101 protein-coding genes and 1 riboswitch (2 of these 102 cut by a window edge) are annotated in these 115343 nt (G+C 65.9%); of the genes, 74 read left to right on the top strand and 27 right to left on the bottom strand.

Annotated features, from left to right (window positions below):
- From H9639_RS03165 to pdxS, 8 genes are all read left to right on the top strand, one after another.
- Positions 1–1480 carry the 3' portion of an MDR family MFS transporter gene (locus tag H9639_RS03165; protein ID WP_191806646.1) on the top strand. 260 nt of this gene lie to the left of the window's left edge, so the window shows 1480 of its 1740 coding nt (coding positions 261–1740); its start codon lies off the left edge, out of view; it ends in the stop codon at positions 1478–1480.
- Positions 1480–3417 carry an MDR family MFS transporter gene (locus H9639_RS03160; RefSeq protein ID WP_225219081.1) on the top strand — a complete coding sequence of 646 codons (1938 nt, stop codon included), beginning with the start codon at positions 1480–1482 and terminating at the stop codon, positions 3415–3417. Before H9639_RS03165 ends, H9639_RS03160 begins: the two co-directional genes overlap by 1 nt.
- Positions 3418–3660: 243 nt before the next feature.
- Positions 3661–3972, top strand: coding sequence for a DUF6504 family protein (locus H9639_RS03155; protein ID WP_191806645.1), 312 nt, complete (start codon positions 3661–3663; stop codon positions 3970–3972).
- 12 nt (positions 3973–3984) lie between these two features.
- Complete coding sequence (locus H9639_RS03150; protein WP_191806644.1) at positions 3985–7488, top strand: DNA polymerase III subunit alpha; 3504 nt, start codon at positions 3985–3987, stop codon at positions 7486–7488.
- 61 nt (positions 7489–7549) lie between these two features.
- The gene (thrS, locus tag H9639_RS03145; RefSeq protein WP_191806643.1) at positions 7550–9562 is read left to right on the top strand and encodes a threonine--tRNA ligase; all 2013 of its coding nucleotides are present in this window, start codon (positions 7550–7552) and stop codon (positions 9560–9562) included.
- Between the two features lie 18 nt (positions 9563–9580).
- Entirely contained in the window at positions 9581–10189 is a 609-nt protein-coding gene (locus tag H9639_RS03140) for an HIT family protein (RefSeq protein WP_191806642.1), read from the top strand.
- Between the two features lie 2 nt (positions 10190–10191).
- Positions 10192–10818: a phosphatidylinositol phosphate synthase gene (gene pgsA / locus H9639_RS03135; protein ID WP_191806641.1), complete on the top strand. Its 627-nt coding sequence runs from the start codon at positions 10192–10194 to the stop codon at positions 10816–10818.
- 70 nt (positions 10819–10888) lie between these two features.
- A complete protein-coding gene (gene pdxS / locus H9639_RS03130; RefSeq protein ID WP_191806640.1) occupies positions 10889–11806 on the top strand; it encodes a pyridoxal 5'-phosphate synthase lyase subunit PdxS in 918 nt (305 codons plus the stop codon).
- Positions 11807–11895: 89 nt separating this feature from the next.
- On the opposite strand, the gene H9639_RS17140 is transcribed toward pdxS, so the two are convergent.
- Complete coding sequence (locus H9639_RS17140) at positions 11896–12609, bottom strand: GNAT family N-acetyltransferase (RefSeq protein WP_191806639.1); 714 nt, start codon at positions 12607–12609, stop codon at positions 11896–11898.
- A gap of 5 nt (positions 12610–12614) precedes the next feature.
- On the bottom strand, positions 12615–14636 hold the full coding sequence (locus H9639_RS03120) for a M3 family metallopeptidase (protein ID WP_191806638.1): 2022 nt from the start codon (positions 14634–14636) through the stop codon (positions 12615–12617).
- A gap of 147 nt (positions 14637–14783) precedes the next feature.
- On the opposite strand from H9639_RS03120, the gene H9639_RS03115 reads away from it, so the two are divergent.
- The gene (locus H9639_RS03115) at positions 14784–16040 is read left to right on the top strand and encodes a CapA family protein (RefSeq protein WP_191806637.1); all 1257 of its coding nucleotides are present in this window, start codon (positions 14784–14786) and stop codon (positions 16038–16040) included.
- A 14-nt stretch (positions 16041–16054) separates the two neighbouring features.
- On the opposite strand, the gene H9639_RS03110 is transcribed toward H9639_RS03115, so the two are convergent.
- Both H9639_RS03110 and H9639_RS03105 read right to left on the bottom strand, forming a co-directional pair.
- Entirely contained in the window at positions 16055–16795 is a 741-nt protein-coding gene (locus tag H9639_RS03110) for a type 1 glutamine amidotransferase (protein ID WP_225219080.1), read from the bottom strand.
- Positions 16792–18060 carry a Mur ligase family protein gene (locus tag H9639_RS03105; protein WP_191806636.1) on the bottom strand — a complete coding sequence of 423 codons (1269 nt, stop codon included), beginning with the start codon at positions 18058–18060 and terminating at the stop codon, positions 16792–16794. The genes H9639_RS03110 and H9639_RS03105 overlap by 4 nt, the downstream gene beginning before the upstream one ends.
- 66 nt (positions 18061–18126) lie before the next feature.
- Between H9639_RS03105 and pdxT the strand changes: the two genes are divergently transcribed.
- From pdxT to H9639_RS03060, 9 genes are all read left to right on the top strand, one after another.
- Complete coding sequence (gene pdxT / locus H9639_RS03100; protein ID WP_191806635.1) at positions 18127–18879, top strand: pyridoxal 5'-phosphate synthase glutaminase subunit PdxT; 753 nt, start codon at positions 18127–18129, stop codon at positions 18877–18879.
- Between the two features lie 3 nt (positions 18880–18882).
- Positions 18883–19638, top strand: coding sequence for a YebC/PmpR family DNA-binding transcriptional regulator (locus tag H9639_RS03095; RefSeq protein WP_191806634.1), 756 nt, complete (start codon positions 18883–18885; stop codon positions 19636–19638).
- Between the two features lie 10 nt (positions 19639–19648).
- The gene (ruvC, locus tag H9639_RS03090) at positions 19649–20257 is read left to right on the top strand and encodes a crossover junction endodeoxyribonuclease RuvC (RefSeq protein ID WP_191806633.1); all 609 of its coding nucleotides are present in this window, start codon (positions 19649–19651) and stop codon (positions 20255–20257) included.
- 102 nt (positions 20258–20359) lie between these two features.
- Complete coding sequence (gene ruvA / locus H9639_RS03085; protein WP_191806632.1) at positions 20360–20992, top strand: Holliday junction branch migration protein RuvA; 633 nt, start codon at positions 20360–20362, stop codon at positions 20990–20992.
- Position 20993: 1 nt separating this feature from the next.
- Positions 20994–22067: a Holliday junction branch migration DNA helicase RuvB gene (ruvB, locus tag H9639_RS03080; RefSeq protein WP_191806631.1), complete on the top strand. Its 1074-nt coding sequence runs from the start codon at positions 20994–20996 to the stop codon at positions 22065–22067.
- A gap of 177 nt (positions 22068–22244) precedes the next feature.
- A complete protein-coding gene (yajC, locus tag H9639_RS03075) occupies positions 22245–22721 on the top strand; it encodes a preprotein translocase subunit YajC (RefSeq protein ID WP_225219196.1) in 477 nt (158 codons plus the stop codon).
- Positions 22722–22803: 82 nt separating this feature from the next.
- Entirely contained in the window at positions 22804–24675 is a 1872-nt protein-coding gene (gene secD / locus H9639_RS03070) for a protein translocase subunit SecD (protein WP_191806629.1), read from the top strand.
- Positions 24675–25706, top strand: a complete 1032-nt coding sequence (secF, locus tag H9639_RS03065) for a protein translocase subunit SecF (protein WP_191806628.1) — start codon at positions 24675–24677, stop codon at positions 25704–25706. The genes secD and secF overlap by 1 nt, the downstream gene beginning before the upstream one ends.
- 194 nt (positions 25707–25900) lie before the next feature.
- Entirely contained in the window at positions 25901–28261 is a 2361-nt protein-coding gene (locus H9639_RS03060; RefSeq protein ID WP_191806627.1) for a RelA/SpoT family protein, read from the top strand.
- Positions 28262–28272: 11 nt separating this feature from the next.
- On the opposite strand, the gene H9639_RS03055 is transcribed toward H9639_RS03060, so the two are convergent.
- From H9639_RS03055 to H9639_RS03045, 3 genes are all read right to left on the bottom strand, one after another.
- Positions 28273–29070 (bottom strand): hypothetical protein, encoded by a 798-nt coding sequence (locus H9639_RS03055; protein WP_191806626.1) that lies wholly within the window; start codon positions 29068–29070, stop codon positions 28273–28275.
- 88 nt (positions 29071–29158) lie between these two features.
- Positions 29159–30589: a DUF349 domain-containing protein gene (locus H9639_RS03050; protein WP_404799709.1), complete on the bottom strand. Its 1431-nt coding sequence runs from the start codon at positions 30587–30589 to the stop codon at positions 29159–29161.
- Between the two features lie 69 nt (positions 30590–30658).
- On the bottom strand, positions 30659–31429 hold the full coding sequence (locus H9639_RS03045) for a peptidylprolyl isomerase (protein WP_404799708.1): 771 nt from the start codon (positions 31427–31429) through the stop codon (positions 30659–30661).
- Between the two features lie 239 nt (positions 31430–31668).
- Here H9639_RS03045 and hisS point away from each other — a divergent pair, with 239 nt between their 5' ends.
- The 3 genes from hisS (at position 31669) to H9639_RS03030 (ending at position 35087) form a co-directional block, all read left to right on the top strand.
- A complete protein-coding gene (gene hisS / locus H9639_RS03040) occupies positions 31669–33012 on the top strand; it encodes a histidine--tRNA ligase (RefSeq protein WP_191806623.1) in 1344 nt (447 codons plus the stop codon).
- A gap of 96 nt (positions 33013–33108) precedes the next feature.
- Entirely contained in the window at positions 33109–34113 is a 1005-nt protein-coding gene (locus H9639_RS03035) for a TIGR03557 family F420-dependent LLM class oxidoreductase (protein WP_191806622.1), read from the top strand.
- Complete coding sequence (locus tag H9639_RS03030; protein ID WP_191806888.1) at positions 34110–35087, top strand: coenzyme F420-0:L-glutamate ligase; 978 nt, start codon at positions 34110–34112, stop codon at positions 35085–35087. Before H9639_RS03035 ends, H9639_RS03030 begins: the two co-directional genes overlap by 4 nt.
- 94 nt (positions 35088–35181) lie before the next feature.
- Here the strand turns inward: H9639_RS03030 and H9639_RS03025 are convergent, their stop codons facing one another.
- The 3 genes from H9639_RS03025 to H9639_RS03015 all read right to left on the bottom strand — a co-directional run bounded on the left by H9639_RS03025 (position 35182) and on the right by H9639_RS03015 (position 38196).
- A complete protein-coding gene (locus tag H9639_RS03025) occupies positions 35182–36003 on the bottom strand; it encodes an ABC transporter ATP-binding protein (RefSeq protein WP_191806621.1) in 822 nt (273 codons plus the stop codon).
- Positions 36000–37007, bottom strand: a complete 1008-nt coding sequence (locus H9639_RS03020; RefSeq protein WP_404799721.1) for a putative F420-0 ABC transporter permease subunit — start codon at positions 37005–37007, stop codon at positions 36000–36002. The genes H9639_RS03025 and H9639_RS03020 overlap by 4 nt, the downstream gene beginning before the upstream one ends.
- 130 nt (positions 37008–37137) lie before the next feature.
- Positions 37138–38196 (bottom strand): putative F420-0 ABC transporter substrate-binding protein, encoded by a 1059-nt coding sequence (locus tag H9639_RS03015; RefSeq protein WP_191806619.1) that lies wholly within the window; start codon positions 38194–38196, stop codon positions 37138–37140.
- A 353-nt stretch (positions 38197–38549) separates the two neighbouring features.
- Between H9639_RS03015 and H9639_RS03010 the strand changes: the two genes are divergently transcribed.
- The 9 genes from H9639_RS03010 to H9639_RS02970 all read left to right on the top strand — a co-directional run bounded on the left by H9639_RS03010 (position 38550) and on the right by H9639_RS02970 (position 46959).
- Positions 38550–39398 carry a nitrilase-related carbon-nitrogen hydrolase gene (locus H9639_RS03010; protein ID WP_191806618.1) on the top strand — a complete coding sequence of 283 codons (849 nt, stop codon included), beginning with the start codon at positions 38550–38552 and terminating at the stop codon, positions 39396–39398.
- Positions 39399–39439: 41 nt separating this feature from the next.
- A complete protein-coding gene (gene hydA, locus H9639_RS03005; protein ID WP_191806617.1) occupies positions 39440–40861 on the top strand; it encodes a dihydropyrimidinase in 1422 nt (473 codons plus the stop codon).
- An 8-nt stretch (positions 40862–40869) separates the two neighbouring features.
- Positions 40870–41886 (top strand): TIGR03842 family LLM class F420-dependent oxidoreductase, encoded by a 1017-nt coding sequence (locus H9639_RS03000; protein WP_191806616.1) that lies wholly within the window; start codon positions 40870–40872, stop codon positions 41884–41886.
- A gap of 2 nt (positions 41887–41888) precedes the next feature.
- Complete coding sequence (locus H9639_RS02995; RefSeq protein WP_225219079.1) at positions 41889–42776, top strand: ABC transporter permease; 888 nt, start codon at positions 41889–41891, stop codon at positions 42774–42776.
- A complete protein-coding gene (locus H9639_RS02990; RefSeq protein WP_191806614.1) occupies positions 42773–43600 on the top strand; it encodes an ABC transporter ATP-binding protein in 828 nt (275 codons plus the stop codon). Before H9639_RS02995 ends, H9639_RS02990 begins: the two co-directional genes overlap by 4 nt.
- Entirely contained in the window at positions 43597–44466 is an 870-nt protein-coding gene (locus H9639_RS02985) for an ABC transporter permease (protein WP_191806613.1), read from the top strand. The genes H9639_RS02990 and H9639_RS02985 overlap by 4 nt, the downstream gene beginning before the upstream one ends.
- A gap of 72 nt (positions 44467–44538) precedes the next feature.
- Complete coding sequence (locus H9639_RS02980) at positions 44539–45696, top strand: ABC transporter substrate-binding protein (protein WP_191806612.1); 1158 nt, start codon at positions 44539–44541, stop codon at positions 45694–45696.
- A 198-nt stretch (positions 45697–45894) separates the two neighbouring features.
- Positions 45895–46314, top strand: coding sequence for an ACT domain-containing protein (locus tag H9639_RS02975; protein WP_191806611.1), 420 nt, complete (start codon positions 45895–45897; stop codon positions 46312–46314).
- A gap of 99 nt (positions 46315–46413) precedes the next feature.
- Positions 46414–46959 (top strand): GNAT family N-acetyltransferase, encoded by a 546-nt coding sequence (locus tag H9639_RS02970; RefSeq protein WP_225219078.1) that lies wholly within the window; start codon positions 46414–46416, stop codon positions 46957–46959.
- A gap of 64 nt (positions 46960–47023) precedes the next feature.
- Here the strand turns inward: H9639_RS02970 and H9639_RS02965 are convergent, their stop codons facing one another.
- The gene (locus H9639_RS02965) at positions 47024–47917 is read right to left on the bottom strand and encodes a class I SAM-dependent methyltransferase (protein ID WP_191806610.1); all 894 of its coding nucleotides are present in this window, start codon (positions 47915–47917) and stop codon (positions 47024–47026) included.
- Positions 47918–47964: 47 nt separating this feature from the next.
- Here H9639_RS02965 and H9639_RS02960 point away from each other — a divergent pair, with 47 nt between their 5' ends.
- Entirely contained in the window at positions 47965–48552 is a 588-nt protein-coding gene (locus tag H9639_RS02960; RefSeq protein ID WP_191806609.1) for a helix-turn-helix domain-containing protein, read from the top strand.
- 79 nt (positions 48553–48631) lie between these two features.
- On the opposite strand, the gene H9639_RS02955 is transcribed toward H9639_RS02960, so the two are convergent.
- Complete coding sequence (locus tag H9639_RS02955) at positions 48632–48874, bottom strand: hypothetical protein (RefSeq protein WP_191806608.1); 243 nt, start codon at positions 48872–48874, stop codon at positions 48632–48634.
- Between the two features lie 104 nt (positions 48875–48978).
- On the opposite strand from H9639_RS02955, the gene H9639_RS02950 reads away from it, so the two are divergent.
- Both H9639_RS02950 and H9639_RS02945 read left to right on the top strand, forming a co-directional pair.
- Positions 48979–50031: an NAD(P)H-dependent flavin oxidoreductase gene (locus tag H9639_RS02950; protein WP_191806607.1), complete on the top strand. Its 1053-nt coding sequence runs from the start codon at positions 48979–48981 to the stop codon at positions 50029–50031.
- A gap of 66 nt (positions 50032–50097) precedes the next feature.
- Positions 50098–51150, top strand: coding sequence for an adenosine deaminase (locus tag H9639_RS02945; RefSeq protein ID WP_191806606.1), 1053 nt, complete (start codon positions 50098–50100; stop codon positions 51148–51150).
- On the opposite strand, the gene H9639_RS02940 is transcribed toward H9639_RS02945, so the two are convergent.
- On the bottom strand, positions 51151–52422 hold the full coding sequence (locus H9639_RS02940; RefSeq protein ID WP_191806605.1) for an APC family permease: 1272 nt from the start codon (positions 52420–52422) through the stop codon (positions 51151–51153). It abuts the gene before it with no gap.
- A 125-nt stretch (positions 52423–52547) separates the two neighbouring features.
- On the opposite strand from H9639_RS02940, the gene aspS reads away from it, so the two are divergent.
- Positions 52548–54356, top strand: coding sequence for an aspartate--tRNA ligase (gene aspS, locus H9639_RS02935; protein ID WP_191806604.1), 1809 nt, complete (start codon positions 52548–52550; stop codon positions 54354–54356).
- Between the two features lie 791 nt (positions 54357–55147).
- The gene (locus H9639_RS02930; protein WP_191806603.1) at positions 55148–58375 is read left to right on the top strand and encodes a M66 family metalloprotease; all 3228 of its coding nucleotides are present in this window, start codon (positions 55148–55150) and stop codon (positions 58373–58375) included.
- A gap of 117 nt (positions 58376–58492) precedes the next feature.
- On the opposite strand, the gene H9639_RS02925 is transcribed toward H9639_RS02930, so the two are convergent.
- Positions 58493–58996 (bottom strand): flavin reductase family protein, encoded by a 504-nt coding sequence (locus H9639_RS02925; protein WP_191806602.1) that lies wholly within the window; start codon positions 58994–58996, stop codon positions 58493–58495.
- A 48-nt stretch (positions 58997–59044) separates the two neighbouring features.
- A riboswitch (SAM riboswitch) is annotated at positions 59045–59164 on the bottom strand.
- Positions 59165–59291: 127 nt separating this feature from the next.
- Here H9639_RS02925 and H9639_RS02920 point away from each other — a divergent pair.
- The 14 genes from H9639_RS02920 to nusB all read left to right on the top strand — a co-directional run bounded on the left by H9639_RS02920 (position 59292) and on the right by nusB (position 72910).
- Positions 59292–60128 carry a PhzF family phenazine biosynthesis protein gene (locus tag H9639_RS02920; RefSeq protein WP_191806601.1) on the top strand — a complete coding sequence of 279 codons (837 nt, stop codon included), beginning with the start codon at positions 59292–59294 and terminating at the stop codon, positions 60126–60128.
- A gap of 116 nt (positions 60129–60244) precedes the next feature.
- On the top strand, positions 60245–61642 hold the full coding sequence (locus H9639_RS02915) for a replication-associated recombination protein A (RefSeq protein ID WP_404799707.1): 1398 nt from the start codon (positions 60245–60247) through the stop codon (positions 61640–61642).
- A gap of 280 nt (positions 61643–61922) precedes the next feature.
- Positions 61923–62549: a 30S ribosomal protein S4 gene (gene rpsD, locus H9639_RS02910; RefSeq protein WP_091605876.1), complete on the top strand. Its 627-nt coding sequence runs from the start codon at positions 61923–61925 to the stop codon at positions 62547–62549.
- 229 nt (positions 62550–62778) lie between these two features.
- Entirely contained in the window at positions 62779–63153 is a 375-nt protein-coding gene (locus tag H9639_RS02905) for a DUF948 domain-containing protein (RefSeq protein ID WP_191806600.1), read from the top strand.
- Between the two features lie 33 nt (positions 63154–63186).
- The gene (locus H9639_RS02900; RefSeq protein WP_191806599.1) at positions 63187–63441 is read left to right on the top strand and encodes a hypothetical protein; all 255 of its coding nucleotides are present in this window, start codon (positions 63187–63189) and stop codon (positions 63439–63441) included.
- A 61-nt stretch (positions 63442–63502) separates the two neighbouring features.
- Positions 63503–66196: an alanine--tRNA ligase gene (gene alaS / locus H9639_RS02895; protein ID WP_191806598.1), complete on the top strand. Its 2694-nt coding sequence runs from the start codon at positions 63503–63505 to the stop codon at positions 66194–66196.
- 8 nt (positions 66197–66204) lie between these two features.
- The gene (gene ruvX, locus H9639_RS02890) at positions 66205–66774 is read left to right on the top strand and encodes a Holliday junction resolvase RuvX (RefSeq protein ID WP_191806597.1); all 570 of its coding nucleotides are present in this window, start codon (positions 66205–66207) and stop codon (positions 66772–66774) included.
- Positions 66771–68099, top strand: coding sequence for an endolytic transglycosylase MltG (gene mltG / locus H9639_RS02885; RefSeq protein WP_318241962.1), 1329 nt, complete (start codon positions 66771–66773; stop codon positions 68097–68099). Before ruvX ends, mltG begins: the two co-directional genes overlap by 4 nt.
- Positions 68100–68978: a shikimate dehydrogenase gene (locus tag H9639_RS02880; RefSeq protein WP_191806596.1), complete on the top strand. Its 879-nt coding sequence runs from the start codon at positions 68100–68102 to the stop codon at positions 68976–68978.
- 32 nt (positions 68979–69010) lie between these two features.
- Positions 69011–70222: a chorismate synthase gene (aroC, locus tag H9639_RS02875; protein WP_191806595.1), complete on the top strand. Its 1212-nt coding sequence runs from the start codon at positions 69011–69013 to the stop codon at positions 70220–70222.
- Positions 70215–70739, top strand: a complete 525-nt coding sequence (locus H9639_RS02870; protein WP_318241961.1) for a shikimate kinase — start codon at positions 70215–70217, stop codon at positions 70737–70739. The genes aroC and H9639_RS02870 overlap by 8 nt, the downstream gene beginning before the upstream one ends.
- The gene (gene aroB, locus H9639_RS02865; protein ID WP_191806594.1) at positions 70729–71850 is read left to right on the top strand and encodes a 3-dehydroquinate synthase; all 1122 of its coding nucleotides are present in this window, start codon (positions 70729–70731) and stop codon (positions 71848–71850) included. Before H9639_RS02870 ends, aroB begins: the two co-directional genes overlap by 11 nt.
- An 89-nt stretch (positions 71851–71939) precedes the next feature.
- Positions 71940–72503, top strand: a complete 564-nt coding sequence (gene efp, locus H9639_RS02860) for an elongation factor P (protein ID WP_191806593.1) — start codon at positions 71940–71942, stop codon at positions 72501–72503.
- Positions 72500–72910, top strand: coding sequence for a transcription antitermination factor NusB (nusB, locus tag H9639_RS02855; protein ID WP_191806592.1), 411 nt, complete (start codon positions 72500–72502; stop codon positions 72908–72910). Before efp ends, nusB begins: the two co-directional genes overlap by 4 nt.
- 118 nt (positions 72911–73028) lie before the next feature.
- On the opposite strand, the gene H9639_RS02850 is transcribed toward nusB, so the two are convergent.
- On the bottom strand, positions 73029–74225 hold the full coding sequence (locus H9639_RS02850) for a PrsW family intramembrane metalloprotease (protein ID WP_191806591.1): 1197 nt from the start codon (positions 74223–74225) through the stop codon (positions 73029–73031).
- 113 nt (positions 74226–74338) lie between these two features.
- On the opposite strand from H9639_RS02850, the gene pyrR reads away from it, so the two are divergent.
- The 14 genes from pyrR to H9639_RS02780 all read left to right on the top strand — a co-directional run bounded on the left by pyrR (position 74339) and on the right by H9639_RS02780 (position 89964).
- Positions 74339–74920, top strand: coding sequence for a bifunctional pyr operon transcriptional regulator/uracil phosphoribosyltransferase PyrR (gene pyrR / locus H9639_RS02845; RefSeq protein ID WP_191806590.1), 582 nt, complete (start codon positions 74339–74341; stop codon positions 74918–74920).
- A complete protein-coding gene (locus H9639_RS02840) occupies positions 74917–75915 on the top strand; it encodes an aspartate carbamoyltransferase catalytic subunit (protein ID WP_191806589.1) in 999 nt (332 codons plus the stop codon). The genes pyrR and H9639_RS02840 overlap by 4 nt, the downstream gene beginning before the upstream one ends.
- A 26-nt stretch (positions 75916–75941) precedes the next feature.
- Positions 75942–77309: a dihydroorotase gene (locus H9639_RS02835; protein ID WP_191806883.1), complete on the top strand. Its 1368-nt coding sequence runs from the start codon at positions 75942–75944 to the stop codon at positions 77307–77309.
- A complete protein-coding gene (locus H9639_RS02830; RefSeq protein WP_191806588.1) occupies positions 77297–77815 on the top strand; it encodes a PH-like domain-containing protein in 519 nt (172 codons plus the stop codon). The genes H9639_RS02835 and H9639_RS02830 overlap by 13 nt, the downstream gene beginning before the upstream one ends.
- 38 nt (positions 77816–77853) lie before the next feature.
- Entirely contained in the window at positions 77854–78990 is a 1137-nt protein-coding gene (carA, locus tag H9639_RS02825; RefSeq protein ID WP_191806882.1) for a glutamine-hydrolyzing carbamoyl-phosphate synthase small subunit, read from the top strand.
- On the top strand, positions 78990–82286 hold the full coding sequence (carB, locus tag H9639_RS02820) for a carbamoyl-phosphate synthase large subunit (RefSeq protein ID WP_191806587.1): 3297 nt from the start codon (positions 78990–78992) through the stop codon (positions 82284–82286). The genes carA and carB overlap by 1 nt, the downstream gene beginning before the upstream one ends.
- Positions 82279–83154 (top strand): orotidine-5'-phosphate decarboxylase, encoded by an 876-nt coding sequence (pyrF, locus tag H9639_RS02815; protein ID WP_318241960.1) that lies wholly within the window; start codon positions 82279–82281, stop codon positions 83152–83154. The genes carB and pyrF overlap by 8 nt, the downstream gene beginning before the upstream one ends.
- Before the next feature lie 141 nt (positions 83155–83295).
- Positions 83296–83613: an integration host factor, actinobacterial type gene (gene mihF, locus H9639_RS02810; protein WP_191806586.1), complete on the top strand. Its 318-nt coding sequence runs from the start codon at positions 83296–83298 to the stop codon at positions 83611–83613.
- Between the two features lie 61 nt (positions 83614–83674).
- On the top strand, positions 83675–84244 hold the full coding sequence (gene gmk, locus H9639_RS02805) for a guanylate kinase (protein ID WP_191806585.1): 570 nt from the start codon (positions 83675–83677) through the stop codon (positions 84242–84244).
- Positions 84245–84298: 54 nt separating this feature from the next.
- Complete coding sequence (gene rpoZ / locus H9639_RS02800; RefSeq protein ID WP_191806584.1) at positions 84299–84559, top strand: DNA-directed RNA polymerase subunit omega; 261 nt, start codon at positions 84299–84301, stop codon at positions 84557–84559.
- Between the two features lie 33 nt (positions 84560–84592).
- A complete protein-coding gene (gene coaBC / locus H9639_RS02795) occupies positions 84593–85864 on the top strand; it encodes a bifunctional phosphopantothenoylcysteine decarboxylase/phosphopantothenate--cysteine ligase CoaBC (RefSeq protein WP_191806583.1) in 1272 nt (423 codons plus the stop codon).
- 112 nt (positions 85865–85976) lie between these two features.
- Positions 85977–87200 carry a methionine adenosyltransferase gene (gene metK / locus H9639_RS02790; protein ID WP_191806582.1) on the top strand — a complete coding sequence of 408 codons (1224 nt, stop codon included), beginning with the start codon at positions 85977–85979 and terminating at the stop codon, positions 87198–87200.
- A gap of 5 nt (positions 87201–87205) precedes the next feature.
- A complete protein-coding gene (locus H9639_RS02785; protein ID WP_191806581.1) occupies positions 87206–89416 on the top strand; it encodes a primosomal protein N' in 2211 nt (736 codons plus the stop codon).
- Positions 89417–89442: 26 nt separating this feature from the next.
- A complete protein-coding gene (locus H9639_RS02780) occupies positions 89443–89964 on the top strand; it encodes a DinB family protein (RefSeq protein ID WP_191806580.1) in 522 nt (173 codons plus the stop codon).
- 47 nt (positions 89965–90011) lie between these two features.
- Here the strand turns inward: H9639_RS02780 and H9639_RS02775 are convergent, their stop codons facing one another.
- Positions 90012–90746, bottom strand: a complete 735-nt coding sequence (locus tag H9639_RS02775; RefSeq protein ID WP_191806579.1) for an ABC transporter permease — start codon at positions 90744–90746, stop codon at positions 90012–90014.
- Positions 90743–91459 (bottom strand): heme ABC exporter ATP-binding protein CcmA, encoded by a 717-nt coding sequence (ccmA, locus tag H9639_RS02770; protein ID WP_191806578.1) that lies wholly within the window; start codon positions 91457–91459, stop codon positions 90743–90745. Before ccmA ends, H9639_RS02775 begins: the two co-directional genes overlap by 4 nt.
- 73 nt (positions 91460–91532) lie before the next feature.
- Between ccmA and H9639_RS02765 the strand changes: the two genes are divergently transcribed.
- A complete protein-coding gene (locus tag H9639_RS02765) occupies positions 91533–92546 on the top strand; it encodes an NADP-dependent oxidoreductase (RefSeq protein ID WP_191806577.1) in 1014 nt (337 codons plus the stop codon).
- A gap of 18 nt (positions 92547–92564) precedes the next feature.
- Here H9639_RS02765 and H9639_RS02760 read toward each other — a convergent pair whose 3' ends face one another.
- From H9639_RS02760 to H9639_RS02750, 3 genes are read right to left on the bottom strand one after another with little or no spacing between them, the layout of a single operon-like run.
- On the bottom strand, positions 92565–93659 hold the full coding sequence (locus tag H9639_RS02760; protein ID WP_191806576.1) for a glycosyltransferase family 4 protein: 1095 nt from the start codon (positions 93657–93659) through the stop codon (positions 92565–92567).
- Positions 93656–94537, bottom strand: coding sequence for an alpha/beta fold hydrolase (locus tag H9639_RS02755; protein ID WP_191806575.1), 882 nt, complete (start codon positions 94535–94537; stop codon positions 93656–93658). The genes H9639_RS02760 and H9639_RS02755 overlap by 4 nt, the downstream gene beginning before the upstream one ends.
- A 46-nt stretch (positions 94538–94583) precedes the next feature.
- Positions 94584–95420, bottom strand: coding sequence for an aldo/keto reductase (locus H9639_RS02750; RefSeq protein WP_191806574.1), 837 nt, complete (start codon positions 95418–95420; stop codon positions 94584–94586).
- A gap of 255 nt (positions 95421–95675) precedes the next feature.
- On the opposite strand from H9639_RS02750, the gene H9639_RS02745 reads away from it, so the two are divergent.
- The 6 genes from H9639_RS02745 (at position 95676) to H9639_RS02720 (ending at position 105849) form a co-directional block, all read left to right on the top strand.
- On the top strand, positions 95676–96419 hold the full coding sequence (locus H9639_RS02745; RefSeq protein WP_191806880.1) for an MIP/aquaporin family protein: 744 nt from the start codon (positions 95676–95678) through the stop codon (positions 96417–96419).
- A gap of 45 nt (positions 96420–96464) precedes the next feature.
- Positions 96465–97991, top strand: coding sequence for a glycerol kinase GlpK (glpK, locus tag H9639_RS02740; RefSeq protein WP_191806573.1), 1527 nt, complete (start codon positions 96465–96467; stop codon positions 97989–97991).
- A 314-nt stretch (positions 97992–98305) separates the two neighbouring features.
- The gene (gene leuS, locus H9639_RS02735; RefSeq protein ID WP_404799720.1) at positions 98306–100807 is read left to right on the top strand and encodes a leucine--tRNA ligase; all 2502 of its coding nucleotides are present in this window, start codon (positions 98306–98308) and stop codon (positions 100805–100807) included.
- Positions 100808–100818: 11 nt separating this feature from the next.
- The gene (locus H9639_RS02730; protein ID WP_191806572.1) at positions 100819–101958 is read left to right on the top strand and encodes a DegV family protein; all 1140 of its coding nucleotides are present in this window, start codon (positions 100819–100821) and stop codon (positions 101956–101958) included.
- A gap of 97 nt (positions 101959–102055) precedes the next feature.
- On the top strand, positions 102056–103096 hold the full coding sequence (locus H9639_RS02725; RefSeq protein ID WP_225219075.1) for a ComEA family DNA-binding protein: 1041 nt from the start codon (positions 102056–102058) through the stop codon (positions 103094–103096).
- Between the two features lie 29 nt (positions 103097–103125).
- A complete protein-coding gene (locus tag H9639_RS02720; protein WP_191806571.1) occupies positions 103126–105849 on the top strand; it encodes a ComEC/Rec2 family competence protein in 2724 nt (907 codons plus the stop codon).
- Between the two features lie 105 nt (positions 105850–105954).
- Here H9639_RS02720 and H9639_RS02715 read toward each other — a convergent pair whose 3' ends face one another.
- The gene (locus H9639_RS02715; RefSeq protein ID WP_191806570.1) at positions 105955–106911 is read right to left on the bottom strand and encodes a DMT family transporter; all 957 of its coding nucleotides are present in this window, start codon (positions 106909–106911) and stop codon (positions 105955–105957) included.
- A gap of 181 nt (positions 106912–107092) precedes the next feature.
- Between H9639_RS02715 and holA the strand changes: the two genes are divergently transcribed.
- Entirely contained in the window at positions 107093–108112 is a 1020-nt protein-coding gene (gene holA / locus H9639_RS02710; protein WP_318241958.1) for a DNA polymerase III subunit delta, read from the top strand.
- A 38-nt stretch (positions 108113–108150) separates the two neighbouring features.
- Positions 108151–108810, top strand: coding sequence for a pentapeptide repeat-containing protein (locus tag H9639_RS02705; protein WP_191806569.1), 660 nt, complete (start codon positions 108151–108153; stop codon positions 108808–108810).
- Positions 108811–108849: 39 nt separating this feature from the next.
- Here the strand turns inward: H9639_RS02705 and H9639_RS02700 are convergent, their stop codons facing one another.
- The 5 genes from H9639_RS02700 to H9639_RS17240 all read right to left on the bottom strand — a co-directional run bounded on the left by H9639_RS02700 (position 108850) and on the right by H9639_RS17240 (position 111595).
- Positions 108850–109059, bottom strand: coding sequence for a hypothetical protein (locus H9639_RS02700; protein ID WP_191806568.1), 210 nt, complete (start codon positions 109057–109059; stop codon positions 108850–108852).
- Positions 109060–109159: 100 nt separating this feature from the next.
- Entirely contained in the window at positions 109160–110431 is a 1272-nt protein-coding gene (locus H9639_RS02695; RefSeq protein WP_318241957.1) for an NAD-dependent epimerase/dehydratase family protein, read from the bottom strand.
- Positions 110432–110575: 144 nt separating this feature from the next.
- Complete coding sequence (rpsT, locus tag H9639_RS02690) at positions 110576–110836, bottom strand: 30S ribosomal protein S20 (RefSeq protein WP_066297624.1); 261 nt, start codon at positions 110834–110836, stop codon at positions 110576–110578.
- A 201-nt stretch (positions 110837–111037) separates the two neighbouring features.
- Entirely contained in the window at positions 111038–111337 is a 300-nt protein-coding gene (locus tag H9639_RS17245) for a type II toxin-antitoxin system PemK/MazF family toxin (protein ID WP_404799706.1), read from the bottom strand.
- A gap of 6 nt (positions 111338–111343) precedes the next feature.
- Entirely contained in the window at positions 111344–111595 is a 252-nt protein-coding gene (locus tag H9639_RS17240; RefSeq protein WP_404799705.1) for a hypothetical protein, read from the bottom strand.
- 206 nt (positions 111596–111801) lie between these two features.
- Here H9639_RS17240 and lepA point away from each other — a divergent pair, with 206 nt between their 5' ends.
- Together lepA and hemW are read left to right on the top strand one after the other, a co-directional pair.
- Positions 111802–113655, top strand: coding sequence for a translation elongation factor 4 (gene lepA, locus H9639_RS02680; RefSeq protein WP_191806567.1), 1854 nt, complete (start codon positions 111802–111804; stop codon positions 113653–113655).
- Positions 113652–114881 carry a radical SAM family heme chaperone HemW gene (gene hemW / locus H9639_RS02675; protein ID WP_191806566.1) on the top strand — a complete coding sequence of 410 codons (1230 nt, stop codon included), beginning with the start codon at positions 113652–113654 and terminating at the stop codon, positions 114879–114881. The genes lepA and hemW overlap by 4 nt, the downstream gene beginning before the upstream one ends.
- A gap of 96 nt (positions 114882–114977) precedes the next feature.
- On the opposite strand, the gene H9639_RS02670 is transcribed toward hemW, so the two are convergent.
- Positions 114978–115343, bottom strand: the 3' portion of a protein-coding gene (locus tag H9639_RS02670) for a DUF4870 domain-containing protein (RefSeq protein ID WP_318241956.1). 63 nt of this gene lie beyond the right edge of the window; the window shows 366 of its 429 coding nt (coding positions 64–429); its start codon lies off the right edge, out of view; it ends in the stop codon at positions 114978–114980.

Here is a 115343-nt window from a genome sequence, read left to right as displayed (position 1 = left end):
CCTGATTTCCTCCCTGGACCAGACGATCGTTTCCACCGCGCTGCCGACAATCACCGGCGAACTGCGCGGACTGGACCACCTGTCCTGGGTGATTACCGCTTATCTGCTGACCTCCACCATCGGGCTCCCGATTTACGGCAAGCTGGGCGACCTGCTGGGGCGCAAGAGCGTCTTTGTTTTCGCCATCATCGTGTTCCTGCTGGGGTCGGCCTTGTCCGGGCAGGCAAACAGCATGGCTGAGCTCATCACGTACCGGGCCCTGCAGGGCGTCGGCGGCGGCGGCCTGATGATCGGCGCGCAGGCCATCATCGGGGACATCGTTCCGGCCCGCCAGCGCGGGCGGTACATGGGGCTGATCGGCGCCGCATTCGGCGTCGCCTCGGTCAGCGGGCCGCTGCTGGGCGGTTACCTGACCGAATACTGGTCCTGGCGCTGGGTCTTTTACATCAACCTTCCCCTGGGCGCCGTTGCCCTGGCCCTGATCATCACCTCGCTGCACCTGCCCAAACGCAGCGTTGCGGAGGTCAAGCTGGACTACGCAGGAGCAGCCCTGCTCGCCGTCGCCAGCGCTGCGCTGGTGGCCATCACCAGCTGGGGCGGGACCGTTTATGCGTGGAGCTCACCGGCGATCCTGGGCCTCGGCGCCGTCGCAGCCGCCGCCGTTGCCGCGTTTATTCCGGTGGAGCTGCGGGCAGCGGAGCCGATCCTGCCGCTGCGGCTGTTCCGGATCCGGAACTTCGTGATCTGCACGCTCGTGGGCTTCGCCGTGGGGCTGGCGATGTTCGGCAGCATTTCCTACCTGCCGACCTTCCTGCAGATGGTCAACGGAGCCAGTGCCACCATGTCAGGGCTGATGATGCTGCCTATGACTGCGGGCCTGCTGACCACATCGATCGGAACGGGACAGCTGATTTCCCGGACCGGGCGGTACAAGATCTATCCGATCCTGGGAGCGGCGGTGATGATTGCCGGCCTGCTGCTGCTGTCCCGCATTTCGGCAACAAGCCCTTACTGGTTCACCGCGGTCGGAATGTTCGTGCTGGGCCTCGGCGTCGGAGCGCTGATGCAGAACGTGGTGCTGATCGTGCAGAACAGTGTCCCGGCCGAGAACATGGGCACCGGAGTCTCCTCGGCAAACTATTTCCGGCAGATCGGCGGGACCCTGGGCATCGCCGTGTACGGATCGGTGTTTATCTCCCGGCTCAACAGCCATTTGGCCGATGCGCCCGAATCCGCCCGCAGCGTGACCAGCCAGGGACTGAACTCGATCAGCCCCGAGCAGCTGAAGGCGCTGCCACCCCCGGTGCGGGAGTTTATCGCCGGCGCATTCGGGCAAGCCCTGCCGCCGGTCTTCCTGCTGGGCATCCCAGCGCTGGGCGCCGCATTTGTGCTGACGCTCTTTATCCGGGCGACACCACTGTCGACCAGGGCCAACGTGCAGCTGGACAACGTGCAGCAGGACAAGGAGGCTGAAAACTAATGGCCAAACGGGAAACCGGGGTGCACCGGGCAGTACCAGCACCCAAGGGCAGCGCCAGCTTCCAGGGACAGGGGCACATCCGCCGGCCGGCTCCGGCCCACGCAGCGCCCGAACCCCATCCGGCACCGCATTCGGCACCCCATCCGGAACCACTGCCCGCGGCTGGCCGGAAGCGCGCAGGAACCCAGCTGCGTTCAGGGACCGCAGCCGTTTCCTGGCGGACCGCCCCGGTCAAAACGCCCAAACACCGGAAAACACCCGAGCAAATGCAGACTGAAGCCAGCGGGTCCGTGGTCCGGGCCAGCGGTTCGTCCCTGATTGCGGAAACCGGGGACGGAACCCGGACGGGTGCCCGGAATGCCGGTAGGGGCGGCGCACCGGGGAACCCCGAAGCGCCGGGAGGCCACTGCGATCCGGCAGGGGACGGCAGGGCCAGGCGCGGCCGGGTCCTGGTTTTTACCGGACTGGTCCTCTCGGTCCTGCTCGCCGCCCTGGACCAGACCATTGTCGCAACCGCCCTGCCGACCATCGTGGGCGACCTCAACGGCTTGGAGCACCTGTCCTGGGTGGTGACCGCCTACATCCTCGCCGCGACCATCGGGCTACCCATCTACGGCAAGCTCGGTGACCTGTACGGACGCAAGAACATTTTTATCTTCGCGATCGCTGTATTCCTCATTGGCTCCGTGCTGTCCGGGCTGGCGCAGAACATGGGCCAGCTGATCGCCTTCCGGGCACTGCAGGGCATCGGCGGCGGCGGGCTGATGATCGGGGCACAGGCAATCATCGGGGACCTGGTCTCCCCGCGGGAACGCGGACGGTACATGGGGCTGATCGGAGCGGCCTTCGGTATTGCCTCGGTCGGCGGACCGCTGCTGGGCGGGTGGATTACCGATTCCTGGTCCTGGCGCTGGGTTTTCTACATCAACGTGCCGATCGGCGCTGTGGCGCTCGCCGTCGTTATCTCCTCCCTCCACCTGCCTAAACACCACGGCGCGCGCCCGCGGCTGGACTATCCGGGAGCCGTGCTCCTGGCGGCCGCCTCCGCAGCGCTGGTGCTGGTGACCAGCTGGGGCGGAACCACTTACGACTGGTCCAGCCCGCAGATCCTGGGACTCTCGGCGCTCGCCGTCATCGCTGCCGGCCTGTTCGTGTGGCAGGAGACCCGGGCTGCCGAACCGATCCTGCCGCTGCGGCTGTTCCAGCTGCGGAACTTCCTGGTGCCCGTGCTGGCGGGAATCGCCGTCGGAATTGCCATGTTCTCCACGATTTCCTACCTGCCCACCTTCCTGCAGATGGTCAATGGCGCAAGCGCCACCGAATCCGGGCTGATGATGCTGCCCATGATGGCCGGGCTGCTGCTCACCTCGATCGGCACCGGGCAGCTGATTTCCCGGACCGGGCGGTACAAGGTCTATCCCATTGCCGGGTTCGCGGTGATTGTTGCCGGGCTGCTGCTGCTGTCCCGGATCTCGGAGAGCACACCGTACTGGTTCACCGCCGTGGGGATGGCCGTGCTGGGGATGGGGATCGGTGCGCTGCTGCAGAACCTGGTGCTGATTGTGCAGAACAGTGTCCCCGGGCAGGACATGGGAACGGCGATCTCCGCCGCGAACTACTTCCGGCAGATTGCTGCGTCCTTTGGAATCGCCGCCTTCGGCTCGATCTTCATCAACCGGCTGACTGACCAGCTGGCTGCAGCACCGGGCGGGGCTGTCTCGGCGATTCCGGGGAGAAGTATCAACTCACTAAGTCCGGACCTGCTCCGGAGCCTGCCCGCCCCGGTGCAGGAGGCCATTGCGGCGGCGTTCGGCCAGGCGATGCCGCCGATCTTCCTGCTGAGCGTCCCGATCGCGGCAGCCGGGGCCATCCTGTGCCTGTTTGTGCGTGAGATCCCGCTCTCCTCCGAGTCCCGGGTGGAGGCGGCGGCGGAATAGTCCTGTCGGGGAGGCGGGGAGGCGGGGAGGCGGGGAAGCCTGGGAAGCCGCCAGCGGGAACCAGAGCGCGGGCCGGTGCAGCTTCCCACGAGGTTCCTAGGGGGCGCAGTGCCGATTGTCAGACTGCGGTCGTACACTGGAGATTCGAATATATGTTCGAATCCGTTCGGGCTTTTGAAGTACATGCACAGCAGTTACAAGCACAGCAATAGGCAGCAGTTACAGGCACAGTGAGGGGCAGCCGTGGGACTTTTCAGTGAATCGATAGAGGTGGTGTGTTCACCGGCGGGTATTCCGCTGCGGCTTTCCTGGCAGGGAAGGACCTACAAGGTGGCTGCCCACCCGGTGCGCTGGTACGAGCGGCGCAGTTGGTGGGAGGAAGAACCACGGGCCGAGCGCGGGCACGGACCAGGGCTGGTGGATTCGGAGATCTGGCGGGTCCAGGCCCGGCTGAGCAGCCGGTCGGAGCTGCGCACCCTGGATATCTCCCGGCAGGTGGCCTCAAATACCTGGCGGATGATCCGCGTGCATGACGCGCTGCGGGAAAGTGCCTAGCGTCCACGTGCCATGAGCTTCACCCATCTGCATGTCGCCACGGCGTTCAGCGCCCACTACGGTACGTCCTGGCCGGAGGAACTGGCCCGGGCCGCCGCAGCGGACGGCGCCGACGCGCTGGCCTGCACCGACCGTGACGGCCTGTACGGGACGGTCAAACACCTGCGCGCCTGCATGGACGCCGGGATCGATCCGATCGTGGGCGTGGACCTGGCCGTTCTCGACGGGGACGGCAAAGACGCCTCCGTTACCGGGCGGGTGGTGATCCTGGCCCATGGACAGAACGGGGGAGCCGGATACCACGCACTCTGCCGGCTGATCTCCGATGCGCATGCAGGAACGTCCCCATCGCGCGGCCGGGCAGGCAGGCCCGCGGGCATCACGCTGGAGCAGCTCGCCGCCCGGGTAAGGGGAGAGACTCCGGAGGAGCGGGAGGACGGGGAAGCGGTGCTCACCGTGCTGGTAGGCCCGCACTCCGACGTCGGGCGTGCCATGCGTAACCGAAGCTACGCCGTCGCCCGCACTCTCTTCGCCCGCTGGCTGTCCGTGGTTCCCCGCGCCGCGCTCGCCGTCGAGGTGGTCACTCACCTGAGTGCACCCGGGGCGAACCTCAGCCTGGCCCACGCGGTGCGCATGCACCGGCTGGCAGATGAGATGAACATTCCGGCCGTCCTCACCAACGCTGTGCGTTACGTGGACGACGACGGCGCCGCGACCGCCGATGTGCTCGACGCCGCCCGGGCGCTCACCTCCATGGCCCAGCTGAGCGACCTGCAGCCCAACGGGCAGGGCTGGCTCAAAAGCGGAGCGCAGATGGCTGCGCTCGCCGCGGAAATCAGCCACGAAGCCGGTTACGGACGCTCCGGGGCAGCGAAACTGCTTGCTGCCACACAGGCGCTCGCGGATACCTGCCGGATCGACCCGGCAGCGGACATGGGCTGGAAGCAGCCGGTGGTCCCGGAAGCCTCGGTGATCGGGATCGGGAATGAACCCGCCGCGGAACTGCGGCTGCGCTGCGAAGCGGGCATCGGCAGGCGCTTCGGGCACCTCAGCGGACCTGCCGAGGCCGAGCTGCGCAACCGGCTCGACCACGAGCTCGGCATCATTGAACGGCTGGGCTTCGCCTCTTACTTCCTGACCGTGGCCGAAGTCTCCGCGATGATCAAGGAGATGGGGGTGCGTGCCGCGGCCCGGGGGTCAGGCGCGTCCTCCCTGGTGAACTACCTGCTCGGCGTCAGCCACGTGAACCCGCTGGCGCACGACCTGATCTTTGAACGGTTCCTCTCCCAGGACCGCTCTACCCTGCCGGACATCGACATCGACGTCGAAAGCGCCGAACGGCACAACGTGTATCACCGGATCTTCGACCGCTTCGGAGCACGCCGGGTAACGCTGATGAGCATGCAGAACGGCTACCGGGCCCGCGGAGCGGTGCGCGACGCCGGCATGGCCCTGGGCTTGCCCGAAGAGGAGGTCGGCGCCGTGGCCAAGGCCCTGTGGCGCTTCTCCGCCAGCCACTTCCGTGAGGCGCTCGCAGAGAAACCCGAACTTCGCAACGTTGCCGAAGCCGTGCAGCAGAACCGGCAGCTGGATTTGCTGGTGGACCTGACCGAGCGCCTGGACCGGCTGCCCCGGCATATTTCGATGCACCCGTGCGGCGTGATCCTGGGGGACACCTCGCTGCTGGACCGCACTCCCGTCCAACCCAGCGGCCTGAGCCTGCCGATGTCCCAGTTCGACAAGCACGACATGGATCCGATGGGCATGCTCAAGCTGGATGTGCTGGGGGTGCGCATGCAGTCCGCCATGGCCTTCGCGCTCAAGGAGATCATCCGGATTCACCCCTCCAAGGAAGAGGTTGCGCAGGCCGGGGCCCATCCGCTGGACGAGGCCGGGCAGCCGCCGCCCTGGATCGGTGAGGATGGGCGGATCGATTTGGATGCAGTACCGCTGGACGATAAACCCACGTATGACCTGATCAGCAGCACGCACACCCTGGGCTGTTTCCAGATCGAGTCTCCCGGCCAGCGGGAACTGGTCGGCAAAATGGCTCCGCGTGAGTTCAATGACCTGATCATCGACATCTCCCTCTTCCGCCCGGGCCCGATGAAATCGGACATGGTGCGCCCGTTCCTGGAACACCGGCACGGCTGGTCACCGGAGGTGTACCCGCACGAATCACTGCGCCCGGTACTGGCCGAAACCCACGGGGTCACCGTTTTCCACGAACAGGTGCTGCGCACCTTCCACGTGTTCACCGGCTGCGGACTGGCCAAGGCCGATGAACTGCGCCGGCTGCTGGGCAACCCCGACGCCGAGACCGGGGTGGAGGACTTCTTCCGGCGCGCCGCGGCAGAACGCGGTTATGACGCAGCAACCATCGACAAGGTCTGGGAAACGCTGAAGGCTTTCGGCAGCTTCGGCTTCTGCAAGGCCCACGGTGCGGCGTTCGCCGTGCCCACCTATCAGTCCGCCTGGCTGAAGACCCACCATCCGGAGGCCTTCCTGGCCGGCATCTTCGAGCACGACCCCGGAATGTATCCGCGGCGGCTGCTGGTAGCCGAAGCCCGCCGGATGGGCATTCCCATCCTGCCCCTGGACATCAACCGCAGCGGCGAGGCGTACCGGGTGGAACGGGTGCCCCCGGTCCCGGCGGGACCCGGGCGGAAGGCCCTGCCGGAACGCCTGGGCATCCGGCTCAGCTTCGCCGGGATCTACGGCCTCTCCGCTGCGGAGGTCCGGCGGATCGCTGCCGGGCAGCCGTATGATTCGCTGGCGGACCTGCGCGCCCGGGCCCGCCTGTCGCGGCCCTCGCTGCAGCGGCTGGCCCAGCTGGGTGCCTTCGACACTCTGGCCCGCGAGAGCGGTTCCCGCGGCAGCCGGGCCGATCTGCTGCAGCATCTGGCCGAGGTCCCGGGAAAAGCGGGTTCGCGGAAATACGATCCCATTCCGGGCCAGCTGGCTCTGCCGCTGGGGGACACCGAGCTGGAAAACCTCGTTCCAACGCTGCCGGAGCCCACCCTGCCGGAAAAGGTCCGCACCGAACTGGACCTGCTCGCCGTCGACGTCAGCGCACATCTCATCGACAGCTACGCTCCGCTGCTTAACGGCCTTGGCGTGACCAAGGCTGAAGCCCTGATGGATCTGCGCGGCGGTACCGAGGTGCTGGTGGCGGGCATCCGGGTGGCCACCCAGACCCCACCCATGCGCGGTGGCCGGCGGGTGGTGTTTATCAGCCTGGACGACGGCACCGGATGCGTGGACTGCACGTTTTTCCACGAGGCCCAGGAGAAGTCCGGCCCGCTGCTGTTCGGCACGGAACTGCTGCTGGTCCGCGGCGTGACGCGCCGCACCGGTCCGCGGGGAATCAGCATGCAGGCGCTGGAGGCGTGGGACCTCACCGATACCGCCTCCCTGCCGCATGCCGGCTCAGGGCAGGGAGTGCGCCCAGTCCGTAGGGCAGGCGAACCCGCGCGGCAGGTTGGTAGCGCTCCGGCACAGCGGATAACATCGTAAAGGCGCGGTGCACGGGCAAACCCGTGCGGAGGCGCCAGTACAAACGAATCTAGGAGACAACGTGTCAGTGCCGGAACAGTTCACCCTCATCGTCGACGGCGAAGAGACCACGGTGGATACTGGCACCACCGGTGCGCAGCTCTTCTTCGAACGGCGCGAAGTAGTCGTTATGAAGGTCGACGGCGTCCTGAAGGACCTCGACACGCCGCTGGCCCCCGGCCAGAGCATTGAAGCCGTGACCATCGATTCCGAAGACGGCCTGAACGTGCTGCGCCATTCCACCGCCCACGTGATGGCCCAGGCGGTCCAGCAGCTGCGCCCCGACGCCAAGCTGGGCATCGGCCCGTACATCAAGGACGGCTTCTACTTCGACTTCGACGTCGCCGAGCCCTTCACCCCGGAGGACCTGAAGACGCTCGAGAAGATGATGCAGAAGATCGTCAACTCGAACCAGAAATTCGTCCGCCGCGTGGTGTCCGAGGATGAAGCCCGCGAAGCCATGGCCAACGAGCCGTACAAGCTGGAGCTGCTCGGCAAGAAGGACGGCGCCGAGGAAGCCGGCGAGGGCGCGAACATTGAGGTCGGCGCCGGCGAAATCACCATCTACGACAACGTGGACCGCAAGTCCGGCGACACCGTGTGGTGCGACCTGTGCCGCGGCCCGCACCTGCCGAACACCAAGCTGATCTCCAACGCCTTCGCCCTCACCCGTTCCGCTGCCGCCTACTGGCTGGGCAACCAGAACAACCAGCAGCTGCAGCGCATCTACGGCACCGCCTGGCCCACCAAGGACGACCTCAAGGCCTACCAGGAGCGCCTGGCGGAGGCCGAGCGCCGCGACCACCGCAAGCTGGGCACCGAACTGGACCTGTTCTCCTTCCCGGATGAACTCGGTTCCGGGCTGCCGGTGTTCCACCCCAAGGGCGGCATCATCCGCAAGGCGATGGAGGACTACTCCCGCCAGCGCCACACCGAGGCCGGCTACGAGTTCGTCTATACCCCGCACATCACCAAGGGCCACCTGTACGAGGTTTCCGGCCACCTGGACTGGTACCGGGACGGCATGTTCCCTCCCATGCACGTTGACGAGGTCACCGATCCGGAAACCGGCGAGGTCACCAAGCCCGGCCAGGACTACTACCTGAAGCCGATGAACTGCCCCATGCACAACCTGATCTTCCGCTCCCGCGGACGGTCCTACCGCGAACTGCCGCTGCGGCTGTTCGAATTCGGCTCGGTCTACCGGTACGAGAAGTCCGGCGTGATCCACGGCCTGACCCGCGTGCGCGGCATGACCCAGGACGACGCCCACATCTACTGCACCCGCGAGCAGATGAAGGACGAGCTGACCACTACGCTCAACTTCGTCCTGGACCTGCTCAAGGACTACGGCCTGGATGACTTCTACCTGGAGCTCTCCACCAAGGACCCGGAGAAGTACGTCGGCTCCGACGAGGTCTGGGAAGAAGCCACCCGCACGCTGGCCGAGGTTGCCGAGGCCTCCGGACTGGACCTGGTCCCGGATCCCGGGGGAGCAGCCTTCTACGGCCCGAAGATCTCCGTGCAGGCCCGCGACGCAATCGGCCGCACCTGGCAGATGTCCACCATCCAGCTGGACTTCAACCTGCCCGAGCGCTTCGAACTCGAATACCAGGCCGCTGACGGCACCCGCCAGCGCCCGGTCATGATCCACCGCGCCCTCTTTGGATCCGTGGAACGCTTTATGGCGGTGCTCACCGAGCACTACGCCGGCGCCTTCCCGGCCTGGCTGGCTCCGGTTCAGGTGGTTGGCATCCCCGTCGCTGAAGCCTTCAACGACTACATGTACGACGTGATCGGCAAGCTCAAGGAAGCGGGCATCCGCGCCGAGGTGGACGCCGGCACCGACCGTTTCCCGAAGAAGATCCGCACCGCGTCCAAGGAAAAGGTTCCCTTCGTCCTGATCGCCGGCGGCGAGGACGCCGAAGCCGGAGCTGTATCCTTCCGCTTCCGCGACGGCAGCCAGGACAACGGCGTGCCGGTCGAGGAAGCGGTCAAGCGGATCGTCGAAGCCGTCCGGAACCGGGACAAGTAAGGCACGGGGACAGAGCGCATGGAAAGCCAGGAGCAGTATCCGCACGACGGCGAAGTCACCGACAGCTTCGAACTTGCGGGGGTGCCGGATGCCTTCCAGCGTCTCTGGACCCCGCACCGGCTGGCGTACATCAAGGGCGGGCAGGAACAGGTCTCCTCGGAGGACAACTGCCCGTTCTGCACGGCTCCCTCCCACACGGACGAGGAAGCGCTGATCGTGCACCGCGGAAAGCACGCGTTCGTCATCCTGAACCTGTTTCCGTACAACGCCGGGCACCTGCTGGTCTGCCCCTACCGGCATGTTCCCGACTACACGGACATTGACGTGGAAGAAACCGCGGAGATCGCGGCACTGACCCAGACCGCCATGCGCGTGCTGCGCAAGGTCTCCGCGCCGGCCGGCTTTAACCTGGGCATGAACCAGGGAGCAGCCGGTGGTGCCGGGATCGCCGCGCACCTGCACCAGCACATCGTTCCGCGGTGGAGCGGGGACGGGAATTTTCTGCCGATCATCGCCCAGACCAAGGCCATTACGCAGACGCTCGGTGAAGTCCGCCGCCAGGTCGCCGAGGCATGGCCGGCAGAGGCCGCTGACCCGGCGTCCGCTTCCGGAACCAGCGAGGCATAGGCGTGCTGAACAAATATGCCCGCGGCTTCTTTACCGCACTGTTCACACCGCTGGCCACCTGGCTGATCCGCCACCGGGTGAGCCCGGACGCGGTCACCATCCTCGGCACGCTCGGCGTGATGATCGGCGGACTGGTCTTTTATCCGCTGGGCCAGCTGTTCTGGGGCACGATCTTCATTGTGCTGTTCATTTTCTCCGACGTTATTGACGGCATCATGGCCCGGCAACAGGCACGGAAGGGCAAATGGGGTGCCTTCCTGGACTCCACCCTCGACCGGTTCGCCGACGGTGCCCTGTTCGCCGGCGTCAGCATCTGGTTCTTCACCGGCGGGGACAACGATGCCATTGGCATCACCGCCCTGATCTGTCTGGTCCTGGGCATGCTGGTTTCCTACATCCGGGCCAAGGCAGAATCTCTCGGATTCAACGCGAACGTGGGGCTCGCTGAACGTGCGGAACGGCTGGTCTTCCTGCTGACTGCCACCGGCCTGGTGGGTCTGGGCGTACCGGAGGTGGTGCTCCTGGTTGTGCTGGTGCTGCTCTGCCTGGCCAGCTGCGTGACAATCGTGCAGCGGATGGGCACAGTGCGCCGGCAGGCCACAGCCGAGGTGCTGGGTAAAGATACGTAGCAGAGCCCTTGCCGGACGCTGCCCGGGCATACCATGGCCTTTACAGCCCGTTCTACGAGAGAGCCTTGCCATGCCTACAGATTTCCCGTCCGCCTCAGAAAACGCTGCTTCGACCGGCAGCAGCCGCGTGAAGCGCGGGATGGCGGAGATGCTCAAGGGCGGCGTCATCATGGACGTTGTCACGGCTGAGCAGGCCCGGATTGCCGAGGACGCCGGAGCGGTTGCCGTAATGGCCCTCGAGCGGGTTCCTGCGGATATCCGTGCGCAGGGCGGTGTGTCGCGGATGAGTGATCCGGACATGATTGACAGCATCATTGACGCCGTGTCCATTCCGGTGATGGCCAAGGCCCGGATCGGGCATTTCGTTGAAGCGCAGATCCTGCAGTCCCTTGGTGTTGACTACATCGATGAATCCGAGGTCCTGACCCCGGCCGATTACGCCAACCACATCGACAAGTGGAAGTTCACTGTTCCCTTCGTCTGCGGTGCCACCAATTTGGGTGAGGCGCTTCGCCGGATCAACGAGGGCGCTGCGATGATCCGTTCCAAGGGTGAGGCCGGCACCGGTGACGTTTCCAACGCCACCATGCACATGCGCCAGATCCGCACCGAAATCGCGCGGCTTTCCTCCCTGCCGGAGGACGAGCTGTACGTCGCGGCCAAGGAACTGCAGGCCCCGTACGAACTGGTGAAGGAAGTTGCCGCTTCCGGCAAGCTCCCGGTGGTGCTCTTCACCGCCGGCGGCATTGCCACTCCGGCCGACGCTGCCATGATGATGCAGCTCGGTGCTGACGGTGTCTTCGTGGGCTCCGGGATCTTCAAGTCCGGCAACCCGGCAGAGCGCGCCGCCGCCATCGTCAAGGCCACCACGTTCCACGACGATCCCGACGAAATTGCCAAGGCTTCCCGCGGTCTTGGTGAAGCCATGGTCGGCATCAACGTCGACGAGATCCCACAGCCGCACCGCCTCGCGGAGCGCGGCTGGTAATAAGAAAACTCCAGCTGAGGGAATGTTCCCAAAAGACAACGGCCGGACCAGGGAGAGCATCCCGGTCCGGCCGTTGCGGTTGGTCAGGCCTATCCGATCGCCATCGAGTAGGTCTGTCCCCGGCCCACCAGAGAGAAGCCGCGGGCCGCGCACAGATCCTGGCCCGGCGCCGTCGCGTTGACGATCAGATGCTCCGCGCCGGCAGCCTCAGCTGCCGCAGCGGCCGTGCTCAGCAGGGCGGTGCCGAAGCCGCGGCGCCGGCTGGACGCGCCGACGGCGAGATGGAAAATACCGCCGACCTTGGACAACCCTGCAGTGCCATTGGGATAAAACGCGTACGCCCGCCCGGTGAGGCGCGCTGAGTCACGCGCGGCGATGTGCCAGGCCTGCCGGGGGACCGTGTGCCCTACCCGCAGTTCCTCGGCATCGGCCCCGGAGACTTCCGGCGGCTGGACCTCCACTGATGCCGCGGTCCCGGGCCAGGCCTGCGGAGCATGAACCGGCGCAGTCATCCAGCAGGTCTGCGGACCGCGCCGAAAACCGAAGGCTTCCAGCGGTGCAGGATCCACGGACCCGCCCAGCCAGACACCCACCGTCGAGGCACCAAGGCGGGACCCTTCAGCGAGGCCGGGACGGATACCCGCAGGCGAAATAACGTCGGGAAACATCAGCATGAGCTGACGTCGGGCGGGGAGCCAGACCCAGCGCGACTCATGGGTGCCGAAGGACCGGCCTCCGGTGGCCGCGGCGAGGGCGGTGAACCAGGCGTGCTGCATGCGCTGGCACGATGCGATGGTGGCCACGGCGGTCAGGCGAGGCCGCGGCGGGCAAGCAGGGCAGTGATGTCCGCGTTCCTGCCGCGCAGTTCCCGGAACGATTCCAGGGGATCGGCCGCATAGCCGCGGGAGAGCAGCTTGGACCTGAACGCTTCACCGTTGGCGCGGGTCAGCCCGCCGTTTTCCGTGAACCACTGGACCGTGTCGGCGTCGAGCACCTCACTCCAGATGTAGGAGTAGTAGGCAGCGGAGTACCCGCCGGCAAAAATGTGCTTGAAATATCCGGTGCGGTAACGCGGGGGAACCAGGGCCGGGTCGATTCCGGCGCGGGTCAGTGCTTCCTTCTCGAAAGCGGCCGGATCCGTGACCGTTTCCGCCGGCGGAAGCGAGTGCCAGGCCAGATCCAGCAGCGTGGCGCCCAGGTACTCCGCAGTCCGGAAGCCTTCACCCCACAGCGACGCTGCGCGGATCCGGTCCAGGGTTTCCTGCGGCAGCGGCTCACCGGTCTGGTAATGCCGGGCGAAATGAGCTGCCACTTCAGGCCACAGCATCCACATTTCATTAACCTGGGAGGGGTACTCGACGAAGTCACGCGGAACGGCAGTCCCCGAGAACAGCGGGTACCCGACGTCGGAAAACAGTCCGTGCAGCGCGTGGCCGAACTCGTGGAACGCCGTCACCACTTCATCAAAGCTCAACAGCACCGGTTCGCCGTCGGCTGGTTTGGAGATGTTCAGGTTGTTCACCACCACGGGCCGCCGGTCCAGCAGCCGGGACTGGGAGACGAGTTCATTCATCCAGGCCCCGCCGCTCTTGGTGTCCCGGGCGAAGTAGTCGCCCAGGAACAGGCCCAGTGCGGACCCGTCCTCATTCCGGACTTCCCAGACCCGGACGTCGGGATGGTAGCCGGCCAGATCGCGGCGTTCCGTGAAGGTGATGCCGTAGAGCCGGTTGGCCGCGTAAAACACGCCGTCGTTCAGTACGCGTTCCAGCTCGAACCAGGGGCGCAGGGCCTCCAGATCCACGGAATACTCCTCGCGGCGGACCTGCTCGGAGTAGTACGCCCAGTCCCAGGGCTGCAGGTCTTTGATCCCGTCCCCTGCGGCCGCGGCGCGCAGCTTCCCCGCCTCCGTCTCGGCGTTGCGCACGGCCGGGGGAACCAGCCGTGCCAGCATTTCCCGGACCGCGCCGAGGGACGGGGCGGTCTGGTCTTCGACGGCGTATTCGGCGTGGCTGCCGTAACCCAGCAGCGCCGCGCGTTCAGCGCGCAGCGCGGCCATCTCCGCGGCAATGCCCAGCGTGCCGTGCTCATTGTCCCGGAAGCCGCGGTTCGCTGAGGCTTCAAAGAGCCGCTGCCGGGTCCTGCGGTCCGTCAACCGTGCCAGTGCCGGCTGCGGAGTGGGCAGGATCAGAGACAGCAGGTACTTTGCCCCGGACCCGGCGTCCCGGGCCGCAGCGGCGGCCGCTGCAATGTCATCGGGGGAGAGACCGTCCAGCTCGGCGGCGTCGTCAACCTCCAGCGCTGAGGCGTTGGTGTCTGCCAGGAGCTTCTGCGAAAACGCCGTTCCCAGCTCGGAGAGCCGGGTGTTCAGTTCCCGCATCCGTGCCTTGCCGGCGTCGTCGAGCCCGGCCCCGGCGCGCAGGAACCGGCGGCGGTACTCAGCCAGCAGTCTGCGCTCCTCCTCATCCAGATCGGTCTCCGGCACGCTGCCGACCCGCTCGAAGAGCGTCTGGTCCTGGAAGATGCCGTCCTGGTGGGCGGCCAGCCGCGGGCCGATCTGCTGTTCGATGGCCTGCACGGCCTCGGTGGCATGGGACATCACCAGGTTGAAGAAGACAGCGGACACACGGGCCAGAGCCTGGCCGGACCGCTCCAGTGCGGCGATGGTGTTGGCGAAGTCCGCCGGGTCCGGATTGGCGGTTACGGCACTGATTTCAGCCAGCTGTTCCTGCATCCCGGCCTCAAAGGCGGGAAGGTAGGCATCATCTGAAAAAGCGGCGAAATCCGGGAGTTCATACGGGAGGGTGCTCGCGGAAAGAAGGGCATTGCTCATGGTCAACAACACTTTCACACGAGCCGCCGCCCAACCAGCCGACGGGCCGCGTATGCTCAACCCAGACCGCCACATCACCGCCGCACGGCGGCCCGCTGCAGGTGCGTGCACAATACGCTGCGTTCTCAATACGTTCCGGGGGGAACCATGAAGATCAGGTCCGAAGCCACAGTCCGCAGCGGGGCGGCGGTGCTGCTGTCTGGGGTGGCTGCGCTGCTGATAATCACCGGCTGCACGGCGGCACCGGTTGCTCCGGACCCCTCCGGGCCGGGTTCAGCTGCCGCTGACGCTGAATCCGCTGCTCCTGAACCGGTTCCGACGCCGACGGCGACACCCGGCGTCGGCGTGGAATGTCCGGGCCTGCGCTGCTCCACGGTGATGCTCGCCGGGGACCTGCTGGTGCATCCGCAGCTGTGGGAGCAGGCTTCCGCGGACGCAGCCGCCACCGGCAAGCAGCCGCTGGACTTTGAACCCCTGCTGGAAGGAATGCGTGCCTACGTGTCCGGTGCTGACCTGGCCGTCTGCCACATGGAGACTCCGGTTGCCGAGGCCGGCGGCCCGTATGCCGGCTACCCGATGTTCAACGTGCCGCCGCAGATCCTCACCGCGGCCGCGGCGGTGGGATACCAGGCCTGCACCACGGCCAGCAACCACACCATCGACGCAGGCACCGCCGGGCTGAACCGGACCCTCTCCGTCCTGGACTCGCTGGGACTGAAGCACACCGGGTCCTACGCCTCCGAAGCCGCCTCCGGGGTGCCGCTCATTATGGACACCTCCGGGGCCCGGATCGGAATCATCCAGGCGACCTACGGCCTGAACGGACTGACCGCCGACTATCCCTGGCAGGTGGACCTGCTCGATCCCGCGGACATGATCCTGCGGGCCAAAGCCGCCCGGGCACAGGGCGCGGACCTGGTGGTGGGCGGCGTGCACGCCGGAGACGAATACGCTTCGCTGCCCAACAGCCAGCAGATCGAAACCGCACATGCCCTGGCCGACAGCGGCGAATTTGACCTCATCTACGGCCACCACACCCACTCCGTGCTGCCCATCGAAAACTACAACGGCACCTGGATCGTCTATGGTCTCGGCAACGCCGTCACCGAGCTCTCGCCCTGGTATCCGGTCAACAACGAAGGCCTGATCGTCCGCGCGCAGTTTGCGCAGGACGACGACGGCGGCGCCTGGCGGGTCAGCGACCTGGCCTGGGCGCCCTCGGTGATCGTGCGGGATCCGTACCGCTGGTGCTCAGTAGCTGCAGACCTTCCGCAGGGACCGTGCGCCCCGGAAGCCCAGCAGACCGAGGTGCGGCAGCGGACCGTGTCCGTGGTGGAATCCATGGGAGCCGCCGACGCCGGGGCACACGAATGGCTGGTAAGCCAGGACGTGTCCGGGCGGTAAGTCTCTACCGGAGATTACCGTGGACGGTCGGACGCGTGCTTCCGGGCCAGCTCGGAAAGCCGGGCCAGACCGGCAAGGTCGGCATCCGGAAGGGGGTCCGGGTCCAAGGAGCCGTAGCGGCGGGTGACGGCCTTTTCGATGAGGAAGTCGGCGATTGCCGGGTTCTTCGGCAGCAGGGACCCGTGCAGATAGCTGGCCACTACGTTCCGGTAGCGGGCGCCCTCGGTGTCATCCTTGGAGTTGTTTCCTTCGCCCTTGCGCACGTGCGCCAGGGGCTGGGCATCAGGCCCCAGGAAGGTCTGGCCGCTGTGGTTCTCATAGCCGTGGATCTCACCGAACTCACTGCTCACTGAAAGCACGTTGCCGATCAGCCGGTCCGGACCGCCGTGGGTCTCAATGTCCAGGACGCCGATGCCGGGGATGAGAACGCCGTCGTGCGTCTTGAAGAACCGGCCAAAGAGCTGGTAGAGACCGCAGATCGCCAGCATCGGCAGGTCATCATCAGCCAGCGCCCGCAGGGTGGGAGCCAGAGCCTGCAGATCCTGCTGGATGACCACCTGGCCGCTGTCCTGGCCGCCGCCGCCGACGATCAGGTCCACATCGGAAGGGAACTCATCACCCGGGTTGTATTCGGTGACAACCGGGTTGTAGCCCTGCCACTTCAGGCGCTGCTTCAGGACCAGGACGTTGCCCCAGTCCCCGTAAATGTTCATGTCCCGCGGGTACAGCTGCAGGACGTGGATGTCGCGGCTCAAGAGACCACCTCCACCTTCGTGATCTTGGCGAGCTCCCGCCGGACGGTAAGCATGGCTGTGTAGGTGCAGAAAATGCGCATCGGCGCGGTCCCCGCCGCGGCAATGAACTTCGCCAGGGCAGCAGGGAGATCCGGATCGACTTCCCGGACCGGAACGTCGTCGTATTTCAGCCGCAGTGCCATGTCATAGGCACGGACACCGCTGACCATGTCCACGCCGCCGGAGAGCGTCTCAAAGTCCACGTCCCAGAGCCAGGACATGTCCCGGCCGTCAGCGTAGTTGTCATTGACCGCGATCATGGTGGCGTAGCCGTGCGCTGCGAAGGACTTCAGGCCAAGCCGGAAACCGGAGGGATTCTTCACCAGCACCAGTTCCAGCGGAGCACCGTTGACGGTCAGTGATTCCCCGCGGCCAAAGGCCGGCTGCACATTGGCCAGGGACTCAAACAGTGCCCCCCGGTCCGCCTTGGCACCAAGGATCTGCCGGGCAAACGTCAGGGCCGCAGCCGCATTAAAGATGTTGTAGACGCCGCGGAGTTTGAGCGAGGCGGTGGTGACTTCGTCGTCAACGCGGAAATCCGCCTCGTCTTCGGCAACACGCTCCAGCACGACGTCGGCAGGCTGGGCAGCCGCGAGGGCTTCGGAGCGCGAGCCGCGCATCTCGTCGTCGTTGGGGAAGGTGCTGCGCAGGGACACGTCCAAGCCAAAGTAGGTGGTCTTAGGACCCGACAGCGATTCCGCGATGGAGGCCACCCGCGGGTCCTCGCGGTTCAGGACCACCGTGTCAGTGGTAGCCAGGGCAATCTGCTCCAGCAGCCGCGTGGTCTTGTCGATCTCACCGAAGCGGTCCAGCTGGTCCCGCAGAACGTTCAGGAGCAGCGCGTAGCGCGGCTGGATCAGCTTCACGAAGTGCACCGCATGGGCCTCATCGAGCTCCAGCACGGCGATATCGGCATCGAGCCGGCCGCGCAGATTCACTTCACCGATCAGGGCTGCTGCCACACCGCGGGTGAAATTGCTGCCGGTGCGGTTGGTGAAAACCTTCAGCCCCTGGCCCTCCAGGAGTTCCACCACCATCTTGGTAGTGGTGGTTTTGCCGTTCGTGCCGGAAACAACGGCGACGCCGAGGGGCAGGGTGGAGAGGGTGCGGCGGATGAAATCGGGGTCGATTTTCTCCACCACCAGGCCGGGAAGGGCAGACCCGCCGCCGCGCAGCCGGGAGGCGGCACGGACCAGCTTGCCTACCAGGATGGAGAAAGAACTCATGGATACCGAATATATCCCACGGCCCCGTTCCATCCCGTGCACCCCCGGGCAACCTAGAATGGTCCAATGACGGAAATCACTGCCCCGGAACCACATGAATCGGGATTCACCGGGCGCCGCGCCGCCGGTCCTGGTTCCGAAGGGTCCGCCGCTCCGCTGGTCGGGGTGCTCGCTTTGCAGGGCGGGGTGCGCGAACACATCCGGGCGCTGGAAGCGGCCGGAGCCCGGACCATGCTGGTCCGGCGGCCTGCCGAACTGGATGCCGTGGACGGCCTGGTCCTGCCGGGCGGAGAATCCACCACCATCGACAAGCTGATGCGGCTGTACCAGATAGCGGAGCCGCTGAAAGCGAAAATAGCCGCCGGTTTCCCGGTGTACGGTTCCTGCGCAGGCCTCATCCTCCTGGCAGACCGGATCACTGACCCCGCGCTGGACGCCGCCGGGGAGCCCCAGCAGACCCTGGGCGGACTGGACATCGTGGTGCGGCGCAACGCCTTTGGCCGCCAGCGGGAGTCCTTCGAAACCGAACTCGTCTTTGACGGGCTCCAGACGCTGCCCTCACAGGATCCCGGACAGCCGGCAGCCGCTGTGCACGCCGTTTTTATCCGCGCACCGTGGGTGGAAAAGGTAGGCTCCAGCGTGCAGGTGCTGGCCCAGGTTAGCCCCGCCGGGTCCGCACCGCAGGCGGAAAAGGATTCAGTCGCTAGAATTGTGGCAGTGCGTTCGGGAAAGCTGCTGGCCACCTCGTTCCATCCGGAGGTCACGGGGGAGAGCCGCATCCACGAACTATTTATTCAAATGATCAGAGGAGACGCGTAAAGCATGTCGGGCCACTCGAAATGGGCAACCACCAAGCACAAAAAGGCCGTCATTGATGCCAAGCGTGCCAAGTCCTTTGCCAAGCTGATCAAGAACATCGAAGTTGCGGCCCGCGCAGGCGGCGCCGACATGGCCGGCAACCCCGGCCTGGAACTGGCCGTCCAGAAGGCCAAAAAGACCTCTGTTCCCATCGACAACATCAACCGGGCCGTCAAGCGCGGCGCCGGGCTCCTGGGCGAGGCTGTCGACTACCAGACGATCATGTACGAAGGCTATGGCCCCCAGGGCACAGCCCTGCTGATCGAGTGCCTTACGGACAACAAGAACCGTGCCGCCTCGGAGGTCCGGCTGGCCGTGACCCGCAACGGCGGCAACATGGGCGATCCGGGGTCGGTGGCGTACATGTTCACCCGCAAGGGTGTTGTCACGCTGCCGAAGAAGGACCTCACCGAGGACGACCTGCTGATGGCAGTGCTCGACGCCGGTGCTGACGAGGTCAAGGAAGCCGGGGACAACTTCGAGATCATCTCCGAAGCCGCGGACCTGCGGGCCGTCGTCGCCGCCCTGGAAGAAGCCGGAATCGAATACGAGACGGACGAGGCCGAGTTCCTGCCTTCCATGCATGTGGAGCTGGATGCAGACAACGCGCGGAAGTTCATGAAGCTGGTCGACGCGGTGGAGGACCTGGACGACGTCCAGAACGTCTACTCCAACGCCGACATCTCCGCGGACGTCCTCGCGCAGCTCGAAGAAGACTGAGTACCCCGCCGTGCCGATCCGGGTCCTGGGGGTGGACCCGGGCCTTACCCGCTGCGGGCTGGGCGTGGTGGACGTGGAGGGTAACCGGCGGGCCACCCTGGTGGCCGTCGGGGTCGCCGGTACGGTAGCGGGCACCGCACTGGATGCCCGCCTGCTGGCGATTTCCGAGGCGATTGAACTGTGGCTGGACACCCATACCCCTGATGTTCTAGCGGTGGAACGGGTGTTCAGCCAGCTCAACGTCAGTACCGTGATGGGCACCGCCCAGGCCTCCGGCGTCGTCATTGCCGCTGCCGCCCGCCGCGGCATTCCGGTGGCCCTTCATACCCCCACCGAAGTGAAAGCCGCGGTGACCGGTTCCGGCTCGGCCAACAAGGAAGCCGTGGGCCGCATGGTCACCAAAATCCTGCGCCTTGACGAAATGCCGCGCCCGGCTGACGCGGCAGACGCACTGGCTCTGGCCATCACCCATGCGTGGCGCCGCGGGGCGCTTGGCCCCGGTCACGTTTCGTCCGCCGGTTCCGCATCAGCCGGGGGCGGCCCGGTGCAGGGCGGCCTGACGGCGGCGCAGCGGCTGTGGGCCGAGGCAGAGGCTAAAGCGAAACGCGCCCGCCGCTGAAGTGCCGGGAAACCCGGACCGGACCAGTAGGCTGTTCGTAGATATGTTCTATTCAGTTCACGGATGTTTTTCCGTTCCCGGATTATTGCTCGGAGTTCCCACATGATCGCGTCCCTTCGCGGCGTCGTAACGCACATCGGCACCTCCTCTGCCGTTCTTGACGTCAACGGCGTCGGCATGCTCATCCAGGCGACGCCGCAGACTCTCGCCGCGCTGCGCACCGGCACGGAGGCGCAGGTGCACACCGCGCTGATCGTGCGGGAGGATTCCATGACCCTGTTCGGGTTCGCAGAACCGGGGGAGCGGGAGGTCTTTGAGACGCTGCTCAGTGTCAGCGGCGTTGGTCCCCGCCTGGCCCTCGCCGTACTGGCCGTGCACAGCCCGGAAGCGATTCGCATCGCAGCGTCCAGCGGGGATGACAAGGCGTTCAGCAAGGTCTCCGGAATTGGGCCGAAGGGTGCGCGCCGCATTGTGCTGGAACTGGCAGACAAACTCGTTCCGCTCGGCACCGAAGAAGCACCGGTGGCGGCCCCGGCCTGGACTGAACAGGTGCTGGCCGCCATGACCGGACTCGGCTGGTCCGAAAAGGACGCCACGGCCGCCATTGAAGCCACCGCCGCCGAACATCCGGACGCGGCGAAGGGCGGGAACGTCGCAGAAATCCTGCGCCTGACGCTGCGCCGCCTGGGCCAGGACGGTTCACGCTCCCGCGCACCGCAGAAGCAGGCTGGATAACGTGGCCGCTGCCGAACCGCTGACAGCAGCCGCCCCGGATCCGGACGACAAGGCGATCGAAGCCGCTCTGCGCCCGAAAAACCTCGATGACTTCGTGGGTCAGAAGCGTGTCCGTGAACAGCTCTCCCTCGTCCTGGAAGCCTCACGGCTGCGCGGCCGCAGCGCGGACCATGTGCTGCTCTCCGGGCCGCCGGGCCTGGGTAAAACCACTCTTTCCATGATCATCGCCGCGGAAATGAACGCACCGCTGCGGATCAGTTCGGGTCCGGCGATTCAGCACGCCGGTGACCTGGCCGCAATTCTCTCCTCCCTCACGGAAGGAGAGGTGCTGTTCCTCGACGAAATCCACCGCATGTCGCGTCCCGCCGAGGAAATGCTCTACATGGCGATGGAGGATTTCCGCGTAGACATTGTCGTGGGAAAGGGCGCCGGAGCCACAGCTATCCCGCTGGATCTCCCGCCCTTCACCCTGGTTGGTGCCACCACCCGCGCCGGGCTTCTGCCCGGGCCGCTGCGGGACAGGTTCGGCTTCACCGGGCACCTGGAGTTCTACTCCACTGCGGAACTGGAACTGGTCCTGCGCCGCTCGGCCATGCTGATGGACATGAAGGTCAACTCGGCCGGCTTCTCCGAAGTTGCCGGGCGGTCCCGCGGTACACCCCGCATCGCCAACCGCCTGCTCCGCCGCGTCCGCGACTGGGCACTGGTCCACGGCGTTGACCAGATCGACGCGCGCACGGCCGGAGCGGCACTGGACATGTATGAGGTGGACGAACGCGGGCTGGACCGGCTGGACCGGGCTGTGCTGCATGCCCTGGTGACCAAGTTCAATGGCGGACCGGTTGGGCTGTCCACGCTGGCGATCGCCGTCGGCGAAGAACCTGAAACAGTGGAAACTGTCGCCGAACCCTATCTGGTCCGCGAAGGCCTGCTGGGCCGCACACCCCGCGGACGGATCGCGACCCGCGCTGCCTGGGAACACCTGGGACTCGACATGCCGGAGTCCGCTGCGCAGGCCATCCCCGACGCGATGTACTCCGGGTCGGGAGTCCGGAAACCCCACCCGGACGAGTGACGCCGGACACCGCACGTGACTTACACTGCACATTGAAACTTAAAGGGCCGCGGATTCGTTTTCCCCTTAGACTGATCTGACGCTTACGCATGCCGGCGCGTCAGACCCGGTGCCTGAGTGAACAGCTACTGCACCCGATAACCAGCAACCGCAACAGAAACGGAACCCTTCGTGTTCTTGAATGTCTTGGCCCAGACGACCACTGATAACGGCACCGGAGGCGGATTCGCCCTCTCGAACCTCCTGCTGCCGATCCTGCTGGCACTGTTCATCTTCATGATGTTCCGCAAGCAGAAGAAGACCCAGAAGACCGTCCAGGAGCAGCGCACCCAGATGGTCCCGGGCACCGAGGTCATGACCCAGTTCGGATTGTTCGGCACCATCGTGTCCGTTGACCAGGAAGAGAACAAGGCTGTCCTTGAACTGTCTCCGGGCAACACGGCCACCATCCACCTGCAGGCGCTGACCAAGGTTGTAACCACCACGCCCGTCGAAGAGGAAACAACGGAAGCGGTTGTTCCGGACGACGCTTCCTCACTCACTGATGAGACTCCGCGCGCCGAGCGCACGGAAGCAGCCGAAGCAGCTGTGCGGGACGAGACGCCTGAAGAAACGCTTCGGCGCCTGGACCGAGAGAACAAGAAAGACAACTAGACTCTCCGAGGGCCTGCGGGGTCAGTCCGCAGGCCCGCCGGATCACTTTGTCTCCGGCGATTACGCCTAAAGGAAAACCTCTATGCCTCGAACCGGCTCCGGCCCCGCCGCGAAAAAGACGCTCATTTGGCTGGGCGTCATTTTCGCTGCCCTGGCCCTCCTGCTTGGCGGCGGCTCCATGATGAGCAACGCCAGCTGGGCTCCCAAACTGGCCCTCGACCTTGAGGGCGGCACCCAGATGATCCTGTCGCCGAAGGTTCAGGGCGGCAGCTCCGAAATCAGCCAGGAACAGCTCGACCAGGCGGTGGAGATTATCCGCCAGCGGGTGGACGGCAGCGGTGTTTCCGAAGCGGAAATCACGACGCAGTCCGGCCGCAACGTTGTGGTCTCGCTGCCCGGTACACCATCCGCTGAAACCCGGGCGCTGATCCAGGCCTCAGCGGCCATGGAATTCCGGGCCGTCATCCTCGGCGGTGCAGGCCAGGCGCCGGCCGCAGAGACACCGACGCCGGATGACCAGCTGCCGCAGCCCACAGCCGAGCCGGAGAACGGATCGGACTTTAACTGGGTCACTCCGGAGCTCTACAAGGAGTTCGAAACCACGAACTGCCTTGACCCGGCCACGCTTGAGGCATCGATCGAACCGGCCCCGGCGGATCAGCCCATGGTCGCCTGTGAACCGGAAACGGCCGGCAAGTACATTCTCGGTCCCGTAGAGGTGCCCGGCGCCCTGCTCGAGGACGCCAGCTTCGGCCTGTCCCAGACCGGCCAGGGCCAGTCACTGAACCAGTGGGCCGTGAACCTCGACTTCAATGGCGAAGGCACCGAGAAGTTCCGCGAAGTATCCGAACGCCTGGTTGCTTTCGGGCAGGGCACTTCGCAGAACCAGTTCGCGATCGTCCTGGACGGGCAGATCATTTCCGCGCCGTCCATGAACGTGCCGATCACCGACGGCAACGCCCAGATCACCGGCAGCTACACCCAGGAGAGTGCCAAGGCCCTCTCTGAACAGCTCAAATACGGCGCGCTGCCGATCAGCTTCGAGATCCAGAGCGAGCAGCAGGTCTCTGCCACCCTAGGCGCAGATCAGCTGCGCATGGGCCTGATCGCCGGTGTTATCGGCCTGATCCTGGTGGCTGTCTACTCCCTGTTCCAGTACCGGGCACTGGGCTTCGTCACCATCGCGTCGCTGGTGGTTGCCGGCGTGCTGACCTACCTGGCGATCGCGATCCTCGGGTGGTCCCACAACTACCGGCTCTCCCTCGCCGGTGTGGCTGGCCTGATCGTGGCCATTGGTCTCACGGCGGACTCGTTCATTGTCTACTTCGAACGAATCCGCGATGAACTGCGCGACGGCAGGGGACTGGTCTCCGCCGTCGACACTGGCTGGAAGCGGGCCAAGCGCACCGTCCTGGCGTCCAAGGCAGTAAACCTGCTTGCCGCCGTCGTGCTGTACTTCGTTGCTGTTGGCAACGTCCGCGGCTTCGCCTTTACGCTCGGTCTGACAGCCATTGCCGACCTGATCGTGGTGTTTATGTTTACGCACCCCGTGATGGTGCTGCTGGCCAAGACCAGGTTCTTCGGCCAGGGCCACAAATGGTCCGGGCTTGATGCCACCCGCCTGGGCGCAGTGCCGGTGTACCGCGGGGCCGGGCGCCTGCGCGAACCCGCCATGGCAGGTGCAGGAGCCGGCGTGGCCGGCGGCAACACGCAGGCTGACGGCGGGCAGGGCACCGGTCCACTGGGTTCCTGGAAGCCGGTTCCCGCAAAGAACAAGGGCGCGGCCAAAGAAGCCGAACGCCGCATGACGATCGCCGAGCGGCGCCAGGCAGCAGCCGAAGCGCAGCGGAAAGCAGGGCCGGCCGGCAAAAAGTCCGGTACCGGCGGCGAATCCGACGGCAAGCAAGGTTCAATGGCTGGGAACGGCCGCGACGCGGAGAAGGAGGGCAACTGATGAGTAAGCTCCCCAGATTCGCCACGTTCGGCAACGAGCTGTACACCGGAAAACGGTCCTACAACTTCGTTGGCCGCTACCGGCTGTGGTTTCTGATCGCTGCCGCCGCCATCCTGATGTCCATCCTGATTCCGGTGGCCAAGGGCGGATTCAACCTCGGAATCGACTTCCGCGGCGGGTCTGAGTTCACCGTCTCCGGAGTGGAGAACACGCAGGTTTCCGTGGGCGAAGAAGCCGTTGCCGAAGTGGTGTCCGGTTCCGATCCGCGGGTTACCAACATTTCCCCCGGCACCATGCGCATCCAGACCGAGGAACTCAGCGACGACGAGACCCTGGAAGTCAAGAGCGCGCTGGCGCAGGACTACGGCGTCTCCGAGGACCAGGTCACCTCGACGTTCATTGGCCCTACCTGGGGCAGCGACGTCAGCCGGCAGGCGCTGATCGGCCTGGTGGTCTTCGTGGGCCTCGCCGCGGTCCTGATGGCCCTGTACTTCCGGACCTGGAAAATGTCTGCCGCGGCCATCACCGGCCTGCTCGCTGTGATGGTAACGACCGCCGGTCTGTACGCGCTCAGCGGCTTCGAGGTAACGCCGTCGGCAATCATCGGCTTCCTCACCGTGCTGAGCTACTCGCTGTATGACACAGTGGTGGTCTTCGACAAGATCCGCGAGAACACCGCCAACCTGGACAAACAGACCAAGCGTACGTTCGCCGAGCAGGTCAACCTGGCCGTCAACCAGACACTGGTGCGTTCCATCAACACCTCGGTGGTGGCGGTTCTGCCGGTCGCCTCCGTCCTCTTTATCGGTGCGTACCTTCTCGGTGCCGGCACCTTGAAGGACCTGTCCCTGGCTCTGTTCATCGGGATCATCCTGGGTACCCTCGGCACCCTTTTCGTGGCGGCGCCGCTGTACGCGTGGCTGCGCCGGAAGGAACCGGAGATCGTCAAGCAGGCCAAGCGTGTGCTGGACCGCCGCGAACACCAGGCACGTGCAGCCTCCGCACCGGAAGCTGCGTCCGCAGCGACGTAGTTCCCCGGCAGCACCAAACACCACCGGTTCCGTTCCTCCCTTTCCGGGAAGAACGGAACCGGTGGTGTAAGTGCAGCAGCCGGGGGGCATAGACTGGGCAGATATCTGGAAAGAAAGGGCAGCAGTTGGCCGATAGCGCTACGCCTGCCGACAGTGCAGGGAAAGACCGGGGTGCATCAGCAGCCCCAGGTACCATGAATTCCCGGGAAACGGGTGCCGGGAACAACGGGTCTGCCGGAATCCAGGTCCAACGGGAACCGGTGGAACCGGCGTCCGCCGCTGCCCCCAAGGCAGTCCCCAAGCCGGTGCAGGTGCGCCGCCACGGGACGCGGGCCAGACTTGCCCGCCTGGCCGGACGCGGCGGCACAGGGTACTCGCCCATGCTCGAGCCGCTGCTGCGGACCGTCCGCGCCAACAACCCGCGCGAAGACCTGGAACTCATCCAGCGCGCCTATCTCGTTGCCGAGCGCAGCCACGAAGGCCAGAAGCGCAAGAGCGGCGATCCATACATCACCCATCCCGTAGCCGTGGCGACCATCCTTGCCGAACTGGGCATGACGGGAACCACCCTGGCCGCCGCGCTGCTCCACGACACGGTGGAGGACACGTCCTACACGCTGGACGAACTCCGCAGCGAGTTTGGGCCGGAAGTCGCCATGCTGGTGGACGGCGTCACCAAGCTGGACAAGGTGACCTTCGGGGACGCCGCCCAGTCCGAGACCGTCCGCAAGATGGTTGTAGCCATGGCCAAGGACATCCGGGTCCTGGTGATCAAGCTTGCTGACCGGCTGCATAACGCCCGGACCTGGCGGTTTGTCTCCCCGGAGTCCTCCGCGCGCAAGGCACGCGAAACCCTGGAGATCTTTGCCCCGCTGGCCCACCGGCTCGGCATGAACACGATCAAGTGGGAACTCGAGGACCTGTCCTTCGCCGCACTGCACCCGAAGGTGTACGACGAAATTGTCCGGATGGTTGGTGACCGCACCCCGGAGCGCGAGAAATACCTCACCACCGTCCGCAGCCAGATCGCCGAAGACCTGCACAACGTCAAGATCAAGGCCACGATCACCGGCCGCCCCAAGCACTACTACTCGATCTACCAGAAGATGATCGTACGGGGTAAGGACTTTGACGACATCCATGACCTCATGGGCGTCCGCGTCCTGGTGGACTCCGTGCGGGACTGTTATGCCACCCTGGGCGCACTGCACGCGCGCTGGAACCCCCTGCCCGGGCGGTTCAAGGACTACATCGCAATGCCGAAGTTCAACATGTACCAGTCACTGCACACCACGGTGATTGGTCCGGGCGGCAAACCGGTGGAGATCCAGATCCGCACCCATGACATGCACCGGCGCGCCGAGTACGGTGTGGCCGCGCACTGGAAGTACAAGGACAGCGCCAAAAACGGCGGCACGGTCCCGGACAACACCGACATGGGCTGGCTCCGGTCCCTGGTTGACTGGCAGCAGGAAACCTCGGATCCGGACGAGTTCCTGGATTCGCTGCGCTTTGAAATCAATGCCCGCGAGGTCTTCGTCTTCACCCCCAAGGGCGAAGTGATGGCACTGCCGGCCGGCTCCACCCCCGTTGACTTCGCCTACGCGGTCCACACCGAGGTGGGTCACCGGACCATCGGTGCCCGGGTCAACGGGAAGCTGGTGCCGCTCAACAGCGAACTGCAGCACGGCGACTGGGTGGAGATCTTTACCTCCAAGGCCGAAGGTGCCGGTCCCAGCCAGGACTGGCAGGGCTTCGTCAAGAGCCCCCGGGCACGGAACAAGATCCGGCAGTGGTTCACCAAGGAACGCCGCGAAGAGGCGATTGAAAAGGGCAAGGACCTGCTCACCCGGGGCATGCGGAAGCAGAACCTTCCGCTTCAGCGCCTGATGAGTCATGACGCCCTGCTGGCCGTGGCGCAGGAACTGCACCACCAGGACATCTCCGCCCTGTACGCGGCGGTTGGGGATGGCCACACATCAGCTCAAAACGTCATCGAACACCTGGTCAACCTCATGGGCGGCCACCAGGGTGCCGAAGAGGACCTGGCGGAAACACCCGTGTCCTCGGCAGCGCGGCGGCCCAAGTTCTCCGACTCCGGCGTCACCGTGCGCGGTGTTGGCGATGTCTGGGTAAAGCTGGCCCGCTGCTGCACTCCGGTTCCGCCGGATCCGATCGTGGGCTTCGTGACCCGGGGTTCGGGTGTGTCGGTGCACCGCACCGATTGCCGGAACGTTCAGGAACTGCGGGACCAGCCGGACCGGATTGTTCCGGTGGATTGGGCTCCCACCCAGTCCTCCGTGTTCCTGGTGGAAATCCAGGTTGAGGCCTTGGATCGGAAGAGCCTGCTCTCGGACGTGACGCGTGTCCTGTCCGAGAACCACGTCAACATTCTCTCGGCCAGCGTCAACACCTCCAGTGACCGGGTAGCCATGTCCAAGTTTGTCTTTGAGATGGGCGACCCCAAGTACCTCAGCCACATCCTCAGCGCGGTCCGGCGGATCGACGGCGTTTACGACGTCTACCGCACTACGGGCAACCAGCGCCGCGTCTAGGGCAGTATGGTCTAGGGCAGGATCGCAGGACGGTCCGGTACCTCACCGCCTTGGGTGTCCGGGACCTCACCATCTTGGGTCTCCGGGACCTTATAGGCCCGGCAGCTACCCGTACCAGTGGACGCCTGCCCCGCGGAGGCGGCACCGGAACCATCCGGTACCGCCTCCGCCTTCTCCGATTCCGGGCCCTGCGATTCGGCGGCGGCTGCCTCAGCCAGCTCCACCGCTTCCAGTGCCCGCCGGGTGCCCGGCACACGGTGCCCGCTGCGCAGCAGCGTCCGGACGTAATGGAGCGGCGCATTGAGTCCGGGCTCACGGGACATCAGCAGCAGCACGTCTGCCGCTTCCGCGGGTGGGACGTGGAGTGCGACGTCGACGGCGGTGCGCAGCGGCTGTGTCACCGGCACCCCGCCCAGGTCCAGCCGGTCCGCCGGTCCCAGCATCACCTGGTGCAGCACCGCGCCGCTGAACGGCGGCAGCGAGGTGCTCCGCCGCCGGGAGTCCGCCAGCAGGGTCAGCAGCCGGGCTGGGGGAGCACACCCGTAGATCCAGGCCGCGGTAAGCCGCCCAAAGACATAGCGTCCCCGCAGAGCTGCTGGAAGATGATGATGGGCCGCCAGGGCCCGGGCCAGGGGACCCGGGCGCACATCCCAGCGCACATAGGTGGAGCCGTAGACCCGGGTAACCAGCAGATCCCGGCACATACCCTGCAGTTCCTCGGCCGAGAAGAGACCGCCCGGATGGAAAATGGCACCGCCGGTGGAGGTGACTTCCGGAATGGACCCCGGGGAGGGACTGGGCAGGGACATTCATCAAGGATGTCCTGCGGCCGGGAAATGCGAAAGGCCCGGACGCCGCCTGTGGAAAAGCGGAATCCGGGCCGTACAGCTGGCTGTGCTAGGAGAAATCCTGAGCTGAGCGCCGGAGGGTTTCCAGCCACTGCTTGCGGGCGTCCAGTGCCTCCTGGGCGTCAGCAATTTTCTTCGCGTTGCCGTCCTTCTGCGCGGCAGCAAGTTCGTCCTCGAGGGAGGCGATGGCTGCTTCGAGCTGGCTGAGTGCGCTGTTGGTGCGGGCCTTGGTTTCCGGATTGCTCCGCTGCCAGTGCTCGTCCTCGGCAGCCTTAACGGCTTCCTCAACCTTCCGGATGCCGGCCTCCATCCGGCCCATGTCTGCGCGCGGAACCTTGCCGGCTTCCTCCCAGCGGTCGCGGATGGACTGCAGTGCCTTGCGGGCGGCATTCAGGTCCGTCACAGGCAGGATGGCCTGAGCTTCCTTCAGCAGGGCTTCCTTGACCACCAGGTTGGAGGCGAACTCCTCGTCGATGACTTCATTGGCGGCCTGGCGGGCAGCGAAGAACTTGTCCTGGGCGGCGCGGAAGCGTGCCCAGAGAGCGTCGTCGTCCTTGCGGCTGGCCCGCTTGGAGGCCTTCCACTCGTCCATCAGGCTGCGGTACTCGGACGCGGTGTTGCCCCAGTCGGTGGACGTGGACAGTGCCTCGGCCCGGGCAATGAGTTCTTCCTTGGCCCGCTTGGCTTCAGCGTTCTCATTGTCCAGCTGGGAGAAGTAGGCCCGGCGGTGCCGGTCGAAGACGGTGCGGGCGGAACGGAACCGCTTCCACAGGGAATCCTCATTGCTGCGGCCCAAACGGGGTCCGTTCTTCTGCGCGGCCTTCCACGCTTCGAACAGCTCGTTCATCCGGTTGCTGCTGGTCTTCCACTGGATGGTGGCAGGGTCCTTGGCAGCAATTTCCTCGGCTTCCGCGACGATTGCCTCGCGGGCGGCAAGCTCACGGGCGCGGACGGCCTCGGCTTCGGCCCGCTCAGCCGCTTCCGCTGCCTTGATTTCCCCGGCCAGCGCTTCGATGCGGGCGTCGAGGGCAAGCACATCGCCCACCATCTTGCGCTCGGCAACCTGCTCGGCCAGATGCTTGAGGGTCTTGTGCATGTCTGAAGCCGGCGCCTTGGCGGCCACCCGGGCCTCCAGCAGCATGACCTGGCTGACGGCGTCGTCGTACTTGCGCACAAAATAGGCAAGCGCTTCATCCCGGGTCGCGTCCGGGTACTGGCCCACGGGGAACTCTTCGCTGCCCACGATCAGGAAAACGTGGCCGTCTTCCTCGACGCGGGCAAAGCGCGCGGCTTCTTCCAGCGGCGTGGTGTGTGCTGCCGGAGCGGCTACTACCGGTGCAGGCGCAGCGGCTCCGGGACGGGGCGCCGCCGGGGCAGCAGCCGGACGCCGCGCCGCAAAGGCGGCTGGGCTGGGCGCAGGGATGCGCTGATTGTCCGGAGCAGTCCCGGTGGTTTCGTCGGATTTCTGACTGTCTGTCACCGCTAAAAGTCTTTCACTCGATGGATGGCCGCTGAGCGAAGCCACTGTGCCATGTACTTGCCGTGCCATTTACTTCAGGGTAAACGAATCTATCGTCACCGGTGCTAGGGGTTTTCCGTCCTGGACGCCGTCTGCCGTCCCGGCAGCAGCGATGGATTCCACAACATCAAGCCCTGACGTTACCTTACCCATTATCGTGTAACCGCCGGTCTCCTGCGTTATGACCGAGTCCTTATAAACAATGAAGAACTGCGTACCATGCGAATCCGCGGTCCCCGCGCGGGCGACAGCCACTGTTCCGGCCGGATAGACGCCGTCGGCTGGAGAGTTTTCGACCGGACCCCACTGATAGCCGGGGTCCGAGGCCCCGGTGCCATCGGCGGATCCGCACTGGAGGACTCCCATGCTCTCCGCGGTGGTCAGCCGGTGGCAGTCCTTGCCGTCGAAGAAGCCGGAGTCAGCCAGGGATTTGAAGACGGACGCGGCCTGCGGGGCGGCGTTGCCGTCCAGTTCGATTCCCAGCTCGGATCCGTTCAGGGACAGGGTGCCCGTGAGCACCTGCCCTGCGGCCAGCGAGGGGTCCGGGATGGCCGAGGCGCTGTCAGTTGCCGCGGGAGTGGCCTTTGCCTGGCTTTCCAGCAGTGCCAGCTCCTCGGCCGTGGGATTGGAGGAGAACCAGAAGACCTGGAGTGCGACGGCCAGTGCCAGAACCAGGGCTCCGGCGATTCCCGCGTAAAGATTGTCCTTGGCGCGCCGCCGGCCCTGTTCCCGGACCAGTGCCTGGCGGGCTTCCATTCTGGCCACACGACGGCGGGTTTCGCGGTCGGTACGGTTGGTCACCTTCACCGCTGCCTCCTTTAATGAACCTTGGACTCGAATGAACCTGCGGCTTTAACAAACCTTTGGACGGGTGCCATGGCGGCGCCCGGGTGCTCTGCGGCACCCACAGGAGCAGAAGAGGCTAAAATGAGTGCCGCACACAGTTTATGCATGCAGCAGCTGTGCTTTCCCTGTATCCGGTTCCGGGCGCTCCTCTGCGCCCGCCTCCGCAAGCCGATCCACCCAAGGAGCTCTCCCGCATGGCACGCAAGGCCTCACTGTCCGGTTTCCCCGAATGGCTACCGCAGGAACGCCTCGTTGAGCTCCATGTGCTGGATGTGCTCCGGCGGACCTTTGAGCTGCACGGCTTCTCCAACATCGAGACCCGGGCAGTGGAAACCGTTGGGCAGCTGCTGCGCAAGGGCGAAATCGACAAGGAAGTTTACGCGCTCAGCCGGCTGCAGGCCGAGGAAGGCGAAAGCAGCGGCAAGCAGGATCCGAACCAGCTGGCACTGCACTTTGACCTGACCGTGCCGTTCGCCCGCTATGTGGTGGAAAACGCCGGCCACCTGGCCTTTCCGTTCCGCCGCTACCAGATCCAGAAGGTCTGGCGCGGCGAGCGTCCCCAGGAGGGCCGCGCCCGCGAATTCACGCAGGCGGATATCGACGTGGTGGGCGACGGCGAGCTGCCGTTCCGGTACGACGTCGAGCTGGCGCTGGTCATCGCTGAGGCCCTGGGTGCCCTGCCGATCCCGGACTTCCGCATCCGGGTCAACAACCGCAAACTGGCCGAGGGTTTCTACCGGGGGATTGGGCTGGAGGACACCGCCGGGGTGCTGCGCAGCATCGACAAGCTGGAGAAGGTTGGCCCGGCACGCGTCGCCGAGCTGCTGCAGGAAGAGCTTAGTGCCACCCCCGAGCAGGCGGAACTCGCACTGAAGCTCGCGTCCATCCGCACCGACGACGTTTCCTTCGCCTCGCAGGTCCGGGCCCTCGGCGTCACGAACGAACTGCTGGAGACCGGGCTCGATGAGCTGGAGCAGGTCATCGCTGAAGCGGCCAAGCGTGCCCCGGGCAAGGTCATCGCGGACCTCTCGATTGCCCGCGGCCTGGACTACTACACGGGCACCGTCTACGAGACAGTGCTGGTGGGCCACGAGCAGCTGGGTTCCATTTGCTCCGGCGGCCGCTACGATGCGCTGGCCACCAAGGGCAGCCGCACCTTCCCCGGCGTCGGACTCTCCATCGGTGTGACCCGCCTGGTGATGCGCATCCTCAGCCAGGAATTCGCTGAAGCCTCACGCGCGGTTCCCACCGCCGTCCTGGTGACCCTGGCCGACGACGATTCCTGGTCCGCGGCGCAGGATGTCGCCGCGGCACTGCGCGGCCGCGGGATCTCCGTTGAGGTGGCTGCAAAGGCGGAGAAGTTCGGCAAGCAGATCAAGTACGCTGACCGGCGCGGGATCCCCTTTGTCTGGTTCACCGCCGAAGACGGCAGCCACGAGGTCAAGGACATCCGGTCGGGTGACCAGGTTGCCGCTGATCCGGCCGTGTGGACCCCTCCGGCAGAGGACCTGCTTCCGCAGGTCACAGCCCGGAGCTGATTCCTTCCCCGGCTGATTTCATCCGAGGCTCATTCGTTGCACGGCTGAAACACGCCGCTTCCGGGTTGGGCAGGGAGGCTGGCCTATAGTGGCTGCATGAAAACCCCACTCCGGATCGGTTACGCGGCCATGCTGGAACAATTTCATCCGACGGAGGCCGTGGCTCTGTCCGCCTACGCGGAAGAGCGCGGCTTCTCCGGAGTGATGGCCGCGGACCATTTCCAGCCCTGGGTGCCGGCGCAGGGGCAGTCTGCCTTTGTCTGGAATGTCCTCTCCGCTCTGGGGGAGCGAACCAAGGGCGACATCGGTCCGGGCGTCACGGCGCCCACGTTCCGCTGGCACCCGGCGATGGTGGCCCAGGCCTCGGCGACCCTCGCTGCCATGTATCCGGGCCGGCACTGGCTGGGGCTGGGGTCCGGTGAGGCGCTGAATGAGCATGTGACGGCCCAGTACTGGCCGGAAGCCCCGGAGCGGATCAACCGCATGTTCGAGGCGATCGAGATCATCTCCAAGCTCTTCGCGGCTTCCTTGGCAGGCAAGGACGTGCGGCACAGCGGCACCTTCTACAAGATGGAATCGACGCGCCTGTGGACCATGCCGGAGGTTGCCCCGGAGATCCTTGTGGCCACTGCCGGTCCCGTGACCGCCAAGCGTGCCGGCAGGCACGCCGACGGCCTCATTACCGTGGGTGCTCCGCTGGAGAAAATCGAGGGTCTGTTTGCGCGGTTCGACGCCGGTGCCCGCGAGGCAGGTAAGGATCCGGACACCATGCCCAAGGTTCTGCAGCTGCACATGAGCTGGGCGCCGACCTACGAGGAAGCCCTCACCAACGCCATGACCGAATGGCCGAACGGCGGAATGAAGTTCCCGAAGGCGGATATCCGCTCGCCCTTCGAACTGGAGCAGATGGCCCGGCTGGTCCGCCCGGAGGACTTCGAAGGCCGGCTGCTGATTTCCGAGGATCCTGACGTGCACCGGGCCTACATCCAGAAATTCCTGGACCTCGGTTTTGACCGCGTCTACCTGCACAATGTGGGGCGAAACCAGCGCGAATGGATCGACACCTTCTCCGCCAGCGTTCTGCCGGAGCTGCACCGATGACACTGGACTGGACCCGGGACCTGCCGGCACCGGAAGCGTTGCGGGAACCATCGCCGGGCACCGGGGCATCCGCCCCGGGCACGGAACCCCCAGCGGCTGCGAGCCTGCTCATCACTCCGGTGCAGGGAATCGGAGAAATCCAGGCCGGGGACAACCTGGTGGAACTGATCGGTTGGGCCTGCGGCCGGGAGCTGCGCAGCGGGGACATCCTCGCGGTGACGTCCAAGATCGTGTCCAAGGCCGAGGGGCGGGTCCTGCCCGCGGACCGCCGGGACGACGCCGTCGAACAGGAAACTGTGCGGGTGGTGGCCAGCCGCGCGCATGCGCATGGAATCACGCGCATTGTGGAGAACCGGCTCGGTATTGTGGCCGCAGCTGCCGGCGTGGACGCCAGCAACACTGCCGAAGGCACAGTCCTGCTGCTGCCGCTGGATCCGGATGCGTCTGCCCGCAGGCTCTGCCGGGGGCTGAAGCGGGACTGGGACGTCGACGTCGGCGTGGTAATTACCGATACCCTGGGCCGGCCGTGGCGGCAGGGACAGACCGACGCCGCCATCGGTGCTGCTGGACTGAACGTGCTGCTGGATCTGCGCGGGCTGCCGGACAGCTCCGGACGGCCAATGTCGGCCACCGTTACGGCGGTGGCCGATGAGATAGCCGCAGCCGCCGATCTGGTGAAAGGAAAAACCTCCGGGGTCCCCGTTGCCCTGGTCCGCGGGCTGGAGGCACTGGTCACGGTTGGCGGAATGGACCGGGACCCCGGTGCCAAGGCCCTGCTGCGTCCGGCGGAGGAGGACATGTTCCGGCAGGGTTCCGCTGAAGCTTTCGAGGACGGACGGCGCAGCGGAACCCGGTCCGGCTACAACGCCGGATACGACGACGGCCACGCTGCGGGTTATGAAGACGGGTATGCAGCCGGCTACGCTGCGGCAGCGTCCGAAGCCCGCCGCCGTGCCCGTTCCACCGGGGGCTGAGCAGGGGAGCGCCGGGAACTCCGGATGGCGGGATCGCCGGCGGTGCGGCTGGCGGGATCCGCGGCGGCCCGGGACAGGTTTGCAAACCCGCAGCCTAACGGCTGAGCGCGATCAGGGGACGTCCCGTTGCCGGGTGGACGAGCAGCGTGGCATTAACGCCGTAAACCCGGCGGATCAGCTCCGGGGTCAGGATCTCCCTGGCCGGTCCGGCCGCCGCCACCCGTCCTGCGCTGAGCACGATCAGGTGCGAGCAGGAGGAGGCTGCATGGTTGATGTCATGCAGGGCGGCTGCGACGGCGAGCCCTTCCGCAGCCAGGTCCTGCAGCAGATCCAGGGTTTCCAGCTGGGCGGCGGCATCCAAATGGTTGGTGGGTTCATCCAGCAGCAGCACCGAGGGTTCCTGTGCCAGCGCCCGGGCCAGCTGCACCCGCTGCCGTTCGCCGCCGGAAAGGGTCGGGTACATCCGTTCCGCCAGCCGCTGGGCGCCGGCCGCCGTCAGCGCCCGCTCCACCGCAGCAGAATCCCCGGGTCCGTCCGCGGCGAACAGGCTCCGGTGGGGTGTCCGGCCCAGGGCCACCACCCCGCGGACCGGCTGGGCGACGTCGTCGGGCAGGGACTGCTCCACCAGGGCGATGCTGCGGGCGCGCTCCCGGGCGCTGATCCGGGTCAGCGGGTGTTCGCCCAGCAGGACGGTGCCGGAGTCTGCCGGGAGGACACCCGCGAGCAGATACAGCAGAGTCGACTTGCCGGCCCCGTTGGGCCCCAGGATGCCCGTTACCGTTCCCGGACGAAGACTGCAGCTGACGCCGTCCACCAGTGTTTTCCCGCCCCGGGTCACCGTGACGCGGTCCGCGCTCAGCTGCAGCTGCTTGACCGTGCGGCCGCTGGCAGGGGCAGAGGTCCGGACTGTGCTCATGAGATGCTCCGCCGGCGAAGCAGCAGGACGATGAAAACGGGGGCACCGATCAGTGCGGTCACGATTCCGACCGGGATTTCCCGCGGCTCGAAGACCGTCCGTGCAGCGGTATCCGCGAGGACCAGGAACAGCGCTCCGGCCAGCGCCGAGAGCGGCAGGAGAGCACGGTGCCCGGACCCGGCAATCAGACGGACGGCATGGGGAAGCACCAGACCCACAAACCCGATGGAGCCGCTGACGGAAACCAAGGCTCCGGTCAGCAGCGCGGTGGCGCCCAGCAAGGTCCACCGCACGGTGGGCACCGGTACCCCGAGAGCTGAGGCGGCGGTGTCACCAAAGGCAAAGGCATCCAGGATCCGGCCGCAGAACAGCAGCGGAACGCCCACCACCGCCAGGACCGGAAGGGCGATGCCGACACTGCTCCAGCCCGCTCCCGCCAGGGATCCCATCAGCCAGCCCAGCACCTCACGGTAGGAATCGCCCTGGGCCGTCCAGAACACAACGAAGGACGCGCCCGCGGCGGCAAGCGAAGACACCGCCAGACCGGCAAGGATCGTCCGGGTGGGCGTGATGGTACCCAGTGCCCCCGCAAGCGTGAGCGTGAGGACCATGGCGAGCATGGCCCCGGCGAAGGCGGCGGCGGGAAGCGCGACGGCGGCACCCAGGAGAAGCACGGAAACCGCTCCCAGGGATGCACCGGAGCTGAGGCCCAGGAGATAGGGATCGGCCAGGGGATTACGGGTCAGCGCCTGGATCACCGCTCCGCAAAGCGCCAGCCCGGCACCGACAGCCGCCGCCGTCAGCAGGCGGGGGAGCCGCAGTTCGCGGATGATCGCTTCCTGGATGGGACTGAGGGCGCTGTTGCCCGGGGAAACCAGGGCCAGCCAGGCCTCACGCGGGCCCAGACCTGCCGGACCCACTGTCAGGGCCCAGAGCATCGCCGCCGCCAGGGCCGCAGCAAGGACGACGGCGAGAAGCCGGGCGCGGGGCCGGGCGGGACGCAGTTCCGGTACGGCGGCGTGCGCCGCAGCCGGTCCGGCCCCGGGAACTGGCCCGGTCCCGGATACTGGCCCGACCCCAGGCACCGGCCCGGTTTCGGGCACCGGACCGGTTGCCGGCTGGCCGACCCGGGTGTCAGTCAAGCGCCGCGGCCTGGTCGGCCAGGGACCGGACGGTTTCAACATTCCGGACCCCGGCTTCAGAGGCAGCGAACGGCACCACCAGATACCGGCCCTCCCGCACGGCTGTGAGCTGGGAAATGACCGGGTGGGATTCGAGTACGGCTTTTTTCTTCTCCACGCTGCCCCAGGCCGAATCCACGAGGACAATCACATCCGGATCCGCGGCTGCCACTGCCTCCCAGGAATACGGGCTCCAGGCCTGCTTGATATCTGCGGCGATGTTCTCCAGGCCGGCGGCTTCCAGCATCAGCTGCGGTGCCCCGCTGCCCGCGCCGACATAGGGGGTGTCTGAACCGGAGCTGTACCAGAGGGCCGTGAGCCCGGCTTCCGAGCGCTGTATTCCGGCAAGTTCAGTGCGCTGCGCGTCCACAAGTTCCTGTGCGGCCTCCGGTGCGCCAAACAGGTCCCCGGCCTCAGTGATCGAAGCGAAAACATCGTCGAAGGTCAGAGGATCCGGACGGTAGCCGTCCTCCTGGCAGGCAGCAGGGGAGACGTAGCTGTTGATGCCCAGTTCCGCCAGCTGGGTGCGTTCCCCGGCGCCGTCAGCGGAGAAGTTTGATTCCCAGCCGGCGAAGACCAGATCCGGTTCCAGGGCCAGGACTGCTTCCCGGGAGGGAACCTTTTCGGCCAGGACCGGTGGAGCGGTGGCCGGAGCCCACACTTCGGGCACCGGGCCGTCAGAGAACGCCGTTCCCACAATCTTCCCGCCAAGCCCGAGGGCCAGGAGCATCTCCGTGGATGTGGACTTGATCGTGACCACCCGTTCGGGTGCGGCACTGAGGGTCACGGGAGTTCCGCAGTTATCCAGGGTCAGCGGGTACGCCGGAGTTTCCGGCGCGGCGGTTTCCCCGGTGGGTGCAGCCGCCGCCGGGTCTTCGGCTGGTCCGGCGGAACAGCCGGAAAGCAGCGCCGCGGCGCAGAAAACTGCTGCTGCAGCCAAAGGCGCGGTCCGCCGTCGGGCTCCGCCGGCTGCAGGGGCAGGGTGGGAAGCGGTGGTTCGGAAACGTGACATGTGACCTCGCTGGTGGGATTTGGGCGGGACCGATGGGTTATGCACCGGAAAGATTTCCGGGGAACCCAGAAGAGCATCTTGGCCAGGGCCCAAATCGGGGCCGGCGGATCCCGGCCAGACCGGCCGTAGAAACGTTGCCTGCCGCCGGGCTGAAAGCGTACCTGCGGCAATTTCTACACTCTTGCAGAACCGGCGCGCATAGCCAAGGATGTCGGGCACGGAGAAAACAGTTGCCCCGCAGCTTTAATGCCTCCGAAACGCAGGGGAAATCTTTGGCCCAAAGGATATGGAGAGACCCTGGCGGTCTTTTCGGAACAAGGTGGCAGGAGTGCTGCCGGAAGGTTGAGGCTGTTTTGACAACTGTCCGTACCGCACTGACCCAGACAACGTGGACCGGCGACGAGGAATCCATGGTCGCCAAGCATGAGGACTTCGTCCGGCGGGCAGCCGCGGAAGGCGCGCAGGTTATTTGTTTCCAGGAGCTCTTTCACGGCCCGTACTTCGGGATCGTCCAGGACAGCAAGTACTACGAATACGCGCAGAACGTGCCGGGCCCGCTGACCGAGCGTTTCTCCAAACTCGCCGCTGAGCACAACATGGTGATCATTCTTCCGGTCTATGAGGAGGAACAACCGGGTGTCTACTACAACACCGCCGCGGTGATCGATGCGGACGGAACCTATCTGGGTAAATACCGCAAGAACCATATCCCGCATGTGGAGAAATTCTGGGAGAAGTTCTATTTCCGTCCTGGGAACCTCGGCTGGCCCGTATTCGACACCGCCGTCGGAAAAGTCGGCGTCACCATCTGTTACGACCGGCACTTCCCGGAGGGGTGGCGGGTGCTGGGGCTGAATGGTGCGCAGCTGGTCTTTAACCCCAACGCCTCCAAACCAGGACTCTCCAACCGGCTCTGGGACCTGGAACAGCCCACAGCGGCGGCCGCCAACGGCTATTACGTGGTGGTGCCGAACCGGGTAGGTGAGGAAACCAACGAGTTCGGTGAAGAAGCCGTTGATTTCTATGGAACGTCCTATATCGCGGACCCGCAGGGCAATTACGTCGGAGAGCGCGGCGCGCGGGACGGGGAGGAGCTGATGATCCGGGACCTGGATATGGACCTGGTCCGAACGGCCCGGAACAACTGGCAATTCTACCGGGACCGGCGTCCCGATGCCTACAACCCGATCACCGCCCCATAGGCAGGGCCCGGCCGTAACCGAACGAAGGGCAGGAACGTTTTATGGCAACAACACTGATCTCCGGTGGCACTGTCGTCACCGCCACCGGCCGCAGCGCTGCGGATGTTCTGGTGGATGGAGAGAAAATCGCCGCCGTGCTTGCTCCCGGTTCTCCGCTGCTGGGCCACGACCTTGCCGCGGGCGTGGACACGGTCCTGGACGCCACCGGCAAATACGTCATTCCCGGCGGCATCGATGCCCACACCCATATGCAGATGCCCTTTGGCGGCACCGAAGCCTCCGATACCTTCGAGACCGGAACCCGGGCGGCCGCCTGGGGCGGCACCACCACGATTGTGGACTTCGCAATCCAGCGCTACGGGGAGCGGGTGATGGACGGGCTGGCCGCCTGGCATGAGAAAGCCGCCGGGCAATGCGCCATCGACTATGGCTTCCACCAGATCATCGGCGACGTCAACGACGATTCGCTCAAGGCGATGGAAGCCCTGCCGGACGAAGGCGTCTCCAGCTACAAGCTCTTTATGGCCTATCCCGGGGTGTTTTACAGCGACGATGCGCAGATCTACAAGGCCATGCGGGTGGGTGCCGAGACCGGGCTGATGACCATGATGCACGCCGAGAACGGTCCCGCGATCGACGCGATGGTCGCTGAGCTGCTGGCGCAGGGCAAAACCGACCCCTACTACCATGGCGTGGCACGGGCCTGGCAGATGGAAGAGGAAGCCACGCACCGGGCCATCATGCTCGCGAACCTCACCGGAGCTCCGCTGTACGTGGTCCATGTGTCAGCCAAGCAGGCGGTTGAGCAGCTGGCCGCGGCCCGGGACAACGGGCAGAACGTGTTTGGCGAAACCTGCCCGCAGTACCTTTACCTTTCGTTGGAGGACCAGCTCGGCGCCGAAGGCTTCGAGGGCGCCAAATGGGTCTGCTCGACGCCGCTGCGGTCCAAGCACGAACACCATCAGGACCACATGTGGCAGTCACTGCGCACCAACGACATCCAGATGGTCGCCACCGACCACTGCCCGTTCTGCATGAAGGGCCAGAAGGATTTAGGGGTGGGGGACTTCTCCAAGATCCCGAACGGCATAGGCTCGGTGGAACACCGGATGGACCTGATGTACCAGGGCGTTGTCGACGGAAAGATCAGCCTCGAACGCTGGGTCGAAATCACCAGCACGACGCCGGCACGCATGTTTGGCATGTACGGCACCAAGGGCGTGATCGCCCCCGGTGCCGACGCCGACGTCGTTATTTACGATCCGAACGGCCACACCTCGATCGGACTGGGGAAAACCCACCACATGAACATGGACTACTCCGCCTGGGAGGGCTACGAGATTCAGGGTCATGTGGACACCGTGATGTCCCGCGGCACGGTGGTCGTCAGCGGCAACCAGTATGTGGGCAGCAAGGGCCACGGACGCTACGTCCACCGCGCAACCAGCCAGTACCTGGTCTAGGGGGAGTCATGGAATTTGGTGCGGTACTGCAGTGCAACCCACCCGCGCAGCGGACAGTGGCCCTGGCCAAGCTGGCCGAGGAACACGGGTTCGACTACGTCTGGACCTTCGATTCGCACCTGCTCTGGCAGGAGCCCTACGTGATTTACAGCCAGATCCTGGCGGAAACCCGCGCCATCAAGGTGGGGCCCATGGTCACCAACCCGGCCACCAGGGACTGGACGGTAACGGCGTCAACCTACGCGACGCTGAACCAGATGTACGGAAACCGGACAGTGTGCGGAATCGGGCGGGGGGACTCCGCGGTGCGGGTGACCAACGGTGCGCCGACCACGCTGAAGACACTGCGGCAGGCCATCCACGTGATCCGCGAACTCGCGAACTCACGTCCTGTTGAGTACAACGGCGCCACCCTGCAGTTCCCGTGGAGCAAAGGCTCGGAACTGGAAGTGTGGGTGGCAGCATACGGGCCGCTGGCGTTGAAGCTCACCGGCGAAATAGGCGACGGGTTTATTCTGCAGCTTGCCGACGTCGACATCGCCGAATGGATGATCCGCACCGTGCGGCAGGCCGCAGCGGACGCCGGCCGGGATCCGGACAGCATCTCCTTCTGTGTTGCCGCTCCCATGTACATCGGGACCGACCTGGAGCACATGCGCAATCAGTGCCGCTGGTTCGGGGGCATGGTGGGCAATCACGTGGCGGATATCGTTGCCAAATACGGTTCGGATTCCTCCGTCCCGCAGGCACTGACGGACTACATATCCGGGCGCCACGGCTACGACTACAACGAGCATGGACGGGCAGGGAATACCCACACCGACTTTGTCCCGGATGAAATCGTGGACCGGTTCTGCATCCTCGGCACGGCCGAAGAGCACATGGAGAAGCTGGAGAAGCTCAAGGCGCTGGGGGTCACCCAGTTCGCCGGTTATCTCCAGCACGACAACAAGGAAGAAACCCTGCGGGTTTACGGCGAGACCGTCATTCCTGCCCTGCGCGAGAACGTGGCCGCCAAAGCATGAGAATGGGTGGGCGGCAGGAACGGATGCGGCCGGCCCGGCTCCTCTGGGGGCTGGGCGGGGTGCTGATTCCCGTCCTGGTCTGGGAGCTCTACAAGGCTCTCGGGCCCGCTGAGGGTGTGAGCGTTGGGGGTATTCCCCTGCTCCCGCGCACCACGGACCTGGCCATGCCGCACACCTGGACCATGCTCGCCCGGCTGTTCGCCCCGGAATCCTCGGCCGCCGGTGCCGTGCCCATGTGGGCCGCGGTGCTGCAGGCGGCGGGCTTCACGCTGGCAATTGCCGGGGCCGGGTGGCTGCTCGGGACAGTGGTGGGCCTGGGGCTGGCCATGCTGATGCAGCGCTTCCGCAGTGCCAATTCGGCGGTGCTGCCCTGGATCATCCTGAGCCAAACGGTGCCGCTGATTGCCATCGCTCCGCTGGTGCGGCGCTGGGGTTCCCAGCTCGAGTTCGGTCCCTTTGTCTGGGAGAACTGGATGTCGGTGGCGGTCATTGCGGCCTACCTGGCGTTCTTCCCGGTAGCCGTCGGAGCGCTGCGGGGATTCGGCGCTCCGGAGAAGGCGCATGTGGACCTGATGCACACCTACGCCCTGGGCTGGTGGCAGACGTTCCTGAGGCTGCGGCTGCCAGCCAGTGTCCCCTATCTGCTGCCGGCCCTGCGGCTGGCCGCGGCCAGTGCGGTGGTCGGCACTGTCGTTGCGGAGGTCTCGATCGGACTTCGGGGCGGAATCGGCCGCATGATCGTGGAATTTGCGGCCGCAGCCGGGGGAGACCCGGGCAAACCCTGGGCACCTATTTTCGGAGCCGTGGTGCTGGGCCTGGCCGCAGTGGGATGCGTCGCTTTGATTGGCGTGTTGCTGCGCCGCTACCGCAGAGGAGAACAGGCAGTATGAATGAGGCCCATTCTGACCGGCCGGCGGCCGCGGTCGAAGTGAGCGGCGTGGACCGGATCTTCCGGTCTGGCCGGGAAGAAGTACAGGCGCTGCGCGGCGTCAGCGTCACGGTCGCTGCCGGGGAATTCGTTTCCCTGATCGGTCCCTCCGGCTGCGGCAAAAGCACCCTGCTGCGGTTGATCGCTGACCTTGATACCCCCAGTTCCGGAATGATCAGCGTATTCGGGAAACCTCCGCGGCAGGCCCGCCTGGATCAGGACTACGGGATCGCCTTCCAGCAGGCCGGCCTGCTGCCCTGGCGGAGCGTCCGGGGAAACATTGAGCTTCCGCTGCAGACCCACGGCGCCGCGGCGGCTGCCCGCCGGGAGCGCGTCGACGAGCTGTTAGCGATGGTGGGACTCTCGGATTTCGGTGAACACTATCCCGACCAGCTGTCCGGCGGAATGCAGCAGCGGGTGGCCATCGCCCGGTCACTGGCGGAGTCCCCGAAACTGCTGTTGATGGATGAACCTTTTGGGGCGCTGGATGAGATGACGCGGGAAAGGATGCAGAACGAACTGATCCGCATCAGCGCCGAGACCGGCTGCGCCGTCGTTTTTGTCACCCACTCCATCCCGGAAGCGGTGTTTCTCTCGGACCGGGTGGTGGTGATGTCCCCGCGCCCCGGCGAGATCCGCGACGTCGTGGACATCACTCTGGGAACCGCTGCCGCCCGCGGTGCCGGCCTGCGGGAGGAGGCCGCGTTTTATGACGCGGTCCGGCTGGTGCGGGAGGCCCTGCACGGTGCGGAGCCGGCAGCCGTCCGGGGAGCTGAAACCCGATGAGCGGGATTGTCCGGGACCCGCCGGCGGCACCGGGTTCCCGTACCCGCGCCGGGACCCGCCCCTCCGCCAGGACGCGGGGCGTAGCCGGAATTGATCCCGGCCGCTTACCCGGAACAGGCCGGTCCCTTGCGGCGCCGCTGCTGCTGGGGGTGGCGGCACTGCTGCTGTGGCAGGGAGCCGTCTGGCTGCTGGAGATTGAACCATTCATTGTGCCGGGCCCGCTGGCGATCGCCGGGGCGTTCCTGGAAAACCTCCGGAACGTCCTGGATGCCGCGGCCGTGACCGGCGCGAACGCAGCCATCGGGCTGGTGGTGGGAGGACTGCTGGGCGTGGCAGCTGCCGTGGCGTCCGCCGCCGCACCGGTGCTGGACCGTCTCGCGGCGCCAATGGTGGTGGCGCTGTCCGTCATTCCGATCGTGGCCCTGGCCCCGGTCCTGTACACCATGTACGGGGCGGATCAGCAGGCCACCCGGCAGATCGTCGCCGGAATCGCCGTGTTTATTCCGGTCTACGTCAATTCGCTGCGCGGCTTCCGGCAGGCCGCTCCGGTCCACCGGGACCTGATGCGGTCCTATGCAGCCGGCACCTGGCAGATTACCCGCAGTGTAACCCTGCCCAGTGCCGTGCCGTACATGTTCACCGGGCTGCGCATCGCCTCGTCACTGGCCGTGGTTTCAGCCCTGATCGCGGAGTATTTCGGCGGGCCGGTGGGCGGGCTCGGCAAATCCGTAACCTCGGCGGCTTCGAGCAGCAACTACACCCTTGCCTGGGCCTACGTGGTGGGGGCAGTGCTGCTGGGGCTGCTGTTCTACGCAGTAACTGCCGGGCTGGAGAAGTACTTCTCCCGCCACACGGCCCGGGCCTGAACTGGGCGATCCACCAGCTTTTTCCATGTGCACCACGCCGTCGCAATCACCGTCCGCCAGAGGGGAAAAAACATGAACAGGCAGAACAAACCCAGCAAACCACTGACCACCCTGGCGGCAGCCCTGGCCGCAGCAGCCCTGGGACTGACCGGCTGCGGAGGTAGTGGCGGGTCCGGTGAGGAAGGTGCGGCCGCCGGAGAACTCACGCCGGTAAAGCTCCAGCTGCAATGGTTCGCGCAGGCCCAGTTCGCCGGCTACTACGCCGCACTGGACCAGGGCTTCTTTGAGGAGGAAGGCCTCGACGTCGAAATCCTGGAGGGAGGTGCCGATATTGTGCCTCAGGACGTCCTGGCTTCCGGTGACGCGGACTATGCCATCTCCTGGGTGCCCAAGGTGCTCGGCTCGATCGAACAGGGTGCGGCAATCACCAACGTCGCCCAGATCTTCGAGCGGAGCGCCACGCTCCAGGTGGCGATGGCGGACTCCGGAATTGACGGGCCGGAGGACCTGGCCGGCAAGAAGGTGGGCTCCTGGGGTTACGGGAACGAATGGGAGCTTTTCGCCGGCATGCAAAAGGCCGGCGTGGAAATCGGTGACATCGAACTGATCCAGCAGGCGTTCGATATGAACGGCTTCCTGGCCGGGGACATCGATGCCGCCCAGGCCATGACCTACAACGAGTACGCGCAGGTGCTGGAAACCGAGAACCCTGACACGGGGGAGCTTTACCAGCCGGAGGACCTGTCAGTCGTCGACTGGAACGAGGAGGGCACTGCCATGCTCCAGGACGCGATCTGGGCCGACACCCAGCGCCTGGAGGATGACGAGGAGTACCAGGCCACCACGGTGGCGTTTATCAAGGCTGCGATCAAGGGTTGGGCGTATGCGAAGGACAATCCGGAGGAAGCGGCTTCCATTGTTACCGGGGCCGGCTCCACGCTCGGACAAAGCCATCAGCTGTGGATGACGAATGAAACCAACAAGCTGCTCTGGCCATCGACTAACGGCGTCGGCCTGATCGACGAAGCGGCCTGGGAGCAGACCGTGGAGATCGCTATGGGCACTAAAAACGAAACCGGTGCAACGATCATCAGCGAAGAACCGCCGGCCACCGCGTATACCAATGAGTACGTGGAGAAGGCGCTGGCCGAGCTGGAAGAGGAAGGCGTGGATACCAGGGGCGCCGGCTATGAACCGATTGAGGTGACGCTGGCGGCCGGGGGTAACTGAGTGGTTTGAGCGCTGACCGGCCTGGCCGGCGCACCGCTTTTCGGCTTTTCCGTGGACCCCTCACCGGTGGCCCCGGCTGATGGCGGTGCGTCGGCGGTGTGCCGGAGTTGTGATGACTGTCGGAGTTCTGGCATATTGGCTGAGCGATTAAAGTGACGCCGTCGTGAGCGTCTTCCGCGACACCGAATAGGTGTAGATATGTCTATTAATCCAACGACGCCGCCCGTTAGTCTCACACTTCTTCCGGACCGTTTGAGTGTTTACCGTTTTGGTCCGGCTACCCCTTTGTTGGACATTGGCCAATTGTCTGGAGTGTGGTCGATTACCCGCACCCACAAGGAACTTTCCGTGGTGGCGGAGGAAAATGCCTTTCCTGCGGCAGACGACGTGGATCCTGGATGGCGTTGCCTCTACGTTGACGGGCCGATTCCCTTCGACCTCGCCGGGGTCGTTTCCGGTCTCACAACGGCAGTCGCCCAGCAGGGCTTACCAGTCTTCGTTTTATCGACTTTCGACAGTGACCTTCTGCTTCTGCGCGGTGAATTTTTGGATCAGGCTCTGCATGCCCTGAGGGACAAGGGATACCTGATCCAGCCACACCGAGGTGAAGAGCGATAAACCACCCCTAAGCGGGACGTCTCTCGCAGCGCTGTCACGGCCAGTGCCTTCGCACGTGTCGCAGACAGGGCGCCATGCAGGGCGCGTACCTTGTTAGGCATGCCGATCAACTTTGAGGTCCGTCGCGCGGAACCTGCGGATGCGCAGGACATGGCGAAACTTCACGTGCAGACCTGGCGTGAGACCTACCGAGGGCTGATGAGTGACGCGGTGCTGGACGATCCCGCGCTCCTGGACTGGCGCGAGAGGTTCTGGGCCGCGGCCCTAACGCACCCGGATTATGAGAAGAACACCGTTACCGTCGCAGCGTATGAAGGCTCAATGATTGGCATTGCAATGTCAGGACCTTCCCCGGACGGCGCCAACGAGTCAGCGCAGCTCTATGTTCTCTACGTACATGCCGCGTTCCACGGGTCGGGAGTAGGGAAGGCGCTCTTGGAATCAGTCATTGAACCCACCACACGTGCTGCGCTCTGGGTCGCCGACCCCAATCCCCGTGCACAAGCCTTTTACCGAAAGAACAATTTCGTTCCGGACGGGTTAGTGAAGATCGAGAATGGCGTGCGGAAAATTCGCATGGTCCGTTCAACAGCAGACGAACCCTGCGGAAGCGCGGTGCACGGCCAGGACATCCCGGTCCGCTAGGTAACTGAGAGGCGCTGCAGCCGAACGGACCTGCCCGCCGGTAGAATCCGGCGGGCAGGAGTGCTTAGCCGCGGGGCCGGGCCGCCCAGACGGTGCGGCTGCCATGCATCGCCAGGTCAGTGCGCCGGCCCAGGAACTGCGGACTGCTCGGGTCCAGCAAGTGATCAAGGGCGGCCAGGTCCTCCGGGGAAAGCGTGTCCTCCAGGCCGGCGCGGATCCTGGACAGGAACATCTGGGCGCTGCGGACCATGAGGTCAGGGTTCTGAGCCGTGGTGTGGGTGAAGGTCCGCTGGTCAATGAGCACCATCCCCGCCTCCTGGATGGCAGTGGCCCAATCCGGGTGCGCGTTCCAACCGGCGCGTGCCACCGCGGCATGACAGCGGTGTTCAAGTCCCGGAGTGCCGAAACCCAAGTCATCGGGCAGATGGCGCGGCAAGGCGTCCATTTCAACTACCACCAGCAGGCCGTCGGGAGCCAGAGTCTCGCCGATCCGGCGAAAGACGCCGTCCGGCTCGCTCATGTGGTGCATGGAGGATGCTGCCCAGATCAGGTCAACGCCGGCGAGCTGGGGCCAACTGGAATCGAGGTCCACCTGCTGGGTGGAGATCCGATTCGACAGTCCGTGTTTGTCAGCTGTGGAAGCCAGCCGTTCGAGCATAAACACGGACTGGTCGACGGCCACCACCCGCGCCTCGGGGAAGGTGCGTGCCAGGCCGAGGGTGCCGGTTCCCGTTCCCGCCCCCAGATCCATGATCGTTCCCGGGCTGTCCTGGTGGGCAGCTGTCCACTCAAAGATTTCCTGCAGATGCTCGTGCAGCAGCAAGGCATCCAGATCGAGAGCTTCGGCCAGGCCCGGCTCGTCTGCCTGCTGGTGCGCGTTGTGCCGGCTGAGCTGATGTCCCTCCTTGTGGCTGTCGTGATGGCCGTTGTGGGGTTCGTGCGGTTGCTGGGAGGTCATGACATAAGCCTAGGCATGCGTTGCTTCATTCGAATACACTCTTGCCTATGACGCAAGATCTCAATGAGAACCTTTCCCTCGACACAGTCATCCGGCAGCGCATCAAAGGCCTCCGCTTGGCGAAGGGCTGGTCGCTGGACGCCCTCGCAGCGCGCTGCTTCCTGAGTCCGTCCACGCTGAGCCGGATCGAAACCGGGCACCGCAGGATTGCCCTGGACCAGCTGGTGCCCCTGGCAAAGGCGCTGGGGACCACACTGGATCAGCTGGTGGAGTCCGCTGAAGATGACGACGTCGTGATCCGTCCGGAGCCCGAACACCAGCGCGGGGTAACCACATGGCTCCTGTCACGGGAGCATTCTGCCAGCGGAACAACCGTGGCCAAGATGCGGATTACTCCGGAACGCTCGATGGACGACGTCGGCCTGAGTGTTCACCCCGGCCGCGAATGGTTCACTGTGCTCTCCGGGACCGTCAGCCTGGTGCTGGGGGAGCGCACCATCCTGGTTCAGGAGGGGCAGGCCGCCGAGTTTTCCACGATGGTCCCGCACCGGGTGGGTGCCCATGAGGGTCCCGTCGACGTCCTGACGATCTTCGACCATGGCGGGGAGCGGGCGCATCTTCATTCGCATGATTGATTGGTTTAGGGAACGCGGACCGTAGGCTGTGGGGCGCTGGGTGCCCGCGCTTAGCGGCACCGGCCTTCACCGCCGTCGGTTACGTGAAACCGGACGCTCCCTCGCCGTTCGCGGTCTCCTCAATCCAGTCAATGACCTCATCCGGATAATAGAGCCCGGAACCGCCGCCGGCCGGCTGAGCTGCCGGACCGCCCGCCGCCAGAACCTCGGCCGCGATTCCGTCCGGCACCGCATCGCCGTTGTTACTGACCAGCCATGCGCGGGTGGCCGGTTCCAGCCGTGACCACCACTGCGTCCCTGCTGTTTCTTTTCCGCTGTCCATCTCCACAGTGTGGGACGCAGACTAAGGCAGCGGAACCCCTCGCTCCACCGGCCGCAGTTTGTGCCGGGTGGAGCCGCACCTGGCTCCAATGAAAGGGTTTGCTCATGGAAGACTCCCTGCTGACATCCCGCCTGCCGATCGCTGCCGCCCCCATGGCAGGCGGCCCGACGACGACGGCGCTGGCCCTCGCAGTGGCGGAAGCCGGAGGCTTTCCGTTCCTGGCCGGCGGGTACAAAACCCCCGAGGCCCTCGCCGGAGAGATCAACCAGCTCCGGGCCAGCGGACATTCCTTTGGAGTGAACCTCTTCGTTCCCGGTTCCAACGCCACGGCTGCCGTCGATGAGGCCGTCTTCCGCGCCTATGCACACGAACTCCAGGCCGACGCCGACAGGTACGGACTCACACTGGAGCCGGTGCCGGTGGCAGACGATGACTTCTGGGCGCAGAAACTTGCCTTGCTGCTCCGGGACCCGGTGCCTGTTGTCTCGCTGACGTTCGCGCTGCCCGATCCCGAAGTGATCGCAGCCCTGCAGCAGGCGGGAAGCCGGGTCCTTGCCTCCGTGACCACCGTGGCAGAAGCGCTGCAGGCAGAAGAAACCGGTGTTGACGGGCTTGTGGTCCAGGGACCAGAGGCCGGCGGGCACAGCGCCACCTTCGACCCGGGCCGCCGAATCGAGCCAACCAGCACCAGGGACCTGGTCGGGGCGGTCCGCGCCGAAACCAGCCTGCCGATCATTGCCGCCGGCGGCATCGACGGTCCGGATGCAGTCCGGGGGCTCCTCGCCGCAGGTGCCGTGGCCGCCGCCGTCGGCACCCTGCTGCTGCGGACTGACGAGGCCGGTACCTCGCCCACGCATCGGACGGCCCTGGCAGACTCCGCGTTCACTGAAACGACTCTGACCCGCGCTTTTACCGGCCGGCCGGCCCGGGCGCTGCGCAACGGGTTCATCGACCGGCACGAGGCGCACGCACCGGACGCGTATCCCGCGGTCCACCATCTCACCCGTGCCCTCCGTCAGGCCGCAGGAAAGGCAGGGGACAGCGGAACCCTGCACCTCTGGGCCGGCACCGGCTGGCGCAGCGCCCCGGACGGGCCGGTGGCCGACGTCGTCCGCTGGCTCGCCGGTGAGGCGGAACGGACGGATGGGACAGAGTGACCGGCCTGGCCGCCGCCAGTGCAGCCAGGCCGGAATGGTCACCGCGGCGGCGGCACCCTAGGCTTAATGGGACGCTGCGGCACGCCCGCAGCCGACGGATCATTTGAAAGGACTCCCTTGAGCAAGCTGCCCTGCGCTGAACTCCACCTCCACATCGAAGGAACCCTGGAACCGGAGCTGATCTTTGAGCTGGCTGCCCGGAACGGCATCGACCTGCCCTACGCAGACCTGGACGAGCTCCGCGCGCGCTACGAGTTCACCGATCTGCAGTCCTTCCTGGACCTGTACTACGCCAACATGAACGTGCTGCGCACCGAAGCGGACTTCGCGGACATGACCCGCGCCTACCTGGTCAGGGCTGCGGCTGCCGGAGTCCGGCATGTGGAAATGATGGTGGATCCCCAGGCCCACCTGGTCCGCGGTGTTCCCCTGGAGACCTGCATCAATGGTGTTGCCTCCGTCCTGGCGGAGTCCCGGGAGGAGTTCGGCATTTCCTCGGGGCTGATCGCCGCGTTCCTGCGCGACCGGTCGCCGGAGGAAGCCGGACAGGTGCTTGCCGACCTGCTGGCCATGGACGCGCCGATCATCGGCATCGGCCTGGATTCAGCGGAAGTGGGCAACCCGCCGGAGAACTTTGTGCCGCTGTACGAGCGGGCCCGCGCCGCCGGCCTGAAACTGGTGGCCCACGCCGGCGAGGAGGGACCGTCGCACTACATTGAGCAGGCCCTGGACCTGCTGCTGGTGGACCGGATCGACCACGGAATCCGCTGCATGGACGACCCGGCCCTGGTGGAACGCCTGGAGCGGGACCAGATTCCGCTGACCATCTGCCCGCTCTCCAACGTCCGGCTGCAGGCGGTGGATTCACTCGAAAGCCACCCGCTGCCGCTGCTGCTGGAACAAGGACTGAACGTATCGGTGAACTCCGATGATCCTGCCTACTTCGGCGGCTACGTGGACGACAACTTCGCCGTCCTCCGCGAGACCTTCGACCTGAATCCAGCCCAGCTGGCGCAGCTGGCCGGCAACTCGATCACCGGCTCGTTTGCTTCTGCCGAACGCAAGGACGAGCTGCTGGCCGAGCTCGAGGCCTGGCTGCTGGTGCAGGGAACTGAATAGTCACCGTTCCCGCCGGAAGGTCAGGCGGACGACGGCGCCGGCCACCACGGCCATCAGCCCCAGCGCGACGTCCAGCAGCGGCAGGGACAGCGCCAGCAGGAGAGCCCCGGCGATCCCCAGCAGGTTCAGCACCCGCGGGGTGTACCAGCGCCGGGACCGCAGGGTGAACGCGTAGACCGCGGTGAGGCCCGCGTAGAGCAGGCCCATAAAGGCTGCGACACCCAGCAGGGTCGTCAGGGGGAAGGCGAGAACCAGGGCGATAACGACGGCGGCTCCCAGGGTAATCCCTGCCCACTGGGCCGCTGAACGCCCCCGGACCGGCGCCCGGGTCCGGGTAAAAACCCGCGGCAGTTCGCCTTCCTCCGCCATGGCCCCGGCGACGCGCGCGCAGCCGGCATTCAGTGCAGACAGCGCACCCAGCCCGGCGGCCGCGGCGGCAATCATGACGGCCCCGGTGCCAATGCCGCCGCTGACCTGGCTTACCGGGCCGAGCAGCGGGGCGTCCTCCGCGGCCAGCGCCGGAGCACCAAAATAGCTCAGCAGTGACTGGCCCACCGCAAGGTACAGGGCCAGCACGACGGCGAGGGCCGCAGGCAGAGCCAGCGGAATGTTCCGCGCGGGGGAGCGCACATGCGGGCCCAGTGACGCGAGATAGCCGTAACCGATAAAAGCGAAGTAGAGCAGCGCAGCCGATTCCAGGATGCCGGTCACCCCCGGCTCCGGCAGGGTTGCCAGTTTGACGCTTCCGGGCGGGCGGTCGGAATTAAACGCGGCTACTGCCACGAACGCCAGCACCGCAATCACGAACGCCACAATGAACCGGGACACCCAGTCGCTGCGCGTTATCCCAAAGACATTCAGCACGGCAGTCAGGACCACGGCGGCAACCGCCGCGGGAACCGCGAAATCCGGCAGCAGGTAGGTGCCAAGCATCAGGGCAGCCACCGCAGAGGCTGCCAGCCGGGAACAGAGGAACACCCAGCCGGTAACAAAGGCCGCCGTGGGTCCCAGGAGCAGGCGCGCCCCGCGGGTCCCGCCGTCGTCGTAATTGGCTTGACCGGCTCCCAGAGCCGCGCTGACCTGAAAAATTGATACGCCGCACGAGTAGGCAACGACCGCGGCAATGGCCAGTGGAAGTGCCAGGGCCCCGCTGTCCGCAGCAATGGCAGCCGGGAAGACCACGAAAACACCGGCTCCGACAATCGAACCGATGCCGGCCGTCGTCGCATCGAAGCCGCCAAGGGGGCGGTTCTGGGCAGCGTTGCCGGACACTCATCCTCCGATCAGTCTGCCCCTGGCCGGGAACAGATTCGAACACCGGTAAACTCGAAGAAGATCTCTACTCACAATGGGCGGGAACGGGTGTTTCCGCAACCAATCAACTTGAAAGGACTGCTGTGCTGCGCACACACGCCCTTGGTTCCCTGAGGGCCGAGCATATTGGACAGACCGTTACCCTGGCCGGCTGGGTTGCCCGCCGCCGCGACCACGGAGGCGTTGCCTTCCTGGACCTGCGTGACGCCTCCGGTGTTGCCCAGGTGGTCGTCCGGGAAGAAGACGTTTTCCACGGCCTGCGCAATGAGTACGTCCTGCAGATCACCGGCAAGGTCGAGCGCCGGCCCGAAGGCAACGAGAACCCCGCGCTGGCCACCGGTGAGGTCGAGGTCATTGCCGACGACGTCGTCATCCTCAACACCTCGGACCCGCTGCCGTTCCAGATCGATGAGCACGTCGAAGTCGGCGAGGAAGCGCGCCTGAAGCACCGCTACCTGGACCTGCGCCGCCCGGCGCCGTCCGCGGCCCTGCGCCTGCGCTCGGAAGCCAACCGCGTGGCCCGTGAGCTGCTGCACGGCGAGGGCTTCGTGGAAATCGAAACCCCCACCCTGACCCGGTCCACCCCCGAAGGCGCCCGCGACTTCGTGGTGCCGGCCCGCCTGGCACCCGGCTCCTGGTACGCGCTGCCGCAGTCCCCGCAGCTGTTCAAGCAGCTGCTGCAGGTCGGCGGTTTCGAGAAGTACTACCAGATTGCCCGCTGCTACCGCGATGAAGACTTCCGCGCGGACCGCCAGCCGGAGTTCACGCAGCTGGACATCGAAGCCAGCTTCGTCGAAGAGAACGACATCATCGCCTTGGGTGAGCAGATCGTGAAGGCGCTGTGGAAGCTGATCGGCGTCGAGATCGAAACCCCGATCCGCCGGATGACCTACACCGACGCCATGGCCCGCTACGGCTCGGACAAGCCGGACCTGCGTTTCGGCCTGGAGCTGACCGAACTCACCGAGTTCTTCAAGGACACCACCTTCCGCGTCTTCCAGGCCCCGTACGTTGGCGCCGTCGTGATGCCCGGCGGTGCCTCGCAGGCCCGCCGCACCCTCGATGCCTGGCAGGAATGGGCCAAGCAGCGCGGTGCCAAGGGCCTGGCCTACGTGCTGGTCCAGGAAGACGGCACCCTCACCGGGCCGGTCGCCAAGAACCTCACCGACTTCGAGCGCGAAAACCTGGCTGAGAAGGTTGGCGCCAAGCCCGGCGACTGTATCTTCTTCGCCGCCGGAGACGCCGCCTCCGCGCGCGCACTGCTCGGCGCAGCCCGCGTCGAAATCGGCCACCGCACCGGCCTGATCGATCCGAAGGACTGGGCATTCGTCTGGATCGTTGACGCCCCGATGTTCGAGCCCGCGGCCGCAGCCGTGGCCGCCGGTGACGTCGCTGCCGGTGAAGGTGAATGGACCGCCGTGCACCACGCGTTCACCTCACCGAAGCCCGAGTTCATGGACACCTTCGATAAGGATCCGGGGTCGGCTCTGGCCTACGCCTACGACATTGTCTGCAACGGCAACGAAATCGGCGGCGGTTCCATCCGTATCCACCAGCGCGATGTGCAGGAACGCGTCTTCAAGGTGATGGGCATTTCCGAGGAAACCGCACAGGAGCAGTTCGGCTTCCTGCTCGAAGGGTTCAAGTACGGCGCTCCGCCGCACGGCGGCATCGCCTTCGGCTGGGACCGCGTGGTGGCCCTGCTGGCCGGTGCCGACTCGATTCGCGACGTCATCGCCTTCCCGAAGTCCGGCGGCGGCTACGATCCGCTGACCTCCGCTCCAGCTCCGATCAGCGCCCAGCAGCGCAAGGAAGCCGGCGTGGACTTCAAGCCGGAGAAGAAGCAGGAAAAGCAGCAGGAGAAGCAGCAGGAGAAGCCCGCGGCTGAGTAGCAGGTGCCGCGGGGCCTTTGACGGCTTCCGGAAGTCGTTTGGCATTTCCGGGTCCATCACAGCATCTGCTGCCTGAGCACAGATTCATAAGGCATTGTCCACACGCCCGGCTGGGAATCCCCAGCCGGGCGTTTTGCGTGCTGACCCCGCGGGCCGCTTTGGGCCGTCTGGCTGTCCGCCGGGGACCGGCGCGGCGAGGTTCTCCTCCCGTTCCGGGACTTCCTAGCCGCTCTGGGATACTGGGCGGGCGGGTTTTCCTTCGGTGTGGGACATTCCTGCCGTTAGGGGACTTTCCTGCGCGGTGGATTCTCCTCCCGTTCCGGGACTTCCTAACCAGTCTGGGACACTGGGCGGGCGGGTTTTCCTCCGGTGTGGGACATTCCTGCCGCTCTGGGACACCGGGTGGCCGGGTTTTCCTCCGATGTGGGACATTCCTGCCGTTAGGGGACTTTCCTGCGCGGCGCCGCGGCAGGATTGTCCCGCCGCGGACGGATTGTCCCCAAACGGTTTGTCCCCGAACGGGCCAGTCCAGGCCCACCGGGAGCAGCCGCAACTGCGCGCGTCTCCCGCAGTTCCGGCCAGAACTTGCGAAATCCCGCTAAGCACGGGAAAGAAAAGCAAGCAGGCTTTGCATTTTACGTGGAATGAATTCGGGGTTTTAGCGCCGTTTCCAGGTGCCCGCTATTCCAGCTGAGGAATGCCGATCCTAGGGTTTAGAAGGCGATTGTTTTCTGCCCGCACCTGACAATACGTCACATCGTCGATATACCGCGGGCCGACGAGGAACACGAATGCAGCGCAACGCTCCGCCCATCAGGAGACGCAGTAAGAACCACAAGTACCCGTTTCTGACCCGGCTTGCCACGGCAACCGCCGCACCGGCGCTCGTCCTGGGAATCACCGGCTTCGCCGCAGATCTACCCCGGACGGGAGAAGGACGCGGAGGAGAGTCCTTCGCCGCGGAAGCGGCATCGTCTCCACTTCCTCCGGTCCTCGCGGGTTTTTATGACACAACGGCCGACGGAACCGGGCGCCAGCTCCGTAACGACCTCACGGGCGGCCTCCAGGGGCAGGTGCAGTTCGCCCAAAGCCACACGATCAACGCAAGCGGCAACGCAGCGGCGAAAATGCCGTCCCTGGTCACTGACAGGGCGGCACTGGTGCTGTTCTCACCGCTCTCCGGTGCCACCCGGGTGAGCGTCAGGGCAACAGTCAACGGAGCAGCGCAGGGCACACTGGACCTGGCCGCCCCGGCGGATATTCCCAGGTCCGATATGAACATCACGAACAACAGGCCGGACATCGCCTATTCCTCAACGGCTTGGACGGCTGAGCTGCCGTGGAATTGGATGAGACCCGGTCTGGAGCTGACATTCGAAACGGAGAAGGGCAGCGGAGTCCTTGGCCGGCAGGGCATTGAGTTTGCGCCGCCGGCCGAAATGATCATCAGCTCCATTGAGCTCGGCATGCTTACTGACTATCCGACGTCGGACGGTCACTACATGTTCAACGAACCGGAGAAAGCCGGAGCAGATTATTTCCAGACCATTCCGGTCTCGAAACTGACAATGGCCATTTATGAACCGGTCCGTCTCGACAAAGTGATTGTGGCCTCCGGAGCAATCTACGACCAGAAGAGCGCCGTCAACGGCGACGTCTATTCCGGCGACATGCGGGAGAGCGTCGGTAAGGCGCAGGTGAGCAGCGGCATCAACCTCGCGAACTTCGGTACCACCAGCGGGCCCATGGACCAGAAACAGCCGGGTACCTTCAACCAGCGGATCATCCACCATTCCGCCGGGAACTACGCCAACGGAGTGCAGGCCCACGGACTCAGCGGCGGCAACGGCATGGCCACTCTCTTCGACTCGGTGGGGAACGAGCTCAGCCACGAACTCGGGCACTCCTACGGCCTGGGACATTATCCCGGCGTCGACACGTCAAAACAGGGCGATGAGCGGGTCATCAATGCAAGCCATCACAGTGAGAGCGGCTGGGGCTACATCGCCTACCGGGACCGGATGCGTTCCAATCTCTCAGCCGATACGGCTTTTACCGCCGCCGGTTTTGACCTGAGCGCAGGAAACTTCACGCAGAACTACCAGGGCATCTATAACTACCACCGGGACACGATGTCCGGGGGAGCCAATTCCAGCACCCTTTCGCGCTACACCCATCTCACCGGTTACAGCGCAGAAATCACGCAGCGTTCCCTCCGCACCGTGGTGCCGGACCTTGCCTATCCGAGCGGCTACCGCGACTGGGACTCCGCGGCGGGCGGATACGTTGATGCGAAAGCCAAAACGCCCTCTTTTTCAGCGCCCAGACCGTCCCAGGTGGGAGTCCCCGTGTACACCCTGCTTGGCGGTTACAACCCTGGAAAACCTGAGCAGACCGTGCTCTATCCCGCCTTCCGAAGCAACTACGGGAACGTCTTCAACCTTCCGCAGGCGGACACGGCGGCAACGGATTCAACCCGCCGCTGCTGGATGGAGATCAGTTTCCAGGACGGCCGGGTAGATAAGACCGCACTCCTGGCCACCGACGGAGTCAAGCAGTTCAACATCAACCTCTCCCAGGCGGATAAACCAACCGGTGCGTCCATCAACTGCCGGGTGAACGGCACGACGACGACGCTCGGCAGCCCGGTCACCATCGCGACGGACCAGGAGCCGCTGCGCCCCGCCGTCGTTATTGGCCAGGACGCCGGCTACGAAGCCCTGCGGGCCGTCGAACTGCCGGAACTTGAGGCCAAACTGCAGGCGGTTGCGGACCAGGATGTCCCGCTGCTGGACACGGACGGCACGGTGCTGCTGGCGAGCTGGAAGGACGACCTGAGCGGACTCACCCCGGCGGCACAGCAGACAGCCGCAGCAGTGCAGGAGCAGGTGGCGGCCGCCGCCTCAGTCGATGCCTTCATTCAACGGCATCAGGCGAAACTCGATGCCGGGGATGCACCCGCCACAGCGGAGCTTTTCACCCTCATGTCTTCGCTCGGGCTCGTGGAAAGCCCTACCCAGGTGCTCCCGGCCGGTGGCCGGCTGGAAGTCGACGGCGGCCATTGCCTGGTTCTGGGCGCCGACCTTGGCGTCACGGTGCCGCAGGACAAAACACTCTGTGCCGACACCGCAGCCCAGCGCTGGGTCATGGATGCCCGCGGAGCAGTTCACAGCGAAGCGCGTCCGGACCTGTGCCTGGTGCCGGGAACGCCCGTGAAGGTGGCATCCTGCACAACAGCCGCAGCGGCCCAGGTGTGGATCGCGGAGGCGGACGGACACCTGAAGAGTGCGGTGTCAAACTATCTCGACTTCCACCGCCACCAGGGAATCGCCGGGATGTACGGCAGGACATCCGGAACCAACCAGATCTGGACGGGCCTGGCGGCCTCCGCCAACCCGGGAATGGCCACACTGAAATCCAGCAGCCTGGCGACACTTTCCGGACTGAATTTCGCCAGCGCCGCGATTGACACCTTTATCCAGGACCACCAGGCCAAACTGGATGACAGGGACCCGGCAGCCACGGCGAAACTGGTCACACTGCTGTCCATAAACGGATTCACGGAAAGCTCCACCCAGGTCCTTCCCGTCGGTGGACGGCTGCTCGTCAACAATGGCCACTGCCTGGTGTTGGGCGGCAACCTTGGCGTTACTGTCCCCAGGAACAAGGCACTGTGCACCGATACGGCAGCGCAGCGCTGGTTCATGGATACCCGCGGCGCGCTGCACAGCGAAGCGCGGCCGGATATGTGCCTGGTGCCCGGCACACCGGTCAACGTTGCTGCCTGCTCGCCGGCTGATGCATCACAGGTATGGCTTCCGGAGGCGGACGGGCACCTCAAGAGCGCGGTATCGAGTTACCTCGACTTTTACCGTGACGAGGGGCTGGTAGGCATGTATGCGAAGAACGACGGAGCGAACCAGCTCTGGACAGGGTTCACCGTGTCAGCCAACCCGGGGATGGCGAGCCTGAGGGCCACCAGCATCGCAACGCTGTTCAGCCTTGGGCTGGACGCCTAGCACGGCAGTAACCGGCTAATAATCTGTCAACAGCAGAAGGGGTGCACCTCCCGGGGATCAGTACAGATCGGGAGGTGCACCCCTTCTACTGGGTCCTTCCAGGTTGTTCCCCGCGGTTCAGGCGAACTCGGGAACGGACAGGTTGCGGAACGCCGAACCGTGGAAGACCAGGGGCTCATGGGCATCTTCATGCGTGGAGTACCCGTGGACCCGCAGAAGCACCACGGCGTGGTCTCCGGCCGGCACCTCGTTTTCGATGGAGCAGTCGAGCCAGAGTGCGGCTTCGTCCAGGAAGAGAGCACCCCCGGCCTGGTGCAGGTCAAGGCCGGCGAACCGGTCTCCGTCCCGGGAGGCAATCTGGCGGCAGACGCCGTCGTGCCCCGACCCAAGGATGGACACGCCGATCCGCTGCGCGGAGCGCAGCACCGGCCAGGTCCGTGAGGTGTTCTGGACCGCGAACATCACCAACGGCGGATCCATGGAGACTCCCACCGTGAAGGAGGATGCGACGATGCCCTGCGGCGCGCCGTCAACCTCGGCGCACAGGGCCGCAATACCGGAGGGAAAACGCCCGAAGGCGCGTCGGAGGGCGTTGGGCTGCAAATCGGTTTCAAGGGCCATGGGACTTCCTCTGCCTGACGCGCCCACCTGCCCTGAAGCAGCATGGGGACGCTGTACTTGCCGCACCGGGAGATCCACCGGGGCGGCCGAATCGTCACCTGGAGCACCCCGCTATGGCGAGAGGGTTGCCGTCCAACCGGCCAGGGCTTGTGGCTGGAACTCTTGATTCTGCCCATCAATCTAGGGGCGGTGCGGGGGTGGGCGCAAACCCTCGTCACATGCCGCGGCAGATCCGCAACACTTCGTAACCGCCGGGGCTGCGGATCCGGTGCCGGGATGCCACTACAGTGTCCGCATGAGACAACGCTGGTTCAAGCAGGTAGACGTCTTTGGGAGCCGCCCCTATCAGGGCAATCCGCTGGCAGTAGTGCTGGACGGTGAGGACCTTGATGAAGAAGCCATGCTCCGGTTCGCGCGCTGGACAAACCTCTCCGAGACGACCTTCGTGCTCCCCGCCACCCAGGATGAAGCCGACTACCGGGTCCGGATCTTTACGCCCGGGGGAGAGATTCCCTTCGCGGGCCACCCCACGCTCGGCACCTGCCATGCCTGGACCGAGGCCGGCAACACGCCGATGAGGCCGGGACTTGTCATCCAGGAGTGCGGCATCGGCCTGGTCCCGCTGCGGGTCAGTGCGGGGCTGGCCGCTTTCGCCGCGCCGCGGCTTCTGCGCACCGGTCCCGTGGAGGAGGACGTCCTTGCGCGGGTCACCGCGGCTCTGGGACTCACGCTGAACCAGGTGGCCGGCCACCAATGGGTGGATAACGGACCGGGATGGCTGGGGCTGCTGCTTCCCGACGCCGAGACAGTGCTTTCGCTGCGCCCGGACCACGCCGCGCTCGGCAGCCTGCGGGTCGGTGTGATCGGTCCGCAGCCTGAAACCGCGGCAACTGATTTCGAGGTACGCGCCTTCGCCCCCGGTCTGGGAGTCTCCGAGGACCCTGTCACCGGGAGCCTGAACGCGGGCCTGGCCCAGTGGCTCATCGGTGAAGGCCTGGCAGGGGAGCGCTACACGGTCACCCAGGGCACAGCGGTTCACCGTTCCGGCCTGGTACGGGTCTTCACACGCGAGGGCCGCATCTGGGTTGGCGGGGAATCCGTGACGTGCATCGACGGGTCGGTTTCGCTCTAGCCGTCCACCGGGTCCGTCCGGTACCCAGCACCCGGCCCGCGGGGTGGCGGCAGGGTCCGCGCCCGCCCGGGAGCCGGCAGCGAAGGAAGGGGAGAGGGCACGGGTAGCCTTGGAACGTGAGGAACTTGTTCAGCAGCGATGAGGACGCGGACCCGGAGGACTTTGACGGAGCCGGGGACGACGGCGGCGGCACGCGCCAGCGCCCGCGCAGTCCCCTGGCGGTCCGGATGCGTCCCCGCAGCGTCGATGAGGTAGTGGGTCAGCAGCATCTCCTGGCCCCCGGCTCACCGCTGCGCACCCTCGCCGAAGCACCCCAGGGCGGGCCCGCCGGGCCCTCCTCTGTAATGCTCTGGGGGCCGCCGGGCACCGGGAAAACCACTCTGGCACACGTAGTAGCCCGCGGGCCGGGCCGGAAGTTCGTGGAGCTTTCCGCTATCACCTCAGGCGTCAAGGATGTCCGGCGCGTGATGGACGAGGCCCTGACTGCCCGTGACCTGCACGGTGTCACCACCGTTCTCTTCCTGGACGAAATCCACCGGTTCAACAAGGCCCAGCAGGATGCGCTGCTTCCCGGCGTGGAGAACCGCTGGGTGGTGCTGATCGCTGCGACCACGGAAAATCCCTCCTTCTCCGTCGTCTCGCCCCTGCTGTCCCGGTCGCTGCTGCTGACCCTCAAGCCGCTGACCGAGGCCGATATTTCCAGCCTTCTGGTCCGCGCCACGGCAGATGAGCGGGGGCTTGCCGGACGGATCAAACTCAGCGACGAGGCCCTGGAGCATCTGGTCCGGCTCGCGGCCGGTGATGCACGCCGCGGACTCACCGCGCTGGAAGCCGCTGCCGGCGTCGCCTATTCCGAGCGCGACCCGGACGAAGAGGTGCCCACCGTCCTGCTCTCCCATGCCGAGCAGGCCCTGGACGTTGCCGCCCTGCGTTATGACCGGGCCGGGGACCAGCACTATGACGTCACCAGTGCGTTCATCAAGTCACTGCGGGGATCCGACGTCGACGCTGCCCTGCACTACCTGGCGAAAATGCTCGAAGCGGGGGAGGACCCGCGCTTCATCTCCCGGCGCCTGATGATTTCCGCAGCGGAGGACGTTGGTATGGCGGACCCGACGGCGCTGCAGACCGCGGTTGCCGCAGCCCAGGCGGTGCAGATGATCGGTATGCCCGAAGGCCGCCTGATCCTGGCGGAAGCAGTGGTCCACATAGCAACGGCACCCAAGTCCAACGCTGCATACAAGGCCATTGGTGCTGCGACGGCGGATGTGCGGGCCGGGTACGGCATCGGGGTTCCGGCCCACCTGCGGGACGCCCACTATCCCGGAGCCAAACAGCTGGGCCACGGCAAGGGCTACGTCTACTCCCATGACGAACCACACGGCGTCGCCAAGCAGCAGTACGCTCCCGATGACCTGGTGGGCAAGGACTACTACAAACCCACCGCCAACGGTGCTGAACGGGACATTTCAGCCCGGCTGGAACGCCTGCGCGGCATCATTCGCGGACAATAACGGGCCGCCTGCAGGCCCCGCCGCGGTGCGGCGGTAACCGGGCCCGCCCATGCTAGGATTGATGGTTGACTGGCAAGCGTTCTGCCGGACATTCCCATTCTGTTCCAACCGGGTTACCCCGGACGGGCAGATGTGTGTCCCGGCAGCTGCGTTGCAGCGGAAGGCAGCGGTTGGCCGGAGCTCTCCCTAATGGAGGCCAGTGACTACGTATCAGCTGCGTGCCCGGCGGGTTTATCCCGGCGGATACCCAGCGAAACCGCCAAAACAGTGAAAGGTGAACGTGGCTAATTCAACACGTGCACGCCGTCAGGCCCGCGCTTCGCGCGCCCTCGGCATTGCTTTGACCCCCAAGGCAGCAAAGTACTTCGAGCGTCGGCCTTACCCCCCGGGTGAGCACGGCCGCGCCCGCCGCAAGCAGGACAGCGACTACGCAGTACGTCTGCGTGAAAAGCAGCGCCTGCGTGCACAGTACGGCATCCGCGAAGCACAGATGACCCGTGTCTTCGAGGAAGCCCGCCGCACCGCCGGTCTGACCGGTGAAAACCTGATCGAGCTTCTCGAGATGCGTCTTGACGCCCTCGTGCTGCGTGCCGGCTTTGCCCGGACGATCGCCCAGGCCCGCCAGCTTGTTGTGCACCGTCACATCATGGTTGACGGCGCCCGCGTGGACCGCCCGTCGTTCCGCGTGTCCGAAGGCCAGCTCATCCATGTGCACCAGCGCAGCGAGACCATGACGCCGTTCCAGGTTGCCGCTGCCGGTGCCCACCGCGACGTCCTGCCCGCTGTTCCGGGTTACCTGGATGTCTCCCTGGAGAAGCTGCAGGCCCGCCTGGTTCGCCGTCCGAAGCGCTCGGAAATTCCCGTGACCTGCGAAGAGCAGCTCGTGGTGGAATACTACGCACGCTAATTCGACTGCGTTCCCGGTTCCGGGAACACAAGGCGAAACCGGAACAGCCCGCGGCCCCCGTGCCGCGGGCTGTTTCGTTTGGCGGCCCCTTTCGGACGTGCCTGCCGCCCCGCCGCCGGCTTCAGTGCCGCGGAAAGCCCCCTGCCGTCCGGGCCAAAGTAAGTGTCCCGGCCCGTAAATGGGTAAGGTACATAGCGGAAATGTCTTCGAACCGATCCCAAGGAGAACCATGTCAGGTGGAGATATCGCTGGTCTGATCGCAGCGGGCGTATTTGCCGTGCTTGTTGCGCTGCTGGCCGTACCCATCATCAAACTGGGAAAGGTCTTCGATGAACTTCGCGGATCCATCAAAACCCTCAGTGAAGAAACCACTCCGTTGATCGACGAAGTGACCACCACCGTTTCCACCACTAACCTGCAGCTGCAGAAAGTGGACGGCATTTCCTCGAATGTCTCCGACGCGTCCGCGAACGTGTCGGCGCTGACATCACTGATCGCGGCCACCGTCGGCTCCCCGTTGATCAAGGTCTCCGCTTTCACCTACGGTGTGCGCACAGCACTGGCCGCCCGCCGCCCCGCCGGCCGCGGCCGCCGCAGCCGCTAGCCCTGACCGCTACAGCCAACCACAGGAGCAGCCATGATTAAGCGTGTGTTTTGGATGTCGATCGGCATCACCATCGGCGTCATCGCCGTCCGCCGTCTTTCGGAGGCCAGGGAAACGCTGGGCCCCGCCGGACTCAACCGCGCCGTCGGCAGCGCCACCGACACCGTGCACTATTTCACCGATGCGTTCCGCGACGCCATGAATCAGCGGGAGGGTGAGCTCCGCTCCGCCCTTGGGCTGGAAACCACTGACACCGTCGCCGGCACCATGTCAGCCGCGCGCCGCTGACTTTTCTCCCGCGTGCAGCTGCCCTGCGCGTGCCTGATTTACCAGAAGGGTTACAAACACCATGAAGTCCCACGAGATTGCACGCCGCTGGCTGGATTTCTTCAGCAGGAAGGGCCACACGGTCGTTCCCTCCGCGTCGCTCGTTTCCAATGACCCGTCGCTGCTGTTCACGGTCGCCGGCATGGTGCCCTTCATCCCGTACCTGACCGCGAGGGAAACGCCCCCGTACAACCGGGCAACCAGCGTGCAGAAGTGCATCCGCACCGCCGACATCGAAGAGGTGGGCAAGACAGCCCGCCACGGCACCTTCTTCCAGATGGCCGGGAACTTCTCCTTCGGCGACTACTTCAAAGAAGAAGCCATCACCTTCGCCTGGGAGCTGCTCACCAGCCCGGTGGAGGACGGCGGTTACGGCCTTGATCCCGAACGCCTCTGGGTCACCGTCTACGAGGACGGCGAAGAACGCGACGACGAAGCCCGCGCCATCTGGCGGGACAAGATCGGTGTTCCGAACGAACGGATCATCGGCACCGGCAAGGAAGACAACTACTGGACCACGGGCCAGGCCGGTCCCGGCGGTCCGTGCTCCGAGATCTACTATGACCGCGGTCCGGCTTACGGCCAGGAGGGCGGCCCCGCCGTCGACGAAACCCGGTACATCGAGATCTGGAACCTGGTCTTTATGCAGTACCAGCTCTCCGCCGTCCGCTCCAAGACGGACTTCGACGTGGCCGGTGAACTGCCGAAGAAGAACATCGACACCGGCCTGGGGCTGGAACGCCTGGCGATGATCCTCCAGGGTGTGGAGAACATGTACGAGACCGATCAGGTCCGTCCGGTGCTGGACAAGGCTGCCGAGCTCGCCGGCAAGGAATACACCTCCGCTGAAGACCCCTCGGACCCGCACCACACCGACGACGTACGGATGCGTGTTGTCGGCGACCACATCCGCTCCGCCCTGATGCTGATTTCCGACGGCGTGACTCCGTCCAACGAAGGCCGTGGGTACGTCCTGCGCCGCCTGATCCGCCGCGCCGTGCGGGCCATGCGCCTGCTGGGCGTCGAAACCGCGGTGCTGCCGGAGCTGCTGCCGGTCTCACGCGATGCCATGAAGGGCACGTACCCCGAGGTCGAAGCCGACTTCGCCCGGATCTCCCGGATTGCCTACGCCGAGGAAAAGGCATTCCTGCGCACCATCGCTTCCGGTACCGAGCGCCTCGACGCCGCGGTGAAGGAATCCAAGGCTGCCGGCCGTCCGCTCTCCGGGGAGGACGCCTTCACCCTCCACGACACCTACGGCTTCCCGATCGACCTCACCCTGGAAATGGCTGAGGAAGCCGGCCTCAAGGTTGACGAAGCCGGGTTCCGCTCCCTGATGCAGGAACAGCGCAAGCGCGCCCAGGCAGACGCCCGGGGCAAGAAGCACGGCCATCTGGACGTCTCGGTGTTCAACGAACTGCTGAAAACCGGACAGACCGTCTTCACCGGCTATGACGAGCTGACCACCGAATCGGCTGTGCGCGGAATCATTGCTAACGGCGAATCCGTGACCCATGCCGGCCAGGGATCCGAGATCCAGCTGGTGCTCAACGAGACGCCGTTCTACGCCGAAGCAGGCGGCCAGGCCGCCGACGTCGGGCTCATCACCGGCGACGGTTTTGTCCTGGAGGTCTCCGACGTCCAGCGTCCGGTCAAGGGCCTGACAGTGCACAAGGCCATCGTGCGCGAGGGAGAAATCTCAGCCGGCGCCCTGGCCCTGGCCGCAGTCGACGCCGAACAGCGGCACGCTGCCGAGCAGGCGCACTCCGGCACGCACATTGTGCATGCGGCCCTGCACCAGATCCTGGGCCCGGAAGCGCTGCAGCGCGGCTCCTTTAACAAGGCCGGCTACCTGCGCTTCGACTTCTCCTGGGGCGAAGGCCTCTCCGATGCCGCGAAGTCGGAGATCGAAGAGGTGTCCAACCTGGCGATCCGCAACAACCACAAGGTCGAGACCAAGGTGATGCCGCTGGCCGAGGCCAAGGCTCTGGGCGCCATGGCACTGTTCGGCGAAGCCTACGGTGACCAGGTCCGCGTTGTGGAGATCGACGGCGACTGGTCCCGCGAACTCTGCGGCGGCACGCACGTTGACTCGACCTCACGGATCGGCAGCCTGACCCTGCTCGGCGAACAGTCGGTCGGATCAGGCAACCGCCGCGTCGAGGCCTTCGTGGGAATGGATGCTTTCCGTCACCTGGCCGCTGAGCGTGCCCTGGTCAACGAACTGTCCGACCTGCTGAAGGTTCCCTCGGTCCAGCTGCCAGAGCGGGTGGCGGCAACGCTGGCCAAGCTGAAGCAGGTGGAAAAGGAACTGGAGCGCCTGCGCCGCGAACAGCTTGCCGCCTCGGCAGCTGCCCTCGTGGGCACCGCAGTCGACGTTGACGGTGTCCGGCTCCTGGCCCACGACGCCGGCACCGTCTCCGGTGCCGACGACCTGCGCACCCTGACGCTGGACCTGCGTTCCCGGCTGGGAAGCGAAGCAGCCGTGGTGGCTGCTGCGGGTGCTGCCAACGGGCGTCCGGTGGTCATTGTGGCCACCAACGAGGCAGCCCGCGCCGCGGGCGTCAAGGCCGGTGCGCTGGTCAAGACGGCGGCCGGTGTCCTCGGCGGCGGCGGGGGTGGCAAGGACGACGTCGCCCAGGGCGGCGGAACCGACGCTTCCAAGGTCTCGGAGGCACTGACTGCCATCCGTGCCGCGGTGGCCAACCGGAGCTAGCACCGCTGATGCCCGACTATCCGCGCGGACCAAAGCTCGGAGTCGACGTCGGCCAGGCGCGCGTCGGAGTCGCAATCTGCGACCCCGACGCGCTCCTGGCCACGCCGGTCCGGACGCTCAAGCGGGACGCGAAGAAAAACAGTGACATCGCCGTGCTGGTCCGCGAAGCCGGGGAGCGAGGTGTTGTCCAGGTGTTCGTTGGCCTGCCCCAGAGCATGCGCGGCACAGAAACCGCCTCAACGGCCATGGCCCGGGACTACGCGCAGGCGCTGGCTGAAGCGCTCGACCGCGCTGGCCTCCAGGTACCGGTGCGCCTGATTGATGAGCGGCTGACCACCGTCAGCGCGCACCGCTCGCTAAGGGAAGCTGGCTTGGACACCCGAAATCACCGTAGAGTGGTAGACCAAGTGGCCGCTGTGGGTATTTTGCAGCAGGCCATTGACATGCAGCGTTCCCTTGGACGCGATGTGGGGGCATCGGTCACATTTCGCCGGAGCACGCGATCCGCGGCTCCGGCCCCTAACGAGGAGCAAACAATTTCCGAGGAAAGCCGCCCCGAAAGCGATTCAGCGCCGTGAGCCACAGGTATCCCGACCATCGTCCGCCGGGACAGGAACCGGAATACGGTGCCGCCGGCACTGCCGGTGAAGCTGCTCCTGCGCCGGGATACGGCGCCGCCGACGGCCATCCGGAGCCCTATGCCGGTGGCTACGAAAGCGCCGGACACGACGAGGCTGCCTCTGCTGAGCCCGCCTATGCCGAGCCCGCCCCCGTGGTCCAGACTTTCTTCGCTGAAGAACCGCCCAGCCGGCGCAGCCGGCGGCCTTCCCGGGACAAACAGCGCAGGCGCCGCCGCCGCACGCTGGTGATGGTGGTTGTCCTTGCCGTCTTCGCCGGAGTCGTTTTCGGCCTGACCCTGTTCCTGCGCGACCTGCTCGGAATGAATGAGACAAAGGATTACCCGGGCCCGGGCGAGGGAACAGTATCTTTCGTGGTCCAACCCGGCGAAGGGCCGCTCCTGATCGGGGACAACCTTGTTGCCCAGGACATCGTGGCCACGAGCAAGAAGTTCGTCGAGGCATTCCAGCAGGAGGCCGACGGACGCGAAATCCAGCCGGGCACCTATGAGATGCGCTTCCAGATGTCAGCCTCCGGTGCGGTCAACGCTCTGCTCGGTGACGGCGGTACGGCGGTCCACTACGCAGCCGTCGCCCGCGACCTCCGCCAGAGCGAGACCTTCGACATTTTGGTCCAGTCCACCGGTATTCCACTGGCGGAGTTTGAAGCCCTGGCCGCCAGTCCTCAGGCCTTCGGTCTGCCGGAAAAGGCCGTGAGCCTGGAAGGCTACCTTTTCCCGGGGGAGTACCGTTTCCCGGTCGAGAGCACCGCCACGGAGATTGTCACGGAGATGGTCGACAACGCTTTTGCAGCCCTCGAGGAAAGCGGAGTGAGCGATCCCTCCGCGCAGTACGACGTCCTGACGAAGGCCAGCATCATTCAGGCCGAGGCAGGCGAGGCAGATTACGCCACGGTCGCCGGAGCCATTGAAAACCGGCTGCGCGCTGACAACACCGAGACCAACGGGCTGATCCAGTCCGACGCCACGGTGACGTACGGCCTGGGCCGGAAGAGCTACAACCTCACGCCCGAGGAGAAGGCAGACAAGGGCAACCGGTACAACACGTACGCGAATCCCGGGCTGCCCGTGGGCCCGATCGGTTCACCGAGTATTGAAGCCATCAAGGCGGCTGCCAACCCGGCCAACGTCCCGTACTTCTACTGGGTCACGGTCAACCTGGACACCGGCAAGACAGAGTTCTCCTCAACCCTGGCCGAGCATGCCCGTTATGTCGCGGAGTACCAGGAATGGTGCGGCACGCAGGACGCCGGAAGGTGCGAGTAATTGGCCGCCCACCAGCGGCGGGCAGCGGTTCTGGGGCATCCGATCGGGCATTCGCGCTCACCTGAGCTGCACCGTGCCGCGTACCGGTTCCTGGGATTCGACTGCGCCTACGATGCCATTGACGTGGAAGAGGGGGCCGCGGCGGACTTCGCCGCGGCCGTCCGCCGCGAACCGGGCTGGAACGGCCTCTCTGTCACCATGCCCCTGAAAAGCGCCATGGCTGCCGCCGTGGACACACTGGATCCCCTGGCGGACGCACTTGGTGTTATCAACACGGTCACGTTCGAACCCGGCGCTGCCGGGCCGGTGCTGACCGGCTGGAACACGGACGTTGCCGGCCTGGTCAACGCCCTGCGCCATGCCGGTGCCGGCGAAGCGCCCCGGGCAGCCATACTCGGGGCCGGAGGAACCGCCACCGCCGCGGTGGCGGCACTGGACCGGCTGGGCTGCGCCAGCGTCGATGTGTATGCCCGCAGCTTCCGCGGCAATGCCGGTGGCCGGCCCGCCGTCCAGGAAGTGGGCGACCGGCTTGGTGTGGGCGTGGAGCTGCACGGCTGGGACACCGCAGCCGCCGCCTGTGCGGAAGCCGACGTCGTGATCTGCACCCTGCCGCCGCACGGCGCCGACGGGATTGCCGGTGAGTTCGCAGCCCTGGGCAGCCGGCGCCCGGGGGCGGTGCTGCTGGACGCTGCCTACGATCCCTGGCCCAGCGCCATTGCCGGGGCCTGGCAGGCAGCCGGTGGAACGATCGTGCCCGGACTGGAAATGCTCCTCTACCAGGCCGTGGAACAGGTCCGCCTTTTCACCGGGGATGCCTTCCGCGACGAACCTGCCGTCATAAACGTGATGTGTGACGCAGTGGGACTGCCTCCGCGCTGAAGCCACTAGCGGGACATGGCAGTATTGAAGCCATGTTGCGTTGGTTGACCGCCGGTGAGTCCCATGGGCCTGCACTGGTTGGAATTGTTGAGGGCGTCCCCGCCGGCGTCGAAGTAAGCACGCCGTCCATCCAGGAGGCGCTGGCCCGCCGGCGGCTCGGTTATGGCCGCGGTGCCCGGATGAAGTTTGAGCAGGACGAGGTGCGGATCCTCGGCGGTGTCCGGCACGGACTGACCCAGGGTGGTCCCATCGCCATCGAGATCGCCAATACCGAATGGCCCAAGTGGGAACAGATCATGGCATCAGATCCCGTGGACCCGGAGATCCTGGCCGGTCAGGCCCGCAACGCACCGCTGACCCGGCCCCGCCCGGGCCACGCGGATTTCACCGGTATGCAGAAGTACGGATTCGACGAGGCACGTCCGGTCCTTGAACGCGCCAGTGCCCGGGAAACGGCAGCCCGGGTTGCCCTCGGCGCCGTCGCCGCCGCCTTCCTGAAGGAACTCGGCATTGAGCTTGTGAGCCACACCGTGGCAATCGCCGGCGTCAGCTCTCCGGAAGGAGCAGCCCTGCCCGCCCCCGGCGACGTGGCCGCCCTTGACGCCAATCCCATGCGCTGCTTCGACCCCGCAGTGACCGAAGCAATGGTCGCTGAGGTGGACGCCGCGCACAAGGAGGGGGAGACCCTCGGCGGCGTGGTGGAAGTCCTTGCCTACAACCTGCCTCCGGGACTGGGCAGCTACGTGCACTGGGACCGCCGGCTGGACGCCCGGATTGCCGGAGCCCTGATGGGCATCCAGGCGATCAAGGGTGTTGAGGTCGGAGACGGGTTCCTCACCGCCACGCGCCGCGGTTCGGCCGCCCATGATGAAATCCTGAAGGATGAAAACGGACAGGTGGTCCGTTCAGGTAACCGGGCCGGTGGAATCGAAGGCGGCATGAGCATCGGGGAAGTCCTGCGCGTCCGCGCTGCGATGAAACCCATTGCCACGGTTCCCCGTGCGCTGAAGACGGTCGACGTCAGCACCGGTGAACCTGCGCGTGCGCATCACCAGCGTTCGGATGTCTGTGCCGTACCGGCAGCCGGCGTTGTGGCCGAAGCCATGGTCGCACTGGTCCTGGCGGAAGCCGTCACGGAAAAGTTTGGCGGCGATTCAGTGGCCGAGACCGCGCGGAACCTGCGCACCTACCTCGAGAACATCCCGGCATCCCTTGGATCGACCGGCACCGGCACCGGTGCCTGAGCAGCATCTGGTCCTGATCGGGCTGATGGCCGCCGGCAAATCCGTCGTCGGCCGTTCCTTTGCCTCCCGGCACGGGCTGCCCTACGTGGACACGGATCAGCTGGTGGTTGATGAGCACGGGCCCATCCCGGAGATCTTCGCCAGCCACAGCGAGGCCTACTTCCGCCAGGTGGAGGCCCGCGCCGTCGCCGCCGCCCTGGACTCACCGGTCCGGTCCGTGGTTTCGCTGGGAGGCGGAGCCGTGCTCGACGGCGGGACGCAGACCCTCCTCCAGGACGCCACTGTGGTGTTCCTGGACACGGACCTCGCTACCGTCCTGCCGCGCATTTCGCGCTCCGGACACCGGCCGCTGCTGGCCGGTGATCCGGTGGCCCGCTGGTCCGCGCTGGCACAGGCCCGCCGCCCGCTGTATGAATCGCTGGCAGACATTGTTATAGACACCAGAGGACTGGCCGTTCCGGAAGTCGTGGAACGTATCACCGCCGCCCTGGAAGAAGGAGAACCGAATGCCCGCTGAACCCACCGTTATCAAGGTGACCGGGGACAAGCCCGCCGAAAACTACGACGTCGTGATCGGCAACGGTCTGCTCGGCCGGCTGCCGGGCATGCTGGGGGAGCGCGTCCGCCGGGTTCTGGTGATTCATCCGCGCGCCCTGCGCACCACGGGAGACACCGTGCGGGACGAACTGGCCGAGGCCGGCCTGACCGCGCTCACCGCCGAAATTCCGGACGCCGAAGAAGGCAAGCACATCCAGGTTGCGTCCTTCTGCTGGCAGGTCCTGGGCCAGAACGATTTCACCCGTTCGGATGCGATTGTTGCCGTGGGCGGCGGAGCTGTCACTGACGTGGCCGGCTTCGTGGCCGCTACCTGGCTGCGCGGCATCAAGGTGGTGCACGTACCGACCAGCCTGCTGGGCATGGTGGACGCCTCCGTCGGCGGCAAAACCGGAATTAACACCGCCGAGGGCAAAAACCTGGTTGGTGCCTTCCATCCACCCGCCGGGGTCCTGGCGGACCTCGACGCACTGGGCTCCCTGCCCAAAAACGAGCTGCTCAGCGGCATGGCCGAAGTCGTCAAGTGCGGCTTCATTGCGGACCCAGCCATCCTGGACCTCATCGAGGCTAACCCGGAAGCTGTCACCGACGGCAGTTCCGACGTTGTCCGCGAGCTCGTTGAACGCGCAGTGCGGGTCAAGGCGGAGGTGGTCTCCGGTGACCTGCGCGAGGCCGGGCGGCGGGAATTCCTGAACTACGGCCACACCCTGGGCCACTCGATCGAACTGGCCGAGCGGTACCAGTGGCGGCACGGTGCAGCGGTTTCCGTGGGCCTGGTCTTTGCTGCCGAACTCGGACGCATGGTCGGCCGGCTGGACGATGCCACGGCGGACAGGCACAAGGCTGTCCTGACCTCCCTCGGACTGCCGGTGACCTACCGCAAGGACCGCTGGAGCGCCCTGCTGGACGGTATGCGCCGGGACAAGAAATCACGCGGGGACCTGCTCCGCTTCGTGGTCCTGGACGGCCTGGCCAAGCCCTCCATCCTGGAAGTGCCGGATACCTCGCTGCTGTTTGCCGCGTACCAGGAAATCGCCTCGGAGCCCGACGGCGGGATCCGGCTCAGCCTGTAGGGCCTCCGGCATCGTGGGCGGTTTCGCCGAACAGGTAGAATGGTCGACGGACAAGACACGTAGTTACGCGAAACGACGAAAGAGAAACTGTGGCAACGACCAACGACATCAAGAACGGCACGGTGCTGAAGCTTGAAGGCAACCTCTGGAGCATCATTGAGTTCCAGCACGTAAAGCCGGGCAAGGGTGGTGCGTTCGTCCGTACCAAAATGCGCAACGTCCGTTCGGGCAAGGTCGTCGACAAGACGTTCAACGCCGGCATCAAGATTGAAACTGCCACCGTTGACCGCCGCGACTACCAGTACCTGTACAAGGACGGCGATGACTACGTGTTCATGGACACGTCGGATTACGACCAGCTCACCGTACCGGGCGTCATCGTCGGTGACTACGCCAACTTCATGCTTGAGTCCATGATGGTGACCATCGCCATTCACGAGGGTTCCCCGCTCTACATTGAGCTGCCGGCATCGGTTGTCCTGGAAATCACCTACACCGAACCGGGCCTGCAGGGCGACCGCTCCACCGGCGGCACCAAGCCCGCCACCGTGGAAACCGGCTACGAAATCCAGGTGCCCCTGTTCCTGGAAACCGGCACCAAGGTGAAGGTTGATACCCGCACCGGCGACTACCTGGGACGCGTTAACGAGTGAGTGCACGCAGTAAAGCCCGGACCAGGGCACTTGAGGTGCTCTTCGAAGCGGAGCAGCGTTCCATATCTCCGCTTGAGTCCCTCCGTTCCCGCCGGGAGCAGACAGATCAGGTCATTAACCCGTACACCATGGACCTGGTGGAAGGGGTTATTGCCAAGCAGGCGCAGATCGACGAGTTCCTGAGTACCTACTCGCAGGGCTGGCCGCTGGACCGGATGCCCGCCGTTGACCGCATCATCCTGCGCATCGGCAGCTGGGAGCTGCTCTACAACGACGACGTTCCGGACAAGGTGGCCATCAGCGAGGCCGTGGAACTGGCCAAGACCCTCTCCACCGATGAATCACCCGCGTTCATCAACGGGCTGCTTGGCCGGCTGCACCAGCTGAAGGACTCGCTGCTCGCCTAGCGGCGCGCAAGCCTGTCTCCGCAGGACACTTTTGACAATGCCCGGCAGGTTAGCCTGTCGGGCATTGTGCTGCCCGGACGAGGGATTGCAGCCGGCGCCCGCGGGCACCTGTGCGCTATCAGCCGCGTCCGGCTCTGCCTGCGGGCTGCAGAAGTGCGGCCCGGGTCCGGAGCAGCCCAGCCAGGATCCGGCCCTCACGGGCCGCATTACTGCGCAGATCCCGGCCGTTCACCAGCTGCTGCCGCGTTAGGGCCAGATTTGTTGCCTCCCGGATAAAGTCCCGCATGGCGGGCTTGGCTCCGAAACTTCCGGCCCAGCGCAGGGCCTGCCGCCGGCCGGACCGGGTGGCCAGCATGTCCACCTCGGCAGGAGTAAACCAGCCAGCGGCCGCATATTCACCCAGCCGCTCCGCTGTGAGGCGCTGCTCGGCGCGGCGAAGGTAAGCGACTCCGGCCAGGGCGAGGGCGAACAGCGGGACCTGGAGCAGGAAGTAGAACAGGAAGAAGTCGTCGTAGACCAGTGCCATGCCGCCGTTCCAGAACATGTGTCCCAGGACGGCCACGGCCAGACCGGCTGCGAAACCGACCAGGATCCTTACGCTGCCCGGCTTGCGAACGGCAAGCCCCAGGGCCACACCCACTGCTGCGGTGAAAATCACATGGGCGAAGGGGGAGAAGAGCCCGCGCAGCACGAACACGAAGCCCAGCTGCAGGCCCACCCCTCCGGTTTCAAAGAGGGCGGCGCTGAAGTAGAGGATGTTTTCCGTGAAGGCGAACCCGGCACCGACCATGCCCGCGTAGACAATCCCGTCCAGCGGGCCGTCGAAATGGCTGCGCCGGACAAAAACCAGAAGCAGGACACCAAGACCTTTAGCCGCCTCTTCCACCAGGGGCGCCTGGACCACGGTGGCAATAACGTCCGCCGGTGTCAGCGGCAGCAGCGTCATCAGGACCTCATTAACCATGCTGCCCAGTGCCACGGTGATGGCCACGGACACCCCTGCACCCCAAAGAAAGGCGAACAGCAGGATGGCCCGCGGTTCCGGTTCCCACCGGTCGATCCAGCGCAGCCCCAGCAGGCAGATACCCAGCGGAATCAGTGCCAGGAAGCCGCACAGGATAAACGCCTCGCTGCCCAGCGCGGCGAAAAGGAAGAAACCCACCAGCAGCACCACCACCGCAGCCGCGGCGATCAGCAGCACATTCACCATGGTGCCGCTGCGGGACCGTGGACCGGGCGGCACCTGAAGAGGCGCGATGCCGTCTGCCGGCTGTCCGGGCTGACTTGTCAGGCCCGGTCCGGGCGGGGACGTCATGTGCGGTTGCCTGTCATGGACCCAACAATATCCGGGCCGGTCCGCTGTGATAGCTTTGAAGGGCATTCAACCTTTAAGTCCGTCCTGTGAGGCGGGGAAGGAGGAAGCAGAATATGGATCTTAGTGATCCCACGCAGGCCGCAGTGCCTGCCCGCACCGTTCTGGCTTCAGCTGACATTGACCGCGCCCTGACGCGGATCGCCCACGAAATTCTCGAGGCGAACAAGGGTGGCACCGACCTGGTTCTAATGGGTATTCCGCGCCGCGGATATCCCCTGGCCCTGCGTCTCGCCGCCAAAATCGCCGCCGCCGATCCCACCGTGGACGCCGGCGCCATCACCGGCCAGCTTGACGTCACGATGTTCCGTGACGATCTGGCCCACCAGCCCACCCGGTCCCCGTACCCCACCGAACTTCCGGCCTGCGGCATTGACGGAAAAGTCGTGGTCCTCGTGGATGACGTCCTCTATTCCGGCCGCACCATCCGTGCCGCCCTGGACGCTCTCGTTGATCTGGGCCGGCCCCGCGCCGTGCGGCTTGCCGTGCTGGTGGACCGGGGCCACCGCGAACTTCCCATCCGCGCCGACCACGTGGGCAAGAACCTGCCCACCGCAGCCGTGGAAAAAGTCCGCGTCCGGCTGGTTGAAACGGATGTTCCCGCCGCAGACGAAGTTGTGATCGAAGGCTCTGTATGAAACACCTGCTCTCCACCCTGGATCTCTCACACCAGGATGCCATTTCCATCCTGGACACCGCAGAGACCATGGCTGCTGTAGGGGAGCGGGAAGTGAAAAAGCTCCCTGCCCTGCGCGGCCGGACAGTCGTCAATCTGTTCTTCGAAGACTCCACCCGCACCCGGATTTCCTTTGAGGCCGCAGCCAAGCGCCTCTCCGCGGACGTCATCAACTTCTCGGCCAAGGGATCATCGGTCTCCAAGGGCGAATCGCTTAAGGACACGGCCCAGACCCTCGCCGCGATCGGTGCCGACGCCGTCGTTATCCGCCACGGTGCGTCCGGCGCCCCGGCCAGGCTGGCCAACTCCGGCTGGATCGACGCCGCCGTGCTGAACGCCGGCGACGGAACGCACGAACATCCCACCCAGGCGCTGCTGGACGCGTTCACCATGCGCAGGCACTGGGCGCGGCTGCACGGTACGCCGTCCCAGGGTACCGACCTCTCCGGGATGCGCGTGGCGATCGTGGGAGACATCCTGCACTCACGCGTGGCGCGGTCCGACCTCTGGCTGCTCAAGACCCTCGGGGCCGAGGTGACGCTCGTGGCTCCGCCCACGCTCCTGCCCTTCGGTGTGGAGTCCTGGCCCTGCAAGGTGAGCTACTCACTCGATGAAACCCTGGAGTCCAAGCCTGATGCCGTCATGATGCTCCGGGTCCAGGCCGAGCGCATGCATTCGGCGTTTTTCCCAACCGTCCGGGAGTACTCCCGCCGCTGGGGCTTCGACGACGTCCGGCTGGACCGGCTGGATTCCCTGGGCCTGGATGACACCATCCTGCTGCATCCCGGTCCCATGAACCGCGGACTGGAGATCTCCTCCCGCGCCGCCGACTCACCGCGGTCCACCGTGCTGGCCCAGGTCAGCAACGGCGTCTCGGTCCGGATGGCCGCCCTTTACCTTCTGCTCTCCGGTGAGAGCACCTCCCAGCGAACACCACAGGAAGTATCCGCACAGTGAACACTGCACCAAACACTGCAGCAGCAGTGCCGGCACCTGCCGCAGAGCCAACCCTTTCCCCGACCGGCGCCTACCTGATCCGTGGTGCATCGCTGCTGGGTGAAACGAGCGCCGACCTCCTCATTCAGGACGGCGTGATTTCCGCCGTCGGCCAGGATCTCGCTGCCCCCGAGGGTGCGCTGATCATCGACGCCGAAGGCCTCATCGCCCTTCCCGGGATGGTGGACCTGCACACCCACCTGCGTGAACCGGGCCGCGAAGACGCGGAAACGGTGGAGACGGGAACCCGAGCGGCCGCACTGGGCGGGTTCACCTCCGTACACGCCATGGCGAACTCCAACCCCGTGGCAGACACCGCCGGCGTGGTGGAACAGGTCTACAGCCTGGGCCTGAAGTCCGGCTGGGTTGACGTGCGTCCGGTCGGGGCCGTCACCGTGGGCCTCAAGGGGGAGCGGATGGCCGAACTTGGCGCCATGGCAGACTCCCGCGCCCGGGTACGCGTTTTCTCCGACGACGGTATGTGCGTGCACGATCCGATCCTGATGCGCCGTGCGCTGGAATACGTCAAGGCGTTCGACGGCGTGATCGCGCAGCACGCTCAGGAACCACGCATGACTGACGGCGCCCAGATGCACGAGGGCGAGGTCAGCGCTGTCCTCGGCCTGCCCGGCTGGCCCGCGGTCGCTGAGGAATCCATCATCGCCCGTGACGTCCTGCTTGCCCAGCACACCGGGTCCCGCCTGCATGTCTGCCACGTCTCCACCGCCGGCTCCGTGGAAATTATCCGCTGGGCCAAGGAGCGCGGCATCAACGTCACCGCAGAGGTCACCCCGCACCACCTCCTCCTGACCGACGAATCAGTGCGCAGCTACGATCCCGTCTACAAGGTCAACCCGCCGCTGCGCACGGAGTCCGACGTCGAGGCACTGCGCCGCGGCCTGGCCGACGGCACCATCGACATTGTCGGCACGGACCACGCCCCGCATCCCAGCGAGCACAAGGAATGTGAATGGGCGCAGGCAGCCATGGGCATGACCGGCCTGGAAACAGCGCTCTCGGTGGTCCAGGCGACCATGATCGACACCGGCCTGATGACCTGGGCGGACTTCGCCCGGGTGACCTCCGCCGCCCCGGCGGCGATCGGCCGCGTTCCTACCCAGGGACGGCCGCTGGCAGCCGGTGAACCGGCCAACGTCATATTGGTGGACCCGGCTGCGCGGCGCACGGTTGACCCCCATAAGATGGCAACCATGGGCCGGAACAGCCCGTTCGCAGGGCTGGAGCTGCCCGGAGTGGTCCGGGCTACGTTCTTTGCCGGCCACCCCACCGTTCTGGAGAGCGCTTTGAATACACCGCGGGCCGCGGCTGCGGAGGAGACACCATGGATTGGCTGATCTTCCTGCTCTGCGCTCTGGTCGCTGCAGCCGTCCTGCTTGGACTGTTCGCAGCAGGCTGGCGCGGACGCCGCCGGCGCCAGTCAGATATTCCCCGTCCCCGGCCGCTCCCGGAGGATCTGGACCTGCCCCGGTTCCAGGCTGAAGGGCAGTATGTCGCCACCACCACGGCCGGCGACTGGCTGGACCGGGTAGCCGTCTACGGCCTGGGGGTGAAGTCAACCGCTACGGCAGCCGTATTCACCGAAGGCGTGTTCTTCGCCCGCACCGGCGCCCCCGACGTCTGGATTGACCGGGCCGACCTGCGCGGCGTCCGCCTGGAACGCGGCATGGCCGGGAAATTCGTGGAAAAGGACGGGCTGGTCCTGGTGACCTGGCAGCTCGGCCCCAAAACCGTCGACACCGGGTTCCGCACCCGGTCAGCCGACCACAAGACCCCCCTGGTTTCGGCCATCAAGGCGCTGCTGCCGGAATCATCTGCAACATCTAGCGAGGAACAACTGTGACAGTGAACCAAACTCCCGCCCCGACCGCAGCTGTCCTCATGCTCGAGGACGGCCGCAGCTTCCGCGGCCGCAGCTACGGAGCAACCGGAACGGCCCTGGGTGAGGCCGTCTTCGCCACCGGCATGACCGGCTACCAGGAGACCATCACCGATCCCTCCTATGCCCGCCAGCTGGTCGTCCAGACGGCGCCGCACATCGGCAACACCGGAACGAACACCGACGACGCCGAGTCCCGCCGCATCTGGGTTGCCGGATACATCGTCCGCGACGCCGCCCGCCGTCCCTCCAACTGGCGCTCCGAGCGGACCCTGGACGAAGAGCTCGAAGCCCAGGGCGTCGTCGGCATCTCCGGCGTGGATACCCGTGCCGTCACCCGCCACCTGCGCGAACGCGGCGCCATGAAGGCCGGCATCTTCTCCGGCGAGTCCGCGGCCCGCACCGATGCCGAACTGCTGGCTGAGGTCCGGGTGCAGGAATCCATGGCCGGCGCCCGCCTGGCCGAGGAAGTCAGCATCGATGCCGCCTACACGGTGGAACCCTCCGCCCACGGGTGGGACAAGGAACCACTGTTCACCGTCGCTGCCCTGGACCTCGGCATCAAGTCGATGACACCGGTCCGCTTCGCCGAACGCGGGGTGCGCGTCCACGTCCTGCCTGCCTCCGCCACGCTGGCGGACGTCCAGGCTGTGAACCCGGACGGTGTGTTTATGTCCAACGGCCCCGGCGATCCGGCCACCGCCGATGACCAGGTCAAGCTCCTGCGTGACGTCCTGGACACCGGGGTTCCGTTCTTCGGTATCTGCTTTGGCAACCAGATCCTGGGCCGCGCGCTCGGTTTCGGCACCTACAAGCTGCCTTACGGCCACCGCGGCATCAACCAGCCCGTCCTGGACCGGCGCACCGGCAAGGTGGAAATCACCAGCCAGAACCACGGCTTCGCCGTCGACGCGCCGCTGGACGGCCCGGTGACCGCCCCGGAAGCACGCTTCGGACAGGTCGAGGTCAGCCACATCAGCCTCAACGACAACGTGGTGGAGGGCCTGGCGTGCCTGGACATCCCCGCGTTCTCCGTCCAGTACCACCCCGAGGCCGCCGCCGGCCCCCATGACTCCGCGTACCTCTTCGACCGCTTCGTCGACCTGATGGCCGCCAGCAAGAACAAGGAATCCAACTAATGCCCCGCAGAACCGACCTCAAGTCCGTCCTGGTGATCGGCTCCGGCCCGATCGTTATTGGCCAGGCCGCCGAATTCGACTACTCAGGCACGCAGGCCCTGCGCGTCCTGAAGGAGGAAGGCCTGCGGGTCATCCTGGTCAACTCCAACCCGGCCACCATCATGACCGACCCGGAGTTCGCCGACGCCACCTACGTTGAGCCGATCACTCCCGAGGTGGTCGAGAAGATCATCGCCAAGGAACGTCCGGACGCCGTGCTGCCCACCCTGGGCGGCCAGACCGCGCTGAACACCGCGATCGCCCTGGATAAGAACGGTGTGCTGGAGAAGTACAACGTCGAACTCATCGGCGCCAACATCGAAGCCATCGAACTCGGCGAGGACCGCGAGAAGTTCAAGGGCGTCGTCGAGCGCTGCGGTGCCGAGTCCGCGAAGTCCATCATTGTGCACAGCATGGATGAGGCATTCGCCGCCGCCGAGAAGCTCGGCTACCCGATGGTGGTCCGCCCCTCCTTCACCATGGGCGGGCTGGGCTCCGGCCTGGCCTACAACGCCGAAGACCTGCGCCGCATCGCCGGCGCCGGCATCCAGTACAGCCCCACCTCCGAGGTGCTGCTCGAAGAGAGCATCCTCGGCTGGAAGGAGTACGAACTGGAAATGATGCGGGACAAGAACGACAACGTGGTTGTTGTCTGTTCCATCGAGAACTTCGATCCGGTAGGCGTGCACACCGGCGACTCCATCACCGTGGCTCCGGCCATGACCCTGACCGACCGCGAGTACCAGAAGCTGCGCGACATCGCGATCGCCGTGATCCGCGAAGTCGGCGTCGACACCGGCGGCTGCAACATCCAGTTCGCCATCGAACCGGACACCGGCCGTGTCGTCGTGATCGAAATGAACCCGCGCGTCTCACGTTCCTCGGCGCTGGCTTCGAAGGCCACCGGCTTCGCGATCGCCAAGATCGCCACGAAGCTCTCGCTGGGTTACACCCTGGACGAGATTCCGAACGACATCACCAAGAAGACCCCGGCGTCCTTCGAACCGACCCTGGACTACGTGGTGGTCAAGGTTCCGCGCTTCGCGTTCGAGAAGTTCCCGGCCGCCGATCCCACGCTGACCACCACCATGAAGTCCGTCGGCGAGGCCATGGCGATCGGCCGTAACTTCACCGAAGCCCTGCAGAAGGCCCTGCGGTCCCTGGAACAGAAGGGTGCCCAGCTCACCTTCGACCCGGTGGACCCGGCCGATGTTCCTGCCCTGATTGAAGCTGCCAAGCGTCCCACCACGGGCCGGCTGGCCCAGGTCCAGCAGGCGCTGCTGGGCGGTGCCACCAACGAACAGCTGTACGAGGCCACGGGGATCGACCCGTGGTACCTGGACCAGCTGGAACTGATCAACGAAGTAGCCGCGGAGATCCGCAGCGCGCCGCAGATCACCGAGGACGTCCTGCGGCTGGCGAAGCGGCACGGTTTCTCCGATGAGCAGATCGGCAGGCTGACCAACCAGTCCGAGTCCGTGATCCGCGGTGTGCGGCACGTGCTGGGCATCCGCCCGGTCTACAAGACGGTGGACACCTGCGCCGCGGAATTCGCTGCGTACACGCCGTACCACTACTCCTCCTACGACGAGGAGGACGAGGTCGGCACGCACGCCAAGCCGTCCGTCATCATTCTCGGCTCCGGGCCGAACCGCATCGGGCAGGGCATCGAGTTCGATTACTCCTGCGTCCACGCAACCATGGCCCTGCGCGAAGCCGGCCATGAGACGGTGATGATCAACTGCAACCCGGAGACCGTGTCCACGGACTATGACATCTCCGACCGGCTCTACTTCGAACCGCTGACGCTCGAAGACGTGCTCGAAGTGATCCACGCCGAACAGCGCACCGGCGGCGTGCTGGGCGTCTTCGTCCAGCTCGGCGGACAGACCCCGCTGAAGCTGTCCCAGGCTCTGGCCGACGCCGGCATCCCGATTCTGGGCACCTCCCCGGAAGCGATTGACCTGGCCGAACACCGCGGCGCCTTCCAGCACGTGCTGGATGAAGGCGGACTCATCGCCCCGAAGAACGGCACAGCCGTGTCCTTCGACGAGGCGAAGAAGATCGCCGATGAAATCGGCTACCCGGTCCTGGTCCGCCCGTCCTACGTGCTCGGCGGCCGCGGCATGGAAATTGTCTACGACGAAGCCAACCTTTCCCGCTACATCGCCAACGCCACGGAAATCACCCCGGACCACCCGGTCCTGGTGGACCGGTTCCTGGAAGACGCGATCGAGATCGACGTCGACGCCCTCTTCGACGGCACCGACCTGTACGTCGGCGGCATCATGGAGCACATCGAGGAAGCCGGCATCCACTCCGGCGACTCCTCCTGCGTACTCCCTCCGATCACCCTGGGCACCGACGTAACCGACCGCGTGGTGGAAGCCACCCGCGCCATCGCCTCCGGCGTCGGCGTGCGCGGCCTGATCAACATCCAGTTCGCCCTGGCCTCGGACGTGCTCTATGTGATCGAAGCCAACCCGCGTGCCTCCCGCACTGTCCCGTTCGTCTCCAAGGCAACGGGTGTGCAGCTGGCCAAGGCTGCAGCGCTGATCGGGATGGGAACCACCATCGCCGAGCTGCGTGCGGCCGGGAAGCTGAAGGCCACCGGCGACGGTTCGGTCCTGCCGCTGGATGCGCCCGTGGCAGTCAAGGAAGCTGTGCTGCCGTTCAGCCGGTTCCGCACCCCCGAAGGCACTGTCGTTGATTCGCTGCTTGGCCCGGAAATGCGGTCCACCGGTGAAGTCATGGGTATTGACAAGTACTTCGACACTGCATTTGCGAAGTCCCAGGCCGCGGCCAACTCCGCGCTGCCCACCTCCGGGAAGATCTTCGTTTCGGTTGCCAACCGGGATAAGCGCTCCATCATCATGCCGGTGAAGCTGATGGTGGACCTCGGCTTCGAGATCCTCTCCACCGGCGGCACCGCCGAGGTACTGCGCCGCAACGGCATCCAGGCCACCACCGTCCGCAAGGTCGGCGAAGGCAGCGGCCCGGATGGCGAGGGCACCGTGGTGGATCTGATCACCGCGGGCGATATCAACATGGTGATCAACACGCCGTCCGGCGGCCAGGCCCGCGGCGACGGCTACGAGATCCGGGCCGCAGCCACCTCGATCGGTTGCCCGGTCATGACCACCGTCTCCGAGTTCGGTGCGGCGGTCCAGGCGATCGAAGCCATGCGCTCCTACGAGTGGGACGTCTGCTCGCTGCAGGAATACGCTGCCAAGCTCCAGGCTTCCACCGGTGCCTGAGCAGCAGGCTCACGGCAAGGCCGACACCGTCCCCGTGCGCGCACCCTTCGGTGCGCGCCTGCGGGCGGCGATGGATGCCCGCGGCCCGCTGTGTGTCGGCATCGATCCGCACCCGGCACTCCTGGCTGTCTGGGGGCTGACTGACGACGCCGCGGGCCTGGAGCGCTTCTCCCTGACGGTCCTGGAGGCCGTGGGGGAGCAGGCTGCCGCCCTGAAGCCGCAGGTGGCCCTGTACGAACGCCACGGCTCCGCCGGGATGGCCGTGCTGGAGAAGCTGCTTGCGGCCTGCACCGCGGCCGGAGTCCTGTCCATCGCAGACGCCAAGCGCGGGGACATCGGTTCCACCATGGCTGCCTACGCGGATGCCTGGCTGAGGGACGGATCATCGCTGGCCGCCGACTCGGTCACGCTCAGCCCCTACCTGGGGTTCGAGTCGCTGCGCCCGGCCCTGGACTTGGCCGCCGGCACCGGCCGCGGGGTTTTTGTCCTGGGCCTGACCTCCAACCCGGAGGGCGCCTCCGTGCAGCATGTGGGTGCCGGGCGGTCCGTCGCGGCCCGCATCGTCGACTCGGCGGCAGCGGAAAACGCCGGAGCAGGGACGCTGGGTTCCACCGGCCTGGTGATAGGGGCAACCGTGGGAACGGCCCTGGCTGACCTGGACATCGACCTGGCGGCAGCGAACGCACCAATCCTGGCACCCGGGCTGGGAGCCCAGGGTGCCACCGGCGAGGACCTGAGGAGAACCTTCGGGGCCGCCTATGCCAACGTGCTGGCGACGTCGAGCCGCGACATTCTCAAAGCCGGCCCGGACCGGGCGTCGCTGCAGGCGGCGGCGGAACGGACGCTGGAAGGGCTGCCACGCGCATAGCGGTGCCGGCGGGGGTTTCCCCGCCGGCATCCGTTGCAAAGCGGGACCCTTGCGGATAGGTTCGGACACTAGCCCAAGTAACCGAAAGACCGCCGGTGGCACCCCGTGTCCAAGCGGTTCGTCTTCGCCCGGGAGAGTCAATTGAACCTCAAACCACTCACTGAAGAAGAGCGCACCAGGGCGCGGGAGAAAGCCACAGCCGCGCGCACGGTGCGGGCCGAGATAAAGTCCAAAATAAAGTCCGGCGAACTCTCCATCGAAGAGGTCATCGTTTCGCGCTCCGGGGAGGAAGCGGTGGGGCGGCTGAAGGTGGTTGACCTGCTCCGTGCGCTGCCCGGTGTGGGGGAACGCCGCGCAGCTGGAATAATGGGTACCGTGGGTATCGCCCCAACCCGCCGTGTGCGGGGACTCGGCGTCCACCAGCGCAAGGCGCTGATCGAATTACTGGAGTCCGATTAACGCTGTTCCGCTCACCGCGGCCGGCTGCGTCGGACCACAACCCTAAACAAGTGAGGTCTACGTGTCGCAACCGCGGCTGACAGTTCTGGCAGGTCCCACCGCCGTTGGCAAAGGCACTGTGTCCACCTATATCCGGGACAACTATCCCGAGGTCTGGCTTTCCGTTTCCGCCACCACCCGGGCCCCGCGTCCGGGGGAGGAAAACGGTGTGCACTACTTCTTCGTCACCACCGAAGAGTTTGACGAGCTGGTAGCCGAAGGCCAGATGCTCGAATGGGCCGTGGTGCACGGGCACAACCGCTACGGCACGCTGCGGCGGACCGTGGAAGCCGCCATGGCGGACGGAAAGTCCGTGCTGCTGGAGATCGACCTGCAGGGCGCACGCCAGGTCAAGGAGTCCATGCCGGAGGCCAATTTCGTGTTCCTGGCTCCGCCGTCCTGGGATGAAATGGTCCGCCGCCTGGTCGGCCGCGGCACGGAAACACCCGAAGAGCAGCAGCAGCGGCTGGAAACCGCTAAACTGGAACTTGCTGCCGAGTCCGAGTTCAATCACACTGTCATCAACGATGACGTTCAGCGGGCTGCAGCAGAGCTCGTATCACTCATGGGGATCAGTCCCCGCCAACGCTGATCTGCTCTGGCGCAGGCGCAACCTACTGACCCGCACGAATACTTTGGAGATCTTTTGTCTACCCAGCCTGAAGGCATCATCAACCCGCCGATCGACGACCTGCTGACGGCCGCCGACTCGAAGTACGCCCTGGTCATCTACGGTGCCAAGCGTGCCCGCCAGATCAACGCTTACTACTCCCAGCTGCACGAAGGCCTCTTCGAATACGTTGGCCCGCTGGTGGAAACCAAGCTCAACGAAAAGCCGCTGTCCATCGCACTGCGCGAAATCAACGACGGCATGCTGGTAGTCCGCGCCAACGAAGCCGCCGAGTAACTAACGGCTGCACTGCAGGGAGGTAGGACAGGCGTGCGCGTTGTCCTGGGGGTAGGCGGCGGCATCGCCGCCTACAAGTCGGCATTGCTGCTGCGCCTGTTCACTGAGGCCGGACACAGTGTCCAGGTCATCCCCACGGAAGCCTCCACCAGATTCGTTGGCATAGCCACCTGGGAAGCGCTTTCCGGCCACCCGGTCAGCACCTCCGTGTTCGACGCGGTGGACACGGTTAACCACGTCCGGCTGGGCCACGAGGCAGACCTGATTGTGGTGGCACCGGCCACCGCCGATCTCCTGGCCCGGGCGGCCGCCGGCCTGGCCTCGGATTTGCTGACCAACACGCTGCTGATGGCGCGTGGACCGGTGTTCTTTGCACCTGCCATGCACACGGAGATGTGGAACCATCCGGCAACCCAGGCCAACGTGGCCACACTGCGTGCCCGCGGCGCCATTGTGATGGAACCTGCCTCCGGGCGGCTCACCGGAAAAGACTCCGGTCCGGGCCGCCTGCCCGAGCCCGAAGACATCTTCGCCGCAGCCCTTGCCGCCGCGGCGGAAGCCGGCGCTGACAAGGCGGACCAGGCTGCAGCACCATACTCCGGCCGCCTCGCCGGCAAGACCGTGACGGTCACTGCCGGAGGCACCCGCGAACCCCTGGATCCGGTCCGTTTCCTCGGCAACCGTTCCTCCGGCAAGCAGGGCGCCGCCATCGCCGAGGCCGCCCTCGCCGCCGGTGCCCAGGTCCGGCTCATCGCTGCCCACATGGAGGTTCCGGTACCTGCCGGCGTCGAACTGGTCCAGGTGGAAACGGCGCTGGAACTGCGGAAGGCCGTGCACGCGGCCGCAGCGTCCACCGACGTGCTGGTGATGGCTGCGGCAGTTGCGGACTTCCGCCCCGGTGAGAACGCCGAGACCAAAATCAAGAAGCGCGACGACGGCGCCGATCCGGTAATCACCCTGGTCCGCAACCCGGACATCCTGCAGGAGACCGTGCAGCGCCGGGCCGAATCCGGAACCGGACCCGCTTTGATTGTCGGGTTCGCTGCCGAAACCGGAGACGGCTCTGCCTCCGTCCTGGAGTACGGCCGCCGCAAGCTTGAACGCAAGGGCTGCGACCTGCTGGTCCTGAACCAGGTGGGCCGTTCCCTGGTCTTCGGGCAGGACACCACGGAGGTCCGCATCCTCTCTCCGCTGGATGGCCCCGGTACCGAACCCGCTGCCGTTGCCGGCAGCAAGGCCGAGATCGCCAGGCACATCCTGGACCGCATTGCGGAGGAACTTGACGCCGCACTGCCCTCCGTTTAGCCACAAGACGTTAGATGACCCTGCATGGCACTGTATTGCAGATGCCCTGCATTCGAACTGCTACGCACCTCCCCACACGGGGACTGTCCCCGGAACGAAGTAGAGTAAACCCGTGACTTCCAGCAATTCCCCCGCCAGCGCCGAGCGCCCCCTCCGGCTGTTCACCTCCGAGTCAGTGACGGAGGGACACCCGGACAAAATCTGTGACCAGATCAGTGATGCGATCCTGGACGGCCTGCTCAGGGCCGACCCGGAGTCGCGTGTTGCTGTGGAGACCCTGGTGACCACCGGGCTTGTCCACGTCGCCGGAGAGGTCACCACCGAAGGCTACGTTGAGATCCCGCAGCTGGTCCGCGACACGATCCTCGAGATTGGCTACGATTCCTCCGCCAATGGATTCGACGGCGCCCGGTGCGGTGTGTCCGTGTCGATTGGCCAGCAGTCACCGGAAATTGCTTCCCGGGTTTTCAATTCCGTGGAGAACCGGTCCGGCAGCGCTGTTGATCCGCTCGACGCGCAGGGCGCCGGAGACCAGGGCATCATGTTCGGCTTCGCCAGCGATGAGACCAGCGTCCTGATGCCCACCCCGATCTGGCTGGCCCACCGGCTCTCCGAGCGGCTGACCCAGGTCCGCAAGGACGGGACACTGCCCTACCTGCGTCCGGACGGCAAGACCCAGGTGACCATCGGCTACGACGGCGACCGGCCGGTTTCCGTGGACTCCGTGGTGGTCTCCACCCAGCACGCAGCGGATCTGGACCAGGAACAGCTGCATCAGGACATGATCGCCCAGGTGGTGAAGCCCGTCCTGTCCGGCATCGATTTGGACACCTCCAACGTACGCCACATCATCAACCCCGGCGGCCCGTTCGTGATCGGCGGACCCGTGGGCGACGCCGGCCTGACCGGACGCAAAATCATCGTGGACACCTACGGCGGATTCTCCCGCCACGGCGGCGGAGCCTTCAGCGGCAAGGATCCCAGCAAGGTGGACCGCTCCGCTGCGTATGCCATGCGCTGGGTGGCTAAAAATGTCGTCGCCGCGGGCCTGGCCCGGCGCGCGGAGATCCAGATTGCCTACGCGATCGGGATGGCACGCCCCGTCGGTATCTACGTGGAAACCTTCGGCACGGAAACCGTGGACCCGATGCGCATTGCCGAGGCGATCAACGAGGTCTTCGACCTGCGTCCGCTGGGGATCATCAACGCCCTGGACCTGAAGCGTCCCATCTACCAGAAGACAGCAGCCCACGGCCACTTCGGCCGCGAGAACGAAGGCTTCACCTGGGAGCGCCTCGACAAGGTCGAGGACCTGCGCAGCTACTTCAACGCCTGATTCCCATGGGACAGCGGCCGGAAGGGGAAGCCCGGGACGGTGAGGCGGTGCAGCTGACCCTGCTGCACGGCTTCACACCGCCGGCGGCACCGGTGGGTAAAGCCCAGCCCGCCTCCCGGCTCCCGATCGCCCGGGTGCTGCTGGACTCACCGCTTCCGCATTTGGACCGTCCTTTCGACTATCTGGTTCCAGCGGAGCGCGACGCCGATGCCCGCCCGGGCGTGCGGGTCAAAGTCCGGTTCGGCGGGCAGGAACTTCCGGGTTTCCTCACCGCACGGCTGGAATCCACGCAGACAACGGCACGGCTGGTTCCGCTGGGCAAAGTCGTTTCGCCGGTTCCGGTGCTGAGTCAGCAGGTCCTGCAGCTGGCCGAGGCCGTGGCCGCCCGGTATGCCGGCTCGGTTCATGATGTGCTCCGGGTTGCCGTGCCGCCTCGGGTGGCGCGGGTGGAGAAGGAATTCGCCGGCCGCAGCGTGCCGGATGCCGTGGACGGACAGGCGGTCCCGAAGCAGACGGATTCCGCGCAGAAGGATTCCGTGCAGGCGGACTCCGTGCAGCCGGTTTCCCCGCAGGCGGACTCCACGCCCGACGCCCCGGATGTACCCAGCGAACCCGATACGGCCTCTCCGTTCCGGCGGTATCCGCATGGGCCCCGGTTCCTGAGCCACCTGGCTGCCGGGCACAGCCCGCGGGCCGTGCTGTCCTCCCTGCGCGGCTACGGACCCGACGCCTGGCCGGCCGAAATCGCCGCCGCCGTCGAGGCGACCGTGCGCTCAGGCCGCGGGGCCGTCGTCGTCGTCCCGGACCAGAAGGACCTCGCCCGCGTTATGGCAGCTTTGGAACACTGCCTGCCGGACGGCACCGCCGTGAGGCTGACCGCAGAAGACGGGCCGACACCGCGCTACCGCAGTTTCCTGCAGCTGCTCTACGGTGACGCCGTGGTGGCGGTCGGCACCCGCTCGGCGGCTTATGCACCGGTGGCGAACCTCGGGCTGGTCTGCATCTGGGACGATGCCGATGACCTGCACGCCGAGCAGCGGGCACCGTACCAGCATGCGCGGGACGTGCTGCTGCTGCGGGCTGAAGCCGCCGGCGCCGGAATGCTCGTTGCCTCCCATACCCGAAGCACCGAGGCACAGCGCCTGGTGGAATCGGGCTGGGCAGCGGCCCTCAACGCTGATCGGCCCTTGGTCCGTAAATCCACGCCGCGGGTTATGAGCACTGCCGATACCTTCAACATGGAACGCGATCCACTGGCGGCCCGCGCCAGGATTCCGCACGCTGCGTGGAAGGCCGCCCAGGACGGGTTGAAACGGGGGCCGGTGCTGGTGCAGGTTGCGCGCACCGGGTTCTCTCCGGCATTGGCCTGCCAGGACTGCCGCGAACCGGCGCGGTGCCGCCACTGCCAGGGACCTCTGGCCCAATCCGGCCGCAACGCCCTGCCCGCCTGCCGCTGGTGTGCCCGCCCTGAGCCCCGCTGGCACTGCCCATCCTGCGGCAGTTTCCGGCTCCGCGCCTCCACCGCAGGCGCCGGACGGACGGCGGAGGAACTGGGCCGGGCGTTCCCCTCAGTAACCGTCATTTCATCGGCTGGGGACCACATCCGGTCCGAGGTCCCGGACACCCCGGCCCTGGTAGTGGCAACCCCCGGAGCTGAACCGGTCGCCCCGTCAGGCTACGCAGCAGCGTTGCTGCTGGACGGCACCGCAATGCTGTCGCGGCAGTCACTGCACGCGCAGGAAGAGACCCTGCGCCGCTGGCTGAGTGCTGCGGCCCTGGTTCGTCCTGCCCGGGACGGGGGAGTGGTGGTGGTGACGGCTGACGATACGGCCACGGTGGGCCACCTGCTGCGCTGGGACCCCGCGGGCGCCGCGGAGCGTGAACTGGCACTGCGCCGCGAGCTCGGACTCCCACCGGCAGTCAGATACGCCGAGCTGACCGGTTCGAGGGAGGGGCTGGAGGGTTTTGTCTCCCGGCTGGGGCTGCCGGAGCGCGCCCGGATCGTAGGCCCCGCACCGGTGGAGGAACCGCCGTCGTACCGTGGGGAAGAGGCCGGAACCTTGAACGGCGCGGGCCGCTGGCGGACCCTGTGCTTTTTCCCCTACGGGGATGCTCCGGCGGTAACCGCTGCCATGCGCGCCGCAAAGGCCGCGCTTTCGGCCCGTCGTACGGGTGATCCGGTGTACGTCCGGGTGGACGGACCGGACGTCCTGTAGGCGGCTGTGTGCACTAGAGTGTGCAGATGGCGATAACCCCTGACACCAAAAACTGGACCTGGGTCCTGGACCGGCCGTGCCCCGAGTGCGGGTTCGATGCCGCTGCCACTGCTTTCAACGACGTCCCTGGCCTGCTCCGGGACAGTGCCGGGGAATGGCAGGAAGTGCTCTCCCGCGGTGACGCCGCGCAGCGCCCGGATGACTCCACCTGGTCTCCGCTGGAATATGGGGCCCATGTCCGCGACCTTTGCCGTGTGTACCGGATGCGCCTGAATCTGATGCTGGAGACTGACGGTGCCGGTTTCGCTGACTGGGATCAGGACGCCACTGCAGCCGCCGAAGGATACGGCGGGCAGAACCCGGTGTCGGTCGCCGCCGGGCTGGCTGCGGAAGCGGAGGCTACCGCGGCAGCATTCGACGCCGTCGAACCCGGCCAGCTGTCCCGGCGCGGACTGCGCTCCGATGGCAGTGCCTTCACGGTTGATTCCCTGGCCCGCTACTTCATCCACGATGCGCTTCACCACCTTTGGGACGTCCGTCCCCGGTGAACCGGGAGTGGTCCGGGGTTGTGCGGGTTGCCGGACCGTGAACCCGGCTACGGGGTCCGCCGGCGCAGGGTCACCGAACCGAGCACCAGGAACGCCACGGTAAAGGCGGCCAGGATCCACACTTCGCGCAGGACATCCGGCGCCGCATCGACTTTAGTGGAGACGTCCTGCAGCGCGGCGATGGTGTGGGAAAGGGGAAGCCAGTCGGAGACCGCCGAGAGGAAAGCCGGCATCTGGTCCCGCGGAATGAAGATCCCGCCGAGGAGGATCTGCGGGAAGACCACCGCAGGCATGAACTGGATGACCTGAAACTCGGTCGCGGCAAAGGCACTGGCGAACAAGCCCAGGGTCGTACCCAGAAGCGCGTTCATAACGGCCACCAGAACCAGCAGCCAGGCAGAGGAACTGACGTCCAGGCCGCAGACCCACACGGAAAATCCCGCAGCAATCAGCGACTGCACGGTTCCCAGGAGGCCGAACGCGACCGCGTAGCCGGCGATCAGGTCAAACTTGCCCACCGGGAGGGTCATCAGCCGTTCAAGCGTTCCCGAGCGACGCTCCCGCAGCGTGGTGATGCTGGTGACAAGAAACATCACCACGAAGGGGAAGAGGCCCAGCAGGGCGGGCCCCACCTGCCCAAACACCGGAGTATCCACGAAGATCCATGCCATCAGCCCGATCAGCAGGCTGGGCATCACCAGGAGCAGCACGATGGTGCGGGGATCATGCCGGACCTGGCGGAGGACGCGGACGGCGGTGGCCAGAGCCAGCCGGGGCTTCACGGTTCACCGCCCAGGAGGACCAGGAACGCCCGGTCCGCATCATGCGCTCCCGTTTGTTCGAGCAGCTCCCCGGGAGTCAGATCAGCCAGCAGCCGGCCCTTATGGAGCAGGAGCAGGCGTCCGCAGCGGCTGGCCTCGTCCATGACATGGCTGCTGACCAAAAGGCTGGTGCCGCGCCCGGCAAGCTGCGCGAACAGCCGCCACAGCTCCTGGCGCAGCAGCGGATCCAGGCCCACCGTCGGTTCGTCGAGCACCAGCAGCTCCGGTTGGCCGATCAGGGCGGCGGCCAGGGAAACCCGGCTGCGCTGGCCTCCGCTGAGGCCGGACACAACCCGGTGCGCCTCGGGGCCGAGATTTACCTCACGGATTGCCTGCTCCACAGCGTCCCTCCCGTGTCCCAGCAGCCGCGCGAAATACGCCAGGTTCTCGGCCACGGTGAGATCGTCGTAGACGCTGGGAGCTTGGGTCATGTAACCGATCCGGCCGCGCAGCTGGGCTGAGCCTGCGGGCTGTCCCAGCACCGTGACGGTTCCGCCGTCCGTCTTTTGGGTACCGGCCACGGACCGCAGCAGCGTCGACTTCCCGCTGCCGCTGGGCCCCATCAGACCGACCACCTGGCCTGCCGGAACGTCCAGCGACAAGGCGTCAAACACCACGTTCCCGCCGCGCCGTACCGCTAAGTCCTGCACGGACACCGCTGGTAACATATCCATGGCACTCAGGATAGACAGGGTGCTTATGAAATACTCGGGGCGCCCAGCACTTTGGGCGCCAAAAAGGAGATCGATGTCCTACCCCCAGACAAGCCGCGAAATTCATCTGGCCTCACGTCCCGACGGATGGCCGGTAGACGGGAATTTCCGGCTGACCGAAGTTCCCGTTCCTGAACTGCAGGACGGACAGGTCCTGGTCCGGAACACGGCAATGTCGGTTGACCCCTACATGCGCGGCCGGATGAATGATGTTAAGTCTTATGTTCCGCCCTTCCAGCTCGATCAGCCGCTCGACGGCGGTGCCGTCGGTGAAGTCATCGAGTCCCGGTCCGACGCACACAAGCCCGGAGATACCGTGCTCCACGGCCTGGGCTGGCGGGACTACGCCGTCCTGGACGGAGCCCGTGCCCGCACGATCGACACGGCCCTTGCGCCGGCCAGTGCTTACCTCGGCGCTTTGGGCCTGACCGGCCTGACCGCCTACGCGGGGCTGACCAAGGTGGCGGAGTTCAAGGAAGGCGACGCCGTCTTCGTGTCCGGTGCTGCCGGCGCCGTCGGATCACTGGTTGGCCAGATTGCCAAGGCGCTTGGCGCCAGCCGGGTGATTGGCAGTGCCGGTTCCGCGAAGAAGGTTGAACGCCTGCGTGAACTGGGTTTCGACGCCGCGTTCAACTACCACGATGCGCCGGTCAAGGATCAGCTGCAGGAAGCTGCCGGCGAGCAGGGAATCGACGTCTACTTTGACAACGTCGGCGGAGATCATCTCGAAGCCGCGATTTCGGAGTTGAACAAGTACGGGCGGATCGCCATGTGCGGTGCCATCTCGCAGTACAACACCACCGATAAGCCCACGGGACCGCGCAACCTGGCGCTGGCCATCGGCAAGGAACTGACGCTGCGCGGATTCATTGCGAGCAGCTACAACCAGTACGCGGACGAGTTCGCCGCGCTGATGGCAGGCTGGCTGCGCGACGGCCAGGTCAGCTACGACGAGACCTTCGTTGACGGTCTGGAAAACGCACCGCAGGCCTTCATCGACCTGATGAAGGGCGCCAACAAGGGCAAGATGGTGGTCCGGCTGGCCTAGCCCGGACCGTCCCGGGTCCTAGCGGACCCTGCGGCGTTTTGCCGCGAACAGGCGGGATGCCTCCGCCGCCGCGTCAACGAGCTGCTTTGCGGAGGCATCCCAGTCGTACTCGCCGGCCCGGCGCAGGCCGGCGGCGGCGGTCTCTTCCCAACATCCCGGATCCGAAAGGGCGTTGACCGCCGCCGCGAAGGCCTCCGGACTCTCCGGATCGACCAGCAGCGCCGCGCCGCCGGAGACCTCCCGGAAGATCGGGATGTCACTGGCAATCACCGGAGTGCCCATGGCCATGGACTCGATCACGGGCAGCCCGTAGCCCTCCGCCTTGGAAAGGGTCACCAGTGCCGTGGCCCGGCGCAGCAGGGAGTCGTACTCCGCATCGGTTACTCCATTGTGGAAGACCAGCCGGGCCGAATCAGCGGTCAGCGCTTCCAGTTCCGCCCGCCGCTCCGGGCTGATCCTGCTGAGCAGGTGAAGGGTATAGCCGGGCAGGTGAGACATGCCGCGCACGATCGTTTCCACGTTTTTGTACGGCATAAAGGAACCCATGTAGAGCAGGGTCCGGTCCGCCGCCGCGCCGGGCGGACGGGGCACGGTTCCGGGCTGGGGCGCGTTGGACACCAGCCGCACGGGACGGCGGGTCAGCCGGTGCCGCTTGATCAGCTCCGCCGTGGTGTGGCTGATGGTGGCGACGGCGTCGGCCCGGTTCAGGAGCACACGCTGCGGCCAGTAGGCCAGGTGATACAGCCGCCACAGCAGCCGCACCGGCAGCGGCAGGAAACCCGGCGGCGTCGGATTCTGGTAGTAGATGAGGTCATGCAGGGTCAGGATCAGCGGGTAGGTCCGGCCCCAGCTGCCCATGGTCTGCATGGGGCAGACCACCGCATCCGCGTTCAATCCGTTGATTTTGCGGGCCACAAAAAGCTCGGCGGGGGAGAGCGGGGAATTAATCCGGACCCAGGGCACCTCCGGCAGCAGGGCGAGCTGCCGCTCGTCGCTGATCAGCATCTGCACCTGCGCATGCCGGGACACGGCCTCGATGAGGCTGGCGCCGTACCGGCTGATGCCGTCGTGCTGGTCGGTACGGGTGAAGCGGGCATCAAACACGATTTTCATGCCAGGTGCCTCCGGTCCAGGAAATCGGCGATCAGGGCGGCGGCCACTTCGGGAGCCTCGTAGTGCACCAGATGCCCGCACCCCTCGATGATCTCCAGCTCGGAGTCAGGGACCATACCGGCGAGCCTGCGCTGCCCGGGGACTGAGCCCAGGTCATCCCGGTCGGCTGCGATCAGCAGGACCGGCATCCGCAGCGCCGCGGCGTAGTCCCGCACGGTCTCGGAAATGGAGGAACGGAAGGCGTCCAGGACGACGGCGCGGGAGGCGAAGGCGCTGAAATAGGCATCATGCTGGGCATGGATCCAGCGCCGGAGCCCCGGATCGGAGGTCTTGGCCATCATTATGCTCATGCCCCGCACAATGAGCGGGTTGGTCAGGAGGGCGTGCCCGGCAGTTTCCGGGAGTTTCGCGGCGGCCCGGTAGTACAACTCAGCAGCCTTGCTGGTGATGCCCTTCGGGCCTTCCAGCGCCGGTTCGCAGATGGGGTTGATGAGTACGAGTTCGCTGATCATCTCCGGGTACTGCGCCGCGGTGCGCGCTGCGATGATTGAACCAAAGGAATGGCCCAGCAGCACGGTGTCCGGCCCCAGGCCGAGTTCACGGAAACTGGCGCGGACAAAATCGGCATAGGCAGCGGCGTTGTGGGTGCCTGGCAGCACGGCGCCCTGGCCAAAGCCGGGCAGGTCCGGAATGAGAACACGGTGGTTCGGCAAAGCCTCGGCGATGCGGAGCAGGCCGTGGTGGTCACCGCGGAAACCGTGCACCATAAAAACCGGCGGGGCATCCGGCTCTCCGCTGAGCTGCGGGAAGTCCCAGCACCGTGCGGTGGTTCCCTGTACCCGGTAGGTGCGGACATCCGCCTCACGCGTGAAGGGCATGGGAGCTCCCGTGCCTGCTGTGCCGGGCCGGCGCAGCAGCCGCACGTTAGTTCACCTCGCTCGGGTCGGAACCGGTGCGCTGCCCGCGGTCCAGTGCGTTCAGAGCGGCCATCTGGGTCTCGTCCAGGTCGAAGGAAAAGATGTCGAGGTTCCCGGTGATCCGGTCCTCACTGCTGGCCTTGGGAATCACGGTGTTTCCCGTCTGGACATGCCAGCGCAGCACCACCTGGGCCGGAGTCCGGCCCAGCTCGGCGGCGATCTTCTCAACCACCGGATCAGCCAGGACGGCGCCCCGTCCCAGCGGACTCCACGCAACCGTGCGGATACCGTGGGCGTTATGGAAGGCACGCAGTTCACGCTGCGCCAGCCACGGATGAAGTTCCACCTGGTTCACCGCGGGCACAATCCCGGTAGCGGCAGCCAGTTCCTCGAGGTGCTCCTGGGCGAAATTAGAGACGCCGATCGCGCGGACCCGCCCGGAGGCATAGATTTCCTCGAGTGCCCGGTACGTGTCCACAAAAAGCCCCCGTCCGGGGCAGGGCCAGTGAATGAGGTACAGGTCCAGATACTCGAAACCCAGCCGGTCCAGCGAGGCATCGAAAGCCCGGAAGGCGGCGTCGTACCCCTGGTCGGAGTTCCACAGCTTGGACGTGACGAACAGGTCCTCCCTGACCACATGCCCGGCGGCCGTGAAATTCCGGACCGCAGCCCCAACGCCTTCCTCATTGCCGTACAGGGCGGCGGTGTCGATGTGCCGGTAACCGGCATCCAGAGCCGACGTGACCAGTGCCGCGGTCTCTTTCGGCGGGACCTTGTACGTGCCGAAGCCAGCCTGGTCGATCTCCACGCCGTTGTTCAAGGTCAGTTTCGGTGCCCGTTGCATGCTCAAACTCTACCGAGGTCGGGCGCGGGTATCGTATTCGGGGGCGGGCAGGCTCCCGACGGCCGCGAATCGGAGCGGCTGACCTGCACTTTCAAAGTTTTCATGGCGCTGACGGAAAAAGCTTGATTGCATAGGGCCTACAGTGCGCCGAGCTGGAAGGCCCCCCGCCTGCGCCACATCCCGCTCTCAGAATGACGGTCACACCATGAGAACCCCTAATCACAACAACAAACAATGGAACGGAGGGAGTCGATGGTGACTCTAGGAGAGATATTCGTCAGCGAAATGATGGGTACCGCAGCGCTGATCGTCCTGGGCTGCGGCGTCGTCGCAAACGTGGCCCTGGCGAAGACCAAAGGCAATGGCGGCGGCTTCCTGATGGTCAACTGGGGGTGGGGGCTCGGCGTGTTCGCCGGCGTCTACCTGGCAGCTGTGTCCGGTGCCCACATCAACCCGGCCGTTACGGTGGGAATCATTACCAGCGGTGCGGAGGAGTTCATGCCCGGCATCGACGTCACCATCGGGTCCACTCTGACGTACTTTGGCGGGCAGCTGCTTGGGGCCATGATTGGCGCCTTCGCCGCTTGGCTGGCCTACAAGAAGCAATTCGATGAAGAGCCGGACCCGGCCAATATCCTTGGCGTGTTCTCCACCGGTCCGGCTATCCGTTCCTATGGCTGGAACGTTGTGACCGAAGTCATCGGTACTTTCATGCTGATGGTCGTCATCGTGGCCTTCGCCGGCACCCCCTCCGGACTGGGGCCGCTGGCAGTTGCGCTGCTCGTTGTCGGCATTGGTGCCTCCCTCGGCGGTCCGACGGGCTACGCCATCAACCCGGCGCGTGACCTCGGACCCCGCATCGTCCACGCGCTGCTGCCGATCCGCAATAAGGGAAACAGCGATTGGGCCTATGCCTGGGTACCGGTCCTCGGGCCCCTGGTCGGCGGAGCGCTGGGCGGCTGGGTAGGCTCGATTATTCCACTGCCGGAAATCCTCTAACCGGTCCCGGGTCCCACGATCCACTCATCTTGAAGGAGAGACCAAGTGTCAGACAGCAAGCAGCAGTACGTCATCGCGATCGATCAGGGAACCACGAGCAGCCGGGCGATTGTCTTCGATCACAACGGAAACATTGTCTCGGTTGGCCAGAAAGAACATGAGCAGATCTTCCCCCGGGCGGGTTGGGTGGAACACGATCCCGAAGAGATCTGGACCAATGTCCGCGAAGTTGTCGGAACGGCGCTGTCCAAGGCGAATCTGACCCGGCACGACATCGCCGCCGTCGGCATCACCAACCAGCGTGAGACGGCCGTGGTCTGGGACCGGGTCACCGGCAAACCGGTGTACAACGCGATTGTCTGGCAGGATACCCGCACCCAGTCGATAGTGGATGAACTGGCCCGAGACGGCGGTGCGGACCGGTTTAAGGCGAAGGTGGGCCTGCCGCTGGCAACGTATTTCTCCGGCACCAAGATCAAATGGATCCTCGACAACGTCGAAGGGGCCCGGGAGAAGGCCGAAAAGGGCGAGCTGATGTTCGGGAACACGGACTCCTGGGTCGTGTGGAACCTGACCGGAGGGGTGGACGGGGGAGCTCACATCACCGACGTGACCAACGCTTCCCGGACCATGTTCATGGACCTGGATACGCTGCAGTGGGACGAGACCATCCTGCAGATCTTCGGGGTTCCCCGGACAATGCTTCCCGAGATCCGGTCCTCTTCAGAGGTTTACGGCACCGTGCACGGCTCGCAGCTGCTGCGCGAGGTTCCGGTGGCGGGCATTCTGGGGGACCAGCAGGCGGCCACCTTCGGACAGGCAGCCTTCGGGGTGGGGGACGCGAAGAACACCTACGGAACCGGCAACTTCCTCATCTTCAACACCGGCGAAGAGAAGATCATGTCGGAGAACGGCCTGCTCACCACCGTGGCCTACAAGATCGGCGATGCCCCGCAGGTCTACGCCCTCGAGGGCTCGATCGCCGTGACCGGTTCACTGGTGCAGTGGCTGCGGGACAACCTGGGCATCATCAAGAGCGCCCCGGAAATTGAGCAGCTCGCCGAAGCGGTGGAGGATAACGGCGGGGTCTACATCGTCCCGGCGTTCTCCGGCCTCTTCGCGCCGCACTGGCGTGCCGACGCCCGCGGAGTCATTGTGGGCCTGACCCGGTTCGTGAATAAGAACCACATTGCCCGGGCCGCACTGGAAGCTACGGCTTTCCAGACCCGGGAAGTGCTCGACGCCGTCAACGCCGACTCCGGTGTGCCGCTCACCGAGCTGCGGGTCGACGGCGGTATGGTCGCCAACGATGCGCTGATGCAGTTCCAGGCCGACATCCTGGGAGTCGACGTCGTCCGGCCCGAGGTTGTGGAGACCACTGCGCTCGGCGCGGCCTACGCCGCCGGGCTCGCCGTCGGCTTCTGGAACGATACCGCTGAGCTGGCCAGGAACTGGAACGAAGGCAAGCGCTGGTCCCCGCAGATGGACCCGGAAGAGCGGGACCGCCAGATGCGGCTGTGGAACAAGGCGGTCACCCGCACATTCGACTGGGTGGACGAAGACGTGCGTTAGCACCGGGCCCGCCGGCAGGTCCGGCTGGACAGGGAATGCCGTTCGCAGCGAAAACGGCATTCCCTGCCGCTGCGGCCTGAACGGCAGGACGCGGCGCACCCCTTTGCGCTGCCGCCGTCGGGCACTGCCTGTTGTAAAGTGGATAAATGACCGTTTTGCTCCTCCTTAGATAGCCGCGTTGATGCACAACGCGGCAGCCCCTTGCATCTGACGAGGGGCTTTTGTGTGTCTGGGAAGAGTTAAGCGCGCAAGCGTAACCGGCGGCATGCCGGAGACCGCGGATCACCAGGATTCATTGAGGACAGAGGCGAAGCATAGTGAGCACGCAGTCACAGACTGACCAGTCGGAAGAGGCCGTATACAGTTTCGCGGCCATGGAGCAGAAGTGGCCGGACGTCTGGGACGATCTTGGTGTCTTCACGCCCGCCGACGACGGAAGCCGTGAACGCCGCTACGTCCTGGACATGTTCCCCTACCCCTCTGGCGACCTGCACATGGGCCACGCCGAGGCATTTGCCATGGGCGACGTAGTTGCCCGGTACTGGCGGCAGCTCGGCTACGACGTGCTGCACCCGATTGGCTGGGACTCCTTCGGCCTGCCCGCTGAAAACGCGGCCATCAAGCACAACGCCCATCCCAGTGAATGGACCTACCGCAACATCGACACCCAGGCGGGGTCCTTCAAGCGCTACGCGATCAGCGTGGACTGGTCCCGCCGGCTGCACACTTCCGATCCCGGCTACTACCGCTGGACGCAGTGGCTCTTCACCCGGTTCTACGAGCGCGGCCTGGCCTACCGGAAGAACTCCCCGGTGAACTGGTGCCCCAAGGACCAGACGGTGCTGGCCAACGAACAGGTCGTCAACGGTGCCTGTGAACGCTGCGGCACCCAGGTCACCAAGAAGTCACTGAACCAGTGGTACTTCAAGATCACCGACTACGCCGACCGGCTCCTCGATGACATGGAACAGCTCAAGGGCCACTGGCCGGAGCGGGTCCTGGCCATGCAGAAGAACTGGATCGGCCGCTCCGAAGGCGCCCACGTCCGCTTCGCGATCGAAGCTGCCGGGAACAAGCCCGAAGAGCAGGTCACCGTCTTCACCACCCGCCCGGACACCCTGTACGGAGCAACCTTCTTCGTCGTCGCGGTTGATGCTCCGCTGGCGCTGGACCTGGTGACCGAAGAACACCGTGAAGCCCTGCTGGAATACCGCGAGCAGGTCAAGGCCCTCTCCGACATCGAACGCCAGGCCACGGACCGCACCAAGACCGGCGTCTTCACCGGCCGCTACGCAATCAACCCGCTGACCGGTGAAAAGCTGCCCGTCTGGGCCGCGGACTACGTGCTGGCCGACTACGGCACCGGCGCCATCATGGCCGTGCCGGCACATGACCAGAGGGACCTTGACTTCGCCAAGGCCTTCAACCTGCCGGTGCGTGCCGTGCTCGACACGGGCGAAGAGGATCCCGCGCTCTCCGGTACCGCCACCACCGGTGAGGGAACCCTGGTGAACTCCGGGGACCTGGACGGACTGCCCAAGTCCGAGGCCATCCCGGCGGCTATCCGCATCCTCGAGGAAAAGGGCACCGGCGAGAAGTTCGTGAACTTCCGCCTGCGTGACTGGCTGCTTTCCCGCCAGCGCTTCTGGGGCACCCCCATCCCGATCATCCACTGCGAAAAGTGCGGCGAAGTTCCGGTCCCTGATGACCAGCTGCCGGTGACCCTGCCGGACAACCTGAAGGGTGAGGCACTGGCCCCGAAGGGTACCTCGCCGCTGGCATCGGTCCAGGAATGGGTCAACGTCCCGTGCCCGTCCTGCGATGGTCCGGCCAAGCGGGACACGGACACCATGGACACGTTCGTGGACTCCTCCTGGTACTTCATGCGCTTCGTTTCCCCGCACTACACCGAAGGTCCCTTCGATCCCGAAGCCGTGCGGAACTGGATGCCCGTCGGCCAGTACGTCGGCGGAGTCGAACACGCCATTCTCCACCTGCTCTACTCCCGGTTCTTCACCAAGGTGGTCAAGGACATGGGCCTGATCGAGGCCGATGAGCCGTTCAGCGCCCTGCTGAACCAGGGCCAGGTGCTCAACGGCGGCAAGGCGATGTCCAAGTCGCTGGGCAACGGTGTGGACCTGGGCCAGCAGCTGGATAAATACGGTGTCGACGCCGTGCGCCTCACCATGATCTTCGCCTCCCCGCCGGAGGACGACGTCGACTGGGCGGATGTTTCGCCGTCGGGCTCCGCGAAGTTCCTGGCGCGCGCCTGGCGCCTGGGCCAGGACATCACCAGCGAGCCCGGTGTGGACTTCGCGACCGGCGACAGGAAGCTGCGCTCGGTCACGCACCGCACCGTGGCGGACGCTGCTGATCTGCTGGATGCCGGCAAGTTCAACGTCGTCATCGCCCGGCTGATGGAACTGGTCAACGCCACCCGCAAGTCCATCGATTCCGGGGCCGGCGCAGCCGACCCGGCCGTCCGTGAAGCTGCCGAAGCCGTAGCCGTGATCCTGAGCCTTTTCGCTCCGTACACGGCCGAGGATCTTTGGAACGCACTCGGTCACCCTGCCTCCGTGGCCAACGCCGGCTGGCCGGCAGTTGACCCGGAACTGCTGGTGCAGGACACGGTAACGGCCGTGGTCCAGGTCAAGGGCAAGGTCCGCGACCGGCTCGAAGTGCCGGCCGACATCACCGAAGACGCGCTGCGCGAACTGGCGCTCTCCTCGGAGCAGATCATCAAGGTCCTCGACGGCGCCGCCATCCGCACGGTAATCGTCAAGGCGCCCAAGCTCGTTAACATCGTGCCGGCCTAGGACTGCGCTCCGTGGACTGGACGGCGCTGCGCGGACGGTGGTTCAAGCCCCGGGCAACCGGGTCTGGAAACGTGCCGCCGCCGCGCGTCGCCGTCGTCACGGATTCGTCCTGTTCGCTGCCCAGCGGCTGGGCCGGATCGGAGCGCATGGCGGCCCTGGTCCGGATAGTTCCCATGCCGGTGATGATCGGGGAGCAGATCTACGGCGAGGGCACCGACAAGATGATCGCTGCCCTGGCCCTGGCACTCGCCCAGGGGCAGGACGTCCGCACCTCACGGCCGGCGCCGGGCCAGTTTGAGGCGGTGTACGCCGAACTCGCTGCTGCCGGTTACGCCGCCGTGGTCTCGGTCCACCTCTCGGGCAAACTATCCGGCACCGTCGACTCGGCGCGGCTGGCGGCCCGGACGGCCCAAATCCCCGTGCAGGTAATAGATACGGCATCCGTTGCCATGGGGCTGGGGTTTGCAGTGGAGGCCGCCGCGGCAGCGGCCGCGGACGGCGCGGAGGCCCGGGACGTAGCTTTCGCCGCCACGTCCTGCGCGGCGGCAGCGAACATCCTCTTCTACGTCCCCAGCCTCGAGCAGCTCCGCCGCGGCGGCCGGATCGGAGCAGCCGCGGGCTGGTTCGGAACCCTGCTGGCGGTCAAGCCGATCCTGGCCATCCGGGACGGTCTGGTGGTTCCGATTGAACGCGTCCGTACCGCGCCGAAAGCTCTGGCACGCCTGGAGGAGCTCTGCCGCGCAGAGCTCGATGCCAGAACCGGACCGGTCCGTGTGGCAGTGCACCATTTCGGCAACGAAGCGGAAGCCGAGCGGCTGGCATCGGCGGTGATCCGTGAACGGCCTGACACCTCGGTCCTGCTGTGCCCGCTGCCCGCTGTCCTGGCGGCCCACGCCGGGCTGGGTGTGCTGGCGGTGGCTGTTTCTCCGGCTGTGATGCCGAACCTGAATGAGTCCGGCCAAGCTCGCCTCGCCGGGGACCCGCAGGCGGACACCGGTGGGGCGGCGCAGGAGGCAGCTCCGCTAGCCGGCTCGATCCCGGGTACGGCTTTGACAGATACCACCGGCTCCACGGGTACCGGTTCGGGCCGGCCCGGCGTTCCCGGAGTCGCGGGGCGCCGGGACCTGGACCCGGAATCGGACATCGACTAACCCTCCCCAACTGCCCAGAGCGGCCTTGCCGCGGGCGCGTGTCCACACCGGCCAGTGCTGACCAGCAGGACAGGCGGCGCAGGCTTACGTTTCAGTGATGGCCGCACACCGCTGGGACACCGAACCTCCGCAGACCCTGCCGTCACGCCTTCTGATCCGGCGCCGCAGGGAACGGCAGGCGGCTGGGCTGCCGGAGCCGACCTCGCCGGCGATGACCCTGCAGGCTGCCGAAGGAATCGTCCCCGGGAACGGCACCGCGGATGGCGGGGAGAACGAGCCAGCGGAGCGCCGAAACAACCGGAGATGGTGGTTCCCGCTGCGTGCTGCTGTGCTGTTTGCCTGCCTGCTGCTGGCTGCAGCCGTTACCATCTCCCTGGTTCAGAATCGTGAACCCCATGAAACCCTCGCCGTGGAACTGGACCCGGACGGTGAGTCTGCGGAGCGGAGCGCGGCCGAAGGGTCCTCCTTCGACCCGGCCTCCCTGGACCGGTCCGGAACGGGCCCGGCCACGGAAGAGCCACCGAACCCTGCGGGTGGAGCACCATCCGGTGAGCGGCCGGGCGGATTGCCGGGGCTGTCTGGATCGGCGGGGCCGGATGCCGCGGCCACCGGCCCGGAAGTGGTGGTCCACGTGGCCGGAGCGGTAGCCGCGCCGGGGATCGTGCGCATCCCAATCGGGGGGAGGGTAGCGGACGCGGTGTCAGCCGCGGGCGGAGCTCTGCCCGAGGCCGACCTCACCATGGTGAATCTTGCTGCACCGATGGACGACGGGAGCATGGTGGTGGTCCCCGCGGTGGGCGGCGCGGGACCAGCGGGAGGTTCCGAAGCGTCAGGGCCGTTCGGGCCAAGTGGACCGAGTGCACCCTCTGGTCCGGGGAACATTGCCGGTCCGGGGTCAGGCTACACAGCTGGCGGAGCCGGGGTAGGGGCGGGCGGGGCAGCGGCGGGTCCGGTCAACCTCAACACGGCTATGGACGCGGAACTCCAGAGCCTTCCCCGGGTGGGGCCGGTCCTCGCGGCGCGGATCGTGGCGTGGCGGACAGACCATGGCAGGTTCACCCGGCCGGAGGACCTGGACGCGGTACCCGGGATCGGGGAGGCCATGCTTGCAGCCCTCCTGCCTCTGGTAACGGTCTAACCCGTGTATCTGCACCGTCGGCGTACCCGGTGAAACGGCAGACCAGCTGGGCCCGCTACACAGCGGCCGCCGTGTCACCACCGGTGGTCCCCGCGGTCACCGAAACGGACCGGACCCGGAGCGGCCGCACCGGACTACCGGTGTCCGGCGCAGGCCGCGCCCGGGAAGCAGCAGCCAAGCTCATTGGCTCAACAGGTGCGCCGCCGCCGCTCAATGAGCTCAGGATGGTCCCCGTAGCGGCCGCGGCCTGGATTGCCGCCGCCGTTGGAATCCGGCTACCCGCAGCAGCCGCCTTCACGGTGGCAGGTGCCGGGACGGCCGCCCTGATGGTTTTGGGCATTGCGGTCTTCTCCCGGCGCGGGGGAGCGGAAGGAGCGGTCCGAGGCGGTGCGGCGGCGTGCCTGGCGCCGCTTGCCGTGGTGGTGCTGGTCGCTGCCGCGGCCGGAGCAGCCGTCCTGCACCGCACCAGCGGCCCGATCCACAATGCACTTGCCGGTCAGGGGGTTATCTCCGGCGAGTTCCGCGCAACAGGCGACGCCCGGGCGGGGACGCCGGATCGGTTTAGGGGCGAGGCGCGTTATCTGGTGTCAGCACGCCTGGTCAGTTTCACGATGGACGGCACCCGGTCGACGGCCCAGACGCCGGTGCTGGTGATTGGAAGCCATGCCTACGCGGACATCCGGCTCGGTGACAGCTTCACCAGCGCAGGCACGCTTTCGGCAGCCGATGCGGGTGATCCGGCAGCTGCGGTACTCCGCGCCGGCCGGGCGCCGGTTGTTGTCCCGACGGCAGGTCTCTATGGAACGGCAACGGATCTTCGGAGAAACTTCGCGGAACGGTCCGAAGGCCTGGGCCGGACCGATGCTGCGGCTCTGCTGCCCGGCATGGTGCTGGGGGACCGGGAACCACTAACCGATGACCTTGCGGCCGCGATGAAGGCCACCGGGCTGACGCACCTCACCGCCGTCTCCGGAGCAAACTGCAGTTATCTGCTGGCCTTTGTGTTCCTGGCCGCCCGGGCGGTGAGACTGCCGAGGCTCTGGGCGGCGGCAGCCGGACTCACGGTTCTGGCTGCTTTTGTGGTGGTAGTGCGTCCTGACCCCAGCGTCCTGCGCGCTGCTGTTATGGGATCACTCGGAACAGTTGCCGTGCTGTCCGGACGGGGCAAGGTGCCGGCCTCGCTGCTCTGCTTCTGCATCACGGTTCTCCTGGTCATTGATCCGTGGCTCAGCGGCAGCTACGCCTTTATTCTCTCGGTGTGCGCCACTGCCGGGCTTATCGTCCTGGGGCCGAGGTTCGCGGCTGCCCTCGAGCGGGTGCTGCCCACGCCGCTGGCGGTTCTCACGGCCGTGCCGCTGGCCGCACAGGTTACCTGCGCGCCTGTCCTCATCCTGCTGCAGCCCGACGTGCCGGTGTACTCGGTGCCTGCCAATATTGCAGCTGCACCGGCGGTCCCCATGATTACCATCGTGGGCATGGCGGCGGTCATCCTTGCCTCTGTATTCCCGGCGCTGGCCCTCCTGCCGCTGTGGGTTGCCGGGGCGGGTGCAGGGTGGGTGGCGGCGGTGGCCCGGTTCTTTGCCGAAGCCCCCGGTGCCCTGCTGCCATGGCTGCCCGGAGCTACGGGGGCAGCACTGATGGCAGCGGCCAGTGCAGCCCTGGTGGTCAGCATTCTGCTGCTCGGCACGAGAAAGGCGGAAGAACTCTTGGCGGAACCGGAACAGGAGCTGGAGCCGTGCACTGCGGGCAGGAACGGGAGGGGGAACCGGAGCACGAGCGGGCGAAGCAGCGGGACCGCGGGCAGAGGCTGGAGGGGGAACCGGAACAGGAGCTGGAGCAGGCGGTGGCTGGCTGCCGGCGCTGCCGTGCTTCTGACAGGGGCAGCGTTGGTTTGGTGGCGCCCCGGTGTACGGGCGCCTGCGGCCGGAGACTGGGCTGCGGCCGCCTGCGACGTGGGTCAAGGCGACGCAATGGTCATCAGGACCGGACCCGCCGCGGCCATCGTCATCGACGCCGGGCCCGAACCCAAGGCCCTGGACAGTTGTCTTGATGCCCTTCGGATCAACACCGTGGACCTCCTCGTTATCAGTCACGTCCACGCCGATCATTACGCCGGCGCTGAAGCAACGGGCGATGGCCGGCAGGTGCACGGCCTGGCCTTTTCCTCTGCGGAACCAGACCTGCCGCGGGAGATCGATGGCCTGGCGGCGGGCCTGGGACTGGTGCCGCAGCGGCTTTCCCGTGGAATGCACGGTGAACGCGGAGAGGTGCAGTGGCAGGTCCTTTGGCCGCCCGCCGGCGGAACACCGGCTGGTCCCGGCACCGGAACCGGAACAGAATCCGGTGCTGGAACCAACGGGGAAACGAACGGGGAAGCGAACGAGAATGATGCCAGTGCTGTGTTGCTGCTTCAAGCCGCCGGCCTGAGCTTTCTCTTTACGGGCGACATCGAAGAGGATGCTGCGGTCCGCCTGCTTCAATCCACCCCTGGGCTGCGCGAAACCCGGATCGACGTCCTGAAAGTGGCCCATCATGGGGCACGCAACGGCGGCGCGGAGCTGCCGGCTGCCGTCCGGCCAAAACTCGCCGTCATTTCAGTGGGAGCGGAAAACACCTATGGGCATCCGTCCCGGGACACTCTGGAAACCCTGGAAGCCGCCGGAGCGCAGGTTGCCCGCACCGACCTGCTGGGCACCTTCACCCTGCGGACTGACGGCAAGCGCTTGATCGTTGAACGGCTGCGGGGCGGGTAGGGGGGAGGCCGGAGATGACAGCCGCCGGAACCGCCCGGGGATTCCCGCCGCTGTGCAGGCAGCAGCATGGGCTCTGCAGTCACGGGACTGGCTGGGCAGCCGGGCTCAGGACATCCGCCGCCACCGAAGCGTAGCAACCGCAACGCCGGCCAGAGCCAGCGCCCCGCCGAACAGGGCAGCGGCGGGCGGCACCTCACCCAGCAGCAGCCAGGACAGCAGTACCACCACGGCAGGCACGGCGTAGGTGGAGGCAGCAGTCCGCCCGGCACTGGACCGGGACAGAACATAGCCCCACGTTGTGAAGGCAACCGCCGTCGGAAATATACCGAGGTACACAACAGCCAGGGTCGAGGAGAGCGGAGCGGTGCCCAGTGCCTGCAGCAGCGCCGGGGCGAACGGGAGGCAGGCGATCGTTCCGGCAAGGCAGCCGATCCAGGTCATGGTGGGAGCATCCACCTGCCGCAGGAGGCTTTTCTGCAGCGTGGCAGCACTTGCGTAGAGAACAGCTGCCACCAGTCCCAGGCCCACACCAACGGCATCGAACTTCCCCGTGGACGTGGATACGGCGATAAAAAGTACGCCAATGAGAGCAATAAACATCCCGGTAATCAACCGCCGTGGAAAGCCTTCGCCAAGAAACAACCCAGCAAGGACAGCAACGATCATGGGCGCCAGATTGACCAGCAGAGCGGCGGTTCCGGCATCAATATGCTGCTCGGCAGCATTCAAGGCAACGTTGTAGACCCCAAACCAGGCCACACCCCAAACGATGATGAGCACAAGGAGCCGGCCGCGCGGAAAACCCGCGGCGGCAGCCGCTGCCTGCGGGCCCGCACGCCTGCGGCCCAGCGCCCGGGTGACGGGCAGCATGAGCGCAAGGGTCAGGGTTCCCACGGCGATCCGGCCCAGGGTGAGGGCGCCGGGGGAATAGTCGGCGGCGGCCGCCCGGATGCCGACGAAGGCCGAAGCCCAGAGAACAACGGTCACGGCGATGGCTGCCCACACCAGCTTCCCGCTTCCGGACTTTTCCTTGGGGACGGCGGACGGCGGCGCTGATCTCATGCATGAATCATCGCTGGTCACGGGGCAAAGCACCAACAGGTGTTCCGCCCGGTCCTCTTCAGCGCCCCGCGCCCCGGCCCCCGGTGTGGCTGAAACGACCGCCGGGGGAGTTGGCCGCAGGCGCGGCGCGTGGCAATGTTGGGAGTGATTCGTCCCAAACCAGCCCAGGAGCAGCGCACCCGTGAATCCGGCCGTACCTAAGAAGTCTTCCGCGAAGCCGGCGGCCGGAACAATCTCCTGGCGGGAGGTGGAGCCGGCGCCCGTAGTCCTGCTCACCGGGCCAGAGGAATACCTGGCGGGACGGGCCATGGAGAGCATCCGCAGGCAGAGCCGCAGCGCAGCGCCGGACACCGAAGTCGTCCGGATCGACGCCGCCGCCTACACGGCAGGTGAACTGACACTCATCGCCAGTCCCTCCCTTTTTGGTGAAGCCAAGCTTATCGAGGCCGCCAACCTGGCCCACATGAGCGAGGACTTCCTCGTAGACACCCTCGCCTACCTCCGGGACCCTGCACCCGACACCGTGCTGGTCCTGCACCATTCGGGCGGTAACCGTGGAAAGAAACTCCTGGACGCTGTGAAGGCCGCGAAGGCGCCGGTGGTGGACTGCCAGCCGTTCAAAAAGGACTCCGACAAGATCGACTTCGTGACGCAGGAGTTCCGGTCCGCGAAACGACGGATTGACAGCGGCGCCGTGCGGGCGCTCGTCAGTGCCATTGGCTCCAGCCTGTCCGAGCTTGCCGCTGCCTGCCAGCAGCTGATGAACGACGCCGGCGGGGCAATCACTGAGGAAGTTGTTGAGAAGTACTACGGCGGCCGCGTGGAAGCAACCGCGTTCAAAGTAGCCGATGCAGCGCTGGCAGGCCGGGCCGGCGCGGCCCTGTCCATGCTGCGCCATGCTCTGGCTACCGGTGTAGATCCGGTTCCGCTCGTCGCTGCCCTGGCCATGAAGGTCCGTGCTGTGGCACGGGTCGCTGATCTCAGGGGATCATCCGCCTCGCTGGCCAAGGATCTGGGCATGGCTCCCTGGCAGGTTGACCAGGCCCGGCGCGACGCCCAGCGTTTCTCCTCTGAGTCCCTGATCAAAGCTGTGCAGGTCCTCGCTGAAGCCGACGCCCAGGTCAAGGGTGCCGGTCGGGACCCGGTCTACGCCGTCGAGCGGGCCGTTACCGTGATCGCCCTGGCAGCTTCCGGCCGCTGACCGGCACGGGAACACAACGAAAGAAGAAGTCAGAAGCCATGGCCAGGAAAGACCTCCCTGCCCCGCGGATCAGCAGCATCTGCCTGCCGGACCTGTTCCCGGGAAATCCGGAGTTCCTGCGCGCGCACGGGCAGTACGACGGCGAGAGCTACGCGGATGCCGACCTCGCCGGCCGGCTTCTGGACGGTATCTCCTTCAGCGAATGTGAGCTGATCGGAACGCAGGCCCACGGGACCAGCCTCCGTAATGCCCGGTTGCTGGATACCAGGGTGGAGCGGCTCAACGCTCCGGTCCTCACCGCACCGGGCCTGGTCCTGCGTGATGTCTCGATCGAAGCGTCACGGATCGGGTCTGCTGAGGCCTTTTCCGCGGAATGGAATGCCGTCAGTATTACCGGCAGCAAACTGGACTTCCTGAACCTGCGGGGAGCGGTGCTGAGGGACGTGTCCTTCAGCGACTGCGTCATCGGGGAGCTGGACCTCGGCGGCGCCAAGCTCACCCGGGCGTCCTTTACCAACACCCGGATCGACTCCCTGCAGCTGGACGGCGCCACCCTCGAACACGTGGACCTGCGCGGAGCCTCTCTCAGCGGAATTTCCGGAATCGGATCGCTCCGCGGAGCCACGCTGAGCTCCCTGCAGCTGGCTGAGTTCGCCAGCACACTGGCAGAGCATCTCGGGATCAGCATCCGGGACTAAAGAATCCAGCACCGGTTGGGGCAGCGAACCGGCGGGGGCCTACCCAGCGTCCTTGGCGGAAAGAACCTGGATCTGCACACTGGCTGAGCCATCAGTCCGCGTGAAGGTGACGGTCCAGCAACCTGGTGCGTCGAAGACCACACCGGAACCGTACTCATCTCCGGGCCTGTCATAGTTGCTGTCATAGTGGAGCCGGGGTCCCCAATCCAGGGCGTCGGCCTCCGCCAACGGCCCGGCCACTGTCATCACCGGATCCCCTTCACCGGTGACCCGCCAGATAATCTTCTTCGTCTCCCCAGAAGCCGAAAATGGGTCCGGGTCCTGCAGTTCTCCGAACAGGGTAAGCCCCTCAGAGGAGGTGCCGACCACTTCGACTCGGCCGGAGAAGGTCAGAATCTCGGAGGGCGCCGTACACGTCTTCGAGAGCACAGCGCCCGTTGGATGGGGAGGGTTCCCTCCGTCGGGCGTGCAAGCAGACAGCGAAAGGGCCGCGAGGAGTATTGCTGCCGCAGCCCCTGCTTTCGGCAAGCAGACAGGACAATGCCGTTGCAGTGACGCGGACTCCATCGTCAGACCGGGCATGCATGCATCGTGCCACACCGCGAGGAAGCCCGCACCTGGACAGCCGGGGCCGGGAACAGGCCCGTTCAGCGGCGAGGAGTCCGAGCAGCTCAAGTTCCTCCGCACGGGTGAGGCCGGATGCACGCGGCCGGTCGAGTCCGCGCTGCCGTTCATCCGCCAGGACCCGGTCAAGAGTTTGGTCAAGTTCCGATACATGCCCGCCCGCAGCATGGAAGGCAGCGTTGCTCCGCTGCGCAAACCCGGCGTCGACTGCGGGAAGCCACAGGGGCATTGATCGAGGTCCAGCCCAGTAGCGGACATCCTTTTCCAGCAGCCAGTTCTCCGGGGCGCTGACCATCTCGCCGCGGAACCCTGCGGTTTCCGCGGCGAGTGTTAGTACTTCCCGGAGCGGATGAATGTCACCGGCGGCGTTGAACACCCCGGTCAGGCCCTCGACTGACGCAGCTGCCAGCCAGGACGCCAGATCCGCGGCCTCCAGGACCTGTACATAGCGCCCGTCCTGTTCCGGAACCAGAACCGGTCCGTTCCCGGCCAGGGCAAAACGTGCCGGCCAGTAGCCGAACCTGTCGCTCACGTCTCCCGGGCCGGCCAGCAGTCCCGGCCGGACAATCAGCAGGCGATCCCCCAAGGAATCGGAGCTCATGCGTTCGGCAGCAGCTTTGGCCCCTGCGTAATCCTCCGCACCCACCGGCTCGACCAGGGCTGCAGATTCATCCGCCCCTGGTGTTGAATTCCCGGCGTACACAGAGACGGACGAGATGAGCGTCCAATGCTCTGCAGCCGCCCCAAGAGCCGCCAAAGCTCCGGAGACCAGAGTGGCTTCATAGCCCAGTTCAATGACTTCGTCCCAGGACCGGCCCGCAACGGCGGAATAGGCCCCGGGCAGCAACCGGTCGCTTTCGATGAAGGACGCTCCCGCGGGCGGCGGGCCCGAGTCGCCGCGCGCCAGGCAGGTCACGGCATCACCGCGTTCCATGAACCGCTGTGCGAGTTCACGACCCAGCCAGGCGTTGCCACCAAGGATCAGTACTCTGCGCATGGTGCCAGTAAAACATCCCGGCCGCGCTGCGCGAAGGACGCTGCGGAAGCCCGCGGACCGGCCGCAGATGCGGGACGAGGGTTAAAAACGGCATGGCCGGTCCCGAAGGACCGGCCATGCCGGGTAAGACTAAAGCCGCAACGCCTAGAGTGCGTTGACCTTCTTGGAGATGGCCGACTTGCGGTTGGCAGCGTTGTTCTTGTGGATAACGCCCTTGCTGACAGCCTTGTCCAGCTTGCGGGTCGCAGCCTGCAGAGCTGCCTGAGCGGCATCCTTGTCAGCTGAGGTGACAGCGGTATCCACGTTGCGGATAAGCGTCTTCAGCTCGGACTTCACCGAGTTGTTGCGCTGGCGCGCCTTCTCGTTGGTGAGGATGCGCTTCTTCTGGGACTTAATATTGGCCACTTATAAACTCTCTTTGTATTGCGGACTTGGTCGGTGAGGGAATTTCAGACCAGACATTGACTGAGCGGCGTGGGGATACCGTAATGGCGCCCGGCCTGAAGTGCCCGTCGACCTGCGCGGACACACAGCAATAAATGTTAGCAGAACTTTGGCCCGGATGCGTGATCCGGCGGGGCGCGGAAGAGCCGCGGCCGGAAGTCTCTATCCGGAACGGACGGCGAGCCGTGCGGCAACTTTCTCAAAAAGCGTCCGGCTGATGACGGCGCCCTCCCGCCGCACCGCCGCCGGGTCAAGCTGCAGGATCCGGTCCAGTTTCACTTCGCTGGGCCGCCCCTGGCTGTCCCAGGCACCCGTGCCGATATCCAGATAGTCGGGATCGGCGTCGAACGCATTGTTACGGTCCCGGGAAGTGAGCATCAGGCCCAGCAGGTTTCCTCCGGAACGGCCAATCAAGAGGACCGGACGGTCCTTCCCCTGGGTCGGATCGTCCTCATACGGCACCCAGGCTCACACCACTTCACCCGGGTCGGGGGCGCCGTCGGGCTGCGGAGCGTAGACCGGAACAACCGTGCCCCGGTAGTCACCGGCGTAGTTCCGGCTTCCCCCGGACGCTCCGGATCCCGGCCGTGCAGCCGGGGGAGTGGCCCGGGAACGGGTGCGGGCAGGACGGGGCGGCTGGGCCGGTCCCTGGGAGAGCGACCGTGCTGCGCGCAGTGCGGTCCGGGCCAGTGCGATCAGGTTCCGGGAAGAAAACGCCATACCTGCATCCTACGGGCAGCCCGGCGCCGGCCCGGGGCGCCGGAGTTCGGGTCCGGCGGCGGAAACGTGGGAGACTGTTAATTTAGAAAACCCATCCGCTTTACCAACCCTGCGCGGAGGTCCAGGCCCGCCCGAACAGTCAGCACGAGAGTGCCGGCAGACGGCCCGGAAACGGACAAGACGCAAACAGCAAAGGAACCGCCACAGTGTCACCTATGGCCCGCTTTTCACCGGTGCCTGCCGCGACGGATCCGGCGATCATCAGAAACTTCTGCATCATCGCCCACATCGACCACGGCAAGTCCACCCTGGCCGACCGCATGCTCCAGTCCACCGGCGTCGTTGAGCACCGGAACATGAAGGCCCAGTATCTGGACCGGATGGACATCGAGCGTGAGCGCGGAATCACCATCAAGTCCCAGGCAGTGCGGATGCCGTGGGAGCTCGACGGCGCGTCCTACGCCCTGAACATGATCGACACCCCGGGTCACGTGGACTTCACCTACGAGGTTTCCCGGTCACTGGCGGCCTGCGAAGGCGCAGTGCTGCTGGTTGACGCCGCGCAGGGCATCGAGGCCCAGACGCTGGCGAACCTGTACCTGGCGATGGAGAACGACCTCACCATCATCCCCGTGCTCAACAAGATCGACCTCCCGGCAGCGCAGCCGGAGAAGTATGCCGAGGAACTGGCGAACCTGATCGGCGGTGACCCGGCAGACGTTCTGAAGGTCTCCGGGAAAACCGGTGTTGGCGTCGAGGATCTGCTGGACAAGATTGTCCGGGACATTCCCGCACCGGTGGGTGATCCCGACGCTCCGGCCCGTGCCATGATCTTTGACTCTGTCTACGACACCTACCGCGGTGTCGTCACCTACGTCCGTGTGGTGGACGGCAAGCTCTCGCCGCGTGAACGCATTCAGATGATGTCTACCCGTGCCAGCCACGAACTGCTGGAAATCGGTGTCAGTTCGCCCGAACCCACACCTTCCAAGGGACTGGGAGTCGGTGAGGTGGGATACCTCATCACCGGTGTGAAGGACGTCCGGCTCTCCAAGGTTGGTGACACTGTCACCAACCTGGCCAAACCGGCTGCCGAGTCGCTGCCCGGATACGCCGACGCCAAACCGATGGTTTTCTCCGGGCTGTATCCCATCGACGGTGCTGACTACCCGGTGCTGCGCGATGCGCTGGAGAAGCTGATGCTCAACGATGCCGCGCTCGTGTACGAACCCGAGACCTCCGCGGCGCTGGGCTTCGGTTTCCGGGTTGGCTTCCTGGGCCTGCTGCACCTTGAGATCACCCGCGAACGGCTCGAGCGCGAGTACAACCTGGACCTGATCTCCACTGCTCCCAACGTGGAATACGAGGTGACGCTGGAGGACAAAAAGGTTGTTACGGTGACCAACCCCAGCGAATACCCCACCGGGAAGATCGCCGAAGTCCGCGAGCCGATGGTCGCCGCCACCATCCTGGCCCCGAGCGAATTCGTCGGAGCCATCATGGAGCTGTGCCAGACCCGCCGCGGCGTTCTTGGCGGCATGGACTATCTCTCCGAGGACCGGGTGGAAATCCGGTACCGCCTGCCGCTGGCCGAGATCGTCTTCGACTTCTTCGATGTGCTCAAGTCCAAGACCCGCGGCTACGCCTCGCTGGACTGGAAGGCCGACGGCGAGCAGGTGGCCGACCTGGTCAAGGTGGACATCCTGCTTCAAGGCGAACAGGTGGATGCTTTCAGCTCCATTACCCACAAGGACAAGGCATACGCCTACGGCGTCATGATGACCGGAAAGCTGCGGGAACTGATCCCGAGGCAGCAGTTCGAGGTGCCCATCCAGGCCGCCATCGGATCCCGCATCATCGCCCGCGAATCCATCCGCGCCATCCGCAAGGACGTGCTTGCCAAGTGCTACGGCGGCGACATCAGCCGTAAGCGCAAGCTGCTGGAAAAGCAGAAGGAAGGCAAGAAGCGCATGAAGATGGTTGGCCGCGTGGAAGTACCGCAGGAGGCCTTTGTGGCCGCCCTGTCATCCGACGAGTCCAAGGACAAAGCCAAGAAGTGACACCCAGCGCGCTTCCGCTCGGGGATCCCGCCCCCAGGGACGGAATCCTTCCGGCCGACGCAGCCGCCGCGGCAGCAGAACGGAAATTCGGGCTCTACGTCCACATTCCGTTCTGCGCCGTACGCTGCGGCTATTGCGATTTCAACACCTACACCGCCACCGAGCTGGGCGGCGGTGCCTCGCAGGTGGAGTACGCGGCCACGGCGCAGCAGGAAGTGCGGTTCGCTGCCGGCGCACTGGACGCCTCCGGCGTGCCGCGCCGTCCCATCGAGACGGTGTTCTTCGGCGGCGGAACACCCACCCTGCTGCCTGCGGAGGACCTCGCCGCGATCCTGGGCACCGCCGTCGAACAGTGGGGACTTGCCCCGGGCGCCGAGGTAACCACCGAAGCCAACCCCGATTCCGTGACCCCGGAGTCCCTGCAGCTGCTCGCTGACGCCGGGTTCACCCGGGTGTCCTTCGGCATGCAGTCGGCCGTTCCGCACGTGCTGGCCGTTCTGGACCGCACACACACGCCCTCCCGCGTCCCACAGGCCGTGAAATGGGCGCGAGACGCCGGCCTGAAAGTGAGCGTGGACCTGATCTACGGCACGCCGGGGGAGTCCCTGGCGGACTGGAAGTACTCGGTCGAGGAAGCGCTCAGTTATGAACCCGACCATATCTCCGCCTACGCGCTGATCATCGAAGACGGCACTAAGCTGGCGGCACGCATCCGCCGCGGGGAAGTGCCACCGATCGATGACGACGACCACGCGGACAAGTACCTGCTGGCCGAGGAACTCTTCACGGCGGCCGGCCTCAGCTGGTACGAAGTCAGCAACTGGGCACGCACACCCGCCGACGAATGCCGGCACAACATGGCCTACTGGCGCAGCGATGACTGGTGGGGCATCGGCCCGGGCGCGCACTCCCACGTCGGCGGTATCCGCTGGTGGAACGCCAAGCATCCCACGGCGTACGCCGGGCGGATCGCTGCCGGTGAGTCACCCGCCGTCGGCCGCGAAACCTTGGACGCGGACACGCGCTACCTTGAGGACGTCATGCTCCGCACCCGGCTCGCCGAAGGCCTGCCGCGGGAAGCGCTGCGCCCTGAGGGCCGCCTGGCCATCGCCGGCCTGATCGCCGATGGACTGGTGGAGCCGCAGGCTGCCTTCGCGGGCACCGTGGTCCTCACCCTGCAGGGCAGGCTCCTGGCCGACGCCGTGGTGCGGCGGCTGCTGCCCTAACCCCGGAAGATAAACCCGAAACCCGCTCTTGTCCGCACTTAAACAGGTGAAGCCCGCCGTCCACGACGGCGGGCTTCACTCGTTATATGAGCTGAATCAGCGGATCCGGCGCAGGTTGAACCGGTAGCGGTACGGACGGCCGCGGTTGCATTCGATCCCGGCAATCACTGACGCCACGGCGACGGTGATCCAGAGCAGTGCATTGATGATGGCGAAGAAACCGCCGATCACCGGGATGAAGGAAAGCAGCCAGGCCAGCAGGGCCAGCAGGGTCGGAGGCAGCGTGAAATTCAGCGCCTCCTTCGATTCCTGGGCGGTGAACGGCCCGCGGTCCTTGAACACCAGGTAGATGATCAGGGACGGTACAAAGCCCAGGATGCCGCCGAAGTGGGCCATGGTGGCCCACTGCCGGTCCTCGGAGGCGGTCAGCGGCAGGGCATTGGCGGGGGCACCCTGATAGTC

It is taken from the genome of Arthrobacter gallicola, assembly GCF_014836775.1.
In the GTDB taxonomy this organism is placed as follows: domain Bacteria; phylum Actinomycetota; class Actinomycetes; order Actinomycetales; family Micrococcaceae; genus Arthrobacter_B; species Arthrobacter_B gallicola.
Note: the sequence above shows the minus strand (reverse complement) of the source record. Positions and strands in the feature narration are given on the sequence as shown.

What these genes read in the sequence shown, in the direction of transcription:
- H9639_RS03160 (WP_225219081.1), top strand. Translation starts at nt 1,480, where the DNA reads ATGGCCAAACGGGAAACCGGGGTGCACCGGGCAGTACCAGCACCCAAG.
- H9639_RS03150 (WP_191806644.1), top strand. Translation starts at nt 3,985, where the DNA reads ATGAGCTTCACCCATCTGCATGTCGCCACGGCGTTCAGCGCCCACTAC.
- H9639_RS03140 (WP_191806642.1), top strand. Translation starts at nt 9,581, where the DNA reads ATGGAAAGCCAGGAGCAGTATCCGCACGACGGCGAAGTCACCGACAGC.
- pdxS (WP_191806640.1), top strand. Translation starts at nt 10,889, where the DNA reads ATGCCTACAGATTTCCCGTCCGCCTCAGAAAACGCTGCTTCGACCGGC.
- H9639_RS03120 (WP_191806638.1), bottom strand. Translation starts at nt 14,636, where the DNA reads ATGAGCAATGCCCTTCTTTCCGCGAGCACCCTCCCGTATGAACTCCCG.
- H9639_RS03115 (WP_191806637.1), top strand. Translation starts at nt 14,784, where the DNA reads ATGAAGATCAGGTCCGAAGCCACAGTCCGCAGCGGGGCGGCGGTGCTG.
- H9639_RS03105 (WP_191806636.1), bottom strand. Translation starts at nt 18,060, where the DNA reads ATGAGTTCTTTCTCCATCCTGGTAGGCAAGCTGGTCCGTGCCGCCTCC.
- pdxT (WP_191806635.1), top strand. Translation starts at nt 18,127, where the DNA reads ATGACGGAAATCACTGCCCCGGAACCACATGAATCGGGATTCACCGGG.
- H9639_RS03095 (WP_191806634.1), top strand. Translation starts at nt 18,883, where the DNA reads ATGTCGGGCCACTCGAAATGGGCAACCACCAAGCACAAAAAGGCCGTC.
- ruvA (WP_191806632.1), top strand. Translation starts at nt 20,360, where the DNA reads ATGATCGCGTCCCTTCGCGGCGTCGTAACGCACATCGGCACCTCCTCT.
- secD (WP_191806629.1), top strand. Translation starts at nt 22,804, where the DNA reads ATGCCTCGAACCGGCTCCGGCCCCGCCGCGAAAAAGACGCTCATTTGG.
- secF (WP_191806628.1), top strand. Translation starts at nt 24,675, where the DNA reads ATGAGTAAGCTCCCCAGATTCGCCACGTTCGGCAACGAGCTGTACACC.
- H9639_RS03060 (WP_191806627.1), top strand. Translation starts at nt 25,901, where the DNA reads ATGAATTCCCGGGAAACGGGTGCCGGGAACAACGGGTCTGCCGGAATC.
- H9639_RS03055 (WP_191806626.1), bottom strand. Translation starts at nt 29,070, where the DNA reads ATGTCCCTGCCCAGTCCCTCCCCGGGGTCCATTCCGGAAGTCACCTCC.
- hisS (WP_191806623.1), top strand. Translation starts at nt 31,669, where the DNA reads ATGGCACGCAAGGCCTCACTGTCCGGTTTCCCCGAATGGCTACCGCAG.
- H9639_RS03035 (WP_191806622.1), top strand. Translation starts at nt 33,109, where the DNA reads ATGAAAACCCCACTCCGGATCGGTTACGCGGCCATGCTGGAACAATTT.
- H9639_RS03030 (WP_191806888.1), top strand. Translation starts at nt 34,110, where the DNA reads ATGACACTGGACTGGACCCGGGACCTGCCGGCACCGGAAGCGTTGCGG.
- H9639_RS03025 (WP_191806621.1), bottom strand. Translation starts at nt 36,003, where the DNA reads ATGAGCACAGTCCGGACCTCTGCCCCTGCCAGCGGCCGCACGGTCAAG.
- H9639_RS03015 (WP_191806619.1), bottom strand. Translation starts at nt 38,196, where the DNA reads ATGTCACGTTTCCGAACCACCGCTTCCCACCCTGCCCCTGCAGCCGGC.
- hydA (WP_191806617.1), top strand. Translation starts at nt 39,440, where the DNA reads ATGGCAACAACACTGATCTCCGGTGGCACTGTCGTCACCGCCACCGGC.
- H9639_RS03000 (WP_191806616.1), top strand. Translation starts at nt 40,870, where the DNA reads ATGGAATTTGGTGCGGTACTGCAGTGCAACCCACCCGCGCAGCGGACA.
- H9639_RS02995 (WP_225219079.1), top strand. Translation starts at nt 41,889, where the DNA reads ATGGGTGGGCGGCAGGAACGGATGCGGCCGGCCCGGCTCCTCTGGGGG.
- H9639_RS02990 (WP_191806614.1), top strand. Translation starts at nt 42,773, where the DNA reads ATGAATGAGGCCCATTCTGACCGGCCGGCGGCCGCGGTCGAAGTGAGC.
- H9639_RS02985 (WP_191806613.1), top strand. Translation starts at nt 43,597, where the DNA reads ATGAGCGGGATTGTCCGGGACCCGCCGGCGGCACCGGGTTCCCGTACC.
- H9639_RS02980 (WP_191806612.1), top strand. Translation starts at nt 44,539, where the DNA reads ATGAACAGGCAGAACAAACCCAGCAAACCACTGACCACCCTGGCGGCA.
- H9639_RS02975 (WP_191806611.1), top strand. Translation starts at nt 45,895, where the DNA reads ATGTCTATTAATCCAACGACGCCGCCCGTTAGTCTCACACTTCTTCCG.
- H9639_RS02970 (WP_225219078.1), top strand. Translation starts at nt 46,414, where the DNA reads ATGCCGATCAACTTTGAGGTCCGTCGCGCGGAACCTGCGGATGCGCAG.
- H9639_RS02965 (WP_191806610.1), bottom strand. Translation starts at nt 47,917, where the DNA reads ATGACCTCCCAGCAACCGCACGAACCCCACAACGGCCATCACGACAGC.
- H9639_RS02960 (WP_191806609.1), top strand. Translation starts at nt 47,965, where the DNA reads ATGACGCAAGATCTCAATGAGAACCTTTCCCTCGACACAGTCATCCGG.
- H9639_RS02955 (WP_191806608.1), bottom strand. Translation starts at nt 48,874, where the DNA reads ATGGACAGCGGAAAAGAAACAGCAGGGACGCAGTGGTGGTCACGGCTG.
- H9639_RS02950 (WP_191806607.1), top strand. Translation starts at nt 48,979, where the DNA reads ATGGAAGACTCCCTGCTGACATCCCGCCTGCCGATCGCTGCCGCCCCC.
- H9639_RS02945 (WP_191806606.1), top strand. Translation starts at nt 50,098, where the DNA reads ATGGGACGCTGCGGCACGCCCGCAGCCGACGGATCATTTGAAAGGACT.
- H9639_RS02930 (WP_191806603.1), top strand. Translation starts at nt 55,148, where the DNA reads ATGCAGCGCAACGCTCCGCCCATCAGGAGACGCAGTAAGAACCACAAG.
- H9639_RS02925 (WP_191806602.1), bottom strand. Translation starts at nt 58,996, where the DNA reads ATGGCCCTTGAAACCGATTTGCAGCCCAACGCCCTCCGACGCGCCTTC.
- H9639_RS02920 (WP_191806601.1), top strand. Translation starts at nt 59,292, where the DNA reads ATGAGACAACGCTGGTTCAAGCAGGTAGACGTCTTTGGGAGCCGCCCC.
- H9639_RS02905 (WP_191806600.1), top strand. Translation starts at nt 62,779, where the DNA reads ATGTCAGGTGGAGATATCGCTGGTCTGATCGCAGCGGGCGTATTTGCC.
- H9639_RS02900 (WP_191806599.1), top strand. Translation starts at nt 63,187, where the DNA reads ATGATTAAGCGTGTGTTTTGGATGTCGATCGGCATCACCATCGGCGTC.
- alaS (WP_191806598.1), top strand. Translation starts at nt 63,503, where the DNA reads ATGAAGTCCCACGAGATTGCACGCCGCTGGCTGGATTTCTTCAGCAGG.
- ruvX (WP_191806597.1), top strand. Translation starts at nt 66,205, where the DNA reads ATGCCCGACTATCCGCGCGGACCAAAGCTCGGAGTCGACGTCGGCCAG.
- aroC (WP_191806595.1), top strand. Translation starts at nt 69,011, where the DNA reads ATGTTGCGTTGGTTGACCGCCGGTGAGTCCCATGGGCCTGCACTGGTT.
- aroB (WP_191806594.1), top strand. Translation starts at nt 70,729, where the DNA reads ATGCCCGCTGAACCCACCGTTATCAAGGTGACCGGGGACAAGCCCGCC.
- H9639_RS02850 (WP_191806591.1), bottom strand. Translation starts at nt 74,225, where the DNA reads ATGACGTCCCCGCCCGGACCGGGCCTGACAAGTCAGCCCGGACAGCCG.
- pyrR (WP_191806590.1), top strand. Translation starts at nt 74,339, where the DNA reads ATGGATCTTAGTGATCCCACGCAGGCCGCAGTGCCTGCCCGCACCGTT.
- H9639_RS02840 (WP_191806589.1), top strand. Translation starts at nt 74,917, where the DNA reads ATGAAACACCTGCTCTCCACCCTGGATCTCTCACACCAGGATGCCATT.
- H9639_RS02830 (WP_191806588.1), top strand. Translation starts at nt 77,297, where the DNA reads ATGGATTGGCTGATCTTCCTGCTCTGCGCTCTGGTCGCTGCAGCCGTC.
- carA (WP_191806882.1), top strand. Translation starts at nt 77,854, where the DNA reads ATGCTCGAGGACGGCCGCAGCTTCCGCGGCCGCAGCTACGGAGCAACC.
- carB (WP_191806587.1), top strand. Translation starts at nt 78,990, where the DNA reads ATGCCCCGCAGAACCGACCTCAAGTCCGTCCTGGTGATCGGCTCCGGC.
- H9639_RS02785 (WP_191806581.1), top strand. Translation starts at nt 87,206, where the DNA reads ATGGGACAGCGGCCGGAAGGGGAAGCCCGGGACGGTGAGGCGGTGCAG.
- H9639_RS02780 (WP_191806580.1), top strand. Translation starts at nt 89,443, where the DNA reads ATGGCGATAACCCCTGACACCAAAAACTGGACCTGGGTCCTGGACCGG.
- ccmA (WP_191806578.1), bottom strand. Translation starts at nt 91,459, where the DNA reads ATGGATATGTTACCAGCGGTGTCCGTGCAGGACTTAGCGGTACGGCGC.
- H9639_RS02765 (WP_191806577.1), top strand. Translation starts at nt 91,533, where the DNA reads ATGTCCTACCCCCAGACAAGCCGCGAAATTCATCTGGCCTCACGTCCC.
- H9639_RS02760 (WP_191806576.1), bottom strand. Translation starts at nt 93,659, where the DNA reads ATGAAAATCGTGTTTGATGCCCGCTTCACCCGTACCGACCAGCACGAC.
- H9639_RS02755 (WP_191806575.1), bottom strand. Translation starts at nt 94,537, where the DNA reads ATGCCCTTCACGCGTGAGGCGGATGTCCGCACCTACCGGGTACAGGGA.
- H9639_RS02750 (WP_191806574.1), bottom strand. Translation starts at nt 95,420, where the DNA reads ATGCAACGGGCACCGAAACTGACCTTGAACAACGGCGTGGAGATCGAC.
- H9639_RS02725 (WP_225219075.1), top strand. Translation starts at nt 102,056, where the DNA reads ATGGCCGCACACCGCTGGGACACCGAACCTCCGCAGACCCTGCCGTCA.
- H9639_RS02715 (WP_191806570.1), bottom strand. Translation starts at nt 106,911, where the DNA reads ATGAGATCAGCGCCGCCGTCCGCCGTCCCCAAGGAAAAGTCCGGAAGC.
- H9639_RS02705 (WP_191806569.1), top strand. Translation starts at nt 108,151, where the DNA reads ATGGCCAGGAAAGACCTCCCTGCCCCGCGGATCAGCAGCATCTGCCTG.
- H9639_RS02695 (WP_318241957.1), bottom strand. Translation starts at nt 110,431, where the DNA reads ATGCGCAGAGTACTGATCCTTGGTGGCAACGCCTGGCTGGGTCGTGAA.
- H9639_RS17240 (WP_404799705.1), bottom strand. Translation starts at nt 111,595, where the DNA reads ATGGCGTTTTCTTCCCGGAACCTGATCGCACTGGCCCGGACCGCACTG.